Source organism: Nocardia sp. CA-135953 (assembly GCF_050955735.1).
In the GTDB taxonomy this organism is placed as follows: Bacteria; Actinomycetota; Actinomycetes; order Mycobacteriales; family Mycobacteriaceae; genus Nocardia.
On the sequence record NZ_CP192082.1, the window covers coordinates 2,056,490 to 2,171,832 of the forward strand.

General features: G+C 65.9%; 103 protein-coding genes, 2 tRNA genes and 2 pseudogenes (2 of these 107 running past the window's edge). 67 read left to right on the plus strand and 40 right to left on the minus strand.

Translation table 11 applies throughout. The features are described from left to right. Positions 1–355, plus strand: partial view of an acyltransferase gene (locus ACQPXH_RS09470; protein ID WP_433601938.1) — the end only. 395 nt of this gene lie to the left of the window's left edge; 355 of the gene's 750 nt are visible here — the last part of the coding sequence; the start codon falls outside the window, past its left edge; it ends in the stop codon at positions 353–355. Positions 356–452: 97 nt separating this feature from the next. Then, positions 453–998, plus strand: coding sequence for a DUF1697 domain-containing protein (locus ACQPXH_RS09475; RefSeq protein WP_433601939.1), 546 nt, complete (start codon positions 453–455; stop codon positions 996–998). Positions 999–1,001: 3 nt separating this feature from the next. On the opposite strand, the gene ACQPXH_RS09480 is transcribed toward ACQPXH_RS09475, so the two are convergent. The 3 genes from ACQPXH_RS09480 to ACQPXH_RS09490 all read right to left on the minus strand — a co-directional run bounded on the left by ACQPXH_RS09480 (position 1,002) and on the right by ACQPXH_RS09490 (position 4,673). Next, entirely contained in the window at positions 1,002–2,255 is a 1,254-nt protein-coding gene (locus tag ACQPXH_RS09480) for a glycosyltransferase family 4 protein (RefSeq protein WP_433601940.1), read from the minus strand. Positions 2,256–2,266: 11 nt separating this feature from the next. Further along, a complete protein-coding gene (locus ACQPXH_RS09485) occupies positions 2,267–3,796 on the minus strand; it encodes a 1,4-alpha-glucan branching protein domain-containing protein (RefSeq protein ID WP_433601941.1) in 1,530 nt (509 codons plus the stop codon). 73 nt (positions 3,797–3,869) lie between these two features. Continuing rightward, the gene (locus ACQPXH_RS09490; protein ID WP_433601942.1) at positions 3,870–4,673 is read right to left on the minus strand and encodes a class I SAM-dependent methyltransferase; all 804 of its coding nucleotides are present in this window, start codon (positions 4,671–4,673) and stop codon (positions 3,870–3,872) included. A gap of 193 nt (positions 4,674–4,866) precedes the next feature. On the opposite strand from ACQPXH_RS09490, the gene ACQPXH_RS09495 reads away from it, so the two are divergent. From ACQPXH_RS09495 to ACQPXH_RS09505, 3 genes are all read left to right on the plus strand, one after another. Then, a complete protein-coding gene (locus ACQPXH_RS09495; RefSeq protein WP_433601943.1) occupies positions 4,867–5,652 on the plus strand; it encodes an electron transfer flavoprotein subunit beta/FixA family protein in 786 nt (261 codons plus the stop codon). 109 nt (positions 5,653–5,761) lie between these two features. Further along, a complete protein-coding gene (locus ACQPXH_RS09500) occupies positions 5,762–6,718 on the plus strand; it encodes an electron transfer flavoprotein subunit alpha/FixB family protein (RefSeq protein WP_433601944.1) in 957 nt (318 codons plus the stop codon). Positions 6,719–6,792: 74 nt separating this feature from the next. Further along, positions 6,793–7,446: a Uma2 family endonuclease gene (locus ACQPXH_RS09505; protein WP_433601945.1), complete on the plus strand. Its 654-nt coding sequence runs from the start codon at positions 6,793–6,795 to the stop codon at positions 7,444–7,446. A 119-nt stretch (positions 7,447–7,565) separates the two neighbouring features. Here ACQPXH_RS09505 and ACQPXH_RS09510 read toward each other — a convergent pair whose 3' ends face one another. Continuing rightward, the gene (locus ACQPXH_RS09510) at positions 7,566–8,423 is read right to left on the minus strand and encodes a LysR family transcriptional regulator (protein ID WP_433601946.1); all 858 of its coding nucleotides are present in this window, start codon (positions 8,421–8,423) and stop codon (positions 7,566–7,568) included. Positions 8,424–8,534: 111 nt separating this feature from the next. Here ACQPXH_RS09510 and ACQPXH_RS09515 point away from each other — a divergent pair, with 111 nt between their 5' ends. From ACQPXH_RS09515 to ACQPXH_RS09560, 10 genes are all read left to right on the plus strand, one after another. Then, a complete protein-coding gene (locus ACQPXH_RS09515; protein WP_433601947.1) occupies positions 8,535–9,806 on the plus strand; it encodes an NAD(P)/FAD-dependent oxidoreductase in 1,272 nt (423 codons plus the stop codon). Between the two features lie 177 nt (positions 9,807–9,983). Then, positions 9,984–10,811: a GNAT family N-acetyltransferase gene (locus tag ACQPXH_RS09520; RefSeq protein ID WP_433601948.1), complete on the plus strand. Its 828-nt coding sequence runs from the start codon at positions 9,984–9,986 to the stop codon at positions 10,809–10,811. Next, positions 10,808–11,830: a lysophospholipid acyltransferase family protein gene (locus ACQPXH_RS09525; protein WP_433601949.1), complete on the plus strand. Its 1,023-nt coding sequence runs from the start codon at positions 10,808–10,810 to the stop codon at positions 11,828–11,830. The genes ACQPXH_RS09520 and ACQPXH_RS09525 overlap by 4 nt, the downstream gene beginning before the upstream one ends. Positions 11,831–12,286: 456 nt before the next feature. After that, positions 12,287–13,513 carry a cysteine desulfurase family protein gene (locus tag ACQPXH_RS09530; RefSeq protein ID WP_433601950.1) on the plus strand — a complete coding sequence of 409 codons (1,227 nt, stop codon included), beginning with the start codon at positions 12,287–12,289 and terminating at the stop codon, positions 13,511–13,513. Further along, complete coding sequence (gene mnmA, locus ACQPXH_RS09535) at positions 13,513–14,634, plus strand: tRNA 2-thiouridine(34) synthase MnmA (protein WP_433601951.1); 1,122 nt, start codon at positions 13,513–13,515, stop codon at positions 14,632–14,634. Before ACQPXH_RS09530 ends, mnmA begins: the two co-directional genes overlap by 1 nt. Before the next feature lie 219 nt (positions 14,635–14,853). Further along, entirely contained in the window at positions 14,854–15,906 is a 1,053-nt protein-coding gene (locus ACQPXH_RS09540; RefSeq protein WP_433603390.1) for a methionine synthase, read from the plus strand. Between the two features lie 157 nt (positions 15,907–16,063). After that, a complete protein-coding gene (locus tag ACQPXH_RS09545) occupies positions 16,064–16,423 on the plus strand; it encodes an FAD-dependent oxidoreductase (RefSeq protein ID WP_433601952.1) in 360 nt (119 codons plus the stop codon). A 32-nt stretch (positions 16,424–16,455) separates the two neighbouring features. Then, on the plus strand, positions 16,456–18,600 hold the full coding sequence (ligA, locus tag ACQPXH_RS09550; RefSeq protein WP_433601953.1) for an NAD-dependent DNA ligase LigA: 2,145 nt from the start codon (positions 16,456–16,458) through the stop codon (positions 18,598–18,600). Between the two features lie 88 nt (positions 18,601–18,688). After that, positions 18,689–19,387, plus strand: coding sequence for an SDR family oxidoreductase (locus ACQPXH_RS09555; protein ID WP_433601954.1), 699 nt, complete (start codon positions 18,689–18,691; stop codon positions 19,385–19,387). Further along, a complete protein-coding gene (locus ACQPXH_RS09560; RefSeq protein ID WP_433601955.1) occupies positions 19,384–20,475 on the plus strand; it encodes an S-adenosylmethionine:tRNA ribosyltransferase-isomerase in 1,092 nt (363 codons plus the stop codon). Before ACQPXH_RS09555 ends, ACQPXH_RS09560 begins: the two co-directional genes overlap by 4 nt. On the opposite strand, the gene ACQPXH_RS09565 is transcribed toward ACQPXH_RS09560, so the two are convergent. After that, positions 20,462–20,827: a hypothetical protein gene (locus tag ACQPXH_RS09565; RefSeq protein WP_433601956.1), complete on the minus strand. Its 366-nt coding sequence runs from the start codon at positions 20,825–20,827 to the stop codon at positions 20,462–20,464. The genes ACQPXH_RS09560 and ACQPXH_RS09565 overlap by 14 nt on opposite strands. Positions 20,828–21,002: 175 nt before the next feature. On the opposite strand from ACQPXH_RS09565, the gene ACQPXH_RS09570 reads away from it, so the two are divergent. The 3 genes from ACQPXH_RS09570 (at position 21,003) to ACQPXH_RS09580 (ending at position 23,682) form a co-directional block, all read left to right on the plus strand. Next, positions 21,003–22,247: an AAA family ATPase gene (locus ACQPXH_RS09570; protein ID WP_433601957.1), complete on the plus strand. Its 1,245-nt coding sequence runs from the start codon at positions 21,003–21,005 to the stop codon at positions 22,245–22,247. Between the two features lie 465 nt (positions 22,248–22,712). Next, positions 22,713–23,057 (plus strand): hypothetical protein, encoded by a 345-nt coding sequence (locus tag ACQPXH_RS09575; RefSeq protein WP_433601958.1) that lies wholly within the window; start codon positions 22,713–22,715, stop codon positions 23,055–23,057. A gap of 115 nt (positions 23,058–23,172) precedes the next feature. Continuing rightward, positions 23,173–23,682 (plus strand): GNAT family N-acetyltransferase, encoded by a 510-nt coding sequence (locus ACQPXH_RS09580; protein WP_433601959.1) that lies wholly within the window; start codon positions 23,173–23,175, stop codon positions 23,680–23,682. Between the two features lie 46 nt (positions 23,683–23,728). On the opposite strand, the gene ACQPXH_RS09585 is transcribed toward ACQPXH_RS09580, so the two are convergent. Then, a complete protein-coding gene (locus ACQPXH_RS09585; protein WP_433601960.1) occupies positions 23,729–24,379 on the minus strand; it encodes an amino acid-binding protein in 651 nt (216 codons plus the stop codon). Between the two features lie 295 nt (positions 24,380–24,674). Between ACQPXH_RS09585 and gatC the strand changes: the two genes are divergently transcribed. Next, on the plus strand, positions 24,675–24,974 hold the full coding sequence (gene gatC, locus ACQPXH_RS09590) for an Asp-tRNA(Asn)/Glu-tRNA(Gln) amidotransferase subunit GatC (RefSeq protein WP_040693716.1): 300 nt from the start codon (positions 24,675–24,677) through the stop codon (positions 24,972–24,974). Next, positions 24,971–26,497 carry an Asp-tRNA(Asn)/Glu-tRNA(Gln) amidotransferase subunit GatA gene (gatA, locus tag ACQPXH_RS09595; protein ID WP_433601961.1) on the plus strand — a complete coding sequence of 509 codons (1,527 nt, stop codon included), beginning with the start codon at positions 24,971–24,973 and terminating at the stop codon, positions 26,495–26,497. The genes gatC and gatA overlap by 4 nt, the downstream gene beginning before the upstream one ends. A 270-nt stretch (positions 26,498–26,767) precedes the next feature. On the opposite strand, the gene ACQPXH_RS09600 is transcribed toward gatA, so the two are convergent. The 4 genes from ACQPXH_RS09600 to ACQPXH_RS09615 form a co-directional block, all read right to left on the minus strand. Next, on the minus strand, positions 26,768–28,009 hold the full coding sequence (locus ACQPXH_RS09600; RefSeq protein ID WP_433601962.1) for an SGNH/GDSL hydrolase family protein: 1,242 nt from the start codon (positions 28,007–28,009) through the stop codon (positions 26,768–26,770). 324 nt (positions 28,010–28,333) lie between these two features. Further along, positions 28,334–28,780 (minus strand): SRPBCC family protein, encoded by a 447-nt coding sequence (locus ACQPXH_RS09605; protein ID WP_433601963.1) that lies wholly within the window; start codon positions 28,778–28,780, stop codon positions 28,334–28,336. A gap of 60 nt (positions 28,781–28,840) precedes the next feature. Further along, positions 28,841–30,166 carry an alpha/beta-hydrolase family protein gene (locus tag ACQPXH_RS09610; RefSeq protein WP_433601964.1) on the minus strand — a complete coding sequence of 442 codons (1,326 nt, stop codon included), beginning with the start codon at positions 30,164–30,166 and terminating at the stop codon, positions 28,841–28,843. A gap of 125 nt (positions 30,167–30,291) precedes the next feature. Further along, the gene (locus ACQPXH_RS09615; protein WP_433601965.1) at positions 30,292–31,041 is read right to left on the minus strand and encodes a hypothetical protein; all 750 of its coding nucleotides are present in this window, start codon (positions 31,039–31,041) and stop codon (positions 30,292–30,294) included. Between the two features lie 169 nt (positions 31,042–31,210). On the opposite strand from ACQPXH_RS09615, the gene ACQPXH_RS09620 reads away from it, so the two are divergent. Next, complete coding sequence (locus ACQPXH_RS09620) at positions 31,211–32,443, plus strand: sensor histidine kinase (protein WP_433601966.1); 1,233 nt, start codon at positions 31,211–31,213, stop codon at positions 32,441–32,443. A gap of 147 nt (positions 32,444–32,590) precedes the next feature. After that, entirely contained in the window at positions 32,591–33,256 is a 666-nt protein-coding gene (locus tag ACQPXH_RS09625; RefSeq protein WP_040693694.1) for a response regulator, read from the plus strand. Here the strand turns inward: ACQPXH_RS09625 and ACQPXH_RS09630 are convergent. Then, positions 33,253–34,140 carry a hypothetical protein gene (locus ACQPXH_RS09630; RefSeq protein ID WP_433601967.1) on the minus strand — a complete coding sequence of 296 codons (888 nt, stop codon included), beginning with the start codon at positions 34,138–34,140 and terminating at the stop codon, positions 33,253–33,255. The genes ACQPXH_RS09625 and ACQPXH_RS09630 overlap by 4 nt on opposite strands. Positions 34,141–34,439: 299 nt before the next feature. Here ACQPXH_RS09630 and ACQPXH_RS09635 point away from each other — a divergent pair, with 299 nt between their 5' ends. Then, positions 34,440–36,626 (plus strand): protein kinase domain-containing protein, encoded by a 2,187-nt coding sequence (locus ACQPXH_RS09635; protein ID WP_433601968.1) that lies wholly within the window; start codon positions 34,440–34,442, stop codon positions 36,624–36,626. 89 nt (positions 36,627–36,715) lie between these two features. Here ACQPXH_RS09635 and ACQPXH_RS09640 read toward each other — a convergent pair whose 3' ends face one another. The 3 genes from ACQPXH_RS09640 to ACQPXH_RS09650 form a co-directional block, all read right to left on the minus strand. Continuing rightward, positions 36,716–39,208 carry an FtsX-like permease family protein gene (locus ACQPXH_RS09640; RefSeq protein WP_433601970.1) on the minus strand — a complete coding sequence of 831 codons (2,493 nt, stop codon included), beginning with the start codon at positions 39,206–39,208 and terminating at the stop codon, positions 36,716–36,718. Beyond that, positions 39,205–39,921, minus strand: a complete 717-nt coding sequence (locus tag ACQPXH_RS09645) for an ABC transporter ATP-binding protein (protein ID WP_433603391.1) — start codon at positions 39,919–39,921, stop codon at positions 39,205–39,207. The genes ACQPXH_RS09640 and ACQPXH_RS09645 overlap by 4 nt, the downstream gene beginning before the upstream one ends. Positions 39,922–39,994: 73 nt before the next feature. After that, positions 39,995–40,345, minus strand: a complete 351-nt coding sequence (locus ACQPXH_RS09650; protein ID WP_433601971.1) for a hypothetical protein — start codon at positions 40,343–40,345, stop codon at positions 39,995–39,997. A 158-nt stretch (positions 40,346–40,503) separates the two neighbouring features. Between ACQPXH_RS09650 and ACQPXH_RS09655 the strand changes: the two genes are divergently transcribed. The 3 genes from ACQPXH_RS09655 (at position 40,504) to ACQPXH_RS09665 (ending at position 44,675) form a co-directional block, all read left to right on the plus strand. Continuing rightward, the gene (locus tag ACQPXH_RS09655; RefSeq protein WP_433601973.1) at positions 40,504–41,877 is read left to right on the plus strand and encodes a sensor histidine kinase; all 1,374 of its coding nucleotides are present in this window, start codon (positions 40,504–40,506) and stop codon (positions 41,875–41,877) included. 38 nt (positions 41,878–41,915) lie between these two features. Then, positions 41,916–42,569 (plus strand): response regulator, encoded by a 654-nt coding sequence (locus ACQPXH_RS09660; protein ID WP_433603392.1) that lies wholly within the window; start codon positions 41,916–41,918, stop codon positions 42,567–42,569. Positions 42,570–42,641: 72 nt separating this feature from the next. Then, a complete protein-coding gene (locus tag ACQPXH_RS09665) occupies positions 42,642–44,675 on the plus strand; it encodes a protein kinase domain-containing protein (RefSeq protein ID WP_433601975.1) in 2,034 nt (677 codons plus the stop codon). Positions 44,676–44,716: 41 nt separating this feature from the next. Here the strand turns inward: ACQPXH_RS09665 and ACQPXH_RS09670 are convergent, their stop codons facing one another. Then, positions 44,717–45,268, minus strand: coding sequence for a dihydrofolate reductase family protein (locus ACQPXH_RS09670; RefSeq protein WP_433601977.1), 552 nt, complete (start codon positions 45,266–45,268; stop codon positions 44,717–44,719). A 263-nt stretch (positions 45,269–45,531) separates the two neighbouring features. Here ACQPXH_RS09670 and ACQPXH_RS09675 point away from each other — a divergent pair, with 263 nt between their 5' ends. Continuing rightward, entirely contained in the window at positions 45,532–46,266 is a 735-nt protein-coding gene (locus tag ACQPXH_RS09675; RefSeq protein WP_433601979.1) for a dienelactone hydrolase family protein, read from the plus strand. A 22-nt stretch (positions 46,267–46,288) separates the two neighbouring features. Here ACQPXH_RS09675 and ACQPXH_RS09680 read toward each other — a convergent pair. Then, positions 46,289–46,453, minus strand: a pseudogene (locus ACQPXH_RS09680) (thiolase C-terminal domain-containing protein); the annotation flags it as partial. A gap of 406 nt (positions 46,454–46,859) precedes the next feature. On the opposite strand from ACQPXH_RS09680, the gene ACQPXH_RS09685 reads away from it, so the two are divergent. Continuing rightward, positions 46,860–47,585: a DUF2334 domain-containing protein gene (locus ACQPXH_RS09685; RefSeq protein WP_433601981.1), complete on the plus strand. Its 726-nt coding sequence runs from the start codon at positions 46,860–46,862 to the stop codon at positions 47,583–47,585. Beyond that, positions 47,585–49,108, plus strand: a complete 1,524-nt coding sequence (locus tag ACQPXH_RS09690; protein WP_433601982.1) for a glycosyltransferase — start codon at positions 47,585–47,587, stop codon at positions 49,106–49,108. The genes ACQPXH_RS09685 and ACQPXH_RS09690 overlap by 1 nt, the downstream gene beginning before the upstream one ends. Here ACQPXH_RS09690 and ACQPXH_RS09695 read toward each other — a convergent pair. The 3 genes from ACQPXH_RS09695 to ACQPXH_RS09705 form a co-directional block, all read right to left on the minus strand. Then, complete coding sequence (locus ACQPXH_RS09695) at positions 49,089–50,126, minus strand: DMT family transporter (RefSeq protein WP_433601984.1); 1,038 nt, start codon at positions 50,124–50,126, stop codon at positions 49,089–49,091. The genes ACQPXH_RS09690 and ACQPXH_RS09695 overlap by 20 nt on opposite strands. 150 nt (positions 50,127–50,276) lie before the next feature. Then, the gene (locus tag ACQPXH_RS09700) at positions 50,277–51,038 is read right to left on the minus strand and encodes a Mut7-C RNAse domain-containing protein (protein ID WP_433601986.1); all 762 of its coding nucleotides are present in this window, start codon (positions 51,036–51,038) and stop codon (positions 50,277–50,279) included. After that, a complete protein-coding gene (locus ACQPXH_RS09705; protein ID WP_433601987.1) occupies positions 51,035–52,189 on the minus strand; it encodes an FIST signal transduction protein in 1,155 nt (384 codons plus the stop codon). Before ACQPXH_RS09705 ends, ACQPXH_RS09700 begins: the two co-directional genes overlap by 4 nt. On the opposite strand from ACQPXH_RS09705, the pseudogene ACQPXH_RS09710 reads away from it, so the two are divergent. Next, a pseudogene (locus tag ACQPXH_RS09710) lies at positions 52,121–52,486 on the plus strand (ATP-dependent helicase C-terminal domain-containing protein); the annotation flags it as partial. The gene ACQPXH_RS09705 and the pseudogene ACQPXH_RS09710 overlap by 69 nt on opposite strands. A 317-nt stretch (positions 52,487–52,803) precedes the next feature. Here ACQPXH_RS09710 and ACQPXH_RS09715 read toward each other — a convergent pair. Next, positions 52,804–53,181, minus strand: a complete 378-nt coding sequence (locus tag ACQPXH_RS09715) for a DUF488 domain-containing protein (protein WP_433601988.1) — start codon at positions 53,179–53,181, stop codon at positions 52,804–52,806. Between the two features lie 135 nt (positions 53,182–53,316). On the opposite strand from ACQPXH_RS09715, the gene ACQPXH_RS09720 reads away from it, so the two are divergent. Then, positions 53,317–53,895, plus strand: coding sequence for a TetR/AcrR family transcriptional regulator (locus ACQPXH_RS09720; protein WP_433601989.1), 579 nt, complete (start codon positions 53,317–53,319; stop codon positions 53,893–53,895). Next, a complete protein-coding gene (locus ACQPXH_RS09725) occupies positions 53,895–55,058 on the plus strand; it encodes an NADH:flavin oxidoreductase (protein WP_433601990.1) in 1,164 nt (387 codons plus the stop codon). The genes ACQPXH_RS09720 and ACQPXH_RS09725 overlap by 1 nt, the downstream gene beginning before the upstream one ends. Positions 55,059–55,177: 119 nt before the next feature. Here ACQPXH_RS09725 and ACQPXH_RS09730 read toward each other — a convergent pair whose 3' ends face one another. Then, a complete protein-coding gene (locus ACQPXH_RS09730; protein ID WP_433601991.1) occupies positions 55,178–55,660 on the minus strand; it encodes an adenosine-specific kinase in 483 nt (160 codons plus the stop codon). Between the two features lie 367 nt (positions 55,661–56,027). Between ACQPXH_RS09730 and ACQPXH_RS09735 the strand changes: the two genes are divergently transcribed. From ACQPXH_RS09735 to gatB, 6 genes are all read left to right on the plus strand, one after another. Then, complete coding sequence (locus ACQPXH_RS09735) at positions 56,028–56,909, plus strand: serine hydrolase (RefSeq protein ID WP_433601992.1); 882 nt, start codon at positions 56,028–56,030, stop codon at positions 56,907–56,909. A 153-nt stretch (positions 56,910–57,062) separates the two neighbouring features. Further along, the gene (locus ACQPXH_RS09740) at positions 57,063–59,288 is read left to right on the plus strand and encodes a protein kinase domain-containing protein (protein ID WP_433601993.1); all 2,226 of its coding nucleotides are present in this window, start codon (positions 57,063–57,065) and stop codon (positions 59,286–59,288) included. 71 nt (positions 59,289–59,359) lie between these two features. Then, positions 59,360–60,394, plus strand: a complete 1,035-nt coding sequence (locus tag ACQPXH_RS09745; RefSeq protein WP_433601994.1) for an ATP-dependent 6-phosphofructokinase — start codon at positions 59,360–59,362, stop codon at positions 60,392–60,394. Between the two features lie 199 nt (positions 60,395–60,593). Beyond that, on the plus strand, positions 60,594–60,902 hold the full coding sequence (locus ACQPXH_RS09750; RefSeq protein WP_433601995.1) for a hypothetical protein: 309 nt from the start codon (positions 60,594–60,596) through the stop codon (positions 60,900–60,902). Between the two features lie 251 nt (positions 60,903–61,153). Continuing rightward, on the plus strand, positions 61,154–62,536 hold the full coding sequence (locus ACQPXH_RS09755) for an alpha/beta hydrolase family protein (RefSeq protein WP_433601996.1): 1,383 nt from the start codon (positions 61,154–61,156) through the stop codon (positions 62,534–62,536). 138 nt (positions 62,537–62,674) lie between these two features. Further along, on the plus strand, positions 62,675–64,180 hold the full coding sequence (gatB, locus tag ACQPXH_RS09760) for an Asp-tRNA(Asn)/Glu-tRNA(Gln) amidotransferase subunit GatB (protein ID WP_433601997.1): 1,506 nt from the start codon (positions 62,675–62,677) through the stop codon (positions 64,178–64,180). A gap of 85 nt (positions 64,181–64,265) precedes the next feature. On the opposite strand, the gene ACQPXH_RS09765 is transcribed toward gatB, so the two are convergent. Then, positions 64,266–65,372 (minus strand): PQQ-dependent sugar dehydrogenase, encoded by a 1,107-nt coding sequence (locus tag ACQPXH_RS09765; protein ID WP_433601998.1) that lies wholly within the window; start codon positions 65,370–65,372, stop codon positions 64,266–64,268. Positions 65,373–65,483: 111 nt separating this feature from the next. Here ACQPXH_RS09765 and ACQPXH_RS09770 point away from each other — a divergent pair, with 111 nt between their 5' ends. Beyond that, the gene (locus ACQPXH_RS09770; RefSeq protein ID WP_433601999.1) at positions 65,484–66,374 is read left to right on the plus strand and encodes a DoxX family protein; all 891 of its coding nucleotides are present in this window, start codon (positions 65,484–65,486) and stop codon (positions 66,372–66,374) included. A 380-nt stretch (positions 66,375–66,754) separates the two neighbouring features. Here ACQPXH_RS09770 and ilvD read toward each other — a convergent pair whose 3' ends face one another. From ilvD to ACQPXH_RS09785, 3 genes are all read right to left on the minus strand, one after another. Continuing rightward, positions 66,755–68,596, minus strand: coding sequence for a dihydroxy-acid dehydratase (ilvD, locus tag ACQPXH_RS09775; RefSeq protein WP_433602000.1), 1,842 nt, complete (start codon positions 68,594–68,596; stop codon positions 66,755–66,757). A gap of 64 nt (positions 68,597–68,660) precedes the next feature. Beyond that, complete coding sequence (locus tag ACQPXH_RS09780) at positions 68,661–68,879, minus strand: hypothetical protein (RefSeq protein ID WP_433602001.1); 219 nt, start codon at positions 68,877–68,879, stop codon at positions 68,661–68,663. Positions 68,880–68,930: 51 nt separating this feature from the next. Beyond that, positions 68,931–69,626: a PH domain-containing protein gene (locus tag ACQPXH_RS09785; protein WP_433602002.1), complete on the minus strand. Its 696-nt coding sequence runs from the start codon at positions 69,624–69,626 to the stop codon at positions 68,931–68,933. 331 nt (positions 69,627–69,957) lie between these two features. On the opposite strand from ACQPXH_RS09785, the gene ACQPXH_RS09790 reads away from it, so the two are divergent. The 6 genes from ACQPXH_RS09790 to ACQPXH_RS09815 all read left to right on the plus strand — a co-directional run bounded on the left by ACQPXH_RS09790 (position 69,958) and on the right by ACQPXH_RS09815 (position 77,668). Then, complete coding sequence (locus ACQPXH_RS09790) at positions 69,958–71,886, plus strand: acetolactate synthase large subunit (protein WP_433602003.1); 1,929 nt, start codon at positions 69,958–69,960, stop codon at positions 71,884–71,886. Further along, on the plus strand, positions 71,883–72,386 hold the full coding sequence (gene ilvN, locus ACQPXH_RS09795) for an acetolactate synthase small subunit (protein WP_433602004.1): 504 nt from the start codon (positions 71,883–71,885) through the stop codon (positions 72,384–72,386). Before ACQPXH_RS09790 ends, ilvN begins: the two co-directional genes overlap by 4 nt. Before the next feature lie 124 nt (positions 72,387–72,510). Further along, complete coding sequence (gene ilvC, locus ACQPXH_RS09800; RefSeq protein WP_433603393.1) at positions 72,511–73,512, plus strand: ketol-acid reductoisomerase; 1,002 nt, start codon at positions 72,511–72,513, stop codon at positions 73,510–73,512. A 247-nt stretch (positions 73,513–73,759) separates the two neighbouring features. After that, positions 73,760–75,082, plus strand: coding sequence for a lipase family protein (locus ACQPXH_RS09805; protein WP_433602005.1), 1,323 nt, complete (start codon positions 73,760–73,762; stop codon positions 75,080–75,082). 272 nt (positions 75,083–75,354) lie between these two features. Further along, the gene (locus ACQPXH_RS09810) at positions 75,355–76,551 is read left to right on the plus strand and encodes an alkane 1-monooxygenase (protein ID WP_433603394.1); all 1,197 of its coding nucleotides are present in this window, start codon (positions 75,355–75,357) and stop codon (positions 76,549–76,551) included. A gap of 145 nt (positions 76,552–76,696) precedes the next feature. Further along, positions 76,697–77,668 (plus strand): acyl-CoA thioesterase, encoded by a 972-nt coding sequence (locus ACQPXH_RS09815; RefSeq protein WP_373864767.1) that lies wholly within the window; start codon positions 76,697–76,699, stop codon positions 77,666–77,668. A gap of 424 nt (positions 77,669–78,092) precedes the next feature. Here ACQPXH_RS09815 and ACQPXH_RS09820 read toward each other — a convergent pair whose 3' ends face one another. Together ACQPXH_RS09820 and ACQPXH_RS09825 are read right to left on the minus strand one after the other, a co-directional pair. Then, positions 78,093–78,392, minus strand: a complete 300-nt coding sequence (locus tag ACQPXH_RS09820; protein ID WP_433602006.1) for a hypothetical protein — start codon at positions 78,390–78,392, stop codon at positions 78,093–78,095. A gap of 748 nt (positions 78,393–79,140) precedes the next feature. Further along, positions 79,141–79,692, minus strand: a complete 552-nt coding sequence (locus ACQPXH_RS09825) for a TetR/AcrR family transcriptional regulator (protein WP_433602007.1) — start codon at positions 79,690–79,692, stop codon at positions 79,141–79,143. Positions 79,693–79,872: 180 nt separating this feature from the next. Between ACQPXH_RS09825 and ACQPXH_RS09830 the strand changes: the two genes are divergently transcribed. Then, the gene (locus ACQPXH_RS09830) at positions 79,873–80,334 is read left to right on the plus strand and encodes a nitroreductase/quinone reductase family protein (protein WP_433602008.1); all 462 of its coding nucleotides are present in this window, start codon (positions 79,873–79,875) and stop codon (positions 80,332–80,334) included. A gap of 567 nt (positions 80,335–80,901) precedes the next feature. On the opposite strand, the gene ACQPXH_RS09835 is transcribed toward ACQPXH_RS09830, so the two are convergent. Continuing rightward, the gene (locus tag ACQPXH_RS09835; protein WP_433602009.1) at positions 80,902–82,182 is read right to left on the minus strand and encodes a DNA cytosine methyltransferase; all 1,281 of its coding nucleotides are present in this window, start codon (positions 82,180–82,182) and stop codon (positions 80,902–80,904) included. A gap of 185 nt (positions 82,183–82,367) precedes the next feature. Between ACQPXH_RS09835 and ACQPXH_RS09840 the strand changes: the two genes are divergently transcribed. The 3 genes from ACQPXH_RS09840 to ACQPXH_RS09850 all read left to right on the plus strand — a co-directional run bounded on the left by ACQPXH_RS09840 (position 82,368) and on the right by ACQPXH_RS09850 (position 86,310). Next, a complete protein-coding gene (locus tag ACQPXH_RS09840; RefSeq protein ID WP_433602010.1) occupies positions 82,368–82,781 on the plus strand; it encodes a very short patch repair endonuclease in 414 nt (137 codons plus the stop codon). 36 nt (positions 82,782–82,817) lie between these two features. Then, positions 82,818–83,594, plus strand: a complete 777-nt coding sequence (locus ACQPXH_RS09845; RefSeq protein WP_433603395.1) for an NgoMIV family type II restriction endonuclease — start codon at positions 82,818–82,820, stop codon at positions 83,592–83,594. A 676-nt stretch (positions 83,595–84,270) separates the two neighbouring features. Continuing rightward, positions 84,271–86,310, plus strand: coding sequence for a TerD family protein (locus tag ACQPXH_RS09850; protein WP_433602011.1), 2,040 nt, complete (start codon positions 84,271–84,273; stop codon positions 86,308–86,310). 694 nt (positions 86,311–87,004) lie between these two features. Here ACQPXH_RS09850 and ACQPXH_RS09855 read toward each other — a convergent pair. Beyond that, positions 87,005–88,018, minus strand: a complete 1,014-nt coding sequence (locus ACQPXH_RS09855) for a Gfo/Idh/MocA family protein (RefSeq protein WP_433602012.1) — start codon at positions 88,016–88,018, stop codon at positions 87,005–87,007. Between the two features lie 26 nt (positions 88,019–88,044). Beyond that, positions 88,045–89,049: a LacI family DNA-binding transcriptional regulator gene (locus ACQPXH_RS09860; protein ID WP_433602013.1), complete on the minus strand. Its 1,005-nt coding sequence runs from the start codon at positions 89,047–89,049 to the stop codon at positions 88,045–88,047. Positions 89,050–89,309: 260 nt separating this feature from the next. On the opposite strand from ACQPXH_RS09860, the gene ACQPXH_RS09865 reads away from it, so the two are divergent. From ACQPXH_RS09865 to ACQPXH_RS09880, 4 genes are all read left to right on the plus strand, one after another. Then, a complete protein-coding gene (locus ACQPXH_RS09865; protein ID WP_433602014.1) occupies positions 89,310–90,227 on the plus strand; it encodes a TIM barrel protein in 918 nt (305 codons plus the stop codon). A gap of 10 nt (positions 90,228–90,237) precedes the next feature. After that, positions 90,238–90,666, plus strand: a complete 429-nt coding sequence (locus tag ACQPXH_RS09870) for a hypothetical protein (protein WP_433602015.1) — start codon at positions 90,238–90,240, stop codon at positions 90,664–90,666. Beyond that, positions 90,663–92,519 carry a 3D-(3,5/4)-trihydroxycyclohexane-1,2-dione acylhydrolase (decyclizing) gene (gene iolD, locus ACQPXH_RS09875; RefSeq protein ID WP_433602016.1) on the plus strand — a complete coding sequence of 619 codons (1,857 nt, stop codon included), beginning with the start codon at positions 90,663–90,665 and terminating at the stop codon, positions 92,517–92,519. Before ACQPXH_RS09870 ends, iolD begins: the two co-directional genes overlap by 4 nt. A gap of 424 nt (positions 92,520–92,943) precedes the next feature. Continuing rightward, positions 92,944–93,147: a cold-shock protein gene (locus ACQPXH_RS09880; RefSeq protein ID WP_040693519.1), complete on the plus strand. Its 204-nt coding sequence runs from the start codon at positions 92,944–92,946 to the stop codon at positions 93,145–93,147. An 11-nt stretch (positions 93,148–93,158) separates the two neighbouring features. On the opposite strand, the gene ACQPXH_RS09885 is transcribed toward ACQPXH_RS09880, so the two are convergent. Continuing rightward, positions 93,159–93,434: a dihydrofolate reductase family protein gene (locus ACQPXH_RS09885; RefSeq protein WP_433602017.1), complete on the minus strand. Its 276-nt coding sequence runs from the start codon at positions 93,432–93,434 to the stop codon at positions 93,159–93,161. A 139-nt stretch (positions 93,435–93,573) separates the two neighbouring features. Between ACQPXH_RS09885 and ACQPXH_RS09890 the strand changes: the two genes are divergently transcribed. Further along, complete coding sequence (locus ACQPXH_RS09890) at positions 93,574–94,065, plus strand: winged helix-turn-helix transcriptional regulator (protein WP_433602018.1); 492 nt, start codon at positions 93,574–93,576, stop codon at positions 94,063–94,065. 11 nt (positions 94,066–94,076) lie between these two features. Here ACQPXH_RS09890 and ACQPXH_RS09895 read toward each other — a convergent pair whose 3' ends face one another. Further along, the gene (locus ACQPXH_RS09895; RefSeq protein ID WP_433602019.1) at positions 94,077–94,895 is read right to left on the minus strand and encodes a nucleotidyltransferase domain-containing protein; all 819 of its coding nucleotides are present in this window, start codon (positions 94,893–94,895) and stop codon (positions 94,077–94,079) included. Between the two features lie 84 nt (positions 94,896–94,979). Here ACQPXH_RS09895 and ACQPXH_RS09900 point away from each other — a divergent pair, with 84 nt between their 5' ends. The 4 genes from ACQPXH_RS09900 to ACQPXH_RS09915 all read left to right on the plus strand — a co-directional run bounded on the left by ACQPXH_RS09900 (position 94,980) and on the right by ACQPXH_RS09915 (position 99,529). Next, positions 94,980–95,402 carry a hypothetical protein gene (locus ACQPXH_RS09900; protein WP_433602020.1) on the plus strand — a complete coding sequence of 141 codons (423 nt, stop codon included), beginning with the start codon at positions 94,980–94,982 and terminating at the stop codon, positions 95,400–95,402. 689 nt (positions 95,403–96,091) lie between these two features. Next, positions 96,092–97,690, plus strand: a complete 1,599-nt coding sequence (gene serA, locus ACQPXH_RS09905; RefSeq protein ID WP_433602021.1) for a phosphoglycerate dehydrogenase — start codon at positions 96,092–96,094, stop codon at positions 97,688–97,690. A 171-nt stretch (positions 97,691–97,861) separates the two neighbouring features. Further along, a complete protein-coding gene (locus tag ACQPXH_RS09910; RefSeq protein WP_433602022.1) occupies positions 97,862–98,869 on the plus strand; it encodes a 3-isopropylmalate dehydrogenase in 1,008 nt (335 codons plus the stop codon). A 78-nt stretch (positions 98,870–98,947) separates the two neighbouring features. Then, complete coding sequence (locus ACQPXH_RS09915) at positions 98,948–99,529, plus strand: Uma2 family endonuclease (RefSeq protein ID WP_433602023.1); 582 nt, start codon at positions 98,948–98,950, stop codon at positions 99,527–99,529. Positions 99,530–99,682: 153 nt separating this feature from the next. On the opposite strand, the gene ACQPXH_RS09920 is transcribed toward ACQPXH_RS09915, so the two are convergent. Both ACQPXH_RS09920 and ACQPXH_RS09925 read right to left on the minus strand, forming a co-directional pair. Continuing rightward, positions 99,683–100,195: a hypothetical protein gene (locus tag ACQPXH_RS09920; protein ID WP_433602024.1), complete on the minus strand. Its 513-nt coding sequence runs from the start codon at positions 100,193–100,195 to the stop codon at positions 99,683–99,685. Positions 100,196–100,472: 277 nt separating this feature from the next. Beyond that, a complete protein-coding gene (locus ACQPXH_RS09925; RefSeq protein WP_433602025.1) occupies positions 100,473–101,654 on the minus strand; it encodes an MFS transporter in 1,182 nt (393 codons plus the stop codon). 210 nt (positions 101,655–101,864) lie between these two features. Here ACQPXH_RS09925 and ACQPXH_RS09930 point away from each other — a divergent pair, with 210 nt between their 5' ends. The 4 genes from ACQPXH_RS09930 (at position 101,865) to ACQPXH_RS09945 (ending at position 104,558) form a co-directional block, all read left to right on the plus strand. Continuing rightward, positions 101,865–102,638 (plus strand): fumarylacetoacetate hydrolase family protein, encoded by a 774-nt coding sequence (locus ACQPXH_RS09930; protein ID WP_433602026.1) that lies wholly within the window; start codon positions 101,865–101,867, stop codon positions 102,636–102,638. A 13-nt stretch (positions 102,639–102,651) separates the two neighbouring features. Then, positions 102,652–104,124, plus strand: a complete 1,473-nt coding sequence (gltX, locus tag ACQPXH_RS09935; RefSeq protein ID WP_433602027.1) for a glutamate--tRNA ligase — start codon at positions 102,652–102,654, stop codon at positions 104,122–104,124. Positions 104,125–104,258: 134 nt separating this feature from the next. After that, positions 104,259–104,330, plus strand: a tRNA-Gln gene (locus tag ACQPXH_RS09940). A gap of 155 nt (positions 104,331–104,485) precedes the next feature. After that, positions 104,486–104,558: transfer RNA gene (locus ACQPXH_RS09945), tRNA-Glu, on the plus strand. Between the two features lie 409 nt (positions 104,559–104,967). Here the strand turns inward: ACQPXH_RS09945 and ACQPXH_RS09950 are convergent. The 3 genes from ACQPXH_RS09950 to ACQPXH_RS09960 form a co-directional block, all read right to left on the minus strand. Continuing rightward, positions 104,968–105,162 carry a DUF5302 domain-containing protein gene (locus ACQPXH_RS09950; RefSeq protein ID WP_433602028.1) on the minus strand — a complete coding sequence of 65 codons (195 nt, stop codon included), beginning with the start codon at positions 105,160–105,162 and terminating at the stop codon, positions 104,968–104,970. Between the two features lie 130 nt (positions 105,163–105,292). After that, positions 105,293–105,793: a pyridoxamine 5'-phosphate oxidase family protein gene (locus tag ACQPXH_RS09955; RefSeq protein ID WP_433602029.1), complete on the minus strand. Its 501-nt coding sequence runs from the start codon at positions 105,791–105,793 to the stop codon at positions 105,293–105,295. 35 nt (positions 105,794–105,828) lie between these two features. Continuing rightward, entirely contained in the window at positions 105,829–106,530 is a 702-nt protein-coding gene (locus ACQPXH_RS09960; RefSeq protein WP_433602030.1) for an IclR family transcriptional regulator, read from the minus strand. A 150-nt stretch (positions 106,531–106,680) separates the two neighbouring features. Between ACQPXH_RS09960 and leuC the strand changes: the two genes are divergently transcribed. The 3 genes from leuC (at position 106,681) to ACQPXH_RS09975 (ending at position 109,636) form a co-directional block, all read left to right on the plus strand. After that, entirely contained in the window at positions 106,681–108,102 is a 1,422-nt protein-coding gene (leuC, locus tag ACQPXH_RS09965; RefSeq protein ID WP_433602031.1) for a 3-isopropylmalate dehydratase large subunit, read from the plus strand. Positions 108,103–108,219: 117 nt separating this feature from the next. After that, positions 108,220–108,828, plus strand: a complete 609-nt coding sequence (leuD, locus tag ACQPXH_RS09970; RefSeq protein ID WP_433602032.1) for a 3-isopropylmalate dehydratase small subunit — start codon at positions 108,220–108,222, stop codon at positions 108,826–108,828. Between the two features lie 157 nt (positions 108,829–108,985). Further along, positions 108,986–109,636: an HU family DNA-binding protein gene (locus tag ACQPXH_RS09975; RefSeq protein WP_433602033.1), complete on the plus strand. Its 651-nt coding sequence runs from the start codon at positions 108,986–108,988 to the stop codon at positions 109,634–109,636. Positions 109,637–109,817: 181 nt separating this feature from the next. Here ACQPXH_RS09975 and ACQPXH_RS09980 read toward each other — a convergent pair whose 3' ends face one another. The 3 genes from ACQPXH_RS09980 to cofC form a co-directional block, all read right to left on the minus strand. Next, positions 109,818–110,762, minus strand: coding sequence for an NUDIX hydrolase (locus ACQPXH_RS09980; protein ID WP_433603396.1), 945 nt, complete (start codon positions 110,760–110,762; stop codon positions 109,818–109,820). 100 nt (positions 110,763–110,862) lie between these two features. After that, positions 110,863–113,022, minus strand: coding sequence for an RNA degradosome polyphosphate kinase (locus ACQPXH_RS09985; RefSeq protein WP_433602034.1), 2,160 nt, complete (start codon positions 113,020–113,022; stop codon positions 110,863–110,865). Positions 113,023–113,183: 161 nt separating this feature from the next. Further along, positions 113,184–113,882, minus strand: coding sequence for a 2-phospho-L-lactate guanylyltransferase (gene cofC, locus ACQPXH_RS09990; RefSeq protein ID WP_433602035.1), 699 nt, complete (start codon positions 113,880–113,882; stop codon positions 113,184–113,186). Positions 113,883–113,925: 43 nt separating this feature from the next. Between cofC and ACQPXH_RS09995 the strand changes: the two genes are divergently transcribed. After that, complete coding sequence (locus ACQPXH_RS09995; RefSeq protein WP_433602036.1) at positions 113,926–114,921, plus strand: NAD(P)H-dependent glycerol-3-phosphate dehydrogenase; 996 nt, start codon at positions 113,926–113,928, stop codon at positions 114,919–114,921. A gap of 66 nt (positions 114,922–114,987) precedes the next feature. Further along, positions 114,988–115,343 carry the beginning of a D-alanine--D-alanine ligase family protein gene (locus tag ACQPXH_RS10000; protein WP_433602037.1) on the plus strand. The gene runs 742 nt beyond the window's last position, so only the first 356 of its 1,098 coding nucleotides appear in the window; it begins with the start codon at positions 114,988–114,990; the stop codon falls past the right edge of the window.

The window sequence follows — 115,343 nt, forward strand, 5'->3', positions numbered from 1 at the left end:
GCTGGTCGCGGACTGGTGCTACATCTGCGACTTCGACCACCGCATGGACGACATCAATATGCCGATCAAGGATCAGGGCATCGTCAAGAGCCCGGTCCGCATCGGGCCGGATACCTGGATCGCCGCCAAGGTGACGGTGCTGCGCGAAACCCGCGTCGGCCGCGGCTGTGTGCTCGGTGCGCACGCGGTGGTCAAGGGCGAGATTCCGGACTACAGCATCGCCGTCGGCGCGCCCGCCAAGGTCGTCAAGAACCGCAAGGCGACCTGGGAGGCCGGCGCCGAGGAGCGCGCCGAATACGTTGCCGCGCTGGAAGATATCGAGCGCAAGAAGAACGGCGCCACCCAGTCGGCATGAGTGCCACCGGGCCCCGGGATCCGGAACGGACCCGGGGCTCGTGCTATCTCGGCCGAGTATGCCGGTATGCGTCGGTGGCAGTCGGTACGGTCACGGCATGAACAGGTACGCGGCGCTGTTGCGCGGGATCATGCCGACGAACCCCAATATGAAGGGGGAGAAGCTGCGCGGGGTGTTCGAGGGGCTCGGATTCGACAAGGTCGCCACGGTATTGGCCAGCGGCAATGTGGTCTTCCGTGCCGCGGACACCGATATCGCGAAGTTGGAAGCCCGCATCCAGGACGCGCTGAACAGCGAACTCGGAATTCCGGGCGGCACCATCGTGCGCACCTACGACGAATTGCGCGACCTGCTCGACACCGAGCCGTTTCCGGGCCTGACCCACGGCCGCGGCACCTACCTGACCGCGACCTTCCTCAAACAGGCACCGCCGAATGTCGCGAAAGAACTGCGCAAGCACACCGAACCAGGTGTCCGGATCGTCGGCTACGACACAGCCGCCCGCGTCGTCCTCTCGGTCATCGACAACACCGAACCGCGCACTCCGAACTTCATGGCCTGGATGGAGAAGACCTACAGCAAGGAGATCACCACCCGCACCTGGCTCACCATCCAGAAGATCGTCAAGAAGATGGAGAGTTAGGCGCTACTTCGGATCGCGCTCGGGGAGGGGACGTTCGATGATGGTGGGGCGACCGAGGGGGTTGCGGACGCGGCGTTTGGCCGAGGAATACACCAGGGTGGTTTCGGCAGCGACCACGTCCCAGGCGAAATCGGCGGTGAGGCGTTCGCGCGCGGCGTAGGCGCGGTCCTGGGTGGCGGCCGGATCGTCGAGGGTGGCGCGCACGGCTTCGACGATGCCGTCCACATCCGCCGGTTCGAAGGATGCGCCGGTGACGCCGTCGATGACGGCCTCGCCGAGACCACCCGCGGTGGAGGTGATCAGCGGGGTACCGGCGGCGGCCGCCTCGAGCGCGACGATGCCGAAGGGTTCGTAGCGGCTCGGCAGCACGATGGCGTCGGCGCCGTGCAACCAGCCGAGCAGTTCCTCGTGATCGAGCTGACCGGCGAAGGTCACCGCCCGCGCGACCCGATGCACCCGGGCGCGTTCGTGCAGCCACTCGAACTGGGTGCCGATACCGGCGACGGTCAGCGTGGTGCCGGGGTGGGCGCGGCGGATGCGCGGCAGCGCGGCGATCGCATCCTGCACACCCTTCTCGTACTCGAGCCGTCCCACATAGAGCAGACGCGGCGGACCGGTGCGCGGTGCGCGCGGCCGAAAGGTCCACGCGCCCACATCGATTCCGTTGCGGATCACCGTCATCGGCACCCGCTCGGGCCCGTAGAGCCGCTCCACCTCGTCCTGCATGGAGGTCGAGCAGGTGATCAGCGCATCCGATTCATTGGCCAGCCACCACTCGACCGAATGCACCTGCTTGTTGACCCGGCCCGAGACCCAACCGCTGTGCCGCCCGGCCTCGGTGGCGTGGATGGTCGAAACCAGCGGCACGTCGTAGTACTCGGCCAGCGCGATCGCCGGATGCGCGACCAGCCAGTCGTGCGCGTGCACGACATCCGGGACCCAACCGTCGCCGATGCCGGGCTTGCCGAGGGCCACACCGGCGCGCACCATCGCGTGGCCCATGGCCAGCGTCCAGGCGAGCATGTCCTCGCCGAAGTCGAAGCACGGCGGATCCTCCGCGACCGCGACCACCAGCACGCCCTCGGCGATGAAGGAGTGGGTGGGGTGGGTCACGGAGTCGGTGCCGGAGGGGCGGCGGGCGAGCACGACCACTTCGTGACCTGCCGCGGCCAGTTCGACCGCCAGGTGATGCACATGGCGGCCCAACCCACCGACCACAACTGGGGGGTACTCCCACGACACCATCAAGATCTTCATGAATGTCCTTATCAGGCGGAGTCTCGGTCCGCGATCGCCAGCCGCCGTGCGTCCAAACTCGGGAAGAAGCCGTCGGCCTCCCATCCTGCCGCCAACTGGTGTGCTTTGGCGACTTGGCCCGCCCCGACGGCGGCGGCGATTTCCCGTACGGCGTGAGCGTGTCGGTGCGCGCGGTCGCGTGCGTAGCCGGCCGCGGAGTCTTTGCTGACCATGAATGCCCAGTCGCTGGAGACGGTGCGGATGGCCTCGCGTAGCAATTGATCGGCAACCCGGTCGCGCAGTGCGGCGCCGCCGTCCGCGGCCCGCATCTTGTCGACCGTATCGAGGGTGAGCCGGACAATATCGTCGTTCAGATCCACCAGGTCTTTCACCTGGTCACCGGCCCATACTCGCCAATCCTTACCGGAACCCCAGGACGAATCGGTCAGCGGCACCGGCTCGCCGACGAATCCGCGCGCCCTGGCATCGGCCAGCGTGCCGACGGTGACGCCCTCTTCGGGCAGTGCCCGCAACACCTGGGCCAGCCACTGCGGACCCTCGTGCCACCAGTGTCCGAACAATTCGGTATCGAATGCGGCGACGACCAGGGCCGGACGTCCGATGCGCGCCGATTCCTCGATCAGCCGTTCGCGCACGGTCCGTGCGAAATCGTCGACATCGCGGACCACCGCCGCAGCCGCCAGTTCCGGGTCGTACGGGGCCTTGTCCGGACCGGCGACCGTCTTGCCGGTGACACGGGCGGGCTTGAGACCCGTCGCGTGGTCATAGTGATGAAAGTCACGGTATGCGCTCTGCCCGGGATAGCCGGACTTGGGCGACCAAACCCGGTAGCTCACTTGCAGATCCCGCCCGAAGGCCACCACATCCGATTCCCGGACCGGTCGGCCGAGGGCGGTATCGCCGCGCAATGCGGGTCCGTCGACCATGAAATGTGTCACACCCGCGGCCGCGTATCCGGTCTCCATGCCGGGGGTGTAGCCGCATTCGGGCGCCCAGATGCCGGTCGGGGTGTGGCCCCAGCGCTGCCGGGCATCGGACAGGCCCTCGCTGAGCTGGAAGGCGCGCAGTCGCGGTTGCAGCAGCGGCTGGAACGGGTGCGCGAGCGGGCCACCGAGCAGTTCGATGGCCTCGGCATCGATGAGCTGCCGCCACACCGGCGCCGCGCCGTGGCGCCAGTGCTGTTCGAATTCCGCGAGTGCCGCCGCGGCCAGCCGGTGCTCATGCCTGCCGAGTGCGATATTGCCCGCCATCGCGGCCTCGTCGGCGCGCAGCTGCCAGTTGCCGAGCCAATGATGCATGCCCGCAAGGCAATGCGGATCGTCCAGCTGGGCGGCGAGTACCGGCGTGATGCCGAGGCTGAGCAGGTGCGAACGGCCCTCCGCGGCAAGGGTTCTGAGCACATCGACGACCGGAAGGTAAGAGGCGGCCCAGGATTGGTAGAGCCATTCCTCGCCGACCGGCCAGCGGCCGTGGTTGGCCAGCCAGGGCAGGTGGGAATGCAGGACCAGAGTGAACTGGCCGGGAACTTCTTGTCTGCTCACGACTGCGCCTCGCCGGCGCTCGGCTCCGTCGTGCGCAATGCGCGCTGTGACATGGTTCGTTCGCTGCGCTCATTCACGGCTTCACCGCGATGGCGACCAGATCGAGGCTCGCGTCGATGTCCTCGGTGATCAGTACGAAATCATCGATGGTGACCGCGGCTACATCGGCGGTCAGCTCGGCGGGCCATGGCTCCCCGGCCAGCGCGCGCTCGATCTGCGCATCGATGAACGAGCCACCGTGCTTGGCGTCCAACGCTTTCAGTGTCGAGCCGTGATGCACTCCGGTCATGAGCGTGACCAGGAAACCCGCGTCGACGAGCAGTTCGGTGAGTTCGTCGGCATTGAGTTCGCGGGTGTGGAACGGGTTGAGTGGGGTATCGCGGCCGGGGGAGAAGGTGATCCGATTGGGGGTGCTGATCAGCAGTTCACCGCCGGGTCGCAGCACCCGCAGGCATTCCCGGATGAACTGGCTCTGGTCCCAGAGGTGTTCGATCACTTGGAAATTCACCACGACATCGACCGACACGTCGTCCAGCGGCAGCGCGGCGAGGTTGCCCTGGATCATCTCCACGCGCGGGTAGCGGGCGCGCACGTGCTCGACCGCGCTGATGTCGTAGTCGAGGCCGATCACGTCGGTGGCCACATCGGCGATCATGTTCGCGCCGTAACCCTCACCGGATCCCGCCTCCAGCACCGTCTTTCCGGCGCAACGTTCGAGCAGGCGTGCGTAGACGAACTCGTGCCGACGGAACCAGTAGTTCTCCTCGGGGACGTCGGGTACGGTCCGCTCGCCGGTCAGCGGCAACGGCTCCACGGCGGATTCGGGAGTAATGCCCGGGGTGGCGCCCAATGCGGCAGGGATCACAGCCTCGCTCATCGCTTCGACGTTACTGGTAAGGCGGCCGCAGATTATCGCCAGCACCACTGTTGTGAGAGAGAAGCGACTAAGTTACCCGTGAGTAACTTAGCGTAGGGTAGTGTCACGCCCTGAGCTACAAACTAAGGACGTACGGCGCCGCTCGTGCGACCACCACACACGTGTAACCAGAACAGGAGGTCGACGAAGACCGATGCCGAACATCGTCGTACTCATCAAGCAGGTTCCCGACACCTGGTCCGAGCGCAAGCTGACCGACGGTGACTTCACCCTCGATCGCGAAGCCGCCGACGCCGTCCTCGACGAGATCAACGAGCGCGCCATCGAAGAAGCGCTGCTGATCAAGGAGGCCCAGGGCGGCGAGGTCACCTTGTTGGCCGCCGGTCCGGGCCGTGCCACCGAGGCCATTCGCAAGGCGCTGTCCATGGGCGCCGACAAAGCCATCCACATCAACGATCCGGCGATCCACGGCTCCGACGCCGTGCAGACCGCCTGGGTGCTGGCCAGTGCGCTGGGCCAGATCGAGGGTGTCGAGCTGGTCATCGCGGGCAACGAGGCCACCGACGGTCGCGCGGGCGCTGTGCCCGCGATCATCGCCGAGTACCTGGGCCTGCCGCAGCTGACGCACCTGCGCAAGCTGAGCGTCGACGGCGACAAGATCACCGGTGAGCGGGAGACCGACGAGGGCGTGTTCAAGCTGGAGGCCACCCTCCCGGCCATCGTCAGCGTCACCGAGAAGATCAACGAGCCGCGCTTCCCCTCCTTCAAGGGCATCATGGCCGCGAAGAAGAAGGAAGTGCAGACCTTCACGCTGGCCGACCTGGGCGTCGACCCGTCGACCGTCGGTGTCGCGAACTCGGGCACCGCCGTCACCGCGGCCACCCCGAAGCCCCCGCGCACCGCGGGCGAGAAGATCGCGGACGAGGGCGACGGCGGCACCAAGATCGCCGCGTACCTGGTCGGTCAGAAGATCATCTGATCCCGCCCGAGACTGCGCCCGCGGTGTGAGCTCAGCGCCCGGAGGCGGTAGCGAAGCGTGACCACGCAGGGCGTAGCGAACATCGCAAATTGGACTCAGGAGAACACAAATGGCAGAAGTACTTGTGCTCGTCGAGCACGCCGATGGTGCGATCAAGAAGGTCAGCACCGAACTGCTCACCGCCGCGAGCGCGCTGGGTGAGCCCGCCGCCGTCGTGACCGGCCCGGCCGGTACCGGCGAGAAGCTGGCCGACGCGCTGGCCGCCGCGGGCGCCGCGAAGATCTACATCGCCGAATCCGACGATGTCGAGAACTACCTGGTCACCCCGAAGGTCGACGTGCTCGCCGGTCTGGTCGAGTCGATTTCCCCGGCCGCCGTGATCGTCGCCGCCACCGCCGAGGGCAAGGAGGTGTCGGGCCGCCTCGCCGCGCGCATCGGCTCCGGTCTGCTCGTCGATGTCATCGACGTCAAGTCCGACGGTTCGGTCACGCACTCCATCTTCGGTGGCGCGTTCACCGTCGACGCCAAGGCCACCGGCGACGTGCCGGTGATCTCGGTGCGCCCGGGCGCCGTCGAGGCCATCGCCTCGGCCGGTGCGGGTGAGAAGGTGACCGTCGAGGTGCCCGCGCAGGAAGAGGGCGTCGTGAAGGTGACCTCGCGCGAGCCGGTCGTCGGTGGCGACCGTCCGGAACTCACCGAGGCGAGCATCGTCGTCTCCGGTGGTCGCGGTGTCGGTTCCGCCGACAACTTCACGGTCGTCGAGGCGCTGGCCGATTCGCTCGGTGCCGCGGTCGGCGCTTCGCGTGCCGCCGTCGACTCGGGCTACTACCCGGGCCAGTTCCAGGTCGGTCAGACCGGTAAGACGGTCTCCCCGCAGCTGTACATCGCCCTCGGCATCTCCGGCGCCATCCAGCACCGCGCCGGTATGCAGACCTCGAAGACCATCGTCGCGGTCAACAAGGACGAAGAGGCCCCGATCTTCGAGATCGCGGACTACGGCATCGTCGGCGACCTGTTCAATGTCGCCCCGCAGCTGACCGAAGCGGTCAGGGCGCACAAGGGCTGAGCGTTCGCGCTTTTCGAGTGGCCCCGGCTGGTAACGGCCGGGGCCACGGGTGTTTTCGGGACTATCATTGCGCCATGTCCCTGCCCCGCGTCGAGCGTCCTGACCTGCCTGAGTACATGACTTGGGAGGAATTGGAGCGTCTGCCCGGCGAGCTCGCGGAACAGATCGAACTCTGGGAGGGACGTGTGGTGTGGGTACGCCGCGGTCCCGGTGAACATCAGATATTCATGCGCCGATTGACCCATGAGCTCGAGCGGTGCGCACGCAACGACATGGCGGTCGACGCTGAACGCTGCTGGGTCGCCAACCTCGAAACCAATGTCTTTCTCGGCAATAGCGGGAAGTCCGACTTCCTTACCCCCGATTTCTTATTGCACCGCTGTCTCGGGGGGGCTTACCGGGATGTCCGCGCGGCTGACACCGTGCTGGTAGGCGAAGTGCTGTCACCGTCCAATATTCCCGCCGATATCGAGGCCGAGAAGAGTCGGTATGCGAAGGCCGGTATTCCGTGGTATTGGGAGGTATCGCTGAAGGCGGATGTCAGCGCCATCGCATTTGTCCGAGCCTACGGCCTGGAGATCGGGTACGCGCGGCTACCCGACGGGATCAGCCCGCTGCACCCAGCCGCGTATCGGATCGTCGGTGAATGGGTGAACGATGGCGCGGAGCGCGTGTCGTTCACGCACCCGTTCCCGATCGATATCCCCTGGACCGCGCTCGCCTACTGACGCGGCAGGTCTTTGTTCCCAAATGGCAACCACTTGCGATTCGCCCCGATAGATGTGCGCTGCATCCGCGAGAACGCCTGACATCGATGCCGCTGAGATCTGCTCGACGACAGCGGATCTCAGCGCCGGTGCAATCCGGACAGCAGCGTGTCGAGGATCGGGGAGCGGCGTGCGTCGCTGCGCAGGACCGCGGAGACCGGAATTCGTAGTCGATGTTCGGCGAGGCGCAGGACGACCAGGCCCTCGGTCGGGCTGTCGGCGTAGAGCACGGTCCAGGCGTCGGGGCGATTGATCAGTTCCATGGTCGCGGTGTGATCAGGTGGAATCGGTGGACCGAAGGTGGGTCCCGCCGACAGTTCGGCGAAGGCGGCCCGAATCACATTGTGCAGCAGGACCTGTTCCTGCTCGGGCGGGAGCAGCAGCGGATACGGGCTCAGATCCGCCAGTGTCACCTGGTCGTGCGGGGCCAGCGGATGGGCGGCGGAGGTGGCGATGACGAGGTCCTCGATCCATAGCTTCTCCACGGCGAGGCCGGGCTCTTCGACACTGCCGCGGATCAGTGCGAGATCGCAGTCGCCGTCGGCCACCGCGGTGATCCGCTGCCGGAACGGTTTGATGACGAATTCGATTTCGGCATCCGGATGCGCGGCGCGCGCCCCGGCGATCGCGGACAGGGATCGGGTCGCGAAGGACATATTGGCGGCCAGCCGGATGCGGTGACCGGAGGTGCGCACGGTGGCGCGGATGGCCGACTCAAGGCTGAGCATCTGTTTAGCCAGGGGAAGTAGCCGCATGGTCGCGTCGGTCGGCACAACGGCCCTGGTCGAACGCTCGAACAAGGCTACGCCGAGGTCACGCTCCAATCGGGCGATCTGATGGCTGATCGCCGATTGGGAGATATAGCAGCGGGCCGCGGCCCTGCTGAAACTCAGCTCCTCGCACACCGCGACGAAGTAGGTGAGCTGGCGAAGCTCCACTTGATCTCCAATTCATGAGCAATCCAGATAAGAGTCATATCTATTATGCGCCTGAACACCTGAAATATCTGCGGATCGAATGACGGTTGGTAATGAGAGAAGGAGGCTGTCATGGAACACGCAGATGTTGTCATCGTTGGATCGGGATTCGGGGGGCTTGCCGCCGCTAAGCAGTTGGCCAAATCGGGCATCAATTACGTTCTTATCTCGAGCACTTCGGAGCATCTCTTCCAGCCGTTGCTCTACCAGGTCGCGACAGGTGTGCTGGCATCGCACGAGATCGCGCCGCCGATCGCCTCGGTACTGCGCAGGCACAGGGAAGCCGACGTTCGGCTCGGCAAGGTCGTCGCCATCGACGCCGACAACGCGGTGCTCACCTACGAGCACGACGGCGAGCGCACGCAGATCCGCTACGGCTCGCTGATCGCCGCCACCGGCGCGTCGCAGTCGTACTTCGGCCGCGACGATTTCGCCGATAAGACGTTCTCGCTCAAGACCATCGATGATGCGAAGCTGCTTCGCGCACAGATCGAACGCGTCTTCACCGAGGCCGAGGACGCGGATGCGGAGACCCGAAAGCGACTGCTGAGCTTCGTGGTGGTCGGCGCGGGCGCCACCGGTGTCGAGGTTGCCGGTCAGCTGAAGGAACTCGCGAAACGGTACTACCACCAAGAAGTTTCGGTGACCCTGGTCGAGGGTGCGGGCGAGGTGCTGCCGCCCTTCGGTGGCGGACTCTCGGAATACGCGAAGGCATCGCTGACCAAGAGTGGTGTCGAGGTGCTGCTGGGCACCTTCGTGACCGATATCGAATACGGCAAGGTGACCGTCAAGGACAAGCAGGGCATCGAGCGCCGGATCGCGGCCGAGACGGTGGTCTGGTCGGCGGGTGTGCAGGCGGGCGGGTTCGCGCAGATCCTGGCCGAGGCCACCGGCTGTGAAACCGACCGCGCCGGAAGGCTTTTGATCAATCCGGACCTGACCGTCGGCGGACATGCCGATATCTACGCCATCGGCGATATGACCTCGCTCAACGGCTATCCGGGCCAGTCGCCGGTCGCCATGCAGGAGGGCAGGCACGCCGCCGACATCATTCGGCGCAAGCAGCTGCCCGGCACCCCGTTCAAGTACTGGGACAAGGGCAGCATGGCGGTGATCAGCAGGTTCAGCGCGGTGGTGAAACTCAACGAGCACATCACCTTCCGCGGCGTCATCGCGTGGACCATGTGGCTCGCGGTGCACCTGCTGTACCTGGTCGGGTTCCGCAACCGTTTCGCCGCCGTGGCCTCGTGGCTCGTCGCCTTCATCGGCACGGGTCGTCCCGGTTTCGACGAGGTGGACACGGTGCGGGATCCGGTGCGGATATCGGAGCGCGACGCCGCCTGATCTGTTCCGAAAAGGTCACGGATCAGGCAAAAGGCGGCGGTAGTGATGCGGGAGACGGAACGCGACGCGACAGTTCGGTGAACGCTCGGTGTGATCATCATCTCGTTCACCGAACCGGCATCGCGGCGACACTTCGAGGTCGCTAGGGCGCAGTTTCGGACTGGCTTGATCACGGATATGACTATTTCGTCCGTGTTGACAGCCCCGGCTCGACCGACGGACTCCGGGGCGGAACGGTCTCGGTATTCGCTGGTCGTCTCCTCCGATTCGGCGCACCGACTGGCCGCGCAGCGCCTGCGCTACGGCGTCTTCGCCAGCGAGCCCGGCTTCCGGATTCCCGACAACGGAACGGGTCTGGACGCGGACCATTTCGACGAGCACTGCGACCACCTGTTGGTCCGCGACGACCGGACCGGGGAATTCGTCGGCTGCTACCGAATGCTGCCGCCGGACAAGGTGACTGCCGCGGGCGGCTACTACACGGCCACCGAATTCGATCTGGCGCAACTGGATCCGGAGGGCAACCGGATCGTGGAAATGGGCCGTGCGTGTGTGGTACCCGACCACCGCAACGGCTCGGTGCTGACCCTCATGTGGGCTGGCATCCTGCACTACATCCAGCTCACCGGATACGAATGGGTGATGGGCTGTGTCTCGGTGCCCATGCAGGACACTCCCGCCGATCCGGCCGGTGTGAATGTGCGCGGCGTGCGGGATATGTTGCTCGGCCGCCACGGATCCGATCCGGAGCGACGGGTGCACCCCCATCGCCCGGTGGTCGTCGACGGGCTGACGCTGGACGAGATGACGCCGCCCGCGCGCCCGAAGCTGCCCCCGCTACTGCGCGGCTACCTGCGGCTTGGCGCGGAGATCTGCGGTGAACCCGCACACGATCCGGATTTCGCGGTCGCCGATTTCGTCGCGCTGCTCGGCCTGAACACGATCAACACCCGCTACCTCAACCGATTACAAGACGCGGCCGATGCACTCGACGGGGGACGGTGAGTCAGATGGTGTTCGACGCTCCGCCCGCAGAGCGCACCGCGCATTCCTGGATGCCGTCGAGCCCGTGTGGGTCCGGCTGTATCGATTCGGTCGATGAGATCGGCACCGCACGGGTGATCGGCCGACTATTCGGCGTGGCCGGATTGTTGCTCAGCTTTCCCGTTGTCAATGTCGTGACGCCGCGCGGGCGGCGCGAACAGCTGCATCGGTGGTATGCGCGAAGTGTTTTGAGCTGTCTGGGGATTCGGTTGCGCGTTGTCGACAACCGAGCGAATGCGGGGGAGTCGGCCGATGCGCGCTTCGGCGATTCGGGGGATGGGCTGCTGATCGTGGCCGGACATATCGGCTGGACCGATGTGGTTGTCATGGCCGCGGTGCAGCCGCTGGGCTTCGTGGCCCGCGCCGATATGGTTGATTGGCCGCTGCTCGGTGGGCTGGCCAAACTCATGCGGGTCATCCCGATCGAACGCGAACGGTTGCGCGAATTGCCTGGTGTGGTGGCGCGTCTCGGTGAGCGGCTGGCGGCGGGGGATCGGGTCGCGGTTTTCCCCGAGGGGACTACCTGGTGTGGCCGCGCCTATGGGAGGATGCGGCCCGCGCTCTTCCAGGCGGCGGTGGACACCGGAACCTCGGTGCAGCCGGTGCGGCTGCGGTATGTGGACGCGCACGGCACTCAGTCGACGATTCCCGGATTCGTCGGTGACGACAGCTTCGGCACCTCGGCGAAGCGGGTCCTGCGCTCGCGCGGCATGGTGGCCGAGGTGGTGCTCGAGCCGGTGGAGTATCCCGGACTCGATCGCCGTGATCTGGCCCGCCGGTGCGAACAGGCGGTGCGCGGCACCGATCTGTCGCGCCACGGGGCCATCGAGGCATCGGATTGGATCGAGGCGACGGCAACTCGCGTACAGGATCCGGAGTCGGCCGAGGCGCAGCCGCAACGGCCGTCGCGGCGGTTGCGACCGTTCCGGCGCAGGGGCTCCGGCCATCAAGTTGCCCAGTCCGCGGTGTCCACAGACTGATCGAAGGGCACGGTCACGAGGCCGACCGGGCGTTTGCCGGTCGGCCTCGGCCGTTTCGGCCTGTGTGCGCGCCGTCTCATCGATCTCACCGCACTCGGCTGGGACAACCTGGTGCGGAGTGCAGCGGGCTTCGAGATCGGCGCGACGTGCACCATCCGCGAGCTGAATTCCTGTGCGTCGTCGAGTGACTGGCCCGCCGGGATGCTGTTCACCACGTGCTGCGAGGCGTTCTGGTCCTCGTTCGAGGTCCGGAACGCGGCGACGGCGGGGAAGACGATCCGTCGCCTCGGGATTTGCCGCCGGATGGGGCGCTGACCATCGAGGACGCGCCGGGACGGGGAATACCGGAAGGTGGTCATCGGGTTGCGCATCGTGGGTGCGTCGTGGGCAAATCGGCGAATGCAGCGGGATACCCCGAAGATATGCAGGTCAACGGTGGGATAGGGTTTAACAGTCATGAAGTCGGCTTTTGCGGGTCCGGTCCATGGGGCGCCCCAGACGGTCTACCTCGATCACGCGGCGACCACTCCGATGGTGCCTGCCGCGATCGAGGCGATGACGGCTGCCCTCGGGATGGCGGGCAATGCCTCGTCACTGCACGGTTCGGGACGTGCGGCCCGGCGGATGCTGGAGGAGGCACGCGAGTCGATCGCCGCCGATCTGGGCGCCCGGCCCTCTGAGGTGATCTTCACCTCCGGCGGGACCGAGAGCGACAATCTGGCGATCAAGGGCATCTACTGGGCCCGCCATGATGCCGAACCGCGCCGGACCAGGATTATCGCGGGTTCGACCGAACATCATGCCGTCATCGATGCCGTCGAGTGGCTGGAGCAGCACGAGGGCGCGCAGGTGATCTGGCTGCCGGTCGACTCCGACGGCGTGGTGTCGCCGCGGGTGCTGCGCGATGCGCTGGCCGAACATGCCGACGAGGTCGCACTGGTGTCCATCATGTGGGCCAATAACGAGGTCGGCACCATTGCGCCGATCGTCGAATTGGCTACGGTGGCACAGGAATTCGGTGTGCCCATGCACAGTGACGCGATCCAGGCCGGCGCGCAGTTGCCGATCGATTTCGCGGCGAGTGGACTTTCGGCGGCGAGTTTCGCCGGGCACAAGGTCGGCGGACCGCATGGTGTCGGCGTGCTGCTGCTCGGCAGGCAGGTGCCGTGTGTGCCGCTCCTGCACGGCGGCGGGCACGAGCGCGATCTGCGCTCCGGGACTTCCGATACCGCCGCGGCCGTCGGACTCGCCACCGCACTGAACTACACGGTGACCGAGTTGCCGACGCGCACAAAGGAATTGACCGCGCTTCGGGACGAGTTGATCAGGGGCATCCGCGACGCCGTGCCGGACGCGGTGCTGAGCGGTCCGGACGGTGCGCGCCGGTTGCCGGGCAATGTGCACTTCACTTTCCCCGGCTGCGAAGGTGATTCGCTGCTCATGTTGCTGGACGCGGCCGGGATCGAATGCTCTACCGGGTCGGCCTGCAATGCGGGTGTGGCCACCCCGAGTCACGTGTTGATCGCCATGGGCGTGCAGCCTTGGCAGGCCCGCGGTTCACTGCGCTTTTCGTTGGGGCACACCTCGACGCGCGCCGATGTGGACGCGGTGCTGAATGTCTTGCCCCAGATTGTGGAAAGGGCCATGGCCGCGGGTCTGGCCGGTGCGAAGGGAGGTGTCTGATGCGGGTACTCGCCGCGATGAGTGGTGGTGTGGATTCGGCCGTGGCGGCGGCACGTGCCGTCGACGCTGGTCACGAGGTGGTCGGCGTACATCTGGCACTGTCCGCGACACCGGGCACCCTGCGCACCGGCTCGCGCGGTTGCTGCTCGAAGGAGGACGCGGGCGACGCCAGGCGGGCCGCCGACGTGCTCGGAATTCCCTTCTATGTCTGGGATTTCGCGGACCGCTTCAAGGAAGACGTGATCGACGATTTCGTCGCCGCCTACGCCGCGGGTGAGACGCCCAACCCATGCCTGCGCTGCAATGAGAAGATCAAGTTCTCCGCCCTCGCCGACCGTGCGGTGGCTCTCGGCTTCGACGCCGTGGTCACCGGGCATTACGCCCGGCTCGAGGACGGTGTGCTGCGCCGTGCCGTCGATGCCGACAAGGACCAGTCCTATGTGCTCGCGGTGCTGACCGCGCAGCAGCTGTCGCGGGCCATGTTCCCGGTGGGCGACACCCCTAAGCCGCAGATCCGCGCCGAGGCCGCCGAGCGCGGGCTCGCGGTGGCGAATAAGCCCGACAGCCATGACATCTGCTTCATCCCGTCCGGTGACACCCGTGCCTTCCTCGGCGCGAAGATCGGCATCCGGCCCGGTGCGGTTGTCGATTCCGACGGGCAGGTGCTCGCGAATCACGAAGGCGTGCACGGGTTCACGATCGGTCAGCGCAAGGGGCTCGGACTGCCGGGACCGGCGGCCGACGGTAAGCCGCGCTATGTCACCGAGATCGATCCCGACTCCGGCACCGTCCGCGTCGGCTCGGCCGAGGACCTGCGGGTGTGGACCGTAGCGGCCGAGCGCGCCATCTGGACCTCCGGCACTGCTCCCGAGGGGCCGATCGAGTGCGTGGCGCAGGTGCGCGCGCACGGTGGAACCGCAGCGGCCGTGGCCGAGGCGGGCAGCGACGGGCTGATCGTGCGACTGCGCGAGTCGCTGACCGGTGTGGCCCGCGGCCAGGCCGTCGTGCTGTATCGCCCGGATGCGTCGGGAGATCAGGTGATCGGCAGCGGCACAATCACCGGCACCGCGCGCGATGCGTCGGATTCTGTGAGTAGCGCGGGCGCGAGCACAAGGCAGTGAGTGACGCCGACATCGGACGGCGCGGCAAGCGAAATCGCTTCGTCCCGGTGCGGACCGGGATCCACCACACAATGGGGTGTATACCCCGCGTAGCGGCAACGCAGTGAGCGAGCGGCAGCGAGTGAACCATCGACACAGCGAGTGTCAGCGACTGAGCCATCAGTACGTGCAATCGCGCACCACGGAGCCGAGCGTCAGCGAGGCGCAGTCGTGAGTGAAATCGCCGAGGAGTCAGGCAAGATCCCGGCGCGGGAACCCGTGCGTATTCCGGGCGGGATCGCGACCGCTGTCGGTTCCTGGCCGGGGACCGATCCGCGGGAGGCCGCGGCGACCATCATCGGTGAGTTGCCGGATCTGCCGCATCTGGTCGAATTGCCCGGGCGCGGTGTGGGTTCGGACATGATCGGCCGCGTATCGGCACTCCTGGTGGATATGCGGTTCGACACCACCACGCGGGGTTACCGGCTGGCGGCCAGGCCCGGTGCGGTCTCGCGGCGTGCGCGCGATCTGCTGAGGTCGGATCTGGACGCACTCGAAGAGGTCTGGGCGACAGCGGGTTCGGTAGGCACGGTCAAACTGCAGGCCACTGGTCCGCTGACGCTCGCGGCCCAACTCGAACTGCCCGTAGGACACCGCGTCCTCACCGATTCCGGTGCGGTGCGCGATATTTCGGAATCCCTGGCCGAAGGACTTGCCCAGCATGTGGACGAGGTGCGCAAACGTCTCGGCGCGGAGGTCGTTCTGCAACTGGATGAACCATCACTGACCGATGTGCTGAACGGCTCGCTGCGCGGCGTCAGTGTGCTGAACACGGTGCGCGCGGTCCCCGAACCGGAGGCACTCGCGGTGCTGGACGCGGTCATCACCGCCCAAGCCGCCCCGGTCCTGGTCCACACCTGTGCCGACGCGCCCGCCCTAGCCTGCCTCCGTAGCAGCGCGGCCACCGCGATCGGCTTCGATATGGCTACCATCACCACCAGCGCACTCGACGATATCGGTGAAACACTCGACGCGGGAAAGCAATTGGCCCTTGGCCTCGTTCCCACAACACAACCCGGCAAACCCCCGACCTGGCGAGATATCGCAGAACCCGGCGTCCGACTCATCGACCGCCTCGGCCTGCGTCGCACCGTCCTGGCCTCCCAGATCCTGGTCGCTCCCGCCTGCGGCTTGGGCGGTGCCCCACTCGAATGGGCCCGCCGAGCCCTGCGCCTCTCCACCGAAGTAGCCCGCGCCTTCGCCGAAGAGCCGGAGTCCCTGAACTTCTCCTGACGCCCGGTGCTGCCATTGCTATCGTCGTAGGTACGGACGCGCGAGGACTACGGGCGGGTATGGGTTAGTCCGGTCAGCCGTCCGCTTCACACCGCACTGCAGCTGCGACCTGTGCGTCCCCTCCGTTGTTGTGAACGGCGCACAATTGCACGCCGTCATGACCGCCGCGACCCGGGACTGGCATCCGCGGGTTCGCGAGATCGTCGCGCACTGCCGGCCCGATTCACTGTTCGCGCTGCCGTTGCGCACCAGCGTGCCGATCGACCCATGGCCGACCACCCCCGTCACCCTGCTCGGCGATGCGATCCATGCGATGAGTCCGGCGGCGGGTTCCGGTACGGCACTGCGCGATGCGGCTCGGTTGACCGTCGCCTTGATCGAGGCGCGCGCGGACGGCGATCTGATCGCCGCATTGCGCGCGTACGAGACGGAGATGATCGACTACGGATTCGCGGCGGTGCGGGCGGGCGCTATCGACGGGCAACATCACCTCCGACAGCATCCGCTGCCCGGATAGTCCGCCGCGACGTGCGGGAATGTGGCGGTGACATGTCGGTGGGCTCGACTAGTGTGCGTTGGGTGAGTGACAGCGACATTGCGGCGGAGCCGGCCACGGCGGAGCAGCGGGTGGAGTGGCAGCGGCTTGCGGACGAGGTTCGGGAGCACCAGTTCCGGTATTACGTGCGGGACGCGCCCATCATCTCCGACGGTGAGTTCGACAAGCTGCTGCGGCAACTGCAGGCGCTCGAGGACGCGCATCCGGATCTGCGCACGCCCGATTCGCCGACCCAGCTGGTCGGCGGCGGATTCGCGACGGATTTCACCGCCGTGGACCACCTCGAGCGAATGCTGTCGCTGGACAATGTCTTCGACTTCGACGAGTTGCGCACCTGGGCCGGCCGGGTCGAAGCCGAGACCGGATCGAATCTGCACTACCTGTGCGAGGTGAAGATCGACGGTGTCGCGCTGAACCTGGTGTACGAGAAGGGGCGACTGGCGCGCGGCGCGACTCGCGGTGACGGGCGCACCGGTGAGGACGTCACACTCAACGCGCGCACCATCGAGGACATTCCGGGCGAACTGACCGCGACCTCGGAATTCCCGATCCCGGAGCTGCTCGAGGTGCGCGGCGAGGTCTACTTCCGCCTGGAGGATTTCGAGACCCTCAACGCGGCGATCGTGGCCGAGGGCAAACCGCCGTATGCGAATCCGCGCAATACCGCGGCGGGTTCGCTGCGCCAGAAGGATCCGGCGGTCACCGCGCGGCGGCGGCTGCGGATGATCTGCCACGGCTTCGGACGCATCGAGGGCTACACGCCGACCTCGCAGCACGAGGCCTACCGCGCGCTCGCCGCATGGGGTCTACCGGTCTCCGAGCACACCGAATTGGTGCAGGGCATCGATGCGGTGATCGAGCGCGTCAATTATTGGGGCGAGCACCGTCACGATATCGAGCACGAAATCGACGGCCAGGTGATCAAGGTCGACGAGATGGCATTGCAGCGCAGGCTCGGCTCGACCTCGCGTGCCCCCCGCTGGGCGATCGCCTACAAGTACCCGCCCGAAGAGGCCACCACCAAGCTGCTGAATATCGAGGTGAACGTCGGCCGCACCGGCCGGGTGACCCCGTTCGCGGTGATGGAACCGGTCTCCATCGCGGGCTCCACGGTCGCTATGGCCACCCTGCACAATGCTTCCGAGGTCAAGCGCAAGGGCGTGCTCATCGGCGACACTGTCACCATCCGCAAGGCCGGCGACGTGATTCCGGAGGTGCTCGGCCCGGTGGTCGACGCACGCACCGGCGACGAGCGCGAATTCGTCATGCCGACGCACTGTCCGGAATGCGGCACCGAGCTGGCGCCGCAGAAGGAGGGTGACGCCGATATCCGCTGTCCCAACCAGCAGTTCTGCCCGGCACAGCTGCGGGAGCGGGTGTTCCATGTGGCCGGTCGCGGTGCGTTCGACATCGAATCGCTCGGCTACGAAGCCGCCAATGATCTGCTGAAGTCGAGCGCGATCACCGATGAGGGCGATCTGTTCGACCTCGACGAGGCCCGACTACTGACCACCACGCTGTTCGCCAACAAGGACGGCGGTCTGTCCGCCAACGGCAAGCGACTGCTGGAGAACTTGCGGAACGCCAAGAATCGGCCGCTGTGGCGGGTGCTCGTCGGGTTGTCCATCCGGCACGTCGGGCCGACCGCGGCACGGGTGCTGGCAAGGGAGTTCGGCAGTCTCGATCGGATCCAGGATGCCGCGGTCGAGGAACTGGCCGCCGCCGACGGTGTCGGCCCGACCATTGCCGCCGCGGTCGCCGAATGGTTCACCGTCGATTGGCATCGCGCGATCGTCGACAAGTGGCGTGCCGCAGGCGTGCGGATGGCCGATGAACGCGACGCGTCCATCGCGCGCACTCTCGAGGGGCTATCGATCGTGGTAACCGGGTCGCTGGAAGGGTTCTCCCGCGACGGCGCCAAGGAAGCGATCCTGGTGCGCGGCGGCAAGGCCGCGGGTTCGGTCTCGAAGAAGACGGCATTCGTGGTGATCGGTGATTCGCCGGGCTCCAAGGCCGCGAAGGCGGAGGAACTCGGTGTGCCGATCCTTGATGAGGACGGATTCCGCGTGCTGCTCGAGGAGGGCCCGGCGGCGGTTACGCCGGAGACGGCCGCGGAGGATGCCGAAGCCGAGGAGTAGATAGATATGCCGTCGGCGAATACTCCTTGACCTGAACCTGGCTTCAGGTATGACGATCGACTGGTAGGTAACTATCAGGAGATTCGATATGACTCACCGCTCTACTGCTCTGATCACCGGTGCTTCGGCGGGATTCGGTCTGGCTCTTGCGCGCTCGCTCATCGGGCGCGGCTGGCGGGTGATCGGCACCGCCCGGCACGCCGACCGGCTGTCGCTGGCAGGGGCCGAACTCGGCGAAGCCTTTTTCCCAGTGCCGGGCGATATCACCGATCCGGCGCACCGCGCGGAGCTGGCCGAGGTCGCGGGCGAATTCGGACATCTCGACCTGCTCGTGAACAATGCGAGCAGGCTCGGGCCCAGCCCGATGCCGCGACTGGCGAACTATCCGCTCGATCAGCTCGAGCTGGTGTACCGAACCAATGTCATTGCCCCGCTCGCGGTTCTGCAGTTCGCGCTGCCACTGCTGGACCCGGATGGGGTCGTGATGAATATCAGCTCCGACGCGGGCGTCGAACCGTATCCGAACTGGGGCGGCTACGGCTCGTCGAAGGCCGCCCTGGATCAACTGACCGCCATCCTGGCCGCCGAACATCCGGAGCTGTCGATCTACTCCTTCGATCCCGGCGATATGCGCACCGAAATGCATCAGGCGGCCTTTCCCGGCGACGATATCTCCGATCGTCCCGAGCCCGAGACCGTCGTGCCCGCGCTGCTGCGCTTGATCGAGCAGCGACCCAAGAACGACCGTTATATCGCCGCCGATTTCGCCGCGGGGGTCGGTAGATGACAACCGCGTTGAATGAATGGCCCGATGTTCTGCCACCCGAGCGCAATGCCGCCGCTCCGCCGGAGGCGCGGGGACTGGTCCGCGACCAGGTACGGATGCTGGTGGCGGCGGATCGCCTCACCCACAACACCTTCCGTGAACTGCCGCGGCATTTGCGCTCGGGCGACCTTGTGGTGGTGAACAATTCGGCGACGCTGGCCGCAGCGGTCGACGGCACCCTCGACGACATGCCGGTCACACTGCATCTGTCCACCTGGCTCAACGCGCCCGTCGACGGGGCGAGCGGGCCATCGGACACCTTCGGCGGTTGCGACGGACTGTGGGTGGTGGAGGTGCGCACCCGCGAGCGCACGCCCTATCCGCGTGACCTCCACCCGGGCAACGAGATTCAGCTGCCGGAAGGTGCCATCGCCACCCTGCGTGAACCGTGGCTGCCGGGTGCGCGCCGACTCTGGATCGCCGAACTGAGCGCCGATCCCACCTGGCTGCTGGCGACCCACGGCTATCCGATCACCTATTCGTATGTGCCACAACGCTGGTCGCCTTCGTACTATACGACCGTCTTCGGTCGGATCCCGGGCAGCGCCGAAATGCCGAGTGCGGCACGGCCGTTCACGCAAAGCCTGGTGCTCGACCTGGTGACCTCGGGCGTCGCGTTCGCGCCGATTACCCTGCACACCGGGGTCTCCTCACCTGAGGCGGGCGAGCCTCCGAGCCCGGAGCGGTTCGCGGTATCGGCGACGACCGCACGTCTGGTGAACGACACCAAGGCGGCGGGCGGCCGCATCATCGCGGTCGGCACCACGGTGACGCGAGCGTTGGAGACAACCGCCGATCACAACGGAATCGTGCATCCGGCCCGGGGGTGGACCGACCTGGTCCTCGGCCCGCGACAGCCGGCCAGGGTGGTCGACGGCATCATTACCGGCTGGCACGCACCCGGCGCATCGCATCTGGAGTTACTCGTTGCGATCGCGGGCGAGGCCACCGTCCACGAGGCGTATGCCACCGCACTCGATACCGGATATCTCTGGCACGAGTTCGGTGACAGCGCCTTGCTGTTCGGCCCCGACGCTAGGAGGGGCTGATGCTCACGGTGGAATCGAGCTGGCCACCGACGTCGATCCGGCCGCACTGACCATTGCTGAGATCGAGATGGGCGGTCCTGGTCTTGGTCCGGCTCTTCTGGATGGTGGTGTCGACGATGACCTGGACCTTGCCCACCGAGCACACCTTCACGAGCGCGGGTGAGCCGTCGAAGCTGTAGGTGCCGCCACTTTGGCAGGTGTTGGTCTCGTCGTGGAAGAAGATCCGGGCGGTTCCGTCCGGACAGGGTGCCTCGGCGGCAGCTTGCGGCGGTCCGAGCACGACCAGCGGGCCGAGTGCGAGCGCGGCCGCGACGGAGCTGCGGGCTACTAGACGACTAATCGTCAGGTCCATCGTTGAATCCCTCATCAGTACATTTCCGGCAGATGCCAGCGGATAGCCGCGGCGCCTGCATGATAACGCGTGACGTGCGCATTTGTCCGGTGCAAGCCTCCTGAGCGACGTCTGTCCAGGCCTGTGCAGCGGGTGCGGTGTCGCGGTGCGCCGGGCGAACCGACAGGATGGCGGGATGCTGCGCAGTTTTCAGGTGACGAATCACAGATCGCTGGCCGGACGGCAGGACTTGCGTTTGAGCCGGGGGAGCGGACCGGTCGCGGTGCCGGTGACGGCGGTGCACGGTGCGAGTGCCGCGGGCAAGACGAGCTTGATCGACGCGCTGGGGCAGATGCGCGATGCGGTGCTGCATTCGGTGACCGGCTGGGATCCCTACGCGGGACCGGTGCGCGCACCGCACCGCGGATTCCCGGATCGCCCTTCGGAATTCGTGGCGAGCTTCGTCGCGGAGGGCGTGCCGTACACCTACGGGTTCCGCCTGGACAGCGCCGATGTGACGGCCGAGTGGCTCTACACGCAGCCGCGCTCGCGCAAGCGAATTGTGTTCGAGCGCAACGGCGAACAGATCAAGATCGGCCCGATGTTCGAGGCCGCGCGCTACGGTATCGCCGCATTGTTGCCGCTGGTGCGACCGAATGCGTTGCTGCTCAGTCTGGCCGGGCAGATGTATGCCGAGGCGCTGGTGCCGGCGTATCGGTGGTTCTCCGCGATGCTCGAAGTGCAGCACGGCGCGACGGATGCGACGGCGGTCGCGCATCGGCTCGGCAGTCATCTGTCCGCGGCACCGGACCATGCGGTGCGGTTGCTCATGCTGCTGCGCACCGCCGAACTCGGCATTACCGATCTGCTGATCGCCGAGCCGGACCCGATGTACGCGGACTATCTGCGTGAACTCGATGGCGATATCGCGGGGACCGCCGAACAGGTGGAGTTGTGTGCGACCTCGCCGGCGCATGCTGACCAGTTGCTGCGGGAGAACGGCATCACCGAGGTCATGCTCGAACGCGAGCTGAGCAATCTGAAGGCCGCGCGCGATGCCCTCTACACCCGGATGGTCGAGCGGCGCGGCGTAGGCCTCGGACTGGTGCACGCCGGCATCGACTCCGCCTTCGATATCACCGACGAATCCGCCGCCACCCTCTCGATGCTGCGCTTGCTGCCGACCATGGCCGACGCACTGGACTCCGGCCGGGTGCTCGCGATCGACGATATCGGCGCGCACCTGCCGGTCGAGGAGACCGATCGGCTGATTCAGCTCTTCCAGAATCCGGAGACCAATTCCCGTGGCGCGCAATTGATCTTCACCACGAACAATCGGTCGCTGATCGATCGCGCGAACGGTCGCTCCCAGCGCACCCGCACCGCGGTCTGGCAGATCCGGCGCACCGATCACGGCACCAGCGAACTCGCCTCGCTGTAGTCGGTGTCCTCAGGCCACATGAGCCGTCGATCGTGCCAGTCGGCGTGTCGCGCTGCCAGTGCTGCGGTTTGTGTGTCCGGATGAGCGCGGGTGACGTGGTGCAACTCCGGATGCTGGCGAGCACCTGCGCCGGACTCGGTTATTGCCGCGTCTGGTGGCGTCGCAGTAGTGGTTTGGACTGCGTGTGGGTGGTGTGGTCTGGGCGGTGAGCGGTTTGTGCCGGATTGGGTTGTTGCCGCGTCTGGTGGTGCCGCAGTAGTGGTCTGGACTGCGTGTGGGTGTGGGTTTGGGCGGTGAGTGGTTTGTGCCGGATTGGGTTGTTGCCGCGTCTGGTGGTGCCGCAGTAGTGGTCTGGACTGCGTGTGGGTGGTGGGGTCTGGCGGTGAGTGTGTTTGCGCCGGATTCGGTTGCTGACGTGCCCAGCGGCGCCGCGGCATGCGTGCCTGGACCAATAGCATGGGTGTCATGGTGCAGTTCGCGATGCTGGTGATCATGGTCGGCGCGCTGGTGGCGATGGTCATGCTCTACCTGCGTGGCCGCAAAAGTGTCCGGCTGTCGAATCCGGAGACGGGGACGTTGTATGTCACCGGGGTGAGTCCGCGGCCCGACACGACCGGTGAGCAGTACGTGACCATCACCGGTAATCTGACCGGCCCGTCGGTGCCCGGCACCGTGGTGTACGGCCGCCTGGTGTGGGAGGTGAACAACTGGCCTGCCATCGGGGATTTCATCCCGGTCGTCTACCCGTCGGGGAAGCCGGAACGCTGGCAGATCTCGAATCCGGGCGCGCGTCCTGGCCTCGGTTCCTGACCCGGGGCGGTATCTCCGCGGCCGGTCCCGCATCGATTCGCCGGCCTCCGCGGCGAGTCCGGTCGACCGACCGGGTTGTTGGGAGTGGCTGCCTGGGCGGTGGGAGGATGCCGGTATGGATGTGCAGGACTCCCAGGTCGTCGTTCGCGACGCTCGCCCGGACGAATACGACGCCGTCGGTGACCTGACGGTCGAGGTCTATGTCGGGGAGGGCTATGTGCGTCCCGGCAGCCCGTACGTCACCGAACTCGCCGATATCACCCATCGCGCGGGCGCGGCGCAGGTGCTGGTCGCGGTGCACGATGATCGGGTGGTCGGTTCGCTGGCGGTGGCTCGGCCGGGAACGCCATACGCCGAGATCGCCCGTCCAGGAGAGTTGGAGTTCCGGATGCTCGCGGTGTCGAAGTCAGCGCGCGGGCTCGGTGCGGGAACGGCGTTGGTGCGCAACGTCATCGAGACCGCACAGGCCGAATCCTTTGCCGCCGTGGTGCTTACCACGATGCCCGCCATGGTCGACGCGCGTCGGATCTATGACCGATTCGGTTTCGTCCCTGCGCCGGAACGGGATTGGAAGACCGACGCGGGCGAGTGGCTGTCGGTGCTACGGCTGGATCTCTCAGCCTGAATATCCGACAGCACCGACCGGCGCGGCGGTCGGCATTCGCGCATGCTCATCCCAATGCGGTCGCGACGATCCCCGCGAGATAACCGAGTCGCGCCACCTCGGACGGGCGGAAGTCAGGCCCACCGGGACGTCCGAGCAGCAGCACCTTGCCGGTATTTCCGAGTGGCGCGGCGGCCAGCTTCGTGTCCATATCGCGCCAGATCTGCGGCACCCAGTCGCCCTCGGGGTCCAGGACGGCGGGCTTCTCCAACGGCAACCACGGCGCCGAACCCGCCTGCGTCTGCGGCGCGCTCTGGCTGCCGACGACGCGGTAGGCCCCCTGCGGACCCATATCGATGATCGTGCTCCAGCCGACGCGCAGCACTCGCGGCACTCCGTCGACGAGCACCTGTAGTCGATCGTCGCGGGCACTGGCGACCTGATCGATCAACTCGAGTTCGCGATGGGTGTCCAGCACACCGGAATACGGGCGGATGGAGTCCACGTGCACGTCACCGATCGATTCGGCGGCGGTGATCAACGTGTCGGGTAGTGCACCCTGCGGCACCTCGACCACGAGATCGTCGACCGCGAATCCCGCACCCCGCTCGACCACGTCGAGGGAGAGGATGTCGGCGCCGACGGAGCCCAGTGCGAGCGCGAGCGCACCGAGGCTTCCCGGTCGATCCGGAAGTTGCACGCGGAGCAGGTAAGACACGCGCGTTCCTTTCCTTGGCGGCCGAGGCTCTGAACGAATACCCGGGTCACGCAATACTTACACCCACAAGTCCGAGTTATCGACTCGAAGTACCGCCGGTGACGGATGCCACAGCGCGAATCAGCGCGGAAGCGGCGTGTCACGCTAGCCGGTGGGGTGTGTCGTTGCACGCGCGGCTCCTGTGAAAGTTGTGGCCGTAGTGACTGCTTGCAGGTCGCTCGAAAGGGCCAGCGGGGAGTCGCTAGGCTGTTCGGTGGCCGTTCACCAAGCTCAACCATGCCGAAAGGGGTCCGCGGTGCCCGCCATCTCCCGCGACGAGGTCGCACACCTCGCCCGGCTGTCCAGGCTCGCCCTGTCCGAAGCCGAACTGGATCAGTTCGCCGGTCAGTTGGATTCGATCCTGAGTCACGTGCGGACCATCTCCGAGGTCGCCGCCGCCGATGTGCCTGCGACCGCGTCGCCGAATCCGGCGACCAATGTGACACGTCCGGATCAGGTCATCCCGTGCCTCACCCCGGACGAGGCGCTCTCGGGCGCCCCCGCGGTCGAGGACCAGCGGTTCCTGGTTCCGCAGATCCTGGGAGAGGGCGAATGAGTTCAGCATCGCGTAGCGATTCCGTGCGGGGTGGCGGTCGGGCGACGGCTGGGCGTGACCTGACTGCGCTGCCTGCCGCCGAGTTGGCGGCGAAGATCCACGGCCGCGAGGTGACCTCGGTGGAGGTCACCCAGGCGCATCTGGATCGGATCGCCGCCGTCGACGGCGAATACCACGCATTCCTGCACGTGGCGGGCAACGAGGCGCTCAGCACGGCGGAAACGGTGGACGCCGCGCTCGCCGCGGGCGATGCGCCCGCCTCGCCGCTGGCCGGAGTTCCGTTGGCGCTCAAGGACGTTTTCACGACCACGGATATGCCGACCACATGTGCCTCGAAGATTCTCGAGGGCTGGGTTGCACCGTATGACGCCACGCTGACCAGTCGGTTGCGTGCCGCAGGTATCCCGATCCTCGGCAAGACGAATATGGACGAGTTCGCGATGGGCTCCTCCACCGAGAACTCGGCCTTCGGTCCGACCCGGAATCCGTGGGATACCACCAGGATTCCGGGTGGTTCGGGTGGTGGCTCGGCGGCCGCGCTTGCTTCGCATCAGGCACCGCTGGCGATCGGCACCGATACCGGTGGGTCGATTCGGCAGCCCGCCGCGGTGACCGCGACCGTCGGCACCAAGCCGACCTATGGCACGGTCTCCCGGTTCGGTCTGGTCGCGTGCGCGTCTTCGCTGGATCAGGGCGGTCCGTGTGGTCGCACCGTGCTCGATACCGCGCTGCTGCACGAGGTGATCGCCGGATACGATCCGCGCGACTCCACTTCCCGCAATGTGCCGGTGCCGCCGGTGGTCGCCGCGGCTCGCCAGGGCGCCACGGGCGATCTGCGCGGCGTGAAAGTCGGTGTGGTGAAGGAACTGCACTCCGACAGCTACCAGCCGGGCGTCATCGCATCCTTCGATGCGGCGGTCGGTGTGTTGAAGGATTTGGGCGCCGAGGTCGTCGAAGTATCTTGTCCCCACTTCGAATACGCGCTCGCCTCGTACTACCTGATCCTGCCGAGCGAGGTGTCCTCGAACCTGGCGCGTTTCGACGCCATGCGCTACGGACTGCGCGTCGCCGACGACGGCAACCACAGCGCCGAGCAGGTCATGGCCGCGACCCGCGCGGCCGGATTCGGTCCGGAAGTCAAGCGCCGCATCATGATCGGCACCTACGCGCTGTCGGCCGGATACTACGACGCCTACTACGGTCAGGCGCTCAAGGTGCGCACGCTGATCGCCCGCGACTTCGACGAGGCCTACGAGCAGGTCGACGTCCTGGTCTCCCCGACCAGCCCGTTCACCCCGTGGAAGCTGGGTGAGAAGGTCGACGATCCGCTGGCGATGTACCTCTCCGACCTGTGCACCCTGCCCACGAATCTGGCGGGGCATCCGGCGATGTCGGTGCCGTCCGGGTTGAGCAAGGACGACGGCATGCCGGTGGGTCTGCAGATCATGGCTCCCGCACTTGCCGATGATCGGTTGTACCGCGTCGGTGCGGCGTATGAGGCCGCACGGGGTCCGGTCGCGTAAGAAGTATCGACCTGAGCGCCAATTCCTGTCTCGATCATGCGGGATTCCGCATGAACCCGACGGGAATGGGCCGGACCGCCGTCCAGTGGGTAGCCGGATTCATCGCGGAGTTCGCGGGCTACTACCCGTGGCCCGGCCTGGCATTGTGGCGATCCGCGATGCCGCGCCCTCCCGCTGGGCGCTGCTGTGGCGTACCGCCGCGGCGAGTCCACTGATCCGGGCATTCGCCGAAACGGTGTCCGATGTCGTCGATGCGACAAGCTCGGCGGGTCAGCGGATGTCGGTGAGGTCGACGGTTGCGGCCATGGTGCGGTACCCGGCGTCGTTGGGGTGCAGGTGGTCGCCGCTGTCGTAGGCGGGGGCCAGGCGGTGCGGATCGTTCGGGTCGGCGAGGGCGGCGTCGAGGTCGACGATGGCGTCGTATTCGCCTGCGGTGCGGATCCATTCGTTGACGGCGAGACGCTTTCTTTCGGCCGCATCGTTGAAGTAGGGCGAGTCGCCGAAGGGGGGCAGCGTCGCGCCGAGGACGCGGAGCCCGGCCGCGCGGGCCTGGCCGATCAGGTCGCGGTAGGTGGTGATGAGCTGTTCCGGGGAGACGTCGACGACGGTGTCCACCGCGGTCACGCCGGAGCTGAGGCCGATGTCGTTGGTGCCCTCCAGGATGATCACAGTGCCGACGCCGGGCTGGTCGAGCACGTCGTGCCGGAACCGGGTCCGGGCGCTCTCACCAAGCCAGCTGGAATCCACGGTGACGCGATTGCCGCCGATGCCCTCGTTGAGTACGGCACGCGGTATGCCTGCCGCGGCCAGGCGTTCGGCGAGTTCGTCCGGGTAGCGATTGTCGGAATTGCCGGTGGAGCCGACGCCTTCGGTGATCGAATCGCCGAAGGCCACCAATGCCGAGCGCGGGGGCGCGACATTCGCGACCTCGACGCCGGTCAGGTAGTACCAGGATTGGCTGGTCTCGGTGAAGGCCGCGGCGGTGGCGTCGGCGCGGTGGTCGCCGTTTGCCCGATAAGTGGTGGCGAAGGACTGGGCGTGCTGGGTCGCCGGGCCGGTGGGTTCGGCCAGGTACAGGGTGATCGTCACCGACTCCAGCGGCGCCGGCGACAGTGCGGCCGGATCGGTCACGAGATCGGCTCCCGGCGCGATGCGGAACGACGGTGCGAGGCCGACAGTCAGATTCTGCACGCTGTCCGGATCGATCGCGCCATCGGCGGCGCTGCGGGCAATCGTCGCGCCCGCGACCGCGAGCGGTGTGGTCCCGTAGCGGTTGGTCAGCCGCACTCGAGTGGTCAGACCGCCGTCACTGACCCGAACCACTTGGCGCACCGTTTGATTCGTGAATCCGCTCTCCGCCCAATTGGCCACGAATGCCTTGCTCGGCTGATGTGCCGAGGTCGCCCAGACCGTCGTCCAAACGAATGGTTCCGGTGGATTCGCGCTCGCGGTGCCGACGGTGGCGGGCAACAGCACCAGCAGCAGAGCTACCAGGGCACGAACTGTACGCACGACGAAACCCTTTCTGTGGCAGTGGATCCGATCCGCTAGTCGGACGGTCCACAACCACCCGAGCCGAACCCGTATTCCCCCACCCCGCCTTTACCCCGAAGAGGCCCCGACCACACCCGCCCGCGCACCTTCGTTCGAGCGCGGCTCGGATATCTCGGTGTTCGGGATCGAACTCGAAATAGTCGATCCGTGCGCTCACGCACGTCTTCGCGGACGGTGCTCGGGGCGTCGGGGCGGCATGTCGGTCTGCGACTACCCGGGAGGTGTGCGGCAACCGCGCAGGGGTTTTGGATCAGCGGGGCGTGCGGTCAGTGCCGCGGGGAATCAGTTGGCGCGGAGGGACTCGGCTTGCTTTTGGATGCCTTCGGTCATGCCCGCGAAGCCGCGTCGGAGATTTTCGCCGAGGGCGGCCACGACCAGGGGGTGCAGCCAGCCGCCGAGTTCGAAGTGGGATTCATACCGGGTGCGGTCGGGGCCGAGTGCGGTGACGCGGTGTGAACGCAGGCTGTGCAGGGCGCCGAGGGGGACCGGCTTCATCGAGTAGCCGAGTTCGGTGCCCGGGGTGTGCGAGACCATCCATTCGCGCTGGCGGCGCGGGCTGGAACCGGAGAGCGCGACCAGCATTTCGATCGGTTCGCCGGGTACGAGGGTGCTGCGGCATTCGATGCAGAAGGGGTTCCACTCGCCGTAGCGTGGCAGGTCGGTGATCACCTGCCACACCAGTTCGGCGGGGGCGTCGATTTCCACGGTGGCATCGATGACAAAGGGCATGGTTAGCAAATTAGAACATGTTCTATAGCCGATCAAGCCTCTCAGCAGGAAAGTGGCGGGTCAGCAGGCGCCCATGGCGGTCCCCTGATCGGTGCCGTATCGGTGGCCGTGGCCCGGCGGCGCGTTCAGTGCGGCGAGCAGATCCGCGCTGGTCTGCAGGAAGCTGATCACCGGAAGCCATTGTGGCACAGGGGCATCCACCCGAACGTCGCGGAGCTCGGGCGCGCGCCACAGCAGCGACGGCGACCAGTGCACCACCGGATCCGAGCTGTTGGCCAATACCGTCGCGCCGGCCCGATGCACCTGACCGGCGGGTGGGCCCGCCCAGAGCGCCGCGCAGGTCCGACGGTCCTGGTCGGCGTCGTCGGCGAATATCGAGCTCCCACCGAGCGCGCCGAGACTCTGCCCGTAGACGTAGAGCTCGGGCTTGTGGTCGAGCGTGTCGATGCGGCGCTCCACGGCTTCGAACAGCGCTCGCGCATACGCGACCGCATCGTCGCGCCCGAATACGAAGGTCACCCAACTGGGGGCGTAGGAGTACTGCATCCCGACGAGTGCGACATCACCGCCGAAGCGTTCGTAGAACCCGCGAACCGCATTCGCATCGATCCATCCGGACCCGGTCGGCACCGCGAGCACGATATTCGACCGCTCGAATCCACCGGATCGTTCCAGCTCTCGAACAGCCAGGGCCACACGGGAATCGAGATCGGGTGCGGAGTCGAGTCCGACGTACACCCGGATCGGTCCCGCGGGCGATCCGGTGACGAACTTGCGTCCCTCCGCGCCCAAGGAAGGCCAGCTGACGGCAGATTCCGCGCTCCCGGACCGAACATACGAAACCGGTTGCACCAGTGCGGGATCGATCGTCGCATTGGCGGCGGCGTAGGCACTGCGTCGCCACTCGCCAACCGCAGGCACCCCTGCGAGGTAGAGCACCGACACCGCCACCACGCCCACGGCGACACTGCGCGCCGAACCCAGCGTCCGCGCGAACCATCCAGCCGCGCGGACGATTCCGGCGACGACCCCGATGATCGCTACGGATACGAGCGCCCAGCGCAGCCAATAGTCCGGACCGATCAGCGCGGTATCCATCGCCGTACGCAACCGGTTCTGCCAATGGGTTCCCCGCACGACCAGGCCGACGACCGCGAGCGCGGCCACGCCGAGCAACGGTGTGCGGAATCGATCCATCCGACGGTTGATATCGAAATCCCAGCGCCGCAACGCAAACCGAAGAACCCCCGCGACGGCCAGCGCAACTGCGGCGAGCAGCCCGGTCAACATCGCCTGGGCGCTCGGTGTCCGTGGAAGCAGGCCGGGGGCCAGGGATATCGAGGTGCCGAAACCGATTCCGAGCGTCGTGCCGATTCGCGGCCGCACAGCACACCGAAATCCTTTGGTGATGAGCGTCTTCCAGCGAATCCCCGGTGCGGCTGAAATGCTCGAGCTGGACGACGCGCCCGAATCATTCCGGGTAGAAATCGGTCTGGCCGCGGTGAGCGTGCTCATGCCTGGACCCCCAGAGCAGCAATGCGATTCGAAGGTCGTACCGAGGAACGACGTCGATCCCGCGCATCGGCAAGCCGCCGCCGGACGGACGGCAGGAACCCGGCCGCCCCGAGCCCGACCAGACCACCACCGACGATCCACCCGCTGCTCCCGGAATCATCCGCCCCGAAGCCGGATTCGACAACCGGCACGCCATAGTCCTGCCGCCGCGAATTCAGATCGACGAACGTATTCGCAATGCTCGCCATCGCGTCGCACCGAGCCCGCGAGAATCCGTCCGCCCGAGCCCCGCACGCCTCGTGCATATGCGCGGCCAGCGTCGCATCCAGCGCCTGTCTGGCCCACCCGCCCAGCGGCTGATCCTGCGCGCCCGCATAGCGCAGCAGGTCATACCCCAAATCGTGTGCCTTGCAAGCGGTCTCGAACTCACTGGGCAACGTCACCGGCGACGAGCAATCCCCAACCGGATTCACCAGCAGCCCATCGACAACAGCTGGTCGATACCCGAACCGCTGCGCGAAATCGGCGGGAATCACCTCGACCGACCCCGGCCCGCCCGAGGTCAGGCCGATCACCGCGGCACCGGCCGACGCATTCTCCACCGGCCGCTCGACGGTGGCGGCATGCGCCGCGGGCGCCAGCATGATGGTGGCCGCCATGGTGGTCAGTGCGGCCGCTGTCAGTGCGGCACAGCGTCGTGCGATGGATCGGGTTCGGGTGCCGGCATCGGTGGTCGGTGTGCTCATGGTGCTCGACAGTAGGAATCCGTCCCGCTACGCCACCTCACGCCGCGGTGCGGTTTCCCGGCCCGTGCCGCCGGGGGAGCGCATGCGAGTCCTCCTACTCCGGTACTGGGCCCGAATTCACCCGTGGGTATGAGGACCCCGACTGCTCGGGCTTCCTACTGTCGTAGCCATGAGGGAAAAACGTCATGGCTGGATCAAGGGGATGAACGCGCGGATGTGGTTCGACGCGTTCACCGTGCTGCTCGCGGTGATCTTCTACGCCGTCGCGTGGCCGACACTGCACCTCACCCATGACGTGCCGGTCGCGGTGCAGCCGTTCATCGCCGCACTCGCCGCATTCCCTATCCTGCTGATCCGGCTCAACCCGGCGCTGGGCTGGGCGATATCCGCGGGTTCGGCCCTGCTCATCGCCCTTGCCATCCCGAATCAGCCGGACAATGAGATCCCGATCCAGGTCGTGCACATCCTGTGCCTGTTCGCGCTGCTGTTCGCGGTGGCCCTGCGCGCGGCGGTCCCGATCGTCGCGGTCGCCTGGGGTGCCACCTCGCTGCTGCTGGCCACCACGATGACCAGCGACGGTGACATCTCCGGCGGCGCGTGGGCCTGGCCGATCGCCTTCGCCGCCGTCGTGCTGTTCGCGATGCTGGTGCGCTGGCTGGTGCAGTCGCGCAAACAATTGCTGGCCCAGGAGGAGGAGAACGAACTGGAGCGGGCCCGGCTCGCCATCCTGGAAGAGAAGGCCCGCATCGCCCGCGACCTGCACGATGTCGTCGCCCACCACATGTCCCTCGTCGTGGTGCAGGCCCAGACCGCGCCCTATCGGGTCGAGGGCGTGACTCCCGCCGCTCGCGCGGAATTCGAATCCATCGGCGCGACGGCCCGCGAGGCATTGAACGAGATCCGCGGCATGCTCGGTGTGCTGCGCAGTGACGGTCAACTGCCCGAACACGCACCGCAACCGAAGGCCGCCGATGTGCTCGGCCTGTTCGAGGGCGCCCGCCGCGCCGGGGTGCGCATCGATTGGGCGGTCGACGGATTGCTGGATCCGGTCCCGGATTCGGTCGGCCTCGCGCTGTACCGGATCGTCCAGGAGTCGCTGTCCAACGCCTCCCGGCACGCCCCGGGCGCGCCGGTGCAGGTAGCGATCGTGGTCGGTGCCGACGCACTGCGGCTGAGCGTCGGCAACGCCCTGAGCGCTACTGTCGCCCGACCGGTCGGCAACGGCGGTCACGGCATCGCGGGCATGCGGGCGCGTGCGCTCGCGGTCGGCGGCGAGGTGTCGGCGGGTCCGCGTGCGGACGGCGGTTTCGAGGTGCGAGCCCGGCTGCCGATCGCTGCGGCGTCCGGGTCGGCTCTCGACCCGGCGATGATCGCCATGGTTACTGTCGCCGAAGACATTTGAGCATCCTGCCCCTCGAGAATGCCTACAGGGCAATTGATTTCGAATCGACATAGCCGACAGGTCCGGTCGCCCGAACTTGCCGCGCACCTGAAGGTGACGCATGTGGCACCCGACTTGTCCGGCCCGATGGGCGGATAGGCTCTGTTGGTGGCAATTACTGTTCTGATCGCCGACGACCAGGCCATGGTGCGTCAGGGTTTCGGCGCCCTGCTCGCCGCCCAGTCCGATATCAGCGTGGTCGGTGACGCGCCGGACGGCAAGGTCGCCGTCGCCGAGGCCAAGCGGCTGCGCCCGGATGTGGTGCTGATGGATGTGCGCATGCCGGAGATGAACGGCCTCGACGCCGCGCGCGCCATCCTCGCCGCCGGCTTCGACCCGCCGGTGCGGGTCCTCATGCTGACCACCTTCGATATCGACGATTACGTCTACGAGGCGTTGAGCATCGGCGCCAGCGGATTCCTGCTCAAGGACGCGCCCGCCGAGGAGTTGGTGCGCGCGGTGCGCGTGGTCGCCGACGGCCAGGCCCTGCTCGCCCCGACGGTCACCCGCCGACTGATCGCCGACGTCACCCGCCGCCGTAGCGCGAGCCGCGTCAAACCCACACCCGCGCTGGCGTCACTGACTCCGCGTGAACGCGAGGTGCTGGAGTTGATCGCGAAGGGCATGTCCAATACCGAGATCGCCACCGCGCTGTTCGTCGCCGAGCAGACCGTGAAAACCCATGTCTCCAAGGTATTTTCGAAGTTGAATCTGCGCGACCGCGCGCAGGCGGTCGTACTCGCCTACGAATCCGGTCTGGTCACCCCTGGCTAGCGCGGCTGCGGCTGGCACTTACCGCCGTTGAGATCGTCGAGGTGCCGCGACAGCAGTCGGGCCAGCCGATCGAGCAGGGCGGTCGCATCCTCGAAGGTGCCCGAATCCGCCTGTGCCGCAAGCGCGACCGCGACACCGCCGGATCGGGTCGGCACGATGCCGAACTGACGGACCGTGTAGACGCCGGTTTCGTCGTCGGGCCCCCAGCCGCCCTTGAATTCGGTGCCCTCGATGGTGCCAAGGCCCCAGCGCTGTTCCGGCGTGATCTGTTCCATCAGTTCGACCACAGTGCTGGACTCGGGCAGGCACGGCAGCTGCGAGGCGAAGCGCACCTGATTGGCCAGCGTCCATTCGGTCGCGCCGAATGCGATGTAGTCCATGCTGGTTCTCGGTCCGTACACATTGGTCAGAGCGTCGCCTGCCTCGTCGAGGACCTCCTGAACGGCCCGCGCGGCCTCTTCGCCGTCACCGAGGGACTCCCAGAGTGCTTCGGCCGCATCGTTATCCGAGACGGTGATCGCCTCGTGCGCGTATTCGACGACACCCGTCGGGTCGTGCCGCAGCGCGGCGATGGCCAGCGGCACCTTGATGGTGGACCAGGCGATGCCGCTGGTCCAGTCGCCGAAGATGGTCATCCGGCCGCCGCCGACCGGCATGATGGCCATCCCGACCTGCCCCAGCAGATTCGGCTGCAGTTGGGTGAAATCGGCGGCCAGCGAATCGGGCCGCGAGATCGACCAGCCGGGATGCCAGGATCCGGGCCGTTCGACGGGTAGCGTCGGCCCCGCGGGTGCGTCGTGGGTGCCGGGTAAGAGGGAACAGGAGGTGAGCGTGACCAAAACCGTGAGTGCCGCGCCGCGCAGCGCCACCCGATAATTCACCATCGTTCTTGTAGACCTCACCGCCGCGTTCTCCGCATCACCGCAACCTGACACCCGTTGTTCCATCGGTGGTGCGAAAAACATCATCGTCACACCCGCCCGGTCGGTGACCGGACGTCGCACGATCAGCACCGAGTCGTGCAAGGAGCCGACACGGTGCTGACGCCCTGTTGATAGTTTCGCCGATTTTCCCGGAGAATTCGAAACAGCGTGGCCAAGGGGCTACCCGGTAGGCTCACAACTCTGTTTACGCGCTCGGACGACCGATGTCCGAGGGCCGCAGTCACCTGAAGGGGGTCGCCTTGCTGAACAGCGGTGAGGTGTTCGCCGGGTTCACCGTGGAGCGGCTGCTCGGCCAGGGGGGCATGGGCTCGGTATACCTGGCCAGACACCCCCGCCTCGGTAAGCAGACGGCGCTGAAACTGCTGAATCGGGAGTTGTTCACCGACGCCGAGGTGCGTGCGCGCTTCGATCGGGAGGCCGATCTTGCGGCGCATCTGGACCACCCGAATATCGTCGCCGTCTACGACCGCGGCTCCGAGGACGATCAGCTCTGGATCTCCATGCAGTACATCGACGGTGTCGACGCGGCGACCGTCGACCCGATGACACTGCCGCCGGAGCGCGCGGTGCAGATCATCGAGGGTGTCGCGGCGGCACTGGATTACGCGCACGGCATGGGTGTGCTGCATCGGGATGTGAAGCCCGCCAACTTCTTGCTGGCTCGTTCCACCGGTGGGCAGCGCGAGCGGGTATTCCTGACCGACTTCGGCATCGCCCGGTTGCGTGAGGACTCCACGCACCTGACCCAGACCGGCATGTTCAGCGCGACCCTGTCCTATGCCTCGCCGGAGCAGATGACCGGCGCCAAGCTGGACAACCGCACCGATCAGTACTCGTTGGCGTGCGCGCTGTACTGGCTGTTCACCGGCATGGCGCCGTTCGACGCGCCCGATCCGAACGACATCATCCGCGGGCATCTGCAGCATGTCGCCGCGCCATTGGCGACCCGACGCCAGGGTTTGAATCCCGCGCTGGACGGCGTGCTCGCCAAGGCGATGGCCAAACGTCCCGAACATCGGTACGCGACATGTGTCGAGTTCGCCGCCGCGGCCCGCAAGGCATTGACCGCGCCTCCGGTTGCCGCCGTGCAGGTGAATCCCGGCTTCCCGCCGGTATATCCGGGACAGGCCGTCGGATCCGCGCCACCCGCACCGGGATTCGGTGTGCCCGCTGATCAGGGGGCCTTCGCGCAGCCCACGCAGGCGGTCGGGCCCGCTGGATATGGTGCTGCGCCGCAGGCCTATCCACCGCTACCGCAACCGATGGCGCCCGGGGTGCCGCAGGCCGCGGGTTATCCTGCGCAGCAAGCGGCACCGCAACCGGGTGCACCGACGACGCAGGGGCCACCGGCGCAGGGGACACCGCAGGCTGCGGGGTACTCGTTGGCGCCTGCGCAGCCGGGTGTGCCACCGGCGCAGGGTGCGGCGTATCCGGCGGCTCCACCTCAGCCGGGGGCAGCGCAAGCGGCGGCATCGCAGCAGGCGGCTCCGCCTCAGCAGGGCGCCCAGGGGCTACCGGTACAGGGCCAACCGGTACAGGGCCAACCGGTACAGGGCCAACCGGTACAGGGCCAACCGGTGCAAGCTCCAGCGGTGCAGGGCTCGGCGATTCCGGGCCAGCCGACTCAGGGACCACCGATACCGGGTCAGCCGCCGCAACAGCCGCCGTCTGCGATGCCGCCTGGCGCGGCGCCATCCCCCTTCGGGCCGAATGCCGTTGGCGCGCAACCGACTGCGGACCATGGCCGGAGTACGGCCGTGCTGGTCGGCTGGATCGCCGTCGGCATCGTGGTCGCGGTGATCGCCGTAATGGGCACGCTCGTGGTCGTCGGCCGGGAGTCGGAAGGCCCGCCCGATGCCGCCGTGCCGCCGCCCGTCACCGCCACGACGGCGGCCGCTCCGTCCGATGTACTTGCCAAGAGCCGCAGGCTTTTTCCGAATCTGGTGCCGCAGGGCAAGGACGATTTCGGCGAGGCCTATCAAGACGCGCGCTGCATGGCATCGGAGGCCGGGGAACTGCTGGGGATCGAGGACGAAACCTTGAGATCGAGTCCCTGGGTCACCGCGTGGGAATGCCATCGCGAAACCCAGGCCACCACGCAGATGAGCTACACCATTCTCGAATACGCCTCCGCCGCGGACGCCCGAGCCGTGGTCCAGGCACTGCCCGCCAATGTCGCGACGGCCGGCAAGAAGAGCGGAATCCCGGTCAACACTCACCGCTGGGTCGTGGAAGACCCACCCGGCCCCCTCCAGCCCTTCTACCACACCGCCGAACTGGTAGTGAGCTTCGAATCCGACCCGGTCCGCTCGAATTTCCTGGTGTACGTGAGCAACCACGGCACCGCCGCAGGAGTGCAAACCGTGCCACCGACACCCACGGCCCAAGACGCACTCACCGCCTGGTGGGACGCGGCACCGCTGTAATTGTCTGCAGGACAGCTGAACTGGTGTCGGCTCGGAAGTCTGGATGTTGGGCGCGCGACACGCAACCAGTCCACCTGGTGCCGCCGGACTCAGTCGACCGCCAACGCCTCCACGATCGGCATGCGTGCCGCACGCAAGGCGGGCGGAATCGATCCGAGTAGCGCCAATGCGAGTGCGGCGGTGCCGTACACCAGCAGCATCGGGCTCGGCTGGTACGCGATGTCGATTGTCAGCGCGTGCCCGACGGCGACGGTGGCGAGATATTGGATCGCCGCGCCGGCTGCGAGACCTATTGCCGCGCCGATGATTCCGATGCCGACGGCCTCGGCGAGCACCGAGCGCAGCAGGAATTTGCGGCTGGTGCCCATGGCCCGCAGTACGCCGAGTTCGCGGCGGCGTTCCAGGACCGAGAGCATCAGGGTGTTCAGCAGTGCCACGGTGGCCACCAACACCACGATCCACAGGATCGCGTAACTGATCGCCGAGCCCTGCCGCAGGCTGGAGGAGATGGCGACGACCGCTTGCGCGCCGGTGTCGACGTGGATATCGGCGGGTACCACGCGCCGCACGGCGGCCTGCACTGCCGACTTGTCCACGCCCGGTTGGAAATGCACCGCTAGGACGGTTTCACCCGGTCGTTGATACCACGCGCGCATCTGGTCGAGATTCATCACGACCACACCCGAGATGGCCGAGATATACGGAATCACGTCCAGCACCCGCACGGTGTGGTTGCCGGTCGGGGTCGGCAGGGTCAATTCGGCCCCGGCGCCGACGCCGAGCGATCGCGCGACATCGCGAGATATCGCCACCCCGTCCCCGGTGGCCAAGTGGGCCATGACTTCTCGACTCACCGAGCCGGTCTCGGATTCGTCCGCCTCGCTCGGATATCCCTGCAACATCACCCGCCCGGTGCCGAGGGTGGCGAAGGCCATCTGCGCGGGCCCGACCTGCCCGACACCGGGCACCTCGGCGATCTTCTCGCGTAATCCATTGGGCAGCAACGGCCCCGTCGGAAACTGCTCCATCGAGCTGGTGCTGACGAACAGATCGGTGTCGCTGAAGCCCGCGAAGGAGGCGGTGGCCGAATCGACCATATTGCGCGAACCCCCGCCCATCGCGACGGTGGCGGATACGCCGATCATCACCGTCATCGCGGTGGCCCACACCCGCCGCGGTGCGCGTTCGAGGGTGGTGGCCCCGAGCGTGCCCGGTGCGCCGAAGCGTCCGGCGATCGCCGCGGCGGCCCGCACGATCGGTCCGGTAGCGGCGAAGCACAGCGTCACCGCCCCGGCGAACGACATCGAGATCGACGCCAGCGAGATGCGACCCAGATCGGCCTCGGCAATGACGATCGCGCCGACGATGAGGCCGACGCCGAGCACGATCGAGGTCCAGCGCAGTGCCGCACTCGTGGTATCGGTGCGCGCCGCCCCCACCGGCGCCAGCGCCTCGATCGGTTCGACCTTGTACACCTGGCGCGCCGCAATGGCAGCCGCCAGCACACTGGCCACCACGCAGGCGCCGATCGCCACCGGAATCGCGTACCCGGGCACTATGTATTCGGTGCGAGCCTCCACCGATTGCATGATTGCGGTGGGGAGTTCGCCGATCGCGACGCCACCCATGGCGGCGCCGACCACCGCGCCACCCAACCCGCCGAGCACGCCGAGCAGCGCCGCCTCGACCAGCAGATCACGCACCATCGGCCCGCGCTTGCCGCCGATCGCCCGCAGCATGGACAACACCGGCCTGCGCTGGGCGACCGCCATACTCATCGCGTTGTAGATCAAGAATGCCGAGACGATCAGGGCGGCCGCCGAGGCCATGAGCGTCGAGTACCGCACGATCTGGATGGCGCCACCGGCCTGTGCGGTGCGCAGCCCTGGATCGGCGACCACGGCGCGTCCGTCGACCACCTTGGTAAGCGTCTCGCGCAACTGGTCGACATCGGTGCCGTCGGCCGGGATGATCTGAATCGAGTCCAGCCGCCCGACGCGGTCGGTGAGTTTCTGCGCGAGCCCGAGCGGGGCGGCAATGATGTGGCCACCGTTGAGCTGCTTGGAGGTCTTCTTATCGAGAACCGCTGCGACAGTGACGGTTCCAGAACCGAGTGGGAAGTGTTCGCCTTCGGCGCGCCCCATCCCGGATCCGACAAGGACACCGTTCGGCACGGCGAGCAATTTGCTCGCCTGCGCGGCCATCGGCCCGCCCAGATCGCTGCCCAGTGCGGTGATGCTGGTGTCGGCGCCGATCAGCAGCGCCTTATCGGCGCCCGATCCGACCTGCGCGCGCAACATCGGCACTGCCATGTCGACGCCGGGGGTGGTCGCGATGCGTTGCAGTTCCCGCTGATCGAAGCCCGCGTCGGTGATCCCGGTGACCTCCAATACGGCATTGCCGCCGAGACTGCGGGTGAGCCGGTCCACCGAACCGGTGACCGAGCCGGAGATGCTGAACACCGCGACCAGCAGCGATGCCGAAATGGACAGCACCGCCAATGACATGAGGGTGCGGCCGCGGTGGGCGAGCAGTTCACCGATATTGAACAGCCGCAGCCGATCCCATGCCGCGCCGATCACGCGCGCACCGTCCGGGTGGCGATATCGACCTTGTCATTGGAGCCGATCTGCCCGTCGCGCAACGTGATCACCCGGTCGCAGTATTCGACAGCGCCCATATCGTGGGTCACCATCACCACCGAATTTCCGTTGCCCGCAATATTGCCGAGCAGTTTCAGGATGGACGCACCGGTCTTGGAATCCAGATTGCCGGTCGGTTCGTCGGCCAGGATCAGCGGCGGATCCATGATCAATGCCCGCGCCACCGCGACGCGCTGCATCTGACCGCCGGACAATTCGGCGGGCCGATGGGTGGCGCGTTCACTGAGCCCGACCAGGTCGAGCAGTTCCAGCGCGCGCGGTTTGGCCTTGCGTAATCCGGTGCCGTCCAACAGCTTCGGAATGGCGACATTTTCCCAGGCGGTGAGGGTCGGCAGCAGATTGAAGAACTGGAAGATGAAACCGACGCGGTGGCGGCGGAATTCGGACTGCCGCTCGTCGTCGAGGCCGCCGATCTCCGCACCCCGAAAGCGGATCGACCCGGAGTCGGGGGTATCGAGTGCGCCGAGCAGATGCAACAGCGTGCTCTTACCCGAGCCGGACGGCCCGATGATCGAGGTGAATTCACCGGATTCGATGCGCAGACTGATGCCGTCCAGTGCGCGCACCGCCTGGTCGCCGACGCGATATTCCTTGGTGATATCCGTCAGTTCCAGCATGGCCTGGTCCGACATGCGGTCCCCCACCCTCTTTCTCAACTATTCGATCTTGGTCGATTGTGGCGCACCGCGGTGTCGCACCTGCGCGTTATCGCGCCATCGCCTCGGCCTCCTGAACTCGGCGGCGATACTGTGCGTCGAGCACGGCGCGCAGGACCGGTTGTTCGGCGGCTAGTTCGAGATAGGCGTCGACCGCGGATTGGCCCTGCACCAGCGCCTGGTCCAATTTCGCGTCGAGATGGATATTCCACCGATATCGCAACGCGAGCAAGAGCCCCTCTGGTCCGCCGAACAACCGGTCCAGTTCCGGGATCTCCGCGAACAGATCGGGGCTGGCCGGATCGCTGGCCGCGCGGGTGAGCACGGTGTGCACGATCTCGGTTCGGCGGTGGTGATCTTCCCATCCGTTGCGACTGTGTCGCTCGAAATGATCGGACATCGTATATGCCCTTCCGTGGTTTGGTAGATCTCACGCTACGGACGACGAAATACGGTGTCTTCGTGCCAGGGACGCGAATCGATCTCCTACCGCGGTAGGAGCCGCGGCCCGCTCTTAGCACGATGCACCGGCCCCGACCTGGCGGTTAGCCTTACAGAATGGATGTGACCCACGCCATTGCATCGTCGGCGGGCGCCCAACCGGCGATACCTTTCCGCGAGAGTGGGCGCGTCCGGGATCGGTTCGTGGCTTTCGTGCGCAACCCGGTCGCGGTCTTGCGCCGCAATCTCGAAGAGCTGCCGTTCGACTATCCGCCCTCGGTGATGATCAGCGCCGATGCGGCTCTGCTCGTGGTCGGTGTCGGCGCGGTCATTCAGCGCCACGAATATTTCCCGACCGCGCTGCCGATTCTGGCGCTCGTACTGGTCTTCGTCTCGGTGCCGCTGTTCTGCTTCTTCGGTGTTGCGCCGAGCCCGATGCTGCTCGCGGTCTCCGGCCTGGTCGCGACGGCGATCATGCTCACCCAGCCGGTGTCGTCCGACCTTTCCCCGTTCATCCTGGTGGTGATGGTCGGCGAGGTCGCGGCCATCGTGCGAAAACGCCTCAGCGCATTGTTCGCGGTGGTCGCGGTACTCGAGTTGATGGCCTTCGACGCGGCCGGTCACCTGATGTGGAGTGAGTCGGGTCAGCGGTTGGCCGGCCTGCAGATGTACATCGTCGGGATCGCTCTCGGCTGGCTGGTCGGCGTGATGTTGCAGTATCAGCGCAAATTCCTTTATCAGGAACGTGAGAGTCAGCAGATCCGGGCCGAACGCGCCGCCGACGCGGAGCGCAGCCGGATCGCGCGCGAGGTGCACGATGTCATCGCGCATTCGCTGAGCATCACCCTGCTGCATCTGACCGCGGCCCGGCACGCGCTGCAGACCGACCGTGACGTGGACGAAGCGGTGGACGCACTGGTCGACGCCGAGCGACTCGGCAGGCAGGCCATGGCCGATATCCGCCGCACCATCGGCCTGCTCGACGCCCGGCCGGCCAAACTCGTTCCGGAGCCCGGCATCCGCGATATCGATGATCTGGTCGGTGATTTCGCCGGGGCCGGATTGGATGTTCGCTATACCCGTACCGAGGATCTGTCCGCGGTGTCGGCGGCGGTCGGACTCGCGCTCTATCGGATCGGCCAGGAGTCACTGGCCAATGTGATCAAACATGCGCCCGGCGCGACCGCGACCGTGCTGTTGGAGGTGGACTCGTCGGTGGCCCGGCTCATCGTGAACAATTCGCTGCCCAAGGGATTGCCGCTGGATCTGGGCGGCGGGATGGGACTGTCCGGTATGCGCCAGCGTGCCGAACTGCTCGGTGGCCGCATCGAGACCGGGCCCTACGACGACGGCTGGACGGTGCGAGCCGAATTCCCGCTCGGCGGCGCGCGGGCCTGGTCGACGTCGTGCGGACTGCCCGACGTGATCCATGGGGCCGCGAATGCGGTGCGTGACATGCGGCGCAACGGTGCGCTGGGGGAGGGCGCGTGACAACAGGGCCTGCGGCCGGTGGCGAGGAGACGGTCACCGTGCTGGTCGTCGACGATCAGGAACTCGTCCGCGGCGGGCTGCGGCGTATACTGCGGCGGCGCGACGGTTTCCTGGTCATCGAATGCGCCGACGGCGACGAGGTACCCGCCGCGATAGCGGCCAACCGACCCGATGTCGTGCTGATGGATCTGCGCATGAAGCGCGTCGGCGGCATCGACGCGACCCGCATGCTGCGTGCGCGCGACGGTGCGCCGCCGGTGCTGGTGCTCACCACCTTCGACGACGACCAGCTGCTTTCCGGCGCACTGCGGGGCGGAGCGGCCGGATTCATCCTGAAGGATTCGCCCGCCGAAGATCTCATCCGGGCCGTCCGCACGGTCGCCGCCGGCGGGGCCTGGTTGGACCCGTCGGTCACCGGTCGGGTGCTCTCGGCATATCGGACGGTTCGACCCGCCGTCACCCGCGCCGACAGCCGACTCTCCGAACTCACGGCACGCGAGTACGAGGTGCTCGAATTGATCGGGCGCGGGCGCGTCAATGCCGAGATCGCACGCGACCTCGGCATCTCCGAAGTCACCGTCAAGAGCCATGTCGGACATATATTCGGCAAACTGGAACTGCGGGATCGGGCTGCCGCGATCGTGTTTGCGTTTGACCACGGGGTGGTCGCACCAGGACAATCCACGGGTTGACGGGCAGCCGGATCGCGCATACCCGGAGCTGGTGATGGGCGATCTTTGCCCGGGATGTGGAGGAATGACGGGGTGGACGGACCTGGATGGAGAGTCGGCCGACGGTTCGGGCCGTATGAGCTCAGAGCGCTGCTCGGCAAAGGGGGTATGGGCGAGGTCTACGAGGCGTACGACACGGTGAAGGACCGCGTGGTCGCGGTCAAACTGCTGTCCGACGAACTCGCCAGGGACCCGATCTACCAGGTGCGCTTCCGTCGCGAATCACAGGCGGCGGCGCGACTGGCCGAACCGCACATCATCCCGATCCACGACTGGGGCGTGATCGACGGTGTGCTGTTCATCGATATGCGGCTGGTGCCCGGCACCGATCTGCGCGAGATCCTGCGCAATCAGGGGCCGATGAGCGCCGAGCGCGCGATCGGCATCATCGAGCAGATCGCGGCCGGTTTGGATGCCGCGCACGCCGACGGTCTCGTGCACCGCGATGTGAAGCCGGCCAATATCCTGGTCACCGAGGCGGATTTCGCCTACCTGGTCGATTTCGGCATCGCCCATATCGAGGGCGATAGCGCGGTCACCCAGGCGGGCATGGCCATCGGTTCCTACACCTACATGGCCCCGGAGCGATTCGATTCCGGACCGGTGACCGGTCGCGCCGATATCTACTCACTCGCTTGTGTACTGCACGAGTGCCTGACCGGAGCAACACCGTTCCGGGCCGGGAGCATGAGTGGACTGATCCGGGCGCACCTCACCGAGGCGCCGCCGCGACCGAGCGTGCAGCGACCGGGCGTCCCCGCGGCGATGGACGAGGTGATCGCCCGCGGCATGGCCAAGGAGGCCGCCGATCGCTTCCCGACCGCGACCGATCTTGCGCGGGCGGCCAGGGCCACCCTCGGCACCGCGCCCGCCCCGAATACGCCGACCTTGATCGTGCGGCCGCCCGATCCGTCGCGCGGACCGTCGGATCAGGCTGTGGTGCACCGCAGTCCGGCCTCGCCCGCGGAGTCGACGGGAACCATTCCGGCGGTGATCCATCCGACCGGGCCGACGGTGGTCTCGCCCGCCGATCTGCAGTTCACGCCGTTGCCGCCGCAGCAGCCCGCGGGTCCGCCGTTCGGGTCGCCCGGGGTCGGCCGGCAGGTGCGGCCGTTTCCGGATGCGCATTTGTACGAGGAGTCGCCGCCGGAGTTTCCGCAGCATTTGCCGTCACCGCGGTACCCGGGTGATCCGGCGGCTCCGCCGACTCAGCGGTATCCGGAATCGCATTACCCCGAAGCGGGTGATCCGGCGGCTCCGCCGACTCAGCGGTATCCGGAATCGCATTACCCCGAAGCGGGGTACCCGGAGGCTCGATACCCGGCGCGGCAGTATCCGGAACAGTATGGTGCGCAACAGGATTCGTCCGATCTGGAGACGCGCCGGGTACCGATGCCGGAGCCCTTCTCCGGCACACCGCCATTCGAGCCGCCGCGCGGTCCCGCCCATGCGGCGCCCAACCCGTACCGGCCGTCGCCGCAACCGGCCGAGTATTCGCCGCAGGGCTATGCCGAACCCGACTACGAAAACGATTACTACGCGCAGGATCCCGCCGCGGATCCGTATCAGCGGGATCGATCGGTCATGCTGCCGATCATGGTCACCGTCTTCGTCATCGTGGTGCTCGCGGTCGGCGGTGCCATCGGCTGGCAGGTGCTCGGCTCCAGCAAGTCCGGGGATTCGACTGTGCGGGCAGGTGCGCAGGTGACCACGACGGCCGCCATCGGCACGGCAGGCGGTTCGACCACATCGCCGTCGACCTCGACCACCAAGGCCGCACCTACCTCGGTCACCCTGCCCGCTGGCGCGACGAACTGCACGAACGGTCAATCCGTCGCGGGCAGCTTCACCCAGTCGGCCACCGGATCCGCGGTCACCAGCTGCGGTTTCGCCGAAGCGGTCCGCAAGGCCTACGCCGAATCCGCCGCCACGAACGTCTCGCGCTCATCGCGCTCGGTAGTGGCAGCCAGTCCGGTCACCGGCCGGACCTACACCATGAACTGCGTCGCGGAGGGGCAATTGGTGACCTGCACCGGCGGTGAAAACGCTGTGGTCTACATCTACTGACACCGGAAAATGACCTCACGGCTGTTGCGGTTGAACGGACCTCAGTCGGCGAGATAGCGCAGCATCACCACGGTGTTGAAGTGCCTCGTCTCGGCCAAGCGAAGCTGGATGCGCTTGTCCAGCAATGGGAACAGCGGTGTGCCGCCCCCGAGCACCACGGGCGAGACGAACAGCTGGTACTCGTCGATGAGCCCGTGTGGCATCAGCGAGGCCGCGAGGCTCGCGCCACCGACCTCCATGACGCCATCGCCTCCAGCCTTGAGCCTGCGCACCTCCTCGACCGTGTTCTCGCTGATCAGCGTGCTGTTCCAGTGGACCTCGGTGAGCGTCCGGGAGAAGACGACCTTCGGCTTCTCCGTCCAGAGCCTGCTGAATTCACGCTCGATTCGCGGCGCGTCCTCGGGTATGTGTGGCCAGTACTCGGCCATCAGCTCGTACAGGCGACGGCCGTGCAGCGAGACCTCGATCTCGCGGTAGCGGTCGTTGTGGAACTGGTGCAGCTCATCGTCCGGGTTGGTCCAGTCGATGCTGCCGTCGCGGTCTTCGATGTAGCCGTCCAGGGACACGCTCAACCCGTAGATCAGTTTCCTCATGACCGGTTAGACCTCCTACGCGCTCGAAATTCATCGGCGTTCATCGGACAAAGAGTGACTCAGTGGCATCCGGTCCCGGAGCCTCCACAAAAACCCGTTGGCGGACCACGGTGACCACTGCTACTTTTCCGGAAGCCGTGCAAGACAACGAGGAGGTGGTACCCGTGAACGCAGTATCGACATGGGTGCTCCCCTCCGGGGTCACGGTCGGGCGATAGGTCGTCCGGGAGCGCCGTTCAACAGCACTCCCGAAAGGCACGACCGTGCAATTCACTACCGAACAGCGCCTCGACGACGACATCCTCGAGCGCGAATTCACCCTCGGCGAGATCCCCGGCATCCTGTGGACGGCCGGATCCGCGTCCGAACCGGTGCCGCTTATCCTGGTCAGCCCCCCTCCCCTCGGGCTGCGCAAGGCGTACCCGCGACTGCTGGACAGGGGCCGGCATGCCGTGGCGGAGGGTTACGCCGTGGCCACCATCGAGCTTCCCTGGAGCGGTGACCGACCCCGTTCGGCCGCCGCCGATCAGGCCCTCACCGACCTGCACCGGGCGCTGGCGACTGGCGGGCCGGTCGACAACGAGATCGTCGACCGGCTCATCCTGCCGCTGGTCGACAAGGCTGTCCCGGAATGGCAGGCCACCCTGGACGCACTCCTCGCGCTGCCCGAGATCGGCGGCCCGGTCGGCTACTCGGGCGGGGTGATCTCCATCGGCACCCGGCTGGCGGTGGTCGAGCCGCGCATCGCGGCCGCCGTTCTGTTCGCCGGGAGTTTCGTGCCGCGCGCCATACTCGAGGAGGCCCGGCAGGTCACCATTCCGCTGCATGTCCTGCTGCAGTGGGACGACGAGGGGAACGACCGGCAGATGGCCCTGGACCTGTTCGACGCCTTCGGCTCCGAGGAGAAGACGTTGCACGCCAATATGGGCGGGCACACCGGCGTCCCACAGTTCGCGGGGGAGGAGGGGAACCGGTTCTTCGCCCGGCACCTGAAGTAAGTGGGGCGATATCGGCCTCGGTTCAGCAGGCGGCGATGATTGCCGAGCCGTGGCCGAAGAGGCCCTGATGCACCGCGATACCCGCACGGGCGTTCTCCACTTGGCGGCTGTCGGCTCGGCCGCGCAGTTGCCGAGTGGGCTCGCAGATCTGAGCGATCGCCTGTGCGGGGATCGCCTCACCGAAGCAGTTATGAACCCGTCTACCGACGAATCGGCACGCAGGCGCCCGGAGGTCTGCGCCGGGGAATGGACGATGCGGGCCGGATCTCCTTGCGGGCCGCCGTTGAGATAATCCTGACCTACGGCATCTGGACATGGCTGCGCGACGGCGAGCCCTTCGCACAGCGATTTCCGGCAGGTTTTCCGACGACGGTGCGACGATCCTGGGTCGCTGGGAGCTAGCCGAGGACCGAAGGATCTGGAAGACGGACTTCGATCTGACGTACACGAAGGTCGCATAGCGTCGCACGCCAGGACCGCGCATCTGTGTGTCGTAGCTGGTCGTCACGGTTCCGATATACCGATCCCGATTCGCCTGGCAACGCATCCCTGTTGTTCAGTTGGCCGCAACCGTTCGTTGCTAACCTGCGCCCGTGCCTGCACGACTGGTGGTGAGTGTCCATGATGTTGCTCCGGCATCCGAGCGGGAAACCGCGCGCTGGTGCGCCGACGCCGACGCCTTCGGCATCCCGGTGTCGATCCTGGTGATCCCGGGTCCATGGCGGGGTGCGAGCCTGGCCGACGCGCCCGACTACGGGAAGTTCCTGCGCGAGCGCCGCGCTCACGGCGACGAGATCATGCTGCACGGCTGGGAACACCGGGCCCCGAAGGAGGGTTCGTTCGCCCGCCGCGCGGTCGCCCGGATGGTGGCACGCGGCGCCGCTGAATTCGCCGCGCTCGACGTCGCCGCGGCAGACGCCCGGCTCCGGCAGGCCATCACGGTCATGAACGAGATGGGCCTGACCACAACGGGTTTCACTCCACCGGGCTGGCTGTCCTCGCCGGCCTCGGACTCGGTGCTGCGTCGGGCGGGCTTCTCGCACACCACCGATCATTTCGGCGTGCGGGATCTGCGGACCGGCCTTCGGGTGCGGGGGTTCGCGCTGTCGCAACGCCCCGGCGGATGGGGTGAACGCACCGCGGCCGGGCTATTGCCCCGGCTGGCCGGACGTGCCGCGAAGCGCGACGGCCTGGTCCGAATCGCCCTGCACCCCGACGATCTGCACTACCCCGGGCTGCGCGACGCCGCGCTGCGGGGAATCGATGCCGCGCTCCGCGCAGGTGCGCGCCCGGCAACCTATGCGGAGGTGATCGGCTGATGCGGATTGTGCAGGTCGCCAACTTCTACACCCCGGCGTCCGGAGGTTTGCGCACTTGCGTCGATGAGATCGGTCGCGGTTATCTCGCTGCGGGACACGATCGGGTTCTGGTGGTGCCGGGCCTGTCCGACGCCGACGTGCTCACCTCATCCGGGCGCCGGATCACGGTGCGCGGCCGCCGATTCGGTGCGGCGGGCTACCATGTCCTCACCTCCGCGCGTACCCTCCCGATACTGGAGAGCGTGGGCCCCGAGGTGCTCGAATGCAGCGACAAACTGAGCATGCGCTGGCTCGCACCGTGGGCTCGCCGTAACGGCATACCAGTGGTGCTGTTCTCACACGAACGCATCGACGCCATCCTGCGCACCCGGGTACCACCTGGGTTTCCACTCGTCACGGCCGCGGATCTGGCCAACCGCCAGCTGGCCGCACGCGCCGAACATATCGTCGTCACCTCGGGTTTCGCGGCTGCGGAGTTTACCCGCATCGGCGCCGCTAATGTGCGCCGGATCCCGCTCGGGGTGGATCTGCACACGTTCCGTCCGATCGATCCCGGCGTGTTCGGTGCGGTGGGCGGGCGAGGGCACACGCCGACGATCGCCGCGGTCTCGCGTTCCACGCCGACGGTCCAGCCGTCGGCACTGCCGCGAAAGGGCAGCAGCACAACGCATTCCGCCTGCCACCGCTCGGAGCGCACACGATGGTTGCCGCGCATAGTGCGTCCGTCACGCGCGTCGAACACGGCATCGGGCCCCGGCGAGAATCGTCTTCCGAATCGCTCCGGTCGAACCCCGGTGGACTCCACAGGTCACTCTTCGGCAGATCCCGCCGCGAGCGCACTACACCACGGCCGGTCCGCACCGTGGAATTCCAGCCCGAATGCGCTGCCGCACTGGCAGTTCCACTCGGCGCAGCACCATCCGAACAGCGCGGTCCAGCTGGTGATGGTGAGCAGGCTGTCCCGCGAGAAGTGTCCCGACCGGGCGATCGATGCGGTCCGGCTGTTGTGTGACAGCGGTATTCGGGTCAGGTTGACCGTGGTCGGCGACGGACCGATGCGGGAAGGCCTGCAGCGCCAGTCGGCCGACCTGCCGGTGACCTTCCTCGGCCATGTCGCGGACCGAAACCTGGTGGCGGCCACACTCGCGAACGCCGACATCGCCTTGTGCCCTTCTCCCGCCGAGACATTCGGTCTAGCCGTGCTCGAGGCGCTCGCATGCGGCACGCCCGTGGTGGTCCCGCGCGACGGTGCCGCCCGCGAACTGCTCGGTCCCCTGGGTTCCGGCGTCGACTGCGACGGCACTCCCGCCGGTCTCGCCGACGGTGTGCGCACCCTGCTCACCCATCCCGCCGATCGGCGCCGCCAGGCCGCCCGCCGCAGCGCCGAACGTTTTTCCTGGTCGATCACCGTCTCCGGAATGCTCGCGCTCTACGCCGACCTCGAACCCGGTGCGATATCCACCCGTCCCCGCGAGAAACGAATCCGAGCACCCAGAACGGATTTCACGACACCTGGTCGATAGCCAAGTTATCGCCATCGCGTCGGTCCCGGATGCCGCCCGCACGTTGTCCGCGAACGTCGTCGCCATGCCCGTCTTCGGCACCGCCGGCGCGTCCACCGCGAAGGTCACCATCGGTTGCGCTGTGGATGTCGCCGTCGTGTCGACCGGGAATGTCGCTGTCACGCTCGTCGTGCAGGGTGGGTGAATTCGCGAGCAGTGCAACGCCTCCGAGGATCAGGGCGGCGGCACCCGCCAGGGGGAGCGGGTGTGGTTCGGTGGTCGCGGTGAAGAGGGTGAGTCCGGCGACGTAGCTGAGCACCGGATCGGCGATGGTCACAGTGGTCAGCGCGGTCGGCAGGGAGCCGTGCGCGAATGCCTCCTGGATGAGGATGCCGCCGATGATGGTGGTCACCGGAACGCCGAGCAGTATCCAACCGTACCGATGCGGCTCCGACGTGCCGACGGACACCAGCACCGCGGTGCTGGCGACGCAGAACCCCGCCGCCACGGCGGTCAGCGAGGCGCGCAGCTGGGTCGGCCGGGTCGCACGGGACAGCAGGAACAACACGACCACCGCTGTCACCACCACCATGCCCGCCCGTGGCAGCGTCTCCGGTCGTGGCACCCCATGCGGGACACCCTGCGCGATCAGCAGGACCAGCCCGGTGCACACGATGGCGGCGCCCACCCAATCCCGGCGCAGCAGTCGGCGCTTCCGCTGTCGCGCGGCCAGCGGCAACGCGAACAGCAGCTGCACCACCAGCAATGCCTGCACCATCGGCAACGCGCCCAGCCGCAGCGCCACCGCATGGCATCCGAACCCTGCGACGCTCAAACCCTGGCCGACGAGCCAGCGCCGGCTGGTCAGCATCCGGCGCGCAAGCGGACCCACCGCCAGTACGCGCGCGCCGCTCGTCTCCGCGGTCGCCGCCTTCCGCACGGTGTCCTGCTGCAATGCCGCAGCGACGGCGAACAGCACCGCGGCCACCACCGCACAGGCGATACTGCCCGCCATGCTGTGTCCGTTCGCTCCCGCCACACCGCACATCCTGGACACCCCGTATGAACCACGGTTGTCCCCAGGGTGACGGCTACGCCCTCCTTGCCTTCGATGACGGACAGGAGCACGCTCGGTCACCCGTTCCTGCATCCGTCCCGCCCACTGACACAGAAACTGATTTCGGTAACCCTACTGACACAGAATGGATCGGTTCAGGCGGGTGCGGATCGCCTGCACGGTTGCGTTGAGCCGGACCTGGTGTGATCCCTCCCAGTAGATCCGTCCGCAGGTGCGGCACTTCCGGAACGTGTCGTAATGGCGGCGGGTGAGCGGTTGCAGCCGATCTTCGACCTCGGCTTTGGCGACCGCGACAACGGCGCCACCACAGCGCAGGCAGCGGGTGAACGGCGCCAAGTGCTCGACGAGATCCAATCGTCGGATCACCTCGACGATCTGATCGACCGGCTGGTCCGATCTGATGTACACGCCGTGGGTTACGTTGCGCCGCTTCAGCAGTCCACGGTCGCGGGTCAGCAGGATCCGGTGCTCGGCCGCCGACAGCTCGGCCAGTACGGCGTCCTCGGCGTCCCATTGACAGTGCACGTCCAGGCCCATCAGCCGCATCAGCTTGGCGAGTCCGCCGAGATTGACGTCGGCGACGAAGCGCGGCTCGCGCAGTGGGTGTGGGCGCACCCGGGTAACCCGGCCGATGTCCAGAGTCTCGAATACGGGATAGGCGGTGATCCGGTCGCCTTCGCGGGGGCGCCGGCCGAAGGTGACGGGTTGCCCGTCGACCAGAACCAGGTCGACCTCGGTGTGCGGGATACCGGCCGCCTCGATGACGTCCTTCACGCTTTGATGCGGACGAAACGGTCGACGCAGCACCGTGTATCGCTCGTCGGGCCGCAGAAAATCGTTCAGCTCGGCGTAGACCCGCAGGTCGACGCTCATTCGACGAATACCGCCATCGATGCCGTGAATCCGTGCAACGCATTGCGGCCGGCGATGGGACCGATCTCGCCCGCGGCGAAGATGCCCGCGAGCGGTATGCCGTCGAGCAGGTCCTCGATCATGGCGGCGTCGTGGTTCGCGACCCCGAACAGCCGGCGCCCCCGCCCGTTGCAGGTGAACAGCAACGCCCCCGCTGGGTGTCCTGGCAGATCCGAACCCACTCGGACGAGGGCCGCACGCAGATCCTCGTCCGCCCCCACCGCGTCGCGGACCTGGAACTGCACGGTTGTGCCGACCTCGACGAGCTCGCCGATCTCGAGCGCGCCGCTCGACGGGTCGGCACCGAGGAGCCCACGGATCAGGAAATCGCCCTGTCCGGGTACTGCCAGATGCTCATCTACCACGATGCCGATCTGCAACCCGTGGGTCACCAGTTCCTGCTGGTCGGGTGGCATTACCTCGACGATCTCGCGCAACCGCACGATCGGCGGTCGGCCGCCCAATTCGGTGATCAGCGCGCCACGCGCGCCGGTGACGATATACGGATAGCCGATCGGTCGGCAGCCCTGCGACACGATGGGAACTCCGTGCAGTCCGGGAAGTCGCACGCCGACCGCACCTGAGGTCACTACATCACGGTCGCGGAACAGCCTGCAGCCGCCCGGCCCGCGCGCGCCGCTCACCAGCCCGCCCATCACCGTGGTACCGGGCAGCTCGGTGTTCAGGTGCTCGAGCAGAATGTCGGCGGGGAACGAGAACGGGTCGGGCAGCAGCAGGTGGAAGTCGCGTGCGGCCTTGTCGAAGCGGTAGCCCGCGAGTACCCCTCCGGTCGCCGTGCGGACGAAGTCGAGCTGGAATGTCTCGGCGGCGGGCAATCCGGATGCCAGCCATACCGCCACCGCGGGCTCGTCCTCGATCTCACGGCGGCCGGCCACGATCGCCTGCGCCACGCATCCGACGAGTGCGGGCACCTGGACGGTCTGGTGGACTCCGGCGAGTACGGCCGCGGCATCGTCGGTATGTGCACGTGATGCCAGTAACACAGCAAGCGACGGCGTCTCGCCCGCGATCCGATCGCGGGCGTGCGCTGCGGCTTCCGCTCCTGCCTGCCACGCTCCGGGCGCGGTGGAGAGCCCTACTCCGATCCGCACATCTCTATCGTAGCGAACCCCTATGTTCGCGCGGGTAGTGTTGTCACACAAGGCATTTCGGCGAAATCGGAGCAGCGTGCGCCGTCGGAGCGGTGGGCGTGCGCATCGGTAAAGGAACCAGCCGGCCGTCTGCATGCTGAGGGGCACCGTAATCCCAGCCCAACACGCCTGCCAGCACCCGCCGGCAGTCGCGTCCGTCTCGATTACGCCGCCGACCCGCCGGTGCTCGCGGTCAAGGTGCAGGAGGTCTTCGGCTGGACGCGGACACCGTCGCTGGCCGATGGGCTAGTGCCAATCGTGCCGCACCTGCTCTCGCCCGCCCAACGTCCCGTCACGATTACCGCGGACCTGGCGCACCGGCTGGCCGCAGCGACCTGCGCGGTCGCTACCCCAAGCGCGCATGGCCGGAGGATCCCGCCACCGTTCCCACTCACCGCGGCACCTCCCACAACGCCGGCGAGTGCCGCATCGCTGCCCGGCCCCGAGGTCCCGTCGAACGTAGTCGAATGGTGGTCGCCGACACCGAATTCGACCGCCATATCACTTTGCTCGGCGAGCTACGGGAGGCGGATAGCGCAGCACGCAATCTGGATGCGGGGCTGGGTGCCGATGGATCAGGTCGGCGAATCTTCTTCTGATGCAATCAAGTTCGTTAGGACGGCGGCTTGGCTGTGGTCGACGTCGCGCGTAGCGGTCAATAGCGTCACCGAATGTTCGCGGGCGATGTCGCGTAGCCGCGCGACGGCGTCGCGGTGCTCGGTATCGCGCAGTTCCGCTAGATATCGGCGACGGAATTCGGCGAAGCGCTCGGGCTGGTGCCCGTACCACTTGCGCAGTTCGGTCGACGGCGCGATATCGCGCATCCACTCGTCCAGGTGCGCGTCTTCCTTGCGGATCCCGCGCGGCCAGACCCGATCGACTAGCACGCGGGTGCCGTCCGCCGGAATCGGCGCTTCATAGATTCTCCGGTAGGTGACGTGCTGGCCCATCATGCTCCCATCCTGAGCTGGTCACTTCTCCTCGCGTGGAGCTTCCAGAGGTAGCTCCCATGCTAGGCCTGTCGTCGTCGGCAATCATCGTTTCAATCAATGATTGAAACGATGATTGGAACGTGATTGACTGCAGTCATGGTGGAACAGGCAGCCGCGTCAGCGGGCACGCGCGAGCGGCTATTGTCGGCGGCCGAGCGACTCTTGCTCACCGAGCGGTACGACGAGGTCTCGGTGCGGGCGATCTGCGCGGCGGCCGGCGCCAATCCCGCTGCGGTGCACTATCACTTCGGCTCGAAAGAAGCGCTGGTCGCGGCATTGCTGGAGGCTCGGCTCGGCTCATTGTGGGCCGAACAGCTGGCCGAGGTGACGGCCGCGCACGGTTCGGTGGCGGCGCTGGTGGATGCGGTGATCGAGCCGTTCATCGGATTGGCGGCCGATCCCGTCGGGCGGCTGCACCTGCGGTTGTTGGCCCAATTCGTCCTCGGGCGGCACCCGACGATGTGGCGTCGGCACTGGTTCCGCATGGACACCTGGGTCGGCTTGCTGCCGGAGCTGAGCGAACGTGAGAGTCGGCGGCGCTGGGGATTGGCGTTCGACCTGATCATCGTGCGGTTCGCCGCTGTCGGCACCGGGGAGCAGGAGCTGTCGGACGAGGCGGTCCGCACACTGCGGGATTTCGTGGTCGCCGGACTGACCACGCCAGGAGAGAAATGATGAACGAAGTATTCGCACCGACCACACTCGGCCCGATCACATTGCGCAACAGGGTGATCAAGGCCGCGACCTTCGAGGGACGAACACCGGACGCACTGGTCACCGACGAACTGATCGACTTCCATCGCGAAATCGCCGCAGGCGGAGTGGGTATGACCACGGTCGCCTACTGCGCGATATCGCCGGGCGGCCGCACCGACCGGCACCAGATCTGGATGCGCCAGGAAGCCGTCGCCGGACTGCGCAAACTCACCGACGCCGTGCACGCCGAAGGCGCTGCCGTCAGCGCCCAGATCGGTCATGCGGGACCGGTGGCCGATGCCGCATCCAATCGCGCACCCGCACTGGCGCCGAGCCGAATGTTCAGCCCACTCGGTATGCGCCCGATGCACGTTCCGGACTTGTCCGAAATCGCCACGGTCATAGCCGATTACGCGAATGCCGCCCGGCTCGCCGAGCAGTCGGGTTTCGATGCGGTCGAAATCCACTTCGGCCACAACTATTTGGTGAGTTCGTTCCTGAGCCCGCTACTGAACCGGCGCAAGGATCGTTACGGTGGCTCCCCGGGCAACCGCGCCCGGCTCGCCCGCGAGGTCGCGGTAGCGGTGCGCGAAACCGTCGGTGACCGCTTGGCTGTCACCGCGAAGTTGAATATGGAAGACGGTGTGCGCGGCGGCCTTTCGCTCCCGGAGTCTTTGCAGGTGGCCGCCTGGCTGGAATCGGACGGCGCACTGGATGCCTTGGAACTCACCGCGGGCAGCTCCCTGCTCAATCCGATGCTCCTGTTCCACGGCGACGCGCCACGCAAGGAATTCGCGAAAGTCCTTCCTGCCCCGGCACGCTGGGGCTTCCGTCTGATGGGCCGCGGCTTCCTCCGCGAGTACCCATACCGCGATGCCTACCTGCTCGAACGCGCCCGGCAGTTCCCCAGAGAACTATCGATGCCATTGATCCTCTTGGGCGGCATCACCGACCTCGACACAATGCACACAGCAATGGCCGAGGGTTTCGAATTCGTCGCCATGGGCCGCGCCCTACTGCGCGAACCAGACCTCCTCCTCCGCATCCAAGCCGACCAGAACACCCGATCATCCTGCACCCACTGCAACGAATGCATGCCAACCATCTACACCCGCACCCGCTGCGTCCTCCGCGACAATTAGCCGAGAATGTATTGCCGGCGGGGCACTCTCGAGATTTGCCGCCGCCAATACATGGTGATCAGGTGTCCAGATCCCGGGACTGAGTTTGCGATCGTCGAGGGCGGGAATTTGGGGGGGGATTACAGTTTGTAGCCGATTCGGCGCAGTAGTTGTTTGCGGGTCTCTTTTTCGGTGGGGCCTTCTACGCCGAGTGGCGCGCCCCCGTCGACGACTCCGATAATTCCGCGTCCCGATTCGGTCTGGGCAATCAATATCTCGACCGGATTTGCGGTGGCGCAGAATATTCCACAGACTTCGGGGACCAGCCGTACCGCATTGAGCACATTGACCGGATAGCCCTCGCGCAGGAACACGATGAACGAATGTCCCGCGCCGACCGCGACGGCATTCTTGGTGGCGAGCTCGGTCAGATCGTCGTCATTGCCGGAGGTCCGGATCAGCCGCGGCCCGGACGCCTCGCAGAATGCCAACCCGAAACGCAGATGCGGACTGATCCCGACCAGTGCCTCGTGCAGGTCCTCGACCGCCTTGATGAAGTGGGCCTGCCCGATGATGACGTTGAGATCGTCCGGCTTATCGATGTGTACCGAAGTCAGCTCCATCGAACTATCCTGCGCCGCATTCGAGCCTCTGCGCCAGGGTGACACGCCCGTCCCTTCGAGGCGCGCAGTACCCCTGGTACCACGAAAAGTGGGCCGTGTCGGAATTGTCGAGTACGTTGCGAGGCGATGAACACAAGGAGTTCGCGGATGAGGTCGGCAGTGCGCGGCCATGGACTACCAGTGGCGCAAAGCGGACGCATTACGGTGTACATGCCGGTTGACCACGCTGTAAGCCGTTGTCGCTGTTCGGGGTTCGGCGGCGTTGGCGCCGTTGCGGTGGGCGGTCGGTGTCGATGCCAAGTACGGTGTCGGGACGCCGTGTTGACATCGAAACGCGGGGGAGTTCGAAACGAGAATGTGTCGAAGTATGTATTTTGAGCTATCCCGGCGCCTGCGAATAGCGGTCGGCGTTACCGCGCTGGCCGGACTCCTCATGGTGGCCGGATGCGGCACGGACGCCGACAGGTACTCTGCGGAGCCGAGCATCACCGCGGCCGCCGCGCACACCGATCAGCAGCACCTATCCGTCACTGTGCCGGGCACACTGGCCGCCGGTTTCCAGGAACTGCAGTTGAGTGTGCACGGCAAGCTGGGCATGGCGATCATGCCGGTCGGTGGCCAGAAGATGGTGACCTTCGGCGACTGGACCACCGGACCCGCCTGGTCGACGATGAAGGTACCGCTGGTCATCGCTTCGCAGCGCAAGAGTTCGACGAGCTCGAGCTACGCGGCGACGGCGGCGATCACCCAGTCCGACAACACCGCGGCCGATACCCTCTGGCAGTCGCTCGGCACCGGCCAGGAGGCGGCCAGGGCGGTCGAGGCAGTGCTGCGCGAGGGCGGCGATACCAAGACCACGGTGCCCGCCACCAAGACGCGCTCCGATGCCTCCGCATTCGGACAGGCGGATTGGGCGCTCACCGAACAGGTTCGGTTCGCCTCCCGGCTGCCATGCCTACCGCAGAGTTCGGACGTGATCGATCTGATGGAACAGATCACGTCGAGTCAGCGCTGGGGCCTCGGCGAACTCAAGGGCGCGGAATTCAAAGGTGGTTGGGGGCCCGACACCTCCGGCTCCTATCTGGTCCGCCAGTTCGGTCTGATCCAGGGACCGGGCGGTCAGATCGCGGTCGCCATTGCCATCCAGCCCGATTCGGGCAGCCTCTCCGAGGGAACGAACATCCTGGACCGGCTCGCCACCGTGATCTCCCAGCACCTCGACGAATTCTCCGGCGGCAGCTGTTCCTGAACCCGGTCAAAGTGCGCGTGCCCGCAGGTTCGCGCGGCGGCCCCGTGGGCGCGCACACTTGACCGGGTAACGGTGGCACCCGAGAATCCCGACTAACGGGTGAGATCGCAGGACCACGACCGTGGCGCGGTTCGGCGAGGTGGAGGTAACGGGGTGGACGAAACGCAGTCGCGGGCCGGTACGCGATTCGGACCCTACGAGTTGCGTGCACTGCTGGGCCGCGGCGGGATGGGGGAGGTCTACGAGGCGTACGACACGGTCAAGGATCGGGTGGTCGCGGTCAAACTGCTGCCTATGGCGCTGGCCGACGATCCGCGGTTCCAGCAGCGATTCCGGCACGAATCCCGGGTCGCCGCGCGGCTGGCCGAACCGCACGTCATCCCGATTCACGACTGGGGCGAGATCGACGGTGTGCTCTATATCGATATGCGGCTGGTCCGGGGCAGCGATCTGCGCTCGGTGCTGCGCGACAAGGGGCCACTGAGCCCCAGCCGTGCGGTCGGCCTCATCGAACAGGTCGCGGCGGCTCTCGATGCCGCGCATGCCGAGGGTTTGGTGCATCGCGACGTCAAACCCGCCAATATCCTGGTCACCCCTTCGGATTTCGCGTACCTCGCCGACTTCGGCATCGCCCGCTCCGAGCGCGACCCCAGCGTCACCGCGACGGGCCAAGCCATCGGCTCCTACAGCTACATCGCGCCGGAACGATTCGACACCGCACCGATCGGCGGCACCGCCGACGTCTACTCCCTGGCGTGCGTGCTGTTCGAATGCCTCACCGGCGCACAACCTTTTCCCGCCGACGGCATGAGTTCGCTCATCCGAGCCCACCTTTCGACGCCACCACCTCGCCCGACCACCAAACGAGCCGGACTGCCCGGCGCACTGGACGAGGTCATTTCCCGCGGCATGGCGAAGGAACCCGCCGACCGCTACCCAACGGCCCGCGCGCTCGCCTCGGCGGCCAGAGCCGCGGTATCGGGCACATCGTCCGTGCCGAACTCGGACTTGCCGACCGCCCAGATCTCCAACCCACAACCCGCCCCAGCGACCATCATCTTCCCGACTTTCGGACCGGAATCGACGATCGATCGGCAGTCGCCGAACTGGCCACAGCAGTCAGCTGGGTCGCAATCAGCAGGCGGCCCGCGACAGTCGGGTGGATCGCAGTCAGCTGGTGGTGTGCAGCAGGCAGGCGGTTCGCCGCAGCTGGGTCCGCAGCAGTCGGGTGGTCCGCAGCAGTCGGGTGAGGCGCAACAGTCGGGTGAGGCGCAACAGCCAGCTGGTTCGCGGTCGGCGGGCGGGCTGTATCAAGCGGGCGGTTCGCAGCAGTCGGGCGGTTCGCCGCGGGCGACCGATTCCCAGCAGTCGGGTGGGTCGCAATCGGTGGGTGGTTCGCCGCGTGCTGGTGGATCGCAGTGGGCCGGGGGTTCGCCATCGACGAGCGGACCGCAGCCGCCGGGCGGTTCGCAATTGGCGGGCGGTTCGCAGACGAGCGGTCCGGCATCGGCGAGTGTGTCGCAGTCGGGTGGCTCGCAAAGTGGTTTGCAGCAGTCTGGTGGGCCGCAGCACTCAGGTGACCCCCGGCAGTCAGGCGGGCCGTGGCAGGCGGGCGGTTCGGCGCGGGCGAGTGGGCCGCAGCGGGCAGGTGGTACGCCGGCGACGAGTGACGGTCCGCCGTTTGCGGGCGGGCTGCCGTCGGCGAGTGGTCCGCGGTCGGCGGGCGGTCCGCAACGGACGGGCGGCCAACCGCAAGGGAGCGGTTCGCAGCAATCGAACAGACCTCAATCGCACTCCATCAGGGGACCGCAGCAGATCACCGGACTCGAGCCGACATTCGTGCCCGGGCACTCATCGGATCCGATGCGTAGCGATATCCCACCGCATGACGCGACCACCGAGGCACTGTCGAGAACCGTCGGCATGCCGATGCCCCAATCCGACGCACCGTATCCACCGGATCCGACACCCATTCCTGCGCGTCGATCGTTGCGCATCGTCTGGATCTGCGCGGTGCTCGTAATCCTGGCGATCGGGGGAATTATCGGCTGGCAGGTGCACAACGCAAGCCAACATTCCGGCCAGCCGACTACCACGACCATGCCCGCACACCTGCCAGCCGGTGCGAAACCGTGCGCCCAGTTGTATCCGGCGCTCGGCCGTTTCACCTCGTCCGCGATCGGCACCACCGTCACCAGTTGCGCCTTCGCCGAGGAGGTGCGCAAGGCGTACGCGAATGGTGGTGACAGCACTATTACCGATCGATCGGTCATGGCGCACAGCCCGATCAACAATCGGGATTACAAGATGAATTGCACGGCCGGTGATCAATTCGCAACCTGTAGCGGCGGCGAGAACGCCATCGTCTATGTGTATTGAGTCGTAGCCGTTACCCGGTGTTCACGGGGGTGCGACCGCGCGATCGCGCGAAGCGGTGCAAGATATGCGCCATGCGCATCGGAGTGTTGACCGGAGGCGGCGACTGTCCAGGACTGAACGCGGTCATCCGTGCCGTCGTTCGCACCGCGAACGGACGCTACGGGGACGCGATCGTCGGATTCCAGGACGGCTGGCGCGGGCTACTCGAAGACCGAAAGATCACCATTCAGAACGACGATCGCACCGACCGCCTGCTCACCAAGGGCGGCACGATGCTCGGCACCGCTCGCACCAATCCCGACAAACTGCGTGCCGGACTGGACCAGATCAAACGCACCCTCGACGACAACGGGATCGAGGCGCTGATCCCGATCGGCGGCGAGGGCACGCTCACCGCCGCGAGTTGGCTGTCCGACGAGGGCGTCCCGGTGGTCGGGGTGCCGAAGACCATCGATAACGACATCGACTGCACCGACGTCACTTTCGGCCACGACACCGCGCTGTCCATCGCCTCCGAGGCCATCGACCGGCTGCATACCACCGCGGAATCGCATCAGCGCGTCATGCTGGTCGAGGTGATGGGCCGCCACGCGGGCTGGATCGCGATCAACTCGGGCGTGGCGGCCGGCGCGCACCTCACGCTGGTTCCCGAGGTGCCCTTCGATGTGGACGAGGTGTGCTCGATGATCAAGCGCCGCTTCCAGCGCGGCGATAAGCACTTCATCTGCGTGGTGGCCGAGGGCGCGCATCCGGCCCCGGATTCGGGATTCGCTCTGCTCGAGGGCGGCATCGACGAATTCGGCCACGAACGGTTCACCGGTGTCGCCCAGCAGTTGGGCACCGAGATCGAACGCCGCATCGGCAAAGAGGTCCGCACCACCGTGCTCGGTCACGTCCAACGTGGCGGTAGCCCGACCCCATACGACCGGGTGCTGGCGACCCGCTTCGGTCTGCATGCCGCCGAAGCCGTACATGCCGGACAATTCGGCCAAATGGTTGCTCTGCACGGCACTTCCATCGATCTGGTTCCGTTGTCCGAGGCCACCAAGCAGCTCAAGCGCGTGCCCACCGAGCGCTACCGCGAAGCCGAGGCATTTTTCGGCTGATTCCGGCGGTTGTTGCACAATCGAGACCTGCCGAATTCCTTGTCGCACAGCTACTCTGGTCGTCGTGGCTCAACTCCAGGTATCCGACCTGCCCACCGATGCTGTCGCCGTATTCCGCCGCCGTGCTCGCATCGCGGGCATATCGATCGAAGCTCAGGTCCGTCAGGAACTGATTGCAATGGCGCATCGGCGAACTTCCGTGGACACGATTGTGGAATTCCTGGAAGCCCAGGGCCGCGATCTGACCCCGCAATTCGACTCCGATGCGGTAACCCTCATCCAGGTCTATGACCTGCCCGCCGACGCCCTCGGCATGTTTGGTCGCCGTGCCCGTGCCGCCGAACTCCCGCTCGGCGCCTACGTCCGCCGTGAACTCCTCGCCATCGCACGCCGCGGCAGCATGTCGGACGCAATGCTGGAATTCCAAGAGGCACAAGAAGAGGACCCCACTCTCGAACTCGACATGGACGCGATCGCCGCCGCGGTCCGATACGCCCACGGGGCCTGAACCTCCGCCCCGCCGGACTGGATGCCAAAGCTGATTGGGTTGCCCGACGATTGATCGGACGGTGGCACTCTGCCGAATCTCCGGCGATCCGAACGGTTGCCGAGCGCAACCGGAACCACCACGCGATCAAAGATCAGGTGGAATTGATGGCGGTCCCCCGCCGAGAAGCCTTCGCCACCAGTTCCACCTGATCGGGACGCCGTGTGGGTGAGTTCGTTCGATATGTCCGCGCGGATCGGTAGTGTTGCGGAATGCGCACTGGGCGATGGCTCGTCCCGGTTCTGGTCCTGATTGTTGCGTTGGTGGCGGGGTGTTCGTCGTCGGACAAGGGCCGGACCCGGTCGTTGATCGGGGATTGGCACGGGTCCATCGAGGTGCCCGGAGCGCCGTTGCCGGTGGGGGTGAGTTTCGCCGACAACGGCAGCGCCACCGTCGACATCCCGTCGCAGGGGGTGAACGGCGCGGCGCTGAAAGATGTTTCCGCCGAACCGGATCGGGTGGCGTTCGCGATTCCGAACATTCCGGGCGATCCGGCGTTCAATGGCAAACTCGACAAGGACGCCAACCGGATCAGCGGCGAGTTCCGGCAAGCGGGCCAGAGCCTGCCGTTGACGCTCGAGCCCGGCAAGATCGGGACGTCCGCGCATCCGCAGGAGCCGAAACCGCCGTACCCCTACCGCTCCGAAGACGTCACCTACCGCAACGGCGATATCACCATCGCGGGCACACTGACCCTGCCCGAGGGCAACGGCCCCTTCCCGGCAATCCTGATGATCTCCGGCAGCGGTCCCCAGGACCGCAATGAAGAACTCATGGGCCACAAGCCTTTCCTGCTGCTGGCCGACACCTACACCCGGGCGGGTTATGCCGTACTGCGCACCGATGACCGCGGCGTCGGCGGCACCAGCGGCAAACTCGACGACGCCACGTACAACGATCTGGCCGCGGATGCGGCCGCCGGCGTGGGCTTCCTACGCGCCCGCCCGGATATCGACCCGGCCCGCGTCGGGCTGTTCGGTCACAGCGAGGGCGGCTATCTCACACCCCTGGTGGCATCCCGCCCGGACAGCGGCGTCGCCTTCGCGATCCTGATGGCCGGCCCTTCGGTACCCGGGTGGGAGGTGCTGATCGAGCAGAACCGCGCACTGCTCAGTGCGGCAGGCGCACCGCAGTCCCGAATCGATGATCAGGTGACCTACATCACCGAGTGGACCAACCTGATCCGCGCCGGTGACCTGGCCGCCGCCAAGGACCTCGCCTACCGCCACAACGAATCCCTACCGCCGAACCAGCGCGCCTCCGTCGAAACCCTCGACGCCTACAACACCACCTACATGGCATCCTTCATCACCTACGACCCGGCCCCCGCGCTCTCCGCCCTGCGCATCCCCGTCCTCGCCTTCTTCGGCACCAAGGACATGCAGGTCCTCGCCACCCAGAACGAACAACCGATGCGCGACCGTATGGCCGCCGACCCGGACGTCACCGTCCACGTCTTCCCCGACCTCAATCACCTCATGCAACCGGCCAACTCCGGCCTGCCCAGCGAATACACCGGCATCGAAACCACCATCGCCCCCGACGTCCTCACCTACACCACCACCTGGCTCGCCCAACACACTCGACCCCGCTAGCCGAACCGCCCCGCTGCTCCGGTGCCGCACAGCTGGCGAGGGTCGGCACCGGCTAGCTGGACGCTCCCGGCGAGACACGACGGTCGGCGGGTGCGGTCGCTTGGCGAGGGCGGCGGGCGGGTCAATAGACTGATCGCTATGAGTGCACCCACCGTCGACTTGATGGACTATGCCGATGTCATCGACCGGTTCGAGCCGGTGCTCGGCATGGAGGTTCACGTCGAGCTGAACACCGCGACCAAGATGTTCTGCGGTTGTCCGACCGAGTTCGGTGCGGAGCCGAACACCCAGGTGTGCCCGGTGTGCCTCGGTCTGCCCGGCTCGCTGCCGGTGGTGAACGAGCAGGCCGTGGCGTCGGCGATCCGGATCGGGCTGGCCCTGAATTGCGCGATCACCCCGTGGGGCCGGTTCGCGCGCAAGAACTACTTCTACCCGGACCAGCCGAAGAACTACCAGATCAGCCAATACGACGAGCCGATCGCCACCAACGGTCACCTCGACGTGGTTCTCGACGATGGCAGTATCTTCCGTGTCGAGATCGAGCGTGCGCATATGGAGGAGGACACCGGCAAGTCCACCCACATCGGTGGCTCGACCGGCCGCATCCACGGCGCGAGTCACTCGCTGCTGGACTACAACCGGGCCGGCGTGCCGCTCATCGAGATCGTCACCAAGCCGATCACCGGCGCGGGTGAGCGGGCACCGGAAGTGGCGCGCGCCTACGTGACCGCGCTGCGTGAGGTCCTGAAGTCGCTGCAGGTCTCCGACGTCAAAATGGAGCAGGGCTCGCTGCGTTGCGATGCCAACGTTTCGCTGATGTCCATCGGCGCGACGGAATTCGGCACCCGCACCGAGACCAAGAACGTCAACTCGCTCAAGAGCGTCGAGGTCGCGGTTCGCTTCGAAATGCGCCGCCAGGCCGCCATTCTCGCCGACGGCGGTTCGATCGTGCAGGAGACCAGGCACTTCCACGAGAGCGACGGCACCACCTCGCCCGGTCGCCGCAAGGAGACCGCCGAGGACTACCGCTACTTCCCCGAGCCAGACCTGGAACCCGTTGCGCCCGCAGAGGATTGGGTAGAGCAGCTGCGCGGCACCATCCCGGAGTACCCGTGGCTGCGCCGCGCGCGCATCCAGTCCGACTGGGGATTGTCCGACGAGGTCATGCGCGACCTGGTGAACGCGGGCGCGCTGGACCTGATCATGGCGACCGTCGATGCGGGCGCTCCGGCCAACGAGGCCCGCTCGTGGTGGGTCGCCTACCTCACCGAAAAGGCCAAGGAGCGTGAGGTTTCCCTGGAGGAATTGCCGATCGCGCCCGCCCAGGTGGCCGAGGTGATCAAGCTCGTCGAATCGAAGACGGTGAACAACAAGGTCGCCAAGCAAGTTGTCGACTTCGTGCTCGCGGGCGAGGGTGATCCGGCGAAGATCGTCGAGACCAAGGGCCTCGGCATGGTCAGCGACGAGACCGCGCTGCAGGCGGAGGTGCAGAAGGCACTCGAGGCCAATCCCGATATCGCCGAGAAGATCCGCTCGGGCAAGGTGCAGGCCGCGGGCAAGATCGTCGGTGACGTCATGAAGGCGACGCGCGGCCAAGCCGATGCGGCTCGCGTGCGCGAACTCGTGCTCGAGGCCTGCGCCTGAATTCGGTCCGCACCGAAGTTTCCTGCCGAGCCAATGTGAATTGGGCGGGTCCCCAAGGACCCGCCCACTTTTGCTATCGGCTTGGTCAGTCCGGCCCGGTGCCCTGCGACGGCGGCGGGATCTTGATCACCCGATCGTCGAACGGCCCGTGATTATCGTCATTGTTGACGGTGGTCGCCCAGATGGTGCCGTCCGCACCGGCCGCCGCACCGCCGAGCCTGCCGTATTTGTCCTGCACGGTGAATGTCGGCGCCGCGGTGATCGCGTGGGTGTTCGCATCCGGATTCGCGATCGCCAGCGCCTTCGCCCCCGACATCGCGATCGCCACCACATCGGGTCCGGCCGCGCAGCCACCAACGCCGGGCCGATCCGGCCAAGTCCACGCGGTGGTGATCGATCCGTCCCGGCCCAGGCGCTGCAGACGATCCTCGGTCGGGGTGCGATCGGTGATCCAGACGCTGTCCTTACCGTCGTCGCACAGGTCGCCCGCCGTGCCCAGGCCCGATGCCACGACCTCCGCATTGGCTCCCGGCGACGGCGATTTGATCCGCAACACCTTGCCTGCCAGCGACGACGGCGCACTTGCCAGACCGGGATTGCCCGCATCGCCGGTCAGCACCAACAGTTCGGTCGGCGAAATGAACTCCAGCGCCCCGTGATTGCCGACCGACCCCTTCGGAATTCCGGTGAGGATGGTCTTCGGCGGCCCGTTCTCCGCGATGCGCACCACCCGGTTGTCGGATGCGGTGGTGATGTAGGCGTATATGAGTCCGTCCTCGCGGTAGGTCGGCGAGAGGGCGATATCGGAGATGCCGCCGTCCCCGGAGCCGTCCACATCGACCTGGCCGACCAGAATCGGCGGCGACTGCGGATCGCTCGGATCCACCGCGACGGTCTTGTATATGCGTCCGGTGCGTCGCTCGGTGACCAGCGCATCCTCGCCGAGCGAGATGATGCCCGCGGTGGAATCCAGGCAGGTTGTGATCACATTCGGATCCGGATCGATGCACGGGCCGGTCGGGCGCGGGCGCTGCGAGGGGCTCGGCTGCGGCGATTTGGGTTCGGCGGGGTTGAAGGTCGGTTCGGGTGTGAACGGGCTGGAGGCGGAATCGTCGAATCGGGCGCAGCCGACCAGCAGGACGGAGCCGAGCGCCAGGCTCAGGGCGATACGCCCCGCGACAACCAAACTCATGGTTCAGACGTTACGGAAACCGCGGCCGATATGCCGCTCCGGGTCGATAAACGGACACGCCGTCGCACCGAGACCGCCCACGCGGGCGCAAGGCCGCATAGGGTATCGACCGTGACCGAAGAGCCCAAAGACACATCTGTGCCCAAAACCGAGGGCGCGGCAACGCCCACGGATGAGCAGTCGGCGGTGTCGTCCACCGGTCGTGGCGTGACCAGTCCCTACGATTCACCCACCGGCGTGCTGCCCAGACTGTCCTCCGATACCGCCCCGAGCGGCCCCGAACTGACCAAGGATGTGCCGCGCACCGAGGAGGAGCTCGGGCTCGATCCGGAGATCCCCTCTGTCGGTGAACAGACCAGGGCGAACGAAGCCGCGTCCTATTCCTACGCCAGCATCCCGCCCGCCTCGAACGCATCCGGCGGCGAGCCGAGCCGCCCGCTGCGCCGCCGCAATGGCGACGCCCGCCGCGGCACCCTCGACCTCGGCCTGTTCGTGCTGCGCCTCGTCGTCGGCGGCACCTTCATCTACCACGGCCTGCAGAAGCTCACCACCTGGTTCAACGGCCAGGGGCTGGACAACACCCGCGACATGATGGCCTCGGGCGGCTGGGACCACGCGACCCTCTCGACCATCCTGGTCATCGCCGGTGAAGTCGGCGGCGGCGGACTGCTCGTCCTCGGTCTGGCCACTCCGCTCGCCGCGGGTGCGGTGCTCGCGGTGATCATCGACGCGTGGCTGTGGAAGCAGGGCATGATCCCCGGCTTCCAGTACAGGTCCTCGGTCAAGAGTGGTGTGGAACTGGAGTCCATCCTCGCGGGCACCGCGGTCGTCCTGCTGCTGACCGGACCCGGCCGCCTGTCCTTCGACCGCAACCGCGGCTGGGCCACCCGCCCCGCCTACGGTTCCTTCGTAGTCCTCATCCTGGCCGTGGCCGCCGCCATCGGCACCTGGTACTGGCTCCACGGCGGCAACCCGCTGACCGGGATCGGCCCGTTCGAGTAAACCTGCCCAATTCCACCGGCGCCCTTCGTCTTCGAGGGGCGCCCTTCGCTTTTGGGCGATGTCTGGTAGGGCACAAGGGATGCCGCGCCTCAGCGCTGATACCGGCCGACGTCATCTATTGGCGTGTAGTGCGTGTGCCGAGCACATGCGTCCGCGATCGCCGACTGTGCCCGTAGTCGGGCCGCTGTTCGACGGCGATGTCGTCGGAACGTAAGCCGTGTTACTCGCAGCGGCACCGGCGCGCCGATTCAAGGTCGACGCAAGTGCGTGTCTCCTGCGGCGAAACGTCGAGCCAGCAGTGGTCGGACGCAATCCTGTTGGCTGGAATGCAAACGGCGTCCCTCACGCAAGCACGAGAGACGCCGTCGGGTATCGGGTGATTACGGCACGCGCCGCACGGCGCCCTTGTCGGCGGACGTCGCGAGTGCGGCGTAGGCGCGCAGCGCGGTGGTCACCGGGCGCACCCGATCGACCGGCTGCCAAGGCCGTTCGGACGCTTCCATTTTCGCGCGACGTTCGGCCAGTACGGCATCGTCGACGACCACCTCGAGGGTGCGGGTGGTGACGTCGATGCGGATCTGGTCGCCGTTCTCGATCAGGCCGATGGCGCCACCACTGGCCGCCTCGGGCGACATGTGGCCGATCGACAGACCGGAGGTGCCACCGGAGAAGCGGCCGTCGGTGATCAGCGCGCACTCCTTGCCGAGACCGGCGCCCTTCAGGAATGCGGTGGGGTGCAGCATTTCCTGCATACCGGGGCCGCCCGCGGGACCCTCGTAGCGGACAACGATCACATCGCCCGGCTTGATCTTCTTGCCGAGGATCGCCGAAACGGCCTCCTCCTGCGACTCCACCACTACGGCCGGTCCCTGGAAGGTGAACAGCTCCTCGTCGATGCCGGCGGTCTTGAGCACCGCACCGTCGGGTGCGATATTGCCGCGCAGCACGACCAGCCCGCCCTCCTTGGTGTAGGCGTGCTCGAGATCGCGGATGCAGCCGCCCGCGGCGTCGGTGTCCAGCGACGACCACCGGTTGCTCGTGGAGAACGGCTCGGTCGTGCGCACCCCGCCCGGTGCGGCGTGGAACAGTGCGACGGCTTCCTCGGATGCCTTGCCGGAGCGGATATCCCAGGTGTCGAGCCATTCGTCGAAGCTCTTGGTGTGCACCGTGGTGACGTCGGTCTCCAGCAGTCCGGCCCGGCGCAGCTCGCCGAGGATGGCCGGAATGCCACCGGCCCGGTGCACATCCTCCATGTGGTAGTCCGAGTTCGGGGAGACCTTGGACAGCGTCGGCACTCGGCGGCTGGTCTCCTCGATGGTCGACAGATCGAAGTCGATCTCACCCTCCTGCGCGGCGGCCAGGGTGTGCAGCACCGTATTGGTGGAACCGCCCATCGCCACATCCAACGCCATCGCATTGCGGAAGGCCTTGGCATTGGCCACGTTCCGCGGCAGCACCGACGCATCGTCTTCGCGGTACCAGCGATTCGCGATATCGACGATCACGGTGCCCGCCCGCTCGAACAGCGCGTGCCGGGCGGCATGGGTGGCCAGCGTGGATCCGTTGCCGGGCAAGGCGAGTCCGAGCGCCTCGGTGAGGCAATTCATCGAATTCGCGGTGAACATGCCCGAGCAGGAGCCGCAGGTCGGACACGCGCTGCGCTCGACCTCGGAGAGGCCTTCCTCGCTGACATTCATATTGGCGCTGGCCGCGATCGCGGTGATCAGATCGGTCGGCGCCTGTGCGACACCGCCGACGACCACGGCCTTACCGGCCTCCATCGGCCCGCCGGAAACGAAAACGGCCGGGATGTTCAGGCGCATAGCGGCATTGAGCATGCCGGGCGTGATCTTGTCGCAGTTGGAGATGCACACCAGCGCGTCGGCGGTGTGTGCGTTGGCCATGTATTCGACCGAATCGGCGATGATTTCACGCGAGGGCAGCGAGTAGAGCATGCCGCCGTGGCCCATCGCGATACCGTCGTCGACCGCGATGGTGTGGAACTCCCGCGGTACACCGCCCGCGGCGCGCACCGCGTCCGCGACGATCTCACCGACATTCTTCAGATGCACGTGGCCCGGTACGAACTGTGTGTAGGAGTTCGCGATGGCGACGATCGGCTTACCGAAGTCGGTGTCGGTCATACCGGTGGCGCGCCAGAGTGCGCGCGCGCCCGCGGCATTGCGGCCGATGGTGGTTGTCCGTGAACGAAGCGGTGGCATGTAAATCCTCGGGAGGTCGCGGGGGCTGATGTGCGACTGCGCGGAGTTCGCTCACTGAGCGAATTCAGCGACCGACCACGTTACTCCTGCGCGCGGCAGGGATTTCGGGGCGGTCGACGGCACTGATCGCCATCGGTGTGTGGTTCGGGATGGTGTCGCCGCGAGGGTGGTCGTCGGCGCGGACGGTGTCATCGGCCGTGTCGGTTCCGGCACCGTCGGTATCCGCTGGTCCGGTGCGTGCGGGCGGGGATTGTCCGTCCGACGCGGTCACCGGATCGCGCATCCGGCAGCGAGCCTACCTGGCGGCGGTGCTGTCCCCGCCGCTGGTGAACCGCTAGTCGTCGGAGTCGCGCGCGTCGGTGTCGGAGTCGCGCGCCGCGATTTCCGTGGTAGATACTTCGACGTCGGTGCCGGCCCCTTCCGCATCGGCTTCGGCCGCTTCCGCGTTGGCCTCGGGCTCGGTCGTTTCCGCATTGGTTTCATCAATCCCGGCCTCGGTCGACTGCGCCTCGTCCTCGCTCTTGCGCGCCTCGTACTCCGCCTCTCGGGCCGCCGCCTCCGCCGCGAACAGATCCGGAATCCGACCGTTCGACGCGCGGATCAGATCACGCAACCGGTCGTAGCTGACCGCGGGCAGCTTCACCTCGGTGTCATCGGTGAGATGGGCACGCACGAACCCGCGCTTGGGAATGCCGACGCCCGCGACCTGTGTCCAGTCGAGGTGCCGCGAACCGAATACCGTGCGCAGATCCAGCCCGTCCTCGGACACCGTGGTGCGCGTGCGTTCGATCCACACCACCACCGCGACCGGGAGCAGTAGCAGCCACCACAGTCCGATCGGCCAGCCGACGAAGGCGAAGAAGACACAGAGCAGCAGTACGAGCACACCGAGGTGGGCCATCTGCGTAATGCGGATGACCTGCGCCGTCTGCGTCGGCTCGGTCGGTTCCGGCGAACTACCCGTCTCCGATCCCGCCGCAGGCGTGTGGGACGATTTAGCCGGTGGCACGGACTGATGCGGTGATGACACACCACCATCCTCGCATCATGGTGAACGGACTCGAGCACCCGCTCGGTCTCACATAATGAGACCTGTTTGACTGATCGACTCGCGCACACATACCGTCATGCGCGTGAATCGAAACGAGTTGCTCGTAATCGGCCGGCGCGTCCAGCGTTGAGCCTGACTACCTGAGTCGAATACGTCAGCTCGCGTTGCGACGCGCCACCCTCGAACAGCCATGCGCTGTCGGGGGCTTTTTTGTGTTCGGGACAAAGTCCTGGCATGTGGCCGCTTCGCAAGGCACCACGTGCAAGCACAGTTGTCCGGGGTCTAGTACGAACAGTTAGGAACGAAGACGGTGAGTGCACCAACCGCACGGCCCGGGCCCTCGGCCCGCAGGCCGGCGCCTTCGGCGAATCAGCAGGCCGCGCCCGCTGGCGGTCCGACCAACGCGGCGAACCGCCGCCAGGTCCCGCCCGAGCGGGTCACCGGCGCGCAGTCCGTCGTCCGCTCCCTCGAGGAGCTCGGCGTCGACACGGTATTCGGCATTCCCGGCGGCGCGATTCTCCCGGTCTACGATCCGCTCTTCGATTCCACCAAGGTCCGTCACGTCCTCGTCCGGCACGAGCAGGGCGCGGGGCACGCCGCCACCGGTTATGCGCAGGCCACCGGCAAGGTCGGCGTCTGCATGGCCACCTCAGGTCCGGGTGCGACCAACCTGGTCACCCCGATCGCCGACGCGCAGATGGATTCGGTTCCGATCGTCGCCATCACCGGCCAGGTCGGGCGCGGCCTGATCGGCACCGACGCATTCCAGGAAGCCGATATCTCCGGCATCACCATGCCGATCACCAAGCACAATTTCCTCATCACCGATGGCATCGATATCCCGCGCATGATCGCGGAGGCCTTCTACCTGGCCTCGTCCGGTCGTCCGGGCGCGGTGCTGGTGGACATTCCGAAGGACGTACTGCAGGCGCAGACCACCTTCAGCTGGCCGCCGGAGATGCGGCTGCCCGGCTACCGTCCGGTGACCAAACCGCACGGTAAGCAGGTGCGCGAGGCCGCGCGGATGATCCTGGAGTCCAAGCAGCCGGTGCTCTACGTCGGCGGCGGCGTGATCAAGGCCGACGCCTCGCCCCAGCTGCTGGAGCTGGCCGAACTGACCGGCATCCCGGTGGTCACCACCCTGATGGCACGCGGTGCCTTCCCGGACAGCCACCAGCTCAACATGGGCATGCCGGGCATGCACGGTACCGTCGGCGCCGTCGCCGCCCTGCAGAAGTCGGATCTGCTGATCACCCTCGGCGCGCGTTTCGACGACCGCGTCACCGGTCAGCTGGACTCCTTCGCGCCCGACGCGAAAATCATCCACGCCGATATCGACCCGGCCGAGATCGGTAAGAACCGGCACGCCGATGTCCCGATCGTCGGCGACTGCCGCGAGGTGATCGTCGAACTGATCGAAACACTGAAGGCCGACCCCGCCGGCGCGCCGAAGCTGGACCTCACCGACTGGTGGCAGTACCTCGACGGCATCCGCAAGAGTTACCCGCTCGGCTGGACGACGCCGAGCGACGGCTCGCTGTCGCCGGAATTCGTCATCGATGCGCTGGGCCGTCTGGCCGGGCCCGACGCCGTCTACTGTGCCGGCGTCGGTCAGCACCAGATGTGGGCCGCGCAGTTCATCAAGTACGAAAAGCCGCGCACCTGGCTGAATTCCGGTGGTCTCGGCACCATGGGCTACGCCGTTCCGGCCGCCATGGGCGCCAAGATGGGCGCGCCGGACAAAGAGGTGTGGGCGGTCGATGGTGACGGCTGCTTCCAGATGACCAACCAGGAGTTGGCCACCTGCGCCGTCGAGGGTGTGCCGATCAAGGTCGCGCTGATCAACAACGGCAACCTCGGCATGGTCCGTCAGTGGCAGACCCTGTTCTACGAGGAGCGCTACTCCAACACCGATCTGGGCACGCACTCCCTGCGCATCCCCGATTTCGTCAAACTCGCCGAAGCCCTCGGCTGCCACGGCATCCGGGTCGAGCGCGAGGAAGACGTGGAGGCCGCGATCCGCGAGGCGCAGTCCATCAACGACCGTCCCGTGGTGATCGACTTCATCGTCGGTAAGGACGCCCAGGTGTGGCCGATGGTCGCTGCGGGCACCAGCAACGACGAGATCATGGCCGCGCGCGGCATCCGCCCACTCTTCGACGAGGACGAGCAGGCCGCCGAGCCCGCCGTCATCCACGAGGCGATGTCGCACGACAAGAGCAAGGGGACCGAACAGTGAGTACGACTCACACCCTCAGCGTGCTGGTGGAGGATAAGCCCGGCGTGCTGGCCCGGGTCGCGGCGCTGTTCTCTCGCCGCGGCTTCAATATCGAATCGCTGGCGGTAGGCGGCACCGAGCTCCCGGAGATCTCGCGCATGACCATCGTCGTCACGGTCGAGGATCTGCCGCTCGAGCAGGTCACCAAGCAGCTCAACAAGCTGGTCAACGTCATCAAGATCGTGGAGCAGGACGCCGACACCTCGGTCGCCCGCGAACTGATCCTGGTGAAGGTGCGTGCGGACGCCAGCGTGCGGACCCAGGTCATCGAGGCGGTTACGCTCTTCCGGGCGAAGGTGATCGACGTCTCGCCGGACGCGCTCACCGTCGAGGCGACCGGAACCCGGTCCAAGCTCGACGCGCTGCTGCGGATGCTCGAGCCGTATGGCATCCGGGAGATCGTGCAGTCCGGTGTGGTGGCCGTAGGCCGCGGACCCAAGTCGATCACCGCGACTCGCTAACTCGCCACGGTGGCCGCGCTGTGTTCTTTGGGCCGGCCCAAAAGCGGGCTGGCCGGCTGAACCGCTTGAAACCAAACAACTTTCGACAAGAAGAACAAGAAGGGAACCTACAGTGGCAGTCGAGATGTTCTACGACGACGACGCCGACCTGTCGATCATCCAGGGCCGCAAGGTCGCTGTCATCGGCTACGGCAGCCAGGGCCACGCGCACTCGCTGAGCCTGCGCGACTCCGGCGTCGAGGTCCGCGTCGGCCTCGCTGAGGGTTCGAAGTCGCGGCCGAAGGCCGAAGAGGCGGGCCTGACCGTCGGCACCCCGGCGGAGGTTTCCGCGTGGGCCGACGTGATCATGGTGCTGGCCCCCGACACCGCCCAGGCGTCGATCTTCACCAACGACATCGAGCCCAACCTGAAGGACGGCGACGCGCTGTTCTTCGGCCACGGCCTCAACATCCACTTCGGCCTGATCAAGCCCCCGGCCAACGTGACCGTCGGCATGGTCGCGCCGAAGGGCCCGGGCCACCTGGTGCGGCGCCAGTTCGTCGACGGCAAGGGCGTTCCCGCCCTGATCGCGGTCGAGCAGGACCCGAAGGGTGAGGGCCAGGCGCTGGCGCTGTCCTACGCCAAGGGCATCGGCGGCACCCGCGCCGGCGTCATCAAGACCACCTTCAAGGAAGAGACCGAGACCGACCTGTTCGGTGAGCAGGCCGTGCTCTGTGGTGGTACCGAAGAGCTGGTCAAGACCGGTTTCGAGGTCATGGTCGAGGCGGGCTACGCGCCGGAGATGGCGTACTTCGAGGTGCTGCACGAGCTCAAGCTCATCGTCGATCTGATGTACGAGGGCGGCATCGCCCGCATGAACTACTCGGTCTCCGACACCGCCGAATTCGGTGGCTACCTGTCGGGTCCGCGGGTCATCGACGCCGACACCAAGAAGCGCATGCAGGACATCCTGCGCGACATCCAGGACGGCACCTTCGTCAAGCGTCTCGTCGCCAATGTCGAGGGCGGCAACAAGGAGCTCGAGGCGCTGCGCAAGGCCAATGCCGAGCACCCGATCGAGGTCACCGGCGCCAAGCTGCGCGGCCTGATGAGCTGGGTCGACCGGCCGATCACCGAAACCGCGTAATACGCGCGAACAGCACAGTGTGGCCCATCCCGATTCGTCGGGGTGGGCCACTGTTATTTCGGCTGGGCGCAATCGAAGATTCGCGAAGCAACACCGAGGTGGACTTCGGTGTTTGCGGCATTCGAGGCTATCGCAGATCGGCGATTCTGGTCGGGATTCACCGAAAACCGATCTTCCTGGAGATAACGTCTCTATCCGATTCTAGTTGCCATGGGTACTCCCAAAATCGCAGGAAGGATCAGAAATCGTGCGCAGCCGAATAATTGGATTGGCCGCAGCTTTGACGGGAACCCTCATTGTTCTCGGAGGCGGGACGGTCACTGCTCCACATGCATGGACGCAACCGGCCGGGGAGCAGCCGGTCGCCGAGTCCGATTTCTACCTTCCGCCGCCATCGCTGCCGGACGTGCGGGGCACCATCGTTCGCGCCGAACCGGCGGTGGTGGCAATGTCGGCGCCCGGGCAGCCGGGAATGGTCCCCGCCGCGGCGACGCGGCTCATGTACGTCAGCAGTGATACCCACGATGCGCGAACGGCGGTTGTCGGCACGTATCTGCAGCCGAGCGTGCCGTGGACCGGTCCGGGCGAGCGGCCACTGGTCGCGTACGCGGGTGGTACCAAGGGACAGGGCGATCAATGCGCGCCCTCGATGCTGATGACGCAGATCGTCCAGGCCCAGCCGCCATTGGACATAATCTTCGAATACGATCTGGTGGCAATCCGGTCGCTGCTCAATCGTGGTATGGCCGTAGTGGTGACCGACTATCACGGCCTCGGCACGCCCGATGTGCACGACTATCTGAACCGGAAAGCGCAGGCCTACGCGGTACTGGACTCCGCGCGCGCCGCGCTGCAATTGCCCGGCTCCGGTCTCAACCCCGGCACGCCGGTCATTCTCTACGGTTATTCGCAGGGCGGTATGGCCTCCGCGGGTGCGGCCGAACTGCAATCGAGCTATGCCCCCGATCTGAATGTGCGCGGCGCCTACGTCGGTGGGCCGGTGGTGGACGATGAATACTTCATCGGATACAACGACGGTCGCGCCGATTTCGCACCGGCAATCGCCTGGATACTCAACGGAATTGCCGCCGACTACCCGGAAACTCGCCCGGAGTTGGACGCCGAACTCAACGACCTCGGCAAGGCGATCCTGCAGGAATCCCTGGGCAAATGCGCAGTCCCGGTCGGACTTGCCCAGGAGCATCAGAACACGTCCGAGTGGACCACCAGCGGAGAACCTCTCACCGCCGTTATCGATCGGTCCCCGGCGTTGCGGTCGGCATTCGCCGAGCAGCGTATCGGCACCCGCGCACCGGCCGTTCCGATACTCGCCGCCTCGGCCCTCAACGACCAGGGAGCACCATTTGTGCCGGTGCGCGACGTGGCCGCCGGTTGGTGTGGTGGCGGAGTGCCCGTTCAGTTGGAATCGAACGCCGAAATCCCCCCCGCATCCGGACTCGTGGGCACTCACGTGATCGCCTTCTTCCCGTCGCTGTTCGCCTCGCAGCAATGGTTGACCGATCGGCTCGCGGGTATGCCCGCTCCATCCAATTGCGCGGCGCTGCCGTAGCGCGGTGATTTTCGGTGCGTAATGCCCGGCGGCGGGTCGGCTCCTGGCCGAAACCCGCCGCCGGCATGCGAATCGAGTACCGCGTTCGATCTGCCGGCCGCGGCGACGATGCACTCCTCAGCTCAGGAAATTCGTTAGGTCAGAAGGTGGTTTTCGACAGATTGCTGGCAGTCGGCGCGGGCACAGCTATTCTGGAGCGACAGTATTACCGCAACGGATTTCGGCGGCCCCACCCCCTGTCAGTGTTGTTCTGTTGGAGGCTCGAGGCACCTATGTCGATCTTCGAGAAAACGGAAAGACGTGACCCCAAACGGTATCTGTGGATACTGGGGTTGATCGCTCCGACTTGCTCAGTACTTCCTTCGCAACTCGTGGTCCATACCGGCCTGGAGATATTCTGGTGGATCGGCCCGATCATCGTGCTCGTGGTGATCCCGCTGCTGGACTGGGCGATAGGGACTGACGGGAGCAATCCGCGCGACGAGGATTACGAGTCCTTGTCCAACGATCGCTTCTACCGGTGGTGCACTTACCTTTTCCTGCCGCTCCAGTTCATCGGCCTGCTCATCGCGGGATATCTCTGGGCGAGACCGGCGCTGAGCATATCCGACAAGCTGGGTTTGGCCGTGACGCTCGGGTTCGTGTCGGGCATCGGAATCAACGCCGCCCACGAACTCGGCCATCGAGTCGAGCACCTCGAACGCTGGCTGGCGAAAATCGCACTGGCGCAATCGGGATACGGGCACTTCTTCGTCGAGCACAACCGCGGCCATCACGTGCGCGTCGCGACGCCGGAAGATCCGGCCAGTGCCCGATTCGGCGAATCACTGTGGGAGTTCCTGCCGCGCACTATGCTCGGCGGCTTCCGCTCGGCTCTGGTTTTGGAGCGTGAACGCCTTTCCCGCAAGGGAAAGCGCTGGTTCTGCTCGGACAATAATCTGTTGCAGGCCTGGTCGATGAGTGTCGCGCTATTCGGCACGCTGATCGTGCTGTTCGGGCCCGTGGTGATCCCGTTTCTGGCGCTGCAGGCGCTGATCGGCGCCGGGCTGCTCGAGACGGTGAACTACGTCGAGCACTACGGACTGCTTCGCCCGCGCGGTCGCAATGGCAACTACGCGCGCTGCTCCCCGCGTGACAGCTGGAACAGTGACCGTCTGGTCACGAACATATTCCTGTTCCACCTACAACGCCACAGCGACCACCACGCGAATCCGGGCCGCCGCTACCAGACCCTGCGCAGCTCCGAGGAGGCGCCGCAGCTACCTGCTGGCTACGCGAGCATGATCCTGTTGGCCGCCGTCCCGCCGATCTGGCGCGCGGTGATGGACCACCGTGTCCTTGCCCACTACGGCGGTGATCTCGACCTCATCAACACCAAACCTCGGACCAAGCGTCGCCGCATCTCCGCTCGCTTGCGCCGGACACCTGCGCTGACCGCCGGATCGGTGGAGCCGGCTACTCGCCCGTAGCGGCGCGGTTGCCTATCGTCTTCGGGGACATCGGAGTCGGAACCATTGTCTGCCGAACAGATCGCGAGTCGTGAGCATCTCATCCACCACACTTGTCCCCACTTCCGTACCGAGCCCGCCATCGGCCGGTCGACGTGCCGAGGCGATCCACCGCTTTCTGGTAAAACCGGCCGACGCGGGCATCGCCGGTTCGGTCGACGGCGGCAAGCTACTCGAATGGATCGACAAGGTCGCCTATGCGGCGGCGGCTCAGTGGAGCGGTTGCTACTGCGTTACCGCCTACGTCGGCAATATTCACCTGGACCGTCCGATCGCGGTCGGTGAATTGGTCGAACTGCATGCGAATCTCGTGCACACCGGGCGCACCAGCATGCATATTCTCGTCAGCGTCTATTCGACCGATCCCACGCGACGCAAGCCGGTGCAGACGGCGCAGTGCCTGACGATCTTCGTCGCGATCGACGACAACCGGCGGACCGTCGAAGTGCCGCAATGGAATCCGACGTCGATTCTGGAACTCGAGCGGCATCGGCAAGCGCGAGCGCGGGTTTCGGTTCGCAAGCGGATCGAGGAGGCGATGGCCGCGCAGCAGTACACAGCGGCGGGTACGGCGCCGACGTCGATTTTGCGATTCCTGGCCGCGCCTTCGGATATCAATTGGGGTGGCAAGGTGCACGGCGGTCGCACCATGCAGTGGATCGATGAGGCCGCGTATATCTGCGGTGCCGACTGGGTTGGGCAGCATGTGATTACGTCGTATTTCGGCGGCATCCGGTTCTACCGCCCGATTGTCATCGGGCATATCGTCGAGGTGAGTGCGCGGCTGATTTACACCGGGCCGCGGAGTATGCACGTCAGCGTGCACGTGACGTCGACGGATACGCATTCCGATGAACCGGCGCTCGCCGCGCACGGTCTCGCGGTTGTTGTCGCGGTCGATGAGAACGGCAAGGCACGGCCGGTGCGCCAATGGGTTCCGGTTTCCGCGGAGGACGAGGCGCTCGATGCGCATGCGCGGCATCTCATCGAATTGCGTGCCGAGGTGGAGCGGTTCACGCAGGCGAGTGATGTGCCCGCCGACGCCGAGCCCAACCATTTCCGGGTGCCCATGCCGTGACGCGTTGTGGGGGCCGGTGTCCGGCTTCGCGTTGTTGGTCCAGCCTGGGTGAGGCCGGATCGTCCAGGTGACAGTGTTCCGGGCCATCTGAGGCCGGACCATCGGGACTCGGGCTAGTGCCTGGTCCAATTAGCTTCTGCGTCCCCCTCTAGTCTCGGAGTTGGCATCATCCCGGCGAGCACAGTCGAATTGTGGTGTCGTACAGGCCTGGCGATTCGGCAACAGGCTAGCTTCTGTGCGATACACGCTGCGTATGCGCCACCATCGCGGCTTGATTTGCTGTGGCTGAGCGTTTGGTTGTCCGAGCTGGATGCGCAGCTCGCGGCACGAGCTCCCGTTGGACTGCGGGATGTGACTGAATCGCGGTTGGTGCCCGATCCATGACAACGGCCCGGCACCTGTCGTGCCGGGCCGTCTCTCTCGATCAGCTGCTGCCGAATGTTCCGCGGGGGAACAGGTGGCGGGGGAGTCGCCACGGGTCGTTCCAGCGACCCGGGAGATCGCAGTCGTCCCAACGGCCGGGGCTGTGGTCCCAGTCGTCGAAGAAGCCGGGGCGGTCGCAATCCCAATCGTTGGTGTGTGGGTGTCGCACCTCGGTCACGCCGGGTTCGCTGGTGGCCGGGTCGGCAGAGGCGGGTATGGCCAGTGCGGTCAGCGGGACTGCGGCGAGGGCGCCGGCCATGGCCACCCGGGTCAATCGGCGAGGAGTCGTTCTCGAGAACACCGTGGATCCTTTCTATCTGCGCGTCCGCGGGGACGCCGTCGTTGCTCGCCGGATGCAGGGGATGCCCGGTGACGCAACGATTTGCACGTCCACACTCGGCCGCGACCGGTCGAATGGCAATGGTGCGAACACGATTTCAGGGAGATTCATCCTTTGGTATGACGAGCCCCCCAGGCGGTGGGTGTCGGCCTCAGGGATCGAGCGGAAATCCGCCCTGCCGTGCAAGCAATGTCCTCGCGGGCCAAACATGCCTATTGGCTCAATCCGGAGCCAGCCCGTTCCTGGTCCACCGGCGACTCCGCCGCCCACATCTACGCCAACCACATCACCATGCATGAATGTCGCAACGTCAAGCAGGTTGGCGGAGGTAATCGGTCGACTCCTCCCCGCGCGATGCGGGTCGTCGCCCAGACCCGGAATCGGCTCCGTGGCCGATCTGATTGGTGTAGTCGGCCTGCATCCGGATCTGGGGCACTCGCTCGGCGGTGGCGATCAGCGTCGATGGCCGATCATTACCGTGAGTTGTATACGACTGCAGCACAGCTCGATACACCCGTCAACTGTGAAGAGTCGACCGGTCGGCACTGGTGATGCCGGGCCACGTCCTCGCCGACTGACGACTGTGTAAGGGAGCGCTCGAGGAGTTCCGTGTCGCTGTGCCCCGCTCGTGTGCAGCCAGACCGACTGCGCTGACGGTTGCCGGTCGATTGCCGCGAGATCCTTCACCGTTCGCCTGCGCGCGCAGGTATCAGCCAAAGATCGGCATAACCGTATCGACAACGGATTCGATTGTGGGCAGTCCCGCGATCACATCGGGCGAACTCAGATGACGTTGCAGCGCCCGCTGATGTGCAGCACCGACCAGCAGTAAAGCGGCAGCTCGCAGATCTACCGATTCAGACACGCGCCGGTCGGCGTGCGGCATCGACAGATGTGCGACCACGGCGTCGACCGCGCGATGCGGCCCGATATCCAATTCCCGACTGCGCACCGCATACTTCGCGCGCAACTCCACATCCGACTGCACCGCAGCCATCACCGGAATGGCATCCAGGAAGAACTCCTCCAACGCCTCGACAAGGGCCACCAGCCCCGCCCGCAACCCAGGCTCCTCCTCGACCTCCCCGAGCACATCCTTCACCGGCCGCAAATGCCGCTGAATCACCGCCTGCAACAACCCCATTCGATCCCCGAAGTGATAAAAGATGCTCGACTCGGCCACCCCCGCCCGCTTCGCAACCTCCTTCGTGGACAACCGAGCCACCCCCGCCTCCAGCAAAATCTCCTGCGCCGCAACCACAACCGACTCTCGCACCCCCGTCGGAGGCCGCCCTCGCTGCCCGCGCGTCGCCCGCGCATCATCCGCAGCTTTCGCCACCGCAACCTCCTCTTCACACCGATCAGCCCTTGCAGTATGCCTCACTCGGGCGTATTTTCTGAGTATCTACTCAGTAATTATCGGATCACCGGAGCCATCCCTATGACCAGCACCAAAACTCCCACCACCCAATCCCGCATCCAACGCATCGGCGACGCCATCGTCCGCTTCATCCTCCGCTCCCCACTACACTCCCTACTCAGCAAACGACTCCTCATCATCACCGTCTCCGGCCGCAAAACCGGCCGCGAATACGTCAACCCAGTCGGCTACGCCGAATACGAAGGCCACCTCCTCATCGGCACCGCCGCCACCTGGCGCCACAACCTGATTCCGGGCGTCCCTGTCCGAATCCTCCTGCGCGGCAACCACATCCAAGCCGCCCACGAAGTCATAACCGACGAACCCCGAGCCGCCGCCCTCTACCGCGAAATCCTCACCCAAAACCCAACCCACGCCCGCTTCGCCAAAATCCACCTGAACACCGACGGCACCGTAAACCTCCCTACCCTCCGCGCAGCCCTCTCCCGAGGCACCGCCATAGTCCGCCTCCGCCCGCTGTGACCAAGGGCAGGGCGGCACCATTTCGGGAAAGCCTAGGGATTTGATCGTGAGAGCTGCGTCGCTGGCTGAGGTCAGCCAGCGTTCTTGTATTCGCCGTAGCTGCTTCGGAGCGCCACGTGTCAATCGGCTGTTTCGGGTGATAGAGGGAAAGGTGGTGCACGCAACACCGTTCGTACAGTGGCGAGGCGAGGCGGCTCGACGATCAGAAAGCGGTACGAACGAACGGGGTAGCGCGAAGCGCGCTCAATCCATTGACAAGGGCTACATCATCTCTCAGGAGCTACACACGCCCACCTGGCCGAGTTGCTCAGTCTCCCGATTCCAGAAGCACTACATCTCGGTGCAGGTTGTTCGTAGTGGCGACACAGACGTTCTGATCGGAGCCGGTAGGTGGCGGCGGGGCAGCCCGGCGAGCCGAACTCGGTAGCACCAGATCTTCCCGATTACGCATGAGGGAGGAGCGTGCCACCGCTTTCGGTTATGTGCCGATTCTGCAGCGGGCCTGCTCGTCAGCAGCGCTTGGTCGAACAGATGGGGATCAAATGCGGCGGAAGCTGAAGCGTTCGGTCAGCAGTTCTTCTGGTCGCGCTCCCTTGCTGCCTTCAGCACATCGATGATCGACTTACCCACAGCGCACGCTACTGGTGGCGGGAATGCATTGCCCACCTGCCGGTACTGGGCGGTCTTTCCACCTGAGAAATCCCACTCGAGCGGGAATCCTTGGATGATGGCGGCCTGTCGCACGGTAAGCATCGGCCCGCCGGGGCCGAAAAGGTCTCGGTCTTCGGTCTGCTTTTCTGCGCAGGTCGCGATGTCGTTTGCAACACCCATGCCCGAGATCCCAAGCTGCTTCCACGCTGTCTTCGCTCGGCTAGGCCCGAGATCGGCGCCGCCATGCTTCTTGGATCCGCCGACGAGCGTAGGCGCAATACCTCCACCCTTGCCTTTGAGTTCAGCATCGCGATCGTGTGCTGTCTTGCGCCACTGTTCGAAAGCCGTATGGGCTCGCTCCGAGTGAACTCCCTTGAAGTAGGGTTCGAACCGCTCACGCATGGACGGTTCGAGGCTTTTTAGGACGCTGACCGGATCATCATGTGTAGCTGTGGGCCATTCGTACTTGAGGTCTGTGATGACGTCGTTGCGAAACGCGATGAGGATGGCACGGGGCCGAAGTTGTGGTACCCCGAAGTTGCTGGCCTCCAAGATTTCCCATCCGCAGACGTTGTAATCGAGTCCTTTCAACTGCGCTCCGATCCATTCGCGATAGTCGGAGAATTTCGGGTCCTTGATCCCGCGGACGTTTTCGATCATCACTGCGCGCGGCTTGAGGATCTCGACCAGTTTCAGCATTCGGGGGAAGAGGTCGCGGTCGTCGTCCTTACCCAACTGCTTGCCCGCATGCGAGAACGGCGGGCACGGCACCCCGCCGGCCAGGAGATCTAGCTGACGCTGCTGTAGGAGCTCAGCGCTCTTCTTCAGGAAGTTGTCATTGTAGGGATCAAATTCCTTGATATCGGCCTCGAGGATGTCGCAGTGCTCCTTCTCCCAAGCCCACAACTCGTGGTCATCGATGTTGAGCTCAAGGGTCTTGACCGCATGTTGGTCGATCTCGACCAGCGCCAGATGATTGAAGCCTGCCTGGTGCAGGCCGACGGCCTGCCCGCCTGCGCCAGCGCAGATTTCGATCGACGTGAACTCGGGCTCCCCAGGCGCCGCAGTGGCGCGTTTGGATACGCTGCTGTGGGTCATTGCCCTTGCCGCGTCGTCGCAAGTCAGCAAATCCGTCATCGCAGCCCGCCCGAGGATCTGTGTGTCGGCGTAACTATCTGTGACGCGGAGCTCGGTCACGCTGATGCCTTTCGATCCGGGGACCACCGTCGAGCAGTGCTGTCTGCGGGAGTATCTTTCCGTAAGACACCCGCCTGCCTCGAACTGGGACAGATGTGACTGAGGGACGATCGGAAGAAGCCCGGAGGAAGGCCCACGCACGGGGCCTCTACCCCGCCCCTCTCAACGAGGGGCGTTCTCGGAACATGCAAGCCAACCGCCGCTCCGGCACCAAGCCGGAGATTGCCTTGCGAAGCGCGCTGCATCGGCTGGGGTATCGGTATCGCAAGGACCTCAGGCTCGACCTCGGATTGATGAAGGTCCGGCCCGACATCGTCTTCACGGCTCGTAAGGTCGCGGTGTTTGTGGACGGCTGCTTCTGGCATGTTTGCCCCGAGCACGGCCGCCAGCCGACGACCAACGAATGGTATTGGACGCCAAAGCTTCGCCGGAACGTTGAACGCGACCGCGCTGCGGATGTTGCTCTGGCGGAAGCGGGTTGGCAGGTGATCCGCCTGTGGGAGCACGAGACTCTGGAGAATGCTGTGACCGCAGTCACCAGCGTCTTGAGGGACGGATCCGAACATGTGAGCGATCATATGGGATCGATGGGAAGTTGATCGAGAGACGCTCCGAACGAGCTAAATTTGCCGGTTGTGGGAGAATCCTTTAGAACGGAGTTGCTGGGCTGGAAGCCGAGCAAGAAAAACAAGCTGGGCTGGAATTGGGTTCCGAACTCTGCTGACATCGACAACGCAACGAGCTTACGGTTGGCAGCGCATGTCCTCGAGCGGCTAGGTGACCCGAACCCAAACATGGCCAACGTAGAACCTGTTGTGCCGCCGGCAAACCCGGGCGGGCTACTCGAGGTGCAAGTGCTTGCGAACTTGTCCACCCAAATGCCGGCGATGGACCCACGTCGGGACTGGGAGTTTGCTCGCGGGCAGAGCATCGTCAGGTACGCCCAATACCAGCATCTGGCTGGTGTGGACGCAGCGATCGCACAAGATCCGAATCTCCGGGTGACGCTCGGTACTGACTACCTGATCAAGCCTGATGTGCTTGTTGGATTACGCGGAACACCAACCAGGACAGAGCATGTGTGGCTGCATGCCGCGATCGCGTGCAAGTGGACGATCCGATCGGACCGAGTTCAGAACATTCGCCACGAGAACAGCAACATGATCAGACATAGGCGCGGACGCTTGCCTCATCTGGTGACTGTGACAGCCGAACCACTTCCGACTCGGCTTGCTGCAATCGCACGTGGAACGGGTGAGGTCGATGCGACGTATCACATCGCCTACGACGAACTGGCCGATGCTGTTGCTGCACACGGTAGTTCGGAACAACAGTCTGCGTGGGAGGAAGTAACCAAGCAGGGGCGGCTACTCGACTTTCGGAACTTGGCCAGGTCATTGGTTGACTGGTGATTCCGCTTCTGCGCGATCCCTGCGGGCGGGTTTGCCGTACGCATCTGCTTACACGCGTCGGTGACAGTCAGTGGATGCCGGCCCAATCCGCGCTAGAGGTGATAACCATACCTACCTCCTAAGTCGGCCCAAACACCACTGGGAGCGCAGACTCGGGCGATGATGCCCGATGCTCAAATTCTTTGCGCCGACATATGTCTGATCCTTTACCTTCATAGCAGACGGCGACCGCGACGGACTCGCGGCGAGATCGGGATCGTCGAACGATCTGCTTCTCGTGGTGATGCTAGATGCAATGAATCAGCGGCGCGCTCAATGACGAGGGCAGCTTGCCCGGGCTGTGGTGCCGGTCCCCCTCCTGATAGGGGACCGGCACCACAGCCGCCGTGACAGCGGGAGTACTTTCAGTCGGCTTGGTCTTCAGGCCTCGCCGAATGCTATCGAGTATTTCCCAGGGAATGACCTCATCCTCGGCGTCCGCGCGCGCACCCACACGCTGCTGATCGACATGGCGCCACCGCGCCCGCTGGCGGCATGTAACAGGTGGTTCGCCCCGGCCGAAAAGTACAGCATCGCCGCAGATCTGTGGCGTCGATTGCAATGGGGGACAGCATCGTTACCGGCTGACCCAGCTCTATCTGTGACTGTGCATACCGAATGTCGAGGGGTGAACGCTGTGACGTCTCCGATCCTGATCAAGGGCCAGAATCTGCCATTGCCGGAGGATGTCGTCCGGGTCGATGTCGTGATCGGGTGGGTGGAGTCGGAGATTGAGGTCGATGCATCCGCCCTACTGCTAGGCGCGGGCGGAAAGGTCGGCTCCGACAGTGATTTCGTCTTCTACAACCAGCCGGAATCGTCGGACGGTTCAGTGCGATTCCTGGGTACAAGCGCAACCGAGGAGGGTGCGCAGGCCAGGATCGCGATCGAATTATCGGCTGTTCCGGACAATGTTCACACAGTGGCGCTTGCCGGTAGCGTCGGCAGTGGAACATTTGGGGACCTCGGCAAACTTGCGCTCCGCGTCGTTGATGCAGCGGGCAAAATCTTGGCTGAGTACGTCACTGCTGATGCCACTTCCGAGTCGGCGTTCGTGTTCGGCGAGGTGTACCGCCGGGGCAGCGAGTGGAAGGTGCGGGCGGTAGGGCAAGGCTGGGATTCTGGATTAGCGGGCCTGGCAACGGATTTCGGCGTCGACATCGATGAAGATGAGGATCCCGATCCGTCCATTACCCCGCTGGGTGCGGAACCGGCGAGCGAGCTGGAGCCGGTTGTCGCTCAGGGTGTCGGTTCCGTCGACATCGCGGCGCCGATCCACGAGCGAGCACCACAGAACGAGCCGAGTACCACCGTACGGACTCGCGGCGTGCGAACCGCCAAGCGGGTGGCGAAGAAGGCCAAGCCGATAGAGTTCAAGCTCGCTGAGGGCGACAACTGGCAACCGGCTCGATTGTTCTCAGTGTTCGGAGTCGGTGCCGGCGAGGAGCAGGAGAAGCGCGCTACCGCGGCGCTGATCGCCACGATGCAGGTCGTGCGTCCATTCGCTCGAGCCTTGTGCGCGAGGATAGGTGCTCCGGTAGGCGCTTTCGAGGGATATGTCGAAGTTCAATACGAGCGGGGCGAATCGAAGGTCATCCCGGACGCGGTGCTGAAGGTAGTTCGGGGAAGTCGGATTTGGACTGGTCTGCTCGAGGTCAAGACCGGTAACGGCAAGCTCAGGCGCGATCAACTCGAGAGCTACCTCGATGTGGCGCGTCGGAAGAAGTACGACGCGGTGGTCAGCCTGTCGAACGATGTGCCGGCCAGCGCGGGTGAACTTCCGGTAGAGGTCGACCGCCGCAAGCTGACGAAGGTCGCCCTGCGCCACTTGTCGTGGGCGGAAGTGGCACACGAGGCGCGAATGTTGCTCTCGCACGGTGGTGTCGAGGACGACTTACAGGTGTGGTTATTGAGTGAGTTCCTGCGATACCTCGACCATCCTCGGTCGGGTGCCGTCGAGTTCGTCGACATGGGGCGCCACTGGGTTGCTGTTCGCGACGCGGTCACGGCGGGTACATTGCGTGCGAGCGACCAGAAGGCGTTGATGGTCGCCGATTCGTGGGTGTCCCTGTCACGCCATCTGGCGCTGCGGCTGACCTCTGAACTCGGTGTGACAGTCAAGCACGTCCTGTCCCGGCGACACCTCACCGACCGGATCGCTCGAAGCGCAGCCGTTACAGCGCGGCTGGCCGCGGACGGAACATTCGAGGCTGTGCTGCGGATTCCTGACACTGCAGGGGATCTGGTCGTGATCGCGGATATTCGAACCAACAAGGTTCGCTGTTGTACGACACTCGCCGCGCCGAACGAAGGCACATCTGGTCGCCGGGTGTCGTGGTTGCTCAAGCAACTTGTGGACGCACCAGGCGATGTTCAGGTCGAAGCGGTGTTCTCGGAGCGAGGCAATGAAGCGTGTGAGCACCTCGAAAAGGTGCGCGCGGATGCCAAAGTGCTTACGGGTGGACGCGTCGGCACTATCGTGTCCTTCTCACTCGAGCAGACCTTCCCGATGGGCAACCGGCGATCCGGGACGGCGGCGAGCTTCATCACCAGCGTCACCTCGGCGACCGACTCGTTCTACGGGGCGGTGATCCAACCGCTGCGTGGATGGGTACCGGCGGCGCCGAAGCAGCCGGATCTCTCCCCGCCGGAAGCTGCGGTGGCAGCCGATATGTGACCGTGCGGGCGACATCAACATCGCTGCGACGACCCCCTGACATCGACGTTGTCTTCAGCGGCCCGGCTGGAACCGACTTCTCGAACGAGGTCTGGACCTAACGGCTCCTGATGTCGCCCACTCTCACGGGTGCGCGGCGGCAAGCGTGATACCGAGAGACCGCGCCAGTTGTTGGCGTGTTTGTGCAGCCATGCGGCAAGGACGAGAGCCGCTACTCCCTAGCAGGAGGAAGAAAACGCCGGAAGTCATTAGGCGGGTGGAGATTTGGGAGAGGCGGGTGGAGCGGGAGCGAGTGGTGAAGTAGGCGTCGGTGGGGAGGTTGTCGCCCGATGAAGCAGGATTTGGCGGCACGCGCGGCGGCGGTGGTGTCTGACTGTCGTTCGGCATTTCAGCGAGGGCAGGATCTACCGAGCCGGTTGACTTCAATAGGGTTCGGGCGTCGAAGTGGCGGTTGGCGCGCTGGGCTCGGGCGCACTTGCGGGGAGGTTCTTGCGGGGGGGCCTTGTCATTCTCGCCGTGGGTATTTCGGTGGTCTATGGCAGCGCTGTGAGCGAGGTCGCCCCCGAGCGACTCGCCGGATCAAGATCAGGTGGCACTAGTGGCGGGGGGCTTCTCGGGCGATGCCGCCATGGATTCCCGTGATCGTCGGTCCAGTTGGCTGTGACCTGGTGCGGCTGGTAGCGGGGCGGGTCGGTCAGCGGCGGATTTCGGCCACGGCGACTGGCCGGTTCTCGTGTCGCGAAAGTTCGCATGCCTCAGCGATGTAGAACGCTTCGAGTGCGTCGGCGGGTGTGCAGGGGTTGGCGAATTCACCAGATGCCACGGAGAGGAATGCCGTGAGCTCGTCAGTGTACGCCCGACGAAAGCGTTCCATGAAGCCGGGGTAGGCGGGGTATAGCGAAGGGGCATAGTCGGGTTCGACGGAAGTCAACGGTGACCGGTCGTCCAGGCCGACGACGGCATTGCCGCGGGAGCCGAGGGCTTCTAGACGGACGTCGTAGCCTGCGCCGTTGTAGCGGCTGAGGGAGACGGTTGCGAGGCTGTTGTCGTCGAGGCGCAGCAGCACCGCTGCGGTGTCTACGTCTCCGGCATCGGCGAAGAATTGTTCACCTCGGTTGGCGCCGGTGGCATAGACCTCGACCACTTCGCGGCCGGTAACCCATCGGATTATGTCGAAATCGTGCACCCCGCAGTCGCGGAACAAACCTCCGGAACGCGGAATGTATTCGGCCGGTGGGGGCGACGGGTCCAGCGTGGTCGCGCGCAAGGTGTGCAGCCAGCCGAGGGAACCGGAGGCGATGGCATCACGGGCGGCGCGGTAGCCGGCGTCGAAGCGGCGTTGGAAGCCGATTTGGACTGGGACGGTGGAGTTTTCGAGGTGGGTGATGACGTCGAGGGTGCCTCGGATATCGGCGGCTACCGGCTTTTCGCAGAAGACGGGGATGTCCGCGTCGACGGCGCGGGTGATGAGTTCGGGGTGGGAGTCGGTCGCGGTCGCGATCACAAGGCCGTCAAGGGGAGCGGCGAATAGGGCATCGATATCGGAGACGGCTTGAACGCCGAACTTTCCCGCAGCGGCGTAGGCACGCTCGGCGTCGGCATCCGCGACGATGACGGTGTCGACACCGGGCAGGTGTTTCAGCGTTTCGGCGTGGGAGGTGCCGATACGGCCGACACCGGCCAGCCCTATCGTGAGTGCAGATGTCATCGGCTCTCCTTCGGGTGAAATAGCGTTCAGTTGCGTGGTGCCGCGGTCGTCGCGCGCACAACCAGGGCGGGTTCCAGTCGGCGGCGCACCGGTTCGGTGCGACCGTCGCGCAGCCGTTCGATGAGCGCTTCGATTGCCAAGCGGCCCATCTGAGTTCGCGGCTGATCGATGGTGGTCAAGGAAAGATGTCGCAGCGCGGCCAGCGAGGTGTTGTCGTAGCCGACGACCGAAACATCGCGCGGCACCGAAAGTTCGGCCTCCTCCAGTGCGGACATCGCACCGACGGCGTTGAAGTCGTTGCCGCACACCAGTGCGGTGGGAAAGTTGTCGCGGGAGAACAGGTTCAGCAGCTTCTGGACTGCGGCGATACCCCCGGAGTCCGTGTGCTCGCTGGCAATGATCATGGGCTCCAGCCCATTTCGTGCCATTGCGGCGCGGTATCCGCGACGGCGCGAGGCCGAGGTGAAGGCCCCGCCACCGTCGAGATGCACGATCCGGCGGTGGCCGAGCGAGACCAGATGATTTACGGCGAGTGCGACGCCGAGCTCGCCGTCGTCATTGACGGTATCGACGTCGGCAATGGTCGAGCTGCGCGAAATGAGCACGATCGGGCACTTCTCGGCGGCGTCACGGATGGCCGCCACCGGCAGCACGGGTGAGAGCAGGATGATGCCGCCGGGGCGGAATGACAGCAGGCTCGCCAGCGCGGTGCGTTCACGGGCGGCGCTGCGGCGGCCGGTATTGAGGATCAACTCCACGCCGGCGTCCTGCGCGGCTGCGTCCATACCCTCCACCACATCGGCGAAGAACGCATTGCGCAGGTCGGAGACCATGACCCCGATGATGTTGGAGGTCCGGCTGGCCAGCGACCGAGCCATGATGTGCGGCTGATAGCCGAGATCCTCCGCGGCCGCGAGCACCGCGCGGCGACGATGTTCGCTGACCTTGGGGGAGTTGCGCATGACGAGGGAGACCAACGCGCGGGACACCCCGGCGCGGGCGGCGACGTCCTCCATGGTCGGTCGAGCCATCTCGCCTCCGTTCCGCATCCCACCGGGCGCCTGCAGTGTCGGACGTTACAAGGTCGGCCAGGCCTGATCAATAGAGCGCTCTAATCCGACATTTTTCCCACTGCGAGCGCCGGGTATTTCCGCTGGAAGTGCCAGTTTGTGCTGGTAGTACCGATAAAACAGCGATCGGTACAGTACTTGACACCGTATGACCACCGTTACATAGTTGGAGCGCTCCAATAGCGCATACGTCGATCGACACCAAAGGTCGGAGACCCCGGATGACCCAACCTCGCTATCCGCTGCGCATCGCCGCCGCGCCGATCTCCTGGGGAGTCTGCGAAGTCCCCGGCTGGGGTCATGTGCTCGACGCGCGAACCGTCCTCACCGAGATGGCCGCGCTCGGCATCGCCGCGACGGAACTGGGCCCACCCGGCTACCTACCGCGCAATCCAGCCGAATTGCGCTCGCTGCTAGATGATTTCGACATCACCTCGGTCGGCGGCTTCCTGGCCCTCCCGCTGCACCGCGACCCGGAGCGGGCAATGGAGACCGCCCGCGAGAACGCCGCGCTGTTCGCCGCGACGGGTGCGGAGGTGATCGTCCTCGCGGCCGCGACCGGCCTCGACGGATACGACACGCGCCCTGCACTCTCCGACGAAGAGTGGCGGACGCTGATCGAAACCGCCGCCGCCGTCCGGGATGTCGCCGCCGAATTCGGACTGCGCACCACCCTGCATCCCCACATCGGCACCTACGTCGAGAGTGAAGCCGAAGTCGACAGGTTCCTCGCCGATTCCGATCTCGACCTCTGCCTGGATACCGGCCACCTGCTCATCGGCGGGACCGATCCGGTGCGCCTCGCGCAGCGCTGTCCGGAACGCATCGGACATATCCATCTCAAGGACGTGCGCAAAGCCGTCGCCGACCGAGTGCGCAGCGGCGCAATGGAATACAGCGATGCCGTCCGCCGCGGCATCTACGTTCCGCTCGGCGAGGGCGATATCGATATCGAGGCCCTGGTGCGCAGCGTGCACGCCGCAGGCTACCGCGGGTGGTATGTCATCGAACAGGACACGGCATTGCGCCCCGACGATTCGGCAGAACAGCCGAGCCGCGACGCCGCCCGCAGTCTGATCCACCTTGCGGGCATAGCCGCTGCGCTGGGCTCACCCCGTTCCCCCTGGGTCCGAATCTAGACGGGAAGTGATGACAACGATGTCGCTCGAAATACGCACGGCATGGTGGCGGCGATCCCGCCACGTACTGCCGTGGCTGGCCGCGGCACCCTCCTCGCCGCGTGTACCGGTCCGGGGGCAGCCGACCCAATCCCCGGTCGCCCAGGGCAAATTGGGCTCCGTCGCGGTGGTGACGCACGGCAGCCCCGGCGACGCCTTCTGGAATGTCGTCGAGAACGGCGCGGAGGCAGTGGGCAATGACCTCGGTGTCCGCGTCGAATACAACTCCTCGGGCGACCCCGGCCAGCAATCGTCCGCGACCTTCGACCTCGATACCGATGTGGTCGAGGCGATTCGGGCGGGGAAGCTGCTGTTCGTCGTGGACCAGCAGCAGTACGAGCAGGGCTATCTGCCGAATGTCCTGCTGCAGCACGAATTGCGGCGCGTGGTGACGCCGTGAAGCTGACAACGGCGCAGGCACTGGTCGGCTGGCTGGTCGCCCAACATTCGGAGACCTTCGACGGGCGCGAAGTACCGCTTTTCCCGGCCGCTTTCGCGATATTCGGGCACGGCAATGTGCTCGGCCTCGGCACCGCACTGTCCGAGCGTCGCGATGAAATCCCGGTCTGGCGCGGGCATACCGAACAGGGGATGGCACTGGCCGCCATCGGCCTGGCCAAGGCGACGCACCGGCGTCAGGTCGGAATCGCGACGTCCTCGATCGGTCCCGGCGCGCTGAATATGGTGACCGCCGCCGGTGTCGCCCATGCGAATCGTCTTCCGCTGCTGCTGCTTCCAGGGGATACCTTCGTCAGCCGCGCACCGGATCCGGTGCTGCAACAGGTCGAACACTTCGGTGACCCGACCATTACCGTCAACGATGCATTCCGCGCCGTGAGCCGCTATTTCGACCGCATCACCCGACCGGAACAACTCATCGCAACCCTGCCCCAGGCGGCCCGGGTGCTGACCGATGCGGTCGATGTGGGCCCGGTGACACTGGCACTGCCACAGGACGTCCAGGCCGAGATATACGACTTCCCGGATGCCCTATTCGAGCCGGTTGTGCACCGAATCACGCGTTCGCGCCCCGACTCCCGGGTGGTGGCCGAGGCGGCACGGGCACTGCGATCGGCCCGACGTCCCCTGCTGGTCCTCGGCGGCGGTGTGCGTTATTCGGGCGCGGGCCGGCTGATACTGGAATTCGCGGAGCGGCACGAGATTCCGATGACAGAAACGACGGCTGGCCGCACCCTCGTGCCGCACTACCACGAGCTGTACGCCGGTCCGCTCGGCGTGACCGGCTCTGCATCGGCCAATGCCCTCGCCGCACAGGCGGATCTGGTGTTGGCCATCGGTACCCGATTACAGGACTTCACCACGGCGTCTTGGACCGTCTTCGCACCCGACGCCCGGTTGATCGCCATCAACACGGCCCGGTTCGACGCGGTGAAGCACGGCGCGCTGGCGGTCGTGGGTGACGCCGCCGCATCGGTATCGGAATTGGCTGCACTCCTTGTCAATTGGCGGGTGGATGCCGAATGGTCCGACCGTGCGGAAGGACTGCGCACCACCTGGGACGCGCACATCGACAAGCTGCGCGCGCCGACACCGGGTACCCCGAGTTACGCCCAAATCGTCGGCGTCGTCAACGAATTGAGCGCACCGGACGACTACGTCATGACCGCCGCGGGCGGTATGCCAGGCGAGCTGATCGGCGGCTGGCGGGCCACCGGCACCGTGCCCACCATGGACGTCGAGTACGGATTCTCCTGCATGGGTTATGAACTCGCGGGCGCCTGGGGTGCGGCGATGGCGCATGTGCACGGCCTGGTCACCACCATGCTCGGCGACGGCTCCTATCTGATGCTCAATTCCGAACTGTTCTCCGCGGCCTTCGCGGGCCACCGGTTCGTCGCGATCGTCTGCGATAACGACGGCTACGCGGTGATCGCCAGGCTTCAGGAGGGGCAGGGCGGCGACCCCTTCAACAACTTCTACGCCGACTGCCGCACCAACCACCCACAACCGCCCCGCGTCGACTTCGCAAGCCACGCAAGATCATTGGGCTGCGCGGTATTCACCGCGACCGACCTGACCGAGTTCCGCGGCGCATACGCGCGGGCCAGGGCGGCGGCATTGAGCGAATCCCGCCCGGCCGTAGTGGTCGTGCGCACCCAGCCGTCCGCCTGGACCGATGCGGGCGCGTGGTGGGAGGTCGGTGTGCCGGAGCACCTGGCGGGTCGCGCGGCGTACGACGAGGCCAAGGCGGCGCAGGTGCGTTACCTGAACAGTGCCGAATCAACGGGGTAGCGGCCGTGCGATTCCATCTATATGACGATCGTGTGGCACACTCGGTCACGGTCGGATAACTGAAAACCGACCACTTAGTGCACATCTGAGCCTGAAGTTACGCACTTTCTTTGCGAATTCTTAGCTTCGGTCCGACGTCTGTGTTCGCTGCGGTTGCTGGGATTCCGGCAGTGTCGGCGCAGGTAGCCGAAAGCGTGTGCTGACCGGCCGATCTATGCGCCGTGAACGCTTTGTGCTCAGGATAGCCAGCCCCTCGCAACCGGCGTTGCGTGCACTGCCACAGCACTGGGCGAACGTCGGCTTGCTCACAGTTACCACTGCTGGATGTGGCCGAATTCGTCGGATGATGGCATTGTTGATCGCGAGATCGGGCTCATCGAAGTGATCTGCTCGGCTCATCAACAGGAAGTAAGAAGTAAAGAACATGGCTCAAGGCAGTGTGAAGTGGTTCAACAGCGAGAAGGGCTTCGGCTTTATCGCTCAAGACGGAGGCGGCCCTGACGTCTTCGTGCATTACTCGGCCGTTTCCGGCTCGGGTTTCCGGTCCCTCGAAGAGGGCCAGCGCGTGGAGTTCGAGATCGGCCAGGGTCAGAAAGGCCCGCAGGCCCAGGACGTCCGCGCTATCTGATCAAGCGTGACTTAGGAGGCTCGCACCCGGCAGGGGGTGCGGGCCTCTCGTCGTTTTCGGGGGATATTCAGGCGCTCTTGGTGAGGGTGAGCCGTTCGCCCGCGCCTGAGCAGATGGGGGCCTACCGCGAGATGCATCTCGTCCACCAGGCCGGCGCGCAGGAACTGCCGGATCGCTGATGGGCCGTCGACGAGCCGCACATTCTGACCGTCGGCGGTCTCGAATGCTTGGCGCAGAACCGCTTCCGGCATTTCGTTCACGAAATGGAACGTCGTGCCACCAGTCATCGGCAGCGATGGTCGCGTGTGACGGGTCAGCACGAAGGTGTCATGGTTACTGATTGCATTTCGCAATCGCATGTGGGCAGCGGCCGATATGCAACTGGTTGTAGAATGCAAGCAGAATTCTCGATGGAAGGAGCGCCGCATGCGCGAGGAGGGACGTTCGGGCTGCCCGATCAACGCGACCATCGAGGTGATCGGCGATCGGTGGACGCTGCTGGTGCTGCGTGACGTGATGTTCGGCAATCGCCGCCACTTCCGCGAGTTGCTGGGCGGATCGGAGGAGGGGATCGCGTCCAATATCCTGTCCGACCGGCTCAAGCGCCTCGTCGCGGCCGGACTGCTCAGTCGCGAGGACACCCGTCCCGGTCAGAAGGCCGAGTACCGGCTCACCGAGCCCGCGATCCAACTGGTGCCGATCATGGCGCAGTTGGGCGCATGGGGGCTCCGGCATCGCCCGACGACGAAACGCCTGCGCGTACGCGCCGAACTCCTCGAGGAGGGCGGGCCGCAGCTCTGGGCCGAGTTCATGGACGAACTGCGCGAGTCGCACCTCGGTATTCCGCGTCCCGATCCGGATGCCCCGACCGCCACCGACCGGTTGGCGCGCGCCTACGCCGCCGCGGTCGCCGAGTGATGCAGGGCTGGCTACAGCCCTTCCGCAGCGGCCAGGACTTCCTTGCGGAAGAAGTCGGCGGTCACCGCGCGAGCCCGATCCATGTCCCGGTCGCGCGTCTTCGGGAAAGCAACTGTCGCACGGTCGAATTCGGCCGCGATGAACTCCGCGATCGGGACCGGCACTGCTCCGCTACCCATTTCGCGGGTTCGCGACTTCAGCTCGGTCAGCTCGGCGATCGCCGAAACCAGCTGTCCGGGCAACTCGCACTGCTCCAGCAGTGCAGGCAGATGCATCGGTGCCACCGCCGCATCGGGATGCGCACGCAGCCAACGTAAGGCCATCGCGGGCCGCAGCGAATAGAACACCTTCTTCAGCGACCGATGGTGCTCGAACAGCGACCACTGCCTGCTGCCCAGATGTAGGTAATGCCGAGCCACTTGGCTGCGATCGGCGACTTCGGCTGCCACCGCACGCAATTCGGTACGGAATCGATCGTCGCCACGGTAGACGATCGGCGACATCAACCATTCGATCAGCACCGCATTGCCGTTCACCAGCAGCCGCAGCGCCTTGGCCAGATCCCAGCCGTTCACATCGAGCAGGTCGACCAGCGGCGTCTCGATGACATCCCTTGTCCGCCACGGCGACAGGTAGGTGTCCATATGTGCGACATAGACGAACCGGCAGTCGTAGTCGGAATCGGGCGACGGGAATCCCCAAGCTCGGCTACCGCTTTCGATGGCCAGCGGCACCGACACCCGATGTGCGCGCTCGATCCGATCGAGCTCGGCATCGACGGACCCGACCACCGTCGGGTCCATCGAAGCCGGAATCGCGCGCAGGGACATGGTCGGTGATCGTAGTTCGGCTCCGGCCGAGCGGACCAGCCGTTTTCGTACTGCCGCGAACGACTTGCCGCGGGAGTGCCCCGAGTGGTCAGGCGGCGCGCGCTCGTCGGCCAGCTGCTGCTGGTCGCCACCGGGGTGGGTGTATTCATCGGCGGCGTCGTCATCTCGACCGTCGGACTGGCCTTCGTATTCGTGCCGACGGATCTCGAGTTCATGCACACCGATGCCGCCACGCTGGAAGCCGCCAACGCGCACCTGGTGCCGTTCGTCGCCCACGACCGGGCGGCTTCGGCGGCGCGCTCATGGCGACGGCGGTTGCGATCGTGCTACTCGGACTGTGGGGTTGGCGACAGGGTGCGGCATGGTGTGGTGGACGCTGCTCGGTGCGGCCCTCACCGGTTCGGTAAGTGCGCTGTCATCCACTACACCGCGTTCGTGCATCTGCTCCCGGTGTATTTCGGTAGCGCCATGCTTGCTGTCGCGCTGATCTTGGCGCGCCGTATCTGATGTATCGCGCCGACTAATACTGCCGACTCGCGATATTGCGGCAGGGCGGTCTGCCGTGTCCGAAAGTTGCCGGGGTCCTACCGGGCCTATCTCGGATAGATCTCGGGGTGGTGTGGAATAATTTCTCAGGGACCTCTTAGAAAGCTTCCTTTGCGGAGCTAATTACAGCTCGAAAAAGATGCTCCGACCTGCGCTCATGCACATATAGCCTGATCAGAGATGTGTTGGTCAGCTGTCCAGATCACAATGAAATGCAATATGTAGTCTGCGTCACAATACGCCAGAATTTCGTAACCGTATTTGTGTATGCCCCGATGTGCCATGTGTCAGCCAGTTCGACTGGATTTGTTTCGACGAAGAGGAAATTTCATGATCCCCGTTATCATCGACACCGGTTCCGCGGCTCTCGACGGCCTGTTCTCCACCGGTAGCGCTGCTCTGCACGGTATTTTCAACACCCTGTGGACGGGTTCGTTCGGCGGCTGATAGCGCTGTCTCGGTCGATGGTTTTCGACCGCGTGGACGCCGCAGTGACGGCGTACGACGAGGGAAGGCCTCGCACCGTTGGTGCGGGGCCTTCCCTCATGTTGAGGCACCCGCCTACCGGGGGGTAAGCCGCGACGGATTCCGGCCAACTAAGCTGGTGCGCGGTAATTGCCGACCCCCTTTCCTCCCAGGAGTACCCCACAGTGAGCCAAGCAGGCCGTCCTGTTGTTCTGATCGCCGACAAGCTCGCCCAGTCGACCGTCGACGCGCTCGGTGACGGTGTCGAGGTCCGCTGGGTCGACGGCCCCGACCGTCCCGCGCTGCTGGCCGCGGTGCCCGATGCGGACGCCCTCCTCGTCCGCTCGGCGACCACCGTCGACGCCGAGGTGCTCGAGGCCGGGAAGAACCTGAAGATCGTCGCCCGCGCCGGCGTCGGCCTCGACAATGTCGATGTGCCCGCGGCCACCGAGCGCGGCGTCATGGTGGTCAACGCGCCCACCTCCAACATCCACACCGCCGCCGAGCACGCCGTCACGCTGCTGCTGGCCGCCGCCCGCCAGATCCCGGCCGCCGACGCCACCCTGCGCGAGCGCACCTGGGCGCGTAGCAAGTTCAACGGTGTCGAGATCTTCGACAAGACCGTCGGAGTGGTCGGCCTCGGTCGCATCGGCCAACTGTTCGCCGCGCGTCTCGCCGCCTTCGAGACCAAGGTGATCGCCTACGACCCCTACGTCTCCCCGGCCCGCGCCGCCCAGCTCGGCATCGAACTGCTGCCCCTGGACGAGCTGCTCGAGCGCGCCGACCTGATCTCGGTGCACCTGCCGAAGACCCCCGAGACCAAGGGCATCATCGGCAAGGAAGCCATCGCCAAGACCAAGCCGGGTGTCATCATCGTCAACGCCGCGCGCGGTGGACTGGTCGACGAGCAGGCGCTCGCCGACGCGATCAAGTCGGGTCACGTGCGGGCCGCCGGTCTGGACGTATTCGACACCGAGCCGTGCACCGACAGCCCGCTGTTCGACCTGCCGCAGGTCGTGGTGACCCCGCACCTGGGAGCTTCCACCGCCGAGGCGCAGGACCGCGCGGGCACCGATGTCGCCAAGTCCGTACTGCTTGCCCTGGCCGGTGAGTTCGTGCCGGGTGCGGTGAACGTCACCGGTGGCGCCGTCGGCGACGAGGTCGCGCCGTGGCTGGAGATCGTGCGCAAGCAGGGCCACCTGCTCGGTGCGGTGTCCAACGAGCTGCCGGTCAGCGTCGAAGTGCAGGTGCGTGGTGAGCTCGCCGCGCAAGATGTTGCGGTGCTGGAACTTTCGGCGCTGCGCGGCATCTTCTCCGCGCTGGTCGAGGACCAGGTCACCTTCGTCAACGCTCCTGCCCTGGCCAAGGAGCGCGGCATCAGCGCCGAGGTCACCAAGGTGTCGGAAAGCCCGAGCCACCGCAGCGTCGTCGACCTGCGCGCGGTCTTCGGCGACGGCAGCACCCTGAACGTGGCGGGCACGCTGACCGAGCCGCAGCAGGTGCAGAAGATCGTCAACATCAACGGCCGCAACTACGACATGCGCGCCGAAGGCCTGAACCTGGCCGTGCTGAACTACGACGACAAGCCCGGCGCGCTCGGCAAGATCGGCACCAAGCTCGGCGCGGCGGAGATCGACATCCTCGCCGCACAGCTGAGCCAGGATGTCGACAAGGAGGGCGCGACCGTGATTCTGCGTGTGGCCCGCGAAGTTCCCGCCGACGTCCAGGCAGCGATCGCCGAATCCGTCGGTGCGGCCAAGATCGTCCTGGTCGACCTGTTCTGACCACTACCGGCGCCGCGCACGTCGAGCGTGCGCGGCGCCGTCACCTGTACCGGGCATGACATGTCACGCCGCGCACGGTGACCGCCGGGCCGCGCTGCCTGCCCGACAGCGGCGTGCGGTGCGGGACGAAGTACGGTGGCGGTCGGCAATACTGAACGGAGCCTTGTTGTTATGAAGCTTGCTGTCATCGCTGGTGATGGGATCGGCCCCGAGGTCATCGCGGAGGCGCTCAAGGTGCTCGACGTGGTGCAGCCGGGCGTCGAGAAGACCGAATACGACCTCGGCGCGCGGCGCTACCACGCGACCGGTGAGATCCTGCCGGATTCAGTGCTGCCGGAGCTGAAGCAGCACGACGCGATCCTGCTCGGCGCGATCGGCGATCCGTCGGTGCCCAGCGGTGTGCTCGAGCGCGGACTGCTGCTGCGCACCCGATTCGCGCTGGATCATTACGTCAACCTGCGTCCGTCGAAGCTGTACCCGGGTGTGACCAGTCCGCTCGCGGGCAATCCGGATATCGACTTCGTAGTCGTGCGCGAGGGCACCGAGGGCCCCTACACCGGCACCGGCGGCGCGATCCGGGTGCAGACCCCGCACGAGGTCGCCACCGAGGTCAGCACCAATACCCGCTTCGGCATCGAACGCGTCGTCCGCTACGCCTTCGCCAAGGCACAGGCGCGGCGCAAGCACCTGACGCTGGTGCACAAGAACAATGTGCTGACCTTCGCCGGTTCGCTGTGGCAGCGCACGGTCAACGAGGTCGCGGCGGAGTTCCCCGAGGTGCAGACCGCTTACCAGCACATCGATGCCGCCACCATCCACATGGTCAATGACCCGGGCCGCTTCGATGTGATCGTTACCGACAACCTCTTCGGCGACATCATCACCGACCTCGCGGCCGCCGTCAGCGGCGGAATCGGCCTGGCGGCCAGCGGCAATATCGACGCCTCCGGAACCAACCCGAGCATGTTCGAGCCGGTCCACGGCAGTGCCCCCGATATCGCGGGGCAGTCCAAGGCCGATCCGACCGCCGCGATTCTGTCGGTGTCGTTGCTGCTCAACCACCTCGGAAACACCGAAGGCGCCGCCCGCATCGAAGCGGCGGTCGCCAAGGATCTCGTTTCGCGCGGCGGGGCGGCATCGACTGTCGAGATCGGAGATCGGATCGCTGCGGCGGTCTGACGTGTTCTGCCTGACGGCCCGCGCACGAGCGAGTTCGAGCGCGGGCCTTTCGGATTCGCAGGAACGCGAGGAAGTCCGATGAGCGAGCGTCGCGGACCGTATACCGATGTGGATCTGCACCGTTTACCGGACGGCGGTAAGGGTTTCGAGCTCGAGGACGGCTGGTTGATCGCGGTCGCGGGCGGTGCGCGTCACGATTTCGTGGTGCAGCGGCTCGGACGGCTCGTCGATATCGCGGCTGGTAGCGCCGCGGTGCACGTATGTATCGGCGGTGGTTGGGAAGTCAACACGCCCAGCGGCATTCGCAAGCCCGATATCGTGGTGGTCCCGAGAGATGTTGCGCGGGCGGCGATTATCGCCGAAACGCCGAGGCTGCTCTCCGGTGCGGAGGTGCTGCTCGCCGTGGAGATCGTTGCCCCGGGCGACGACAGCGAACGCACCGATCGGGTCAGGAAGGTTCGCGAGTACGCGGCCATCGACATTCCGCAGTACTGGATAGTCGAGCATCATCCGGAGGTCCGGATTCACCGAATGCTGCTCGCGGACCGCGTCTTTCGCGCCCATCCGACGGTGACGGCAGGGACCGTCTTCACCGCGGCGATCCGAGCCGATCCACCGTTTCGGGTGAGTTTCGATCCCGCCGCCTTGATCGAGATCTGACCTGTTCGCGCTCGGTCAGCGCGCTGCCGACCGCCGTGGCCCTGCCACGGATCGAATCATGGACGGCACCCGCGATGCCTCGTGGACCTGTGCTGCGGGCTCGGCGATCGGCCCGATGGCATCGAACACGAAGGGAATTCGGTGCAGCCAGGATCAACGGGTCGGTGGGGTCGGCGGCTTCGACATGTCGGGTGCGCTGGGCATCGGGGGTGGGCTGGGCATCGGGGGCGGGCTGGGTGGCATGGGCATTTGCGGTGGGGCAGGGAAACCGGGTGGCGGGGTGGGGAATCCGGGTGGTGTCGGGGGAACGGGAGGGTTGGGCGGTATCGGGGGTGTGGGCGGCATCGGGGGAGTGGCGAACGGGCCCATCGGGGGCATCGGGCCGCTGAAGCGTTGGAATGCCGCTTGGCGGGAGGTGCCGAGGAGATCGCCGATTTCGGCCCAGGTGTGGCCTTCTTCGCGGGCCTGCCGGGCCAAGGTATGCAGGATGTCGTCGACGAGTCGACTCAGATTTCGGGTCGCCGTGAGCGCGGCGAGCACCGGCACGCTGGGCTTGCCCTCCTCCGGGCCCAGCACACCCACGACCAGTTCCGCATTGGCGGACAACAACTTTCCGAGCATTGCCCGCTCGTCCTGTGGGTCTACGCGCTGCTGTTCATCGGACATATGTAAAGCCTGACTTGACATGCCCGCCTTGTCAAGGCGAGGTTTACATCGCCGTGTGGAGGTGTGAATCCATTGCTCCGCCTATGGAATGGCGCCCATCGAAGGGGCGGCTCGGCTCCGTCGCCGCGTTCGGTTGAACATCAGGCGGACGACATTTTCTCGGATCGGCTTCGATCCTGCGCCGCAGCGCGACCTGAATACGCGATTCCCTGCGGAGGCGAATATGCATCGCGCCCGCCCCGGCGAACCGGAGCGGGCGCGAATTCCTAAGGGGCGGTTATTCGGATCGTCGATCAGTGGGGACCAACGGAACCGCCGCCATCGCCAGCACGGCGGCCAACAGATATGCGGCGGGGAAACCGCCGGCGGTGATCAGCGCGCCGAAAACCGGTGGTATAGCGGCCATTGCGAGGTTCTGACCGGTGTTCTGGATGCCGAGTCCGCGTCCACTCCAGAACGGTCCGGCGATTTCGGCGACCGCGGTGAAGGCCAAACCGTTATCGGAGACCGTGATGACCGATGCGGCGATCAGCAGCGGAATCGCGGCCCACCACGCATGCGTCCACGCGGCCGAAGCCAATGCGGCCATGGAGATTACGGCGGCGATGGCGACGGTGCGCAGCGGTCCCAGTCGGCTGCCGACGCGATCGGACCACGCGCCCGCGCCGATTCGTCCTATGGCGCCGAGGATTTGGGTTCCGGTCACCAGAGTGCCCGCTACGGGCAGCGACCAGCCAACGTCATTGTGCAACCACAATAATGCGAAAGTCCATACGGTCCCTTGGGGAATGCACAGCAGTACCGACACCGCATGGATGCGCCACAGGGTTGAATCACCGCGATAGGGGTTGGCTCGATCCGCCGGCGCGCCCGCGGGCCTCGGCGGATCGACGATCCCGATCAGGCAGCCCAGCGCGGCGACCCCCGCCATCACTGCGGGCACCAGAACGGCTGCCGCGACCCCATGCGCGGCCGCGACTGCCGGAATACTGAGCGCGCCGATGCCGACGCCGATGGGCTGCGCGGTCTGTCGAATGCCCATGGCCAGTCCGCGCCGCTGCGGCGGGAACCAGCCGACGATCACCCGACCGCTGGCGCCGTTGGTGCTCGCCGCGCCGACGCCGCCCAGGAACAGTAATGCGCCGAGCAGCACGTGATCGGTGACGGTAGCCGCCGCGACGCCCGCCCCGAACATCAGCAGCGGTCCGCCGACCAGCACCTTGTGCTCGCCGATCCGGTCCACGACATATCCCCAGGCGATCAGCGCGCACACCAGGCCTACCGTCGGCATGGCCACGAGCAGACCCGCGGTAGCCAGCGGCATGCCACCGGCCGTCAGTGCGGGCAGAAGAAATGGGACCCCGTGGATGAAGACGGCGCTGGAGGCCTGGGCGAACACGCCGAGGCCGAGCATGGACCACCGTTGGACGTCGCGCATCTGCGTCACGGTCGTCGCCATCGGCCTCACCTCGGAATCTCAAAATATGGGAACTAGTTCTCATTGTGTGAACATCGAGTCTTACCGTACACCCACTGGGTGAGCGGAATCCGCTGTGGTTCTGTCGAACTGCTCACATCGCGAGCAGCCGCGCCCGCCGCCGCGTGCGGTTGCGGACCGCTCGGTCGGGCGCGTTCGAGCAGGTCGAGGGCGGTCGATAGACTGCGGTGCATGCGTCTAGGTCGAATCGCCAGTCCCGATGGAGTCGCTTTCGTCAGCATCGAAGGGGAGGGGGGCGAGAGCGTCGCCAAGGAGATCGCGGAACATCCGTTCGGTACTCCGACATTCACCGGGCGGAGTTGGCCGCTGGCCGATGTGCGCCTGCTCGCGCCGATTCTGGCCAGCAAGGTGGTCTGCATCGGCAAGAACTACGCCGCGCACGCGGCCGAAATGGGTGGGGTCGCACCGGCGGATCCGGTGATCTTCATGAAGCCGAGCACCTCGATCATCGGCCCGAACGCGTCGATCGTATTGCCGCCCAGCTCATCCCAGGTCGACTATGAAGGCGAGCTCGCGATCGTCATCGGCCGTCCGTGCAAGGATGTGCCGGCCGCCCGCGCACTCGACGTGGTGCTCGGCTACACCGTCGCCAACGATGTGACCGCGCGCGATCAGCAGAAGCACGACGGCCAGTGGACCCGGGGCAAGGGCTACGACACCTTCTGCCCGCTCGGTCCGTGGATCGAAACCTCGCTCGACCCTTCGGATCTGGAGATCGTCACCGAAGTCGACGGCGAGGTCCGCCAGCGCAGCCGCACTTCGCTTCTGCTGCACGATATTCCGAAGTTCATCGAGTGGGTGACCACGGTGATGACGCTGCTGCCCGGCGATGTGCTGCTCACCGGCACCCCGGAGGGTGTCGGCCCGCTGCACGCCGGGCAGAACGTCTCCGTGACCGTCGAGGGCATCGGAACCCTCACCAATCCTATTGCCGCCAAGCGCTAGTCGAAAGAGAGCCATGACTGAAGTACGGGTCCGCTTCTGCCCGTCACCGACCGGAACGCCGCATGTCGGCCTGGTCCGGACGGCACTGTTCAATTGGGCGTACGCCCGCCACACCGGCGGCAAGTTCGTCTTTCGCATCGAAGATACCGATGCCGCACGCGATTCCGAAGAATCATACGGTGCGATCCTGGACGCACTGCGCTGGCTCGGCCTCACCTGGGACGAGGGTCCGGAGGTCGGCGGGCCCTATGCGCCCTATCGGCAATCACAGCGACGCGAGCTGCACATGGAAGTCGTGCGGAATTTGCTGGCGGCCGGTGAAGCGTACGAATCCTTCTCCACCGCCGAGGAAGTCGAGGAGCGCCATCGGGCCGCGGGCCGCGATCCGAAACTCGGCTACGACAACTACGACCGCGATCTCACCCCCGAGGAGATCGAGGCTTATCGCGCCGCCGGACGCCCGGCGGTAATCCGGCTGCGAATGCCGGACGAAGACATCACTTGGCACGATCTCGTGCGCGGTGAAACCACCTTCAAAGCGGGTACCGTGCCCGATTTCGCACTCACTCGCGGTAATGGCGATCCGCTCTATACGCTGGTTAACCCGGTCGACGACGCATTGATGAAGATCACCCATGTGTTGCGCGGCGAGGACATTCTCTCGTCCACTCCGCGTCAAATCGCGCTCTATGCGGCTATGCGCCGGATCGGTGTCGCGGAGTTCACTCCGCAGTTCGGTCATCTGCCGTTCGTGATGGGGCAGGGCAACAAGAAGTTGTCCAAGCGCGATCCGGAGTCGAATCTGTTCGTCCATCGGGATAGGGGATTCATCCCGGAGGGTTTGCTGAATTACCTGGCGCTACTCGGCTGGGGCATCGCGGATGATCGCGATGTTTTCTCGATGGCCGAGATGGTGGCGGCCTTCGATATTTCGAAAGTGAATTCGAATCCGGCCCGTTTCGATCAGAAGAAGGCGGACGCGCTCAACGCCGAACACATCCGATTGCTGGAGCCGGGTGATTTCACGCACCGCTTGCGTGAGTTCCTCACCGAACACGGCCACATCGGCGCCGACATCGATGACAAGTTGTTCGCCGCGGCCGCCGAACTTGTGCAAACCCGGATCGTGGTGTTGTCCGACGCGTGGGATCTGCTGCGTTTCTTGTTCGCGCCCGCGGAAGAGTTCGCGATTGATCCGGCGGCTGGGTCGAAGAATCTCGGTTCCGAAGCTGTCCCGGTATTAAACGCCGCCATTGCCGCGCTGGAGCCGCTGACGGCCTGGACCACCCCCGCTATCGAGGGTGCGCTCAAAACGGCGCTCATCGATGATTTGGGGTTCAAACCGCGTAAGGCGTTCGCACCAGTGCGAGTGGCAGTGACGGGTTCGCATATCAGCCCGCCGCTGTACGAATCGCTGGAGCTGCTCGGCCGCGAGACGAGCCTGGCTCGGCTGCGCTCGGCGCGGGACTGGACGGCATCGGCCTGAAAATCCGCCGTTGACCGAAAAACAGGGCGTTGACCAGCCGATTTGTAGTAGACCGTATGCGGTTTGGTACTCTACTTCTCGGCTCGGAACAGGGCCTCGGGTCAGCCGGACACGAGGTCGAACGTCCTGGTCATTGGGGTATGGTGTAATTGGCAACACAGCTGATTCTGGTTCAGCCATTCTAGGTTCGAGTCCTGGTACCCCAGCGGAAATGTTGTTCTTCTCTCGGCGCGCGACCGAAAGTTGTTCAGCATCCGGCGATTTGGTCGCCGAGCTTCGGTCGGCTAAGCTAACCGAGCTTCCACTGATCGAAAGATCAACCGGAAAGATCACCCGCCTGAAATGTGGGAGATCGAGTCCTGGCCCCGTCGTCTAGCGGCCTAGGACGCCGCCCTCTCAAGGCGGTAGCGCGGGTTCGAATCCCGTCGGGGCTACGCAGAATGGGAGGCCCATGCTCATGGAGAGCATGGGCCTTTTTCTGCTTCGCATTGTCTTGTGGGGGTGAAACCCCCACACCCCCACCCGGAGGGCTTTGCCCCCGGACCCCCGAGTCTGGCCGGGGGCTTCGCCCCGGAACAGCAGGTCGGGGGTGTCGTTGAGCATGGGTGCGCTGTTTGCTTGGTGGCTGGGGGCTTTGTCGTGGGATGTCACTGTTTGGCCATCCGTACTAACGCGAAGCGGTGTGCGGACCGCGTGGGGGATCTGGCAGGCGCTGCCGTGGTGCGGGGGATGCCGTATGCAGGGGGCACCAGTCACCCGGTCGGCCGGATTGCCGGAGTTGGTGGCGATTTCCGGGATACCAAAAGGCCCTCCAGCGGTTGGCTGGAGGGCTTGGTTGTGGGTCTATCCGCTCTTGCGGCGGAATTCTCGCTTGTGGCTGGCGTTGCCGTGGGGGGAGGTTGCCTTGGAGCGGCCGTCGAGGTGGTCGTTCGACTTGGCGTGATGCTGGTTTTTGCGCTCCAGGGCTTCTTTGAACTTTCGTTTGACGTCTTCGGTGCTCGGTGCCGCCTTGCCGTTGGAACTATCCGATTCCGCCATGTCTGCTCCTCGTCGTCGCGGCCGGGTGGCGCGCCGCGAGGCGTCGCCGCGCTGCCGATTCGGGTCGATCAGGGTTGACGCTACTGTGCCGCACCTGGCGTGTCAGGCGGATTTTGCCCGCGTGGCGTTATCAGTCGAGGGGTTGTGCGGTGGTGCCGCCGAGGGGGAGTTGGGGGAGGCCGAGTTTGCGGTGGTCCCAGCTGCGGAGGCGATCCGGGACGACGCGGACGGCTATGCGCTTGTTGAGCATCTGCTCGACGAGCGGGCGGACTTCTTCGCTGTAGGGGCCGGTGTAGCGCTCCCATACGCTCACGCCGACGGCGAAGAGCCTGTCCGGATCATCGATGATCTCGGCGTGGCCTTCGATCGAGACTCCGCGCAACTGGTCATAGGTCCGGCCCGCCTCGACCATGCAGGTCACGCGGGGGTCGCGGCCCAGGTTCACTGCCTTTTGCGACTTGGCCTTGGTCTCGAACCAGATCTCGCCGTCGATGAGTGCGTACCACATCGCGGTCAGGTGCGGCGCACCGTTCGGGCCGATGGTGGCCACCGTCGCGATGCGGCTGCGCTGCAGGAATTCGGAAATCTCGGCGTCGGACATGACGATCTGTGTCCGTTGGTTTACACCCATGCGCACCAACTTTAGAGCCTAGAAAATAGAACGCGTTACAGCCTCTTGTGGAGTGCGTCCGCCGCGGCGACCAGGTCGGCCGCCCAGCGCGCGCCCGGCCTGCGGCCCATGCGATCGATCGGCCCCGACACCGAGACCGCCGCGATGACGTGGCCGGCTGCGTCGCGCACGGGTGCGGAGACGCTGGCCACACCGCTGGCCCGCTCCGCGGCGCTCTGCGCCCAGCCGCGCTTGCGGACCTCGGCCAGCGCCCGCTCACCGAATACCGCATCGGCGAGGATGATGCGCTGCAGTTCCGGGTCCGCCCAGGCGACCAGCACCTTGGCCGCCGAACCGGCGGTGAGCGGCAGGCGCGCCCCGATCGGTACGGTGTCGCGCAGGCCGACGGGCGGTTCCAGGGCGGCGACGCAGACCCGCGCATTGCCGTCTCGGCAGTAGATCTGGACGCTCTCGCCGGTGATCTCGCGCAAGCGCGGGAGAATGGCCGCGGCGGCCTCGTGCAGTGGATCGCTGGCTCCTGCGGCGAGTTCGGCGAGGGCTGGTCCCGGCCGCCACAGACCATTGTTGTCGCGGGCGAGCAGCCGGTGTACCTCGAGCCCGACGGCCAGGCGATGGGCGGTGGCCCGGGGCAGGCCGGTGCGGGTGCACAGTTCGTTGAGACCGCATGGGTGCTCCGCGACGGCGTACAACACCGACACCGCTTTGTCGAGGACGCCGATACCGCTATGCTGTCTCATAGAACGATATTAGCGTCTCGGATACTGAGAAAGCCACCTTAACGGTCTGCTCGCTCCGGACGCGTCGGAACAGCCAAAAACTTGTGCAGCCGTGAGCGCGCCTCAGCCCCGATCGCGTACCTCGGTTGCTCGTCGGAAAGGTGATCGAGAATGGCCGAGCGCCGCACACTGGCCGAGAAGGTGTGGGAGCAGCATGTCGTCGCCCGCGGAGCGGGCGAGGGCGCCTCGCGGGAGCCCGATCTGATCTACATCGATCTGCACCTCGTACACGAGGTGACCAGCCCGCAGGCCTTCGACGGACTTCGCGCTGCGGGCCGTCCGGTGCGCCGTCCCGATCTCACCATCGCGACCGAGGACCACAATGTCCCGACGATCGATATCGATAAGCCGATCGCCGACCCCATTTCGCGCACCCAGGTCGAGACGCTGCGCCACAATTGCACGGAATTCGGTGTGCGCCTGCATCCGATGGGGGACCTGGATCAGGGCATCGTGCACGTCGTCGGGCCGCAACTGGGTTTGACCCAACCGGGGATGACGGTGGTGTGCGGCGATAGCCACACCTCCACGCACGGCGCATTCGGCGCGCTGGCCATGGGCATCGGCACCAGCGAGGTCGAGCACGTCCTTGCCACGCAGACGCTCTCGCTGCGCCCGTTCAAGACCATGGCGATCACCGTCGACGGCCAATTGCCGCCCGGTGTCACGAGTAAGGACCTGATTCTGGCCGTCATTGCCCAGATCGGTACCGGCGGTGGTCAGGGCTATGTGCTCGAGTATCGCGGTGAGGCCATTCGCGCCATGTCGATGGAGGCGCGAATGACGATCTGCAACATGTCGATCGAGGCGGGCGCGCGGGCGGGCATGATCGCTCCTGACGAAACCGCCTATGAATTCCTCAAAGGACGCCCGCACGCGCCGCAGGGAGCCGACTGGGATGCCGCAGTGGCCGCCTGGGAGGCGCTGAAGACCGATGATGGCGCCGTTTTCGACGCCGAGGTGCACATCGATGCCGCCGCGCTGAGTCCGTTCGTCACCTGGGGTACCAACCCGGGGCAGGGCGCGCCGCTGGGCGAGCAGGTGCCCGATCCCGCGCAGATTTCCGACGAGACGGCACGCGAGTCCGCAGTGAAAGCGTTGCGATACATGGATTTGGAGCCGGGTACTCCACTTCGTGATGTATCGGTCGACGCCGTATTCGTCGGTTCGTGCACCAACGGGCGCATCGAGGATTTGCGTGCGGTGGCCGGGATTTTGAAGGGACGCCGGGTCGCCGACGGGGTGCGAATGCTGGTTGTACCGGGATCTATGCGGGTGCGCGCCCAGGCGGAAAAAGAAGGACTGGGCGAGATTTTCACTGCGGCCGGTGCCGAATGGCGTCAGGCGGGCTGCTCGATGTGCTTGGGAATGAATCCCGATCAGCTCGCACCGGGTCAGCGCTGTGCTTCGACTTCGAACCGTAACTTCGAGGGCCGGCAGGGCAAAGGTGGCCGTACGCACCTGGTTTCCCCGCTCGTAGCGGCCGCGACGGCGGTCCGCGGCACCCTGTCCTCGCCTGCGGATCTGGACTGATCGGCGCGCGGACGACGTTGTGTCCGCGCCGATTCGTTCTGTTGCCCGCTAGCGACTGATTGCAGGTCGCTCGAAACGATCAGCCCAAATCGTCTAATGACCCAGGAGAATCAGCAAATGGAAGCCTTCACCGTGCACAAGGGGATCGGAGTGCCGCTGCGCCGATCGAATGTCGACACCGATCAGATCATTCCGGCCGTGTACCTGAAGCGAGTGACGCGAACGGGATTCGAGGACGGACTGTTCGCAGCATGGCGATCGGATCCGGACTTCATTCTGAACACCGAACCCTATAACCGGGGCAGTGTGCTGGTGGCCGGCCCGGACTTCGGTACCGGATCCTCGCGCGAACACGCGGTATGGGCGCTGTCGGACTACGGCTTTCGCGTCGTCATCTCGGCACGCTTCGCCGACATCTTCCGCGGCAATGCAGGCAAGGGCGGAGTGTTGGCCGCGCAGATGTCACAGAACGATGTCGAAATGCTCTGGAAGTTGCTCGAGGAACAGCCGGGTCTCGAATTGGTAGTAGACCTCGAGGCGCGCACTGTGACGGCCGGAACCGTCGTGTTGCCGTTCGATATTGATGACTACACGCGGTGGCGTCTGCTCGAAGGATTGGACGACATCGGGCTGACACTGCGGCGTAGTGAGGTCATCGGCGAGTTCGAAAAGGCAAGGCCAAGTTGGAAACCCACAACCCTTCCGGCGCATATTTCGCAGGCGTAATCACCCCGGTAGCGATAGCTGCGTTCGCCTTGGGGCGGTAGCTGGACGTGTGCTAAACCACATGAATTTTGGCGTGGCACATAGACTCTTGCCCAAAGTGGGTTTACCGTGGTACCTAGTCGGTCCGACGACGGGCCATTAGTCTGCGGAGGATTCAATGAACAAGGCGGAACTGATCGACGTTCTGACCGAAAAGTTGGGTACGGACAGGCGCACGGCCACCGCGGCAGTCGAGCATGTGGTCGACACCATCGTGCGTGCGGTGCACAAGGGTCAGAGCGTCACAATCACCGGATTCGGTGTGTTCGAACAGCGTAAGCGTGCGGCTCGTGTCGCGCGGAACCCGCGTACCGGCGAAACCGTGAAGGTGAAGCCCACTTCGGTGCCCGCGTTCCGTCCGGGCGCGCAGTTCAAAGCCGTCATTGCGGGCAAGCAGAAGCTGACCGCGAGCGGCCCTGCGGTAAAGCGCGGTGCGAATGCACCGGTGGCAGCAAAGAAGGCGGCCGCAAAGAAGACGGCGGCCAAGAAGGCCGCCGCGAAGAAGACGACCGCCACCAAGGCGCCCGCGAAGAAGACGGCGGCCAAGAAGGCCCCGGCAAAGACGACGGCGCGCAAGGCAACTGCCACCAAGACGGCTGCTAAGAAGGCACCCGCCAAGAAGACGGTCGCCAAGAAGGCGACGACTGCGGCCAAGAAGGCAACGACGGCGGCCAAGAAGACCGCCACCGCCGCCAAGAAGACGGTCGCGAAGAAGGCGCCCGCGAAGAAGTCCGCGGCCAAGAAGGCTCCGGCCCGTCGCGCGCGCTGACGCTGAAGGTGCACTGCCGCCGGGTGATTCGGCTCCGCTAGGCGGAATCACCGGCAAACCGACTCGAAACGGCCCCGAGGTTCGCCTCGGGGCCCTTTCGGCTGTCTGCGTCTCGATTTGGTATCGAGAAGCGACAGTAGGCGATTGTGGTGCTCTCAGGTGACAGGATTTGACAGCGGCGTCAGGGCTTGACGATGGCGGCCGAGAGTGACCGGTCGAGGTGGTCGGCGGCGACCAGTCGACCCGAGACGAATGACAGCACCCACACACTGCCCTTGCGGTTGCGCGCGGACGGCAGTGTGATGCCGTCCCGATCGGCCCACCACTGCAGCAGATCGGGAATTACCTTGCCCTGACTGCACAGAACGCGCACCGCGCGATCCGACACGAGTGATAGGGCGCGTTGTCGAGCCTTGTCCGGCGCTGCGGCATAAGCGGTTTCGGAGAAATCCGGTTCGATGCCGATGGTCGTGCCGAGTTTCTCCGCTAGCGGTTCCACCGTCTGGATGCAGCGGAGCGGATCGGCCGAAAAGATCTCGGACGCACCGAATGCCATTAGATTCGGGACCAACGCATCGGCTTGGGCCCGACCGGCCCGCTCCAACGGGCGCTGCTCGTCCGGACCGTCGAATCGGTCCCTACTGCCCGCCTTGGCGTGCCGCACCACAACCAGCGTGCTGGTGGCGGCGGGCAGGCGGGTGAAGGCGCGCATCACCTGCCGGTCCATCGGATACGACAATTGGTCCATCACCCGGTCCAAGGTGTACCACGACAGCACATCGACCTCGGAATTGGCGCTGAATTCACCGCCGGAAACCTCGGCGGCCCAATAATCCACTCGCTTGAGTTTCCGGTGGCCGGGAATCGGATACGTGACGTGCCCGAGGTAGCGGCCGAGCGTGCAGTCGAGGCCGGTTTCCTCGCCGACCTCGCGCACGGCGGCGAGTACCGGTGTCTCGCCCGGATCGAGTTTGCCCTTCGGCAGCGACCAATCCTGATACTTGGTGCGGTGCACCACGGCGATCTCGATGGCGCCGGATCCAGCGGACGTTCTACGCCACAACACGGCGCCCGCGGCGTGAATGTTGGCTGTTACCCGAGGATCCCAGAACGGCCCGCCGTCCATCTCGTATCCCGTCGTACCACTCACGACTGCGCCTCGATGGTGCTCGGCTTCGTCGTGCAAGATTGCGCGCTGTATTGATGCTTCACTCGCTGCCGCTCGTTCACGGCTGATCCGGTCTCCGCACTCGCATCATGAATTGCTGGTGGTCGCGCACCTCGACGCCGTTGCTATCGGCGCCGTCGGGTGAGGCGTGCCAGCTGCCGTCGGCTTGGAGTACCCAGCAGCGTGTGGTCGGATACAGGGCCGAGTCGAAGACCGAGCCCAGCTGCTCGCACAGCCTCGGATCCTTCACCTGCGCCATGACTTCCACGCGCCGGTCCAGATTCCGGTGCATCATGTCGGCGCTGCCGATCCAGTATTGGTCCTGGGCCTGGAAGTGCAGAATGCGCGAATGTTCCAGGAATCGACCGAGAATCGAGCGCACCTCGATGTTCTCGCTCATCCCCTCGACACCGGGTCGCAGACCGCAGATGCCACGCACCACGATCTGCACCGGTATACCGGCCTGAGAAGCTCGGTAGAGAGCGTCGATGACTTGCTCGTCGACAATTGCATTGGCCTTTATCCGGATTCGCGCCGGGAAGCCCTGGCGCGCCAACTCGATCTCGCGCTGGATCCGCTCGATGATTCCGGCGCGCACACCCTGCGGTGCGACAAGCAGGTTGCGGTAGTTGGCCTTTCGCGAGTAACCGGTCAGCGAATTGAACAGATCGGTCAGATCGGCGCCGATTTCCGGTGCGGCGGTGAGCAACCCGACGTCCTCGTAGAGGCGCGCGGTCTTCGGGTTGTAGTTGCCGGTGCCGATATGGCAGTAGCGGCGGATGGTCGAACCCTCGCGACGCACCACCAGGCAGGTCTTGCAGTGCGTCTTGAGGCCGATGAGGCCGTAGACCACATGCACGCCCGCCTGTTCCAGCGCCCGGGCCCATTTGATGTTGGCCTGTTCGTCGAAGCGGGCCTTGATCTCGACCAGCGCGACCACCTGTTTACCCGCCTCGGCCGCGTCGATGAGCGCGTTCACGATCGGGGAGTCACCAGAGGTGCGGTACAGGGTCTGTTTGATCGCGAGCACCTGCGGGTCGGCGGCGGCCTGTTCGATGAAGCGCTGCACACTGGTGGAGAACGAGTCGTAGGGGTGGTGCACCAGCACATCGCCCTCGCGCAGCGCCTGGAAGACGTTGCGTGGGGTTTCGCGCTCGCCGAATGCGGGCGGCGTCGCGGGCACATACGGCGCGTCCTTGAGATTGGGCCGGTCCACGCCGTACACCTGCCACAGGCAGGACAGGTCCAGGAGGCCCGGCACCTGAATCACATCGCCGGGATCGACCTCGAGCTCACGCAGCAGTAGATCGAGCATGTGCTCGGTCATATCGTCGGAGACCTCTAGTCGGACCGGCGACCCGAAGCGGCGGCGAGCGAGTTCCCGCTCCAACGCCTGCAGCAGATCCTCGTCGCGATCCTCGTCGACCTCGAAATCGGCATTGCGGGTGATCCGGAACGAGTGGTGTTCGACGACCTTCATACCTGGGAACAGCAGATCGAGGTGCGCGGCGATCAGTTCTTCCATCGGTAGGAAGGCCGCGACCGGGGAGCCGGAGTCGGTGCGCCGCACCCGAACGAAGCGATCGACGTTGTCGGGCACCTTGACGCGGGCGAAGTGTTCGCCGCCGGTGGAGGCATCCTTCACTGTCACCGCGAGGTTGAGACTCAGGCCGCTGATGTAAGGGAACGGGTGCGCCGGATCCACCGCGAGCGGGGTAAGTACCGGAAAAACCTGATCCTGGAAGTAGCCCGAGAGGCGTTGGCGCTCATCGTTATCCAGATCGGACCAGACGATGACGGCAATGCCCTCGGCGGTCAGCGCGGGCAGTACCGAGTCGAGGAAGACGCGGGCGTGCCGGTCGGCGATCTCCTGGGCGCGCGCCGCGATCAGCTCCAATTGTTCGGTGGGCGAACGGCCGTCGGCCGAACGCACCGAAAGTCCGGTCTCCGCACGGCGTTTGAGGCCGGCGACGCGGACCATATAGAACTCGTCCAGATTGGAGGCGAAGATCGCGAGGAACTTCGCGCGCTCCAACAATGGCAGCGATGCGTCCTCAGCAAGTGCGAGAACTCGGGTGTTGAAGTCGAGCCAACTGAGTTCGCGGTTCAGGTAGCGATCACGTGGCAACCGTTGCGGGCCGCCATCCTCGACAGGTGGTGTCGCGGCGGGCAGTGCGGTCGGCAGCACCTGTTGTTTGACGGTTTCGATATCGCTCATGCCCGCGCCTCGCTGGCACGCTGCACCGACATGCGCGACGCACGCTGGTTCCGGAATAGCTTGCTTCGCTCACTCACGCCAACGATCATCCCCTACAAACCGAGCCGTGTGCAGCCCGACGCCATCATTGCCATGCGTATCACGCCGAATGTGGCGACCGGCTAGCACACCCGGCGTACCCGCTCGTGAACCCGAATCGGCCAACCGATGTCGTGCAGGACAGCACGTGTCGAATCGCCCGCGCCGAGTTCGACGGCGCGGTCCAGATCGTCGGCGGTATCGACGTCGAGCCGCAATCCGGGCCAGTCACCGTGCAGGTCGACCGCACCCGCGTCGATGTGTCGACGCGCCGAGCCCGGACCGAAGCGCGGATCCAGCAGGGCAACAGTATCGCGGACCAATAACGCGGACGTGCCGCTGCCGGCGTGGTCGACGATGACCGAGCGTACTCCGACCGGCGCGGTGCTCAGCATGTCCGAGAGTTCGTCGGGGCGCAAGGCGGGCAGATCCGCCTGCAGAGCCAGCAGCTCGACCGGACCGTGCCGGTGTCGCAATGCGGTGGCCGCGTCGGTGAGCGCGGTGTTCAGGCCGTCCGGATCGGTCGCGTCGATCACCTCGCGGCGGGGTTCGGGATGTACGACCGCGCCGAGCGTGCGCGCCACGTCGGTGACGATCGGATCCGGGGTCACCACGGTGACCGATGCGATCCGCGGAACCGCGACAGCGGCGGACACGGTGTCGGCGAGCATGGCAAGCACCAGCCGGGCCCGGTGTTCCGGGCGCAACCGATCGGCCAGACGGCTCTTGGCCCGATCGAGGCTCTTCACCGCGATCACGGCGTGCAACGCATGCGGACGCATGCTGCTAATCCTTCCATGAGTGGTTCCGTGGCATATTGGGCAGATGACGAGGGCGGCAGTGCTGGGCGCGGGATCGTGGGGGACCGCGTTCGCGAAGGTGTTGGCGGACGCGGGAACCGACGTCACGATCTGGGCCAGGCGGCCCGAGGTGGCCAAGGCCCTGGCCACGGAACATCGCAATCCGTTCTATCTGCCCGATGTGCAACTACCCAGCGTGCGGGCCACCCACGACCACGCCGAGGCGCTCGAAGACGCCGACATCGTGGTGCTCGCGGTTCCGTCCCAATCCCTGCGCGCGAATCTCGAGACGTGGCGGGACTCGATCGGGCCGGATGCCGCGCTGCTGAGCCTGGCCAAGGGTATCGAGACCGGCACGCTGCTGCGGATGAGTCAGGTCATCGGTGAAGTCACCGGTGCCGACGAGAGCCGGATCGCGGTGCTGTCCGGTCCGAATCTGGCCAAGGAGATCGCCGCCGAGCAACCCGCGGCCACCGTGATCGCCTGCACCGATGCGGCGCGGGCCGTCGCACTGCAGCGGGCCTGCGCCAACGGCTACTTCCGGCCCTACACCAATACCGATGTGATCGGCTGCGAGATCGGTGGCGCCTGCAAGAACGTCATCGCGCTCGCTTGCGGCATCGCGTCGGGAATGGGATTGGGCGACAACTCGATTGCCAGCCTGATCACCCGCGGGCTGGCCGAGATCATCCGGCTCGGGGTCGCACTCGGCGCGGAGCCGGTCACCTTGGCCGGACTGGCCGGCGTCGGCGATCTGGTCGCCACCTGTACCTCGCCGCTGTCGCGCAATCGGTCGTTCGGGCATGTGCTCGGGGCGGGCGGGTCCATGGAGGCGGCCCAGGAGGCCACCCATGGTCAGGTCGCCGAGGGTGTGAAGTCGTGCACATCGGTGCGGGCGCTGGCCGCGGCGCACAATGTCGAGATGCCGCTGACCACGGGGGTGCACCAGGTATGTCATGAGGGCGTTTCGGTGCGCGAGGCGGTCGACAATCTGCTGGGTCGGCGGATCAAACCGGAATAGGGGCGAACGCTATACCCGCACGGGCACGAGGTTGGTTCAGCACCCATAACGGGTACGGTTCCGTGCATGACGAACCGGATCAGGGTTGCTGTGGTGTTCGGCGGGCGCAGTAACGAGCACGCCGTCTCGTGTGTGTCGGCCGGCAGCGTGCTGCGCAACCTCGATCCGGAAAAGTACGAGGCAGTGTCCATCGGCATCACCCTCGACGGCGCCTGGGTGCTCGGCGGTTCCGAGGTGGCCTCGCTCGGATTCAAGGAAAATGGGCTGCCCGCTGTGGACAGCAGCGGCACCGCGCTCACGTTGGCCGCCGATCCGAGTCGGTCCGGCTCGTTGGTCGCGCTCGACGATCCGACTGCGGCACTCGGTTCGGTGGATGTGGTGTTCCCGATTCTGCATGGTCCGTTCGGTGAGGACGGCACGCT

Excerpts from the sequence above, each read along its gene's own strand:
- ligA (WP_433601953.1), top strand. The coding sequence starts at position 16,456 with ATGTCGGTGGGCTCGACTAGTGTGCGTTGGGTGAGTGACAGCGACATT.
- ACQPXH_RS09655 (WP_433601973.1), top strand. The coding sequence starts at position 40,504 with ATGGATGTGACCCACGCCATTGCATCGTCGGCGGGCGCCCAACCGGCG.
- ACQPXH_RS09500 (WP_433601944.1), top strand. The coding sequence starts at position 5,762 with ATGGCAGAAGTACTTGTGCTCGTCGAGCACGCCGATGGTGCGATCAAG.
- ACQPXH_RS09950 (WP_433602028.1), bottom strand. The coding sequence starts at position 105,162 with ATGGCGGAATCGGATAGTTCCAACGGCAAGGCGGCACCGAGCACCGAA.
- ACQPXH_RS09520 (WP_433601948.1), top strand. The coding sequence starts at position 9,984 with ATGACTATTTCGTCCGTGTTGACAGCCCCGGCTCGACCGACGGACTCC.
- ACQPXH_RS09840 (WP_433602010.1), top strand. The coding sequence starts at position 82,368 with ATGCAAGCCAACCGCCGCTCCGGCACCAAGCCGGAGATTGCCTTGCGA.
- ACQPXH_RS09505 (WP_433601945.1), top strand. The coding sequence starts at position 6,793 with ATGTCCCTGCCCCGCGTCGAGCGTCCTGACCTGCCTGAGTACATGACT.
- ACQPXH_RS09810 (WP_433603394.1), top strand. The coding sequence starts at position 75,355 with ATGTCGATCTTCGAGAAAACGGAAAGACGTGACCCCAAACGGTATCTG.
- mnmA (WP_433601951.1), top strand. The coding sequence starts at position 13,513 with ATGCGGGTACTCGCCGCGATGAGTGGTGGTGTGGATTCGGCCGTGGCG.
- ACQPXH_RS09980 (WP_433603396.1), bottom strand. The coding sequence starts at position 110,762 with ATGGACGGCGGGCCGTTCTGGGATCCTCGGGTAACAGCCAACATTCAC.
- ACQPXH_RS09725 (WP_433601990.1), top strand. The coding sequence starts at position 53,895 with ATGAACGAAGTATTCGCACCGACCACACTCGGCCCGATCACATTGCGC.
- ACQPXH_RS09495 (WP_433601943.1), top strand. The coding sequence starts at position 4,867 with ATGCCGAACATCGTCGTACTCATCAAGCAGGTTCCCGACACCTGGTCC.
- ACQPXH_RS09575 (WP_433601958.1), top strand. The coding sequence starts at position 22,713 with ATGGTGCAGTTCGCGATGCTGGTGATCATGGTCGGCGCGCTGGTGGCG.
- ACQPXH_RS09920 (WP_433602024.1), bottom strand. The coding sequence starts at position 100,195 with ATGTCCGATGAACAGCAGCGCGTAGACCCACAGGACGAGCGGGCAATG.
- ACQPXH_RS09985 (WP_433602034.1), bottom strand. The coding sequence starts at position 113,022 with ATGAGCGATATCGAAACCGTCAAACAACAGGTGCTGCCGACCGCACTG.
- ACQPXH_RS09670 (WP_433601977.1), bottom strand. The coding sequence starts at position 45,268 with ATGAGGAAACTGATCTACGGGTTGAGCGTGTCCCTGGACGGCTACATC.
- ACQPXH_RS09630 (WP_433601967.1), bottom strand. The coding sequence starts at position 34,140 with ATGGTGAATTATCGGGTGGCGCTGCGCGGCGCGGCACTCACGGTTTTG.
- ACQPXH_RS09475 (WP_433601939.1), top strand. The coding sequence starts at position 453 with ATGAACAGGTACGCGGCGCTGTTGCGCGGGATCATGCCGACGAACCCC.
- cofC (WP_433602035.1), bottom strand. The coding sequence starts at position 113,882 with ATGCGTCCGCATGCGTTGCACGCCGTGATCGCGGTGAAGAGCCTCGAT.
- ACQPXH_RS09560 (WP_433601955.1), top strand. The coding sequence starts at position 19,384 with ATGACAACCGCGTTGAATGAATGGCCCGATGTTCTGCCACCCGAGCGC.
- ACQPXH_RS09925 (WP_433602025.1), bottom strand. The coding sequence starts at position 101,654 with ATGGCGACGACCGTGACGCAGATGCGCGACGTCCAACGGTGGTCCATG.
- ACQPXH_RS09855 (WP_433602012.1), bottom strand. The coding sequence starts at position 88,018 with ATGACATCTGCACTCACGATAGGGCTGGCCGGTGTCGGCCGTATCGGC.
- ACQPXH_RS09650 (WP_433601971.1), bottom strand. The coding sequence starts at position 40,345 with ATGTCCGATCATTTCGAGCGACACAGTCGCAACGGATGGGAAGATCAC.
- ACQPXH_RS09745 (WP_433601994.1), top strand. The coding sequence starts at position 59,360 with ATGCGCATCGGAGTGTTGACCGGAGGCGGCGACTGTCCAGGACTGAAC.
- gatA (WP_433601961.1), top strand. The coding sequence starts at position 24,971 with ATGAGTTCAGCATCGCGTAGCGATTCCGTGCGGGGTGGCGGTCGGGCG.
- ACQPXH_RS09700 (WP_433601986.1), bottom strand. The coding sequence starts at position 51,038 with ATGAGCGTCGACCTGCGGGTCTACGCCGAGCTGAACGATTTTCTGCGG.
- ACQPXH_RS09910 (WP_433602022.1), top strand. The coding sequence starts at position 97,862 with ATGAAGCTTGCTGTCATCGCTGGTGATGGGATCGGCCCCGAGGTCATC.
- ACQPXH_RS09555 (WP_433601954.1), top strand. The coding sequence starts at position 18,689 with ATGACTCACCGCTCTACTGCTCTGATCACCGGTGCTTCGGCGGGATTC.
- ilvC (WP_433603393.1), top strand. The coding sequence starts at position 72,511 with ATGTTCTACGACGACGACGCCGACCTGTCGATCATCCAGGGCCGCAAG.
- ACQPXH_RS09765 (WP_433601998.1), bottom strand. The coding sequence starts at position 65,372 with ATGAGTTTGGTTGTCGCGGGGCGTATCGCCCTGAGCCTGGCGCTCGGC.
- ACQPXH_RS09895 (WP_433602019.1), bottom strand. The coding sequence starts at position 94,895 with ATGTCCCTGCGCGCGATTCCGGCTTCGATGGACCCGACGGTGGTCGGG.
- ACQPXH_RS09735 (WP_433601992.1), top strand. The coding sequence starts at position 56,028 with ATGTATTTTGAGCTATCCCGGCGCCTGCGAATAGCGGTCGGCGTTACC.
- ACQPXH_RS09480 (WP_433601940.1), bottom strand. The coding sequence starts at position 2,255 with ATGAAGATCTTGATGGTGTCGTGGGAGTACCCCCCAGTTGTGGTCGGT.
- ACQPXH_RS09545 (WP_433601952.1), top strand. The coding sequence starts at position 16,064 with ATGACCGCCGCGACCCGGGACTGGCATCCGCGGGTTCGCGAGATCGTC.
- ACQPXH_RS09615 (WP_433601965.1), bottom strand. The coding sequence starts at position 31,041 with ATGAGCACACCGACCACCGATGCCGGCACCCGAACCCGATCCATCGCA.
- ACQPXH_RS09830 (WP_433602008.1), top strand. The coding sequence starts at position 79,873 with ATGACCAGCACCAAAACTCCCACCACCCAATCCCGCATCCAACGCATC.
- ACQPXH_RS09730 (WP_433601991.1), bottom strand. The coding sequence starts at position 55,660 with ATGGAGCTGACTTCGGTACACATCGATAAGCCGGACGATCTCAACGTC.
- gatB (WP_433601997.1), top strand. The coding sequence starts at position 62,675 with ATGAGTGCACCCACCGTCGACTTGATGGACTATGCCGATGTCATCGAC.
- ACQPXH_RS09955 (WP_433602029.1), bottom strand. The coding sequence starts at position 105,793 with ATGGGTGTAAACCAACGGACACAGATCGTCATGTCCGACGCCGAGATT.
- ACQPXH_RS09490 (WP_433601942.1), bottom strand. The coding sequence starts at position 4,673 with ATGAGCGAGGCTGTGATCCCTGCCGCATTGGGCGCCACCCCGGGCATT.
- ACQPXH_RS09930 (WP_433602026.1), top strand. The coding sequence starts at position 101,865 with ATGCGTCTAGGTCGAATCGCCAGTCCCGATGGAGTCGCTTTCGTCAGC.
- ACQPXH_RS09530 (WP_433601950.1), top strand. The coding sequence starts at position 12,287 with ATGAAGTCGGCTTTTGCGGGTCCGGTCCATGGGGCGCCCCAGACGGTC.
- leuD (WP_433602032.1), top strand. The coding sequence starts at position 108,220 with ATGGAAGCCTTCACCGTGCACAAGGGGATCGGAGTGCCGCTGCGCCGA.
- gltX (WP_433602027.1), top strand. The coding sequence starts at position 102,652 with ATGACTGAAGTACGGGTCCGCTTCTGCCCGTCACCGACCGGAACGCCG.
- ACQPXH_RS09870 (WP_433602015.1), top strand. The coding sequence starts at position 90,238 with ATGACAACGATGTCGCTCGAAATACGCACGGCATGGTGGCGGCGATCC.
- ilvD (WP_433602000.1), bottom strand. The coding sequence starts at position 68,596 with ATGCCACCGCTTCGTTCACGGACAACCACCATCGGCCGCAATGCCGCG.
- ACQPXH_RS09580 (WP_433601959.1), top strand. The coding sequence starts at position 23,173 with ATGGATGTGCAGGACTCCCAGGTCGTCGTTCGCGACGCTCGCCCGGAC.
- ACQPXH_RS09890 (WP_433602018.1), top strand. The coding sequence starts at position 93,574 with ATGCGCGAGGAGGGACGTTCGGGCTGCCCGATCAACGCGACCATCGAG.
- ACQPXH_RS09645 (WP_433603391.1), bottom strand. The coding sequence starts at position 39,921 with ATGTCGGACCAGGCCATGCTGGAACTGACGGATATCACCAAGGAATAT.
- ACQPXH_RS09715 (WP_433601988.1), bottom strand. The coding sequence starts at position 53,181 with ATGATGGGCCAGCACGTCACCTACCGGAGAATCTATGAAGCGCCGATT.
- ACQPXH_RS09565 (WP_433601956.1), bottom strand. The coding sequence starts at position 20,827 with ATGGACCTGACGATTAGTCGTCTAGTAGCCCGCAGCTCCGTCGCGGCC.
- ACQPXH_RS09880 (WP_040693519.1), top strand. The coding sequence starts at position 92,944 with ATGGCTCAAGGCAGTGTGAAGTGGTTCAACAGCGAGAAGGGCTTCGGC.
- ACQPXH_RS09995 (WP_433602036.1), top strand. The coding sequence starts at position 113,926 with ATGACGAGGGCGGCAGTGCTGGGCGCGGGATCGTGGGGGACCGCGTTC.
- ACQPXH_RS09975 (WP_433602033.1), top strand. The coding sequence starts at position 108,986 with ATGAACAAGGCGGAACTGATCGACGTTCTGACCGAAAAGTTGGGTACG.
- ACQPXH_RS09605 (WP_433601963.1), bottom strand. The coding sequence starts at position 28,780 with ATGCCCTTTGTCATCGATGCCACCGTGGAAATCGACGCCCCCGCCGAA.
- ACQPXH_RS09860 (WP_433602013.1), bottom strand. The coding sequence starts at position 89,049 with ATGGCTCGACCGACCATGGAGGACGTCGCCGCCCGCGCCGGGGTGTCC.
- ACQPXH_RS09690 (WP_433601982.1), top strand. The coding sequence starts at position 47,585 with ATGCGGATTGTGCAGGTCGCCAACTTCTACACCCCGGCGTCCGGAGGT.
- ACQPXH_RS09885 (WP_433602017.1), bottom strand. The coding sequence starts at position 93,434 with ATGACTGGTGGCACGACGTTCCATTTCGTGAACGAAATGCCGGAAGCG.
- ACQPXH_RS09960 (WP_433602030.1), bottom strand. The coding sequence starts at position 106,530 with ATGAGACAGCATAGCGGTATCGGCGTCCTCGACAAAGCGGTGTCGGTG.
- leuC (WP_433602031.1), top strand. The coding sequence starts at position 106,681 with ATGGCCGAGCGCCGCACACTGGCCGAGAAGGTGTGGGAGCAGCATGTC.
- ACQPXH_RS09620 (WP_433601966.1), top strand. The coding sequence starts at position 31,211 with ATGAGGGAAAAACGTCATGGCTGGATCAAGGGGATGAACGCGCGGATG.
- ACQPXH_RS09570 (WP_433601957.1), top strand. The coding sequence starts at position 21,003 with ATGCTGCGCAGTTTTCAGGTGACGAATCACAGATCGCTGGCCGGACGG.
- ACQPXH_RS09915 (WP_433602023.1), top strand. The coding sequence starts at position 98,948 with ATGAGCGAGCGTCGCGGACCGTATACCGATGTGGATCTGCACCGTTTA.
- ACQPXH_RS09720 (WP_433601989.1), top strand. The coding sequence starts at position 53,317 with ATGGTGGAACAGGCAGCCGCGTCAGCGGGCACGCGCGAGCGGCTATTG.
- ACQPXH_RS09780 (WP_433602001.1), bottom strand. The coding sequence starts at position 68,879 with ATGCGCGATCCGGTGACCGCGTCGGACGGACAATCCCCGCCCGCACGC.
- ACQPXH_RS09865 (WP_433602014.1), top strand. The coding sequence starts at position 89,310 with ATGACCCAACCTCGCTATCCGCTGCGCATCGCCGCCGCGCCGATCTCC.
- ACQPXH_RS09515 (WP_433601947.1), top strand. The coding sequence starts at position 8,535 with ATGGAACACGCAGATGTTGTCATCGTTGGATCGGGATTCGGGGGGCTT.
- ACQPXH_RS09755 (WP_433601996.1), top strand. The coding sequence starts at position 61,154 with ATGCGCACTGGGCGATGGCTCGTCCCGGTTCTGGTCCTGATTGTTGCG.